This window comes from Mesorhizobium sp. B2-6-4, from assembly GCF_006441495.1.
In the GTDB taxonomy this organism is placed as follows: Bacteria; Pseudomonadota; Alphaproteobacteria; order Rhizobiales; family Rhizobiaceae; genus Mesorhizobium.
The window spans coordinates 1-87,077 of the sequence record NZ_VFUE01000025.1 but is presented as its reverse complement, the minus strand read 5'-3'; the positions used below and the strand labels follow the sequence as shown (position 1 = coordinate 87,077).

The following is an 87,077-nucleotide window of genomic DNA, read 5'->3' as shown; positions in this document are numbered from 1 at the left end:
GTGGTCGCCGTCTCGTCAAGCGCTACCGTAACGCCGGTGGCGGCGACAGCCGTCACCTTCGGCCCGTCATCGTCGAAACTGATCTGGCCCGAGACGTCGGCGCTGGCGCTGGCGGAGTCGCCATCGCTATCCGTGATCGTGACCTTCACGGCCAGCGAGCCGGCGGTGAGTGCAACCGTGTCGTCGGGATTACCGGTGTCGGAATGGTGGAGCGACAGATATTGCTCGACGGTCACCTTGCCGGTGGCCGGATCGATCGACAGCGCGAACGCGGCCTCGCCCTTGAACGCGCCGCCCTGCACGACTCCGACAACCACTCCGTTCGCAAGCGTCTGCAAGGTGATCGTTGAGCCGTCGGTGACGGTCAGGCCGGAAACGGCGTTCGTGACGCTCAGCTGATAGACGGTGGCGGTGCTTGCCGCCGGGCCGTCGCCGCCGAACAGCGCCGTCACATTGACCAGGGCGCCGTTGCTGGTGCCGGAGGTGATCGCCCCGGTACCGCCGATATCGGGATCATCGCCCTTGACGATGGTTCCTGTGTTGATCGCAGCCGCCATGCTCAAGGCCTGCGTTTCGTCGAGTGAGACCACGGCGCCGGCGTCGGCGACGACTGTCACCAAAGGTCCATCGTCGTGGAACTGGATCGCGCCGCCGATCTGGGCACCGCCGAATGCGCTGTCGCCATCGAAGTCGGTGACGGTCACCGAGGCTGTGATCTTGCCCGAGAGGGTCAGCACGTCGTCATGGGCAGCAGCGCTCGATCCATCGACAGTGTGCTCCAGCGGAGCGTATTGGGTGACCGTAAGCGTGCCATTGCCGTTGATGACGATGGTAAAGGCGGTGTGGGTGCCGCCGTTCTGATAAATGCCGGTGACCGTCGTCGCATTGGTCTGCTGCAGCGTGATCGCAAAATCGCCAATGGCCGTCTTCAGGCCCGAATCGAGCGATGCGACATTGCCGGTCAGGCCCAGCGTATAGGCGATGCCGCCGCCGGCGCCGGCCCCGTCGGCACCGAAATTGGATGCAACGGAAATAATCGGGTTGGCGCTCGTCACATCGATCGGAAAGCCGGCCGGCGAACCGGCATTGGTTTCATCGAGCACCGCGGAACTGGCTGCCGTGTTGCCCACCGTCAGGGCAGGGCTGTCGTCCTCGACGATCACGGTCATGTTGGCCGTTGCCGAGCCGCCGAACGGATCCTGCACGGTAACCGGGACGACGATGGAGAGGTCATCCTCGAAACCGGCCAGCGGGTGGTCGAGGGGACCGAGCAGGGCGATCTGGAAGGTTCCCGTGCTCGCATCCGTGATGGTGACGCTGATCACGACGTCCGATCCGACCCTGCCGACGAGATGCGTCGAATCGACCAGTTCCCACACGACGTCGGTGCCGTGCGAGGTAAGCGTCGTGGCAGGCACTCCGAGGCCGTAGGTCAGCGGATCGCCATTGGGATCCGTAGCGCCGAAGCTGCCGTTGATCACCGAAAGATTCGATTCGTCGAAGGGTGAGCCGGGATCGCCGTCCGGGTTTGCGCCGGAAAGCCCTTCTTCCGACACGCGGACGGTGAGATCGCCAAATTCCGGGTTCGCATTGGGAAGGAACAGTTCCCGCCTCTCGGCCTGCCCGAACTGCAGATCGGTCGGCGGCAAGAGCGCCGAAAGATCAAATCCATCGCCGATGCCGCCAGGAGGAATTTCAAAATTTCCACCGGCGCTCGAGGTCGAACCTCCAGGGCCAGCCGACATCGAACCATCGGCGCCGAAGGCGACATCCACATGGCTCGCCTCGAGCGCGGCGATCAAGGCGACGCGCGGCACCTCGACATCGCCAAGGACGAAGGTCGGCACGTTGAGCGCGCCGTCCTTGATCACGATGACCGAGCCGTCGGCCTGTTCGAGCACGAGATTGTGGCCGTCAACCTTGATGTTGTCGATCGAGGCGTTCGCCGGAAGCTTCACGACGTTGCCGGCGTCGGCGACGTATTCGTGCGGCGCGGCTGCCGCCTGGGCCTTCGCCTCCGCGGGTGCTTCCGCCGGCGCGCCACTGCCCACATCGACCGGCACTGGTTCGGCCGCTGCCGGCGCGGCCTGTTGCGTCGAAGCCGCCTGTGCGACCTGGAACTCTGCCGGCGAGGTCTGGTCGTGACGTTCACTGGCCATGGAATGCTCGTCCCACGAACCCGAAACGGCGTCCAATTCGTTATTGATGGTCATTGCTTGTACCCCTCCGGCATTTCCCCGAAAGAGACAGCGGCAACCATTACTTTGCAACCGTCCGTCAATCTACTTTATATACCATTATATGCCTACAATGGCATTTTTTACGCGTGGTAAACTGGGAGCATATATTCTGTTATATAAGTCGATATGTGCCGGTGCGGATGAGGCCTCGCCCCCTGTTGCATGGTAAATAGAAGTATAAATTCAAATAAAATTTTACGAAAAATAGTGGAAACAAGTTTCGTCGCCATTATCTACCTTCATTGCCAATAATTTGAGACAAGATCGGTACCGTCCACAGTCAAAAGGTGGGCGTTATGAAAAAAGAAAAAACCGCGCCGGGAACAGCCGGCCTCAAGCTACTCTTGCTGACGATCAGCCTCGCAGGCCTGCCGCAGCCATCGCTCGCGAGCGTCCATTTAGAGGGCACCGCTTCGGTCGGCGGGCTTGTTGAAGACGTGCGGATGCCGCCCAGCCTGGGCGGCGTTTCCCTGGAAAGATTCCAGCCTTGGCGACCGGCGGTAGGATACCAGCCCGACCTGGTTTCCATGAGTTACACGATCGACGATGCCCAAGCGGGCGTTGCGCCGGCGCCTGCGAATGTCGGAATTGATCCCATCAAGACGGCAACGATTATCCCCGGCGTGTTCGGCTCGGTCGCGTTGTCCATGCATAACTTTCCCGTCGCCGCGCGGTGGGCACCGGTCTACCAGGCAATTGTCGGCTGCTCGGCGGGCAGTGCCTGCGAGCAGAAGAGTGCGGCTTTTGCCAGGCTGATCTCGTCGGCACAGGGCAAAGGGTTCAGCGAGAAACTGTCATTCGTCAACAGCGGCATCAATCACCTGATCGCCTACAGGAAGGACAGCGTCATCTATGGCAAGCTCGATTACTGGGCAAAGCCCACCGAGGTGCTCGATAAGCGCGCCGGCGACTGCGAGGATTTCGTCATACTGAAGATGACGGCGCTGCTGAGGGCCGGCATCCCCGCGCAAAGCATGGCGTTGGTTGTTCTCCAGGATCGCAGGCGGGGATTCTTCCATGCGGTCCTGTCGGTAAGCACGGCAAGTGGCGTGTTCATTCTCGACAGCCTCAACAACACCGTGCTGCGCGACAGCGATCTCCCCGATTATGTGCCGCTTTATTCCTTCAGCACGGACCGAGCCTGGATCCATGGTTCGAGATCGGGCAGCGCGCAGGTCGCGGAGATCAAGGGCGGTTTTGCAGGCGTCGCGCCCGGCGAGGGATTGCAGCCCGACACGGCTTCTGGAGCGCTTGCCCGTCGGTGAGCAACCGCGGTTCGCCGGTTTTTATGGAAAACGCCGAACCGCTCTATCTCCTTGTTTTGCGCAATTCCCAAGGGAAAGCGCTACGCGCCTTTCCCGGGAAAAGCGTTTCGCACTTTTCCTGGAACTGCTAGCCGCTGACGAATGCCATCAGCAGGTCCTGCCCGACCAGCGGTGCCCGCACGGCATTCAATTGGCCACGATATCGGCGTTCGCCGGCGCCGATGACGAACCCGCTGGCGACCGGAATCTCGCCATTGGCATCCAGCCGCGCGAAGATGTCCGCCACGTTGAGATCGAGCGCCAGCCTGAGATCCTGACGCCCGTCATCGCTCGGCGCCGTCGGCAATTGGCGCTTTACCAATTGTTGGAACGGAGCGTTGAAGGTCAGGATCTTTTTCGACGATGAAAGGGCGAAGGCGGGCGAGGGGCAGGCGACCAGTATCGCGGTGATCGTCCTGATCGACGCAAGCCTCTTCAACGTCAGGTTTTCTTCCGTCAAGCCACGAATGCAGGCAACCCTGATCGCCGATGTCAGATTGCCGGCCGGAGGCTGGCTCTCGGCGATCTCATCGACAAGCATGCCGATCGTGCATTTGCGGCTTTCCGCCATCTGCCTGAGCGACGTCCAGAACGTCCGCTCCAGGCGGATGCCGCGGCGGATGCCGCGGCGCGCGACAACCCGGAACTCCATGCCGAGGTCTTCCGTGGCCATCGGCACGAGCAACCGCTCAAGGACAGCGGGAGGCGTGGCGCTATCGTTCACTCATCGCCTCCTCTCGTGCCTTGTTTATGGGTTTCAGCAGGTAGGTCAGGATCGTCTTGCGGCCGGTCTTGATGTCGACGGAGCAGATCATGCCCGGGATGATCGAATAGGTCTTGCCATCCCGCGTCAGCGTCGACCTGTCGGTCGCGACGCGCACCTGATAATAGGGCTCGCCTGTCTTCTGGTCGACGAGACTGTCGGCGGTGATGTTCGAGACCTTGCCTTCGATGCCGCCGAAGATCGAGAAATCATAGGCGGTGACCTTGATCAGCGCCTCCTGGTCCGGCCGGATGAAGGCAACGTCGCGGGGCGAAACCCGCGCTTCGACCAGCAAGGTCTCCGAAGTCGGAACGATGCCGGCGACCACCGCGCCGGGCTGCACGAACGCGCCAACCGTATTGATGTCAAGCGTGTTGACGATACCGTCGACTGGAGAACGGATGTCGGTGCGGGCCACCTTGTCGGTCGCGCCGCGAATGGTTTCATCGACCACCGAGAGGTCAGCCAGCGCCTGCGTGAGGTCGCTCAGCGCCTCCTGTTGCAGCTGCAGGCCGAGCTCGTCGACCTGAAGCTGGGCCTCGGTGATAGCCGATTTGGCTTTCTTGGTGGTTTCTCCAGCAAGCGTCAGCTGCCCATTGAGCTCGGTCTGCTCGCGTTCGACCCGGAGTTGCTCGGTTCGCGCCATCAGGCCTTTCTTGACCATGGCTTCGACCAGCTTTGCCTCCTGGTCGCTGACGACCAGATTCTTCGTGAGGCGATCGGAATTGGCGGTCGCCTCGTCCAATTCCTTCTCGCGCTGATCGAGGCGCGACTTGAGAACCGACAGCTTGACTTCGAAGTTGTCGCGGCGGGCGACGAGCAGCTTCTGCTCGTTGTCGCAGATTTCCGGGGCGACCTTCTGGATTTCGGCCGGACATGGAAATTCGCCTTGCAGATCGCCGCTCTGCTCGAACTTCAGCCGTGCAATGCGGGTCTGTAATGCCCGTGCCTTGGCCTGTTGCTCGCCAAGGCTGGAGGTGTTGAACGTATTGTCGAGGCGGATGATGAGGTCGTTCTTCTTCACGACCTGCCCGATCTTGACGGCAATTTCCTGGACGACGCCCGGCTCGCTGGCCTGGATGATCTGCGTTTTGGAAGCAGGTATGACCTTGCCGTCGCCGCGTGCGATTTCATCCACCTCGGCAAAGGACGCCCAAGCAACGGAAGACACGAAGAGTGCACCTATGATAAATATGGACGCCGACGCAAAGAGCGGCGGCCGGTCTTCTCTTGCAAGCATTTCCCACGGCCCCAACGCATTGAATACTTTGATAGTTTTCGTTCTTCAGGTGCTTTTTTTCTGCAGCGCCTGTATCACTTGGTCCTTTGGTCCATCGGCAACGATCCTGCCTTGCTCGATGACGATAAGCCGGTCGGCAAGTTCGAGCATGCTGAAGCGGTGCGTCGAGACGATCAGCGTGGTGTTTCGATCGAAAGCCACTTTGAGCTGCTTGATCAGTTGACGCTCGGAAGCCAGATCCATCGAGCCGGACGGCTCGTCCAGGAAGACGACTTTCGGTTTCGTCAGCAACAGCCGGGCGATCGCCATCGTCTGTCTCTGGCCGCCCGAGAGATTGGTGCCGCGCTCGCCGACATTCATGTCATAGCCACGCGGGTGGCGGGAGACGAAATCGTCGACGCCGGCGGCCTTGGCCGCTTCGACGATCTGCTCATCGGTCGCCTCCGGACAGGCCATCAAAAGATTTTCCTTGATGGTGCCTGAAAACAGATCGTTCGCCTGCGCGACGATGCCGACGGCGGCGCGAACCTCGGAGGGGTGGTATTGACGGATGTCGATGCCGTCCAGCAGCAGTTCGCCGGAACTCGGCAAGAAAAGCCTGCCGATCAGCCGCCCCATCGTCGTCTTTCCCGATCCTATGCGGCCGATGATGCCGATCCGCTCCCCCGGCTTCACGGAGAAATTCAGGCCGGTCAGGACTTCGTTCTCGGAGCCGGGATAGGTAAAGCCGACGTTCCGGAACACCATGGCGCCGTTGCGGATGGGCCGGTTGACGAAGCCCACAGTGTCCGGACGATCCTCCGGCTGAGCCATGATCGAATTCACCATCCGCAAAGAGAGCATGGCCTGGCGCAATCTGGACAAGGTGATGGCGATCTGCCCGAGCGGGGCCACAGCCCGGCTGGCCAGCATGACGGTGCCGATGATGGCTCCGGTGGAGACATGTCCTTCGGAGAAGGCGTAGGCGCCGGCCACCACCAGCGCGACGGTGACCAGCTGCTGGATGGCCTGCGTTATATTGCCGGCGGCGGCCGAAAGCTGCTTGATCTTCTCGGAGGTGTTGGAGGCGTTTTTGGAATGCTCTCCCCATTTTCGCAACAGGTAGGCTTCGGCGCGCAGCGACTTGATCGTCTCCAGCGTGGAAATGGATTCGACCAGCAGCGCCTGGCGCTGCGAGGCCTCGTTCATGGAGGCCGCCACACGCTTGCCGATGCGCCGCTGCGTGACCAGTCCGACGATCACCGACGCGACGAAGGCCAGCGCGGGTATCATGACCAGCCAGCCGCCTATCGCATAGATGACGAGGAGAAAAACAAACACGAAAGCCGTGTCGATGAACACGCTGATGGTGTTGGACGTGAAGAATTCGCGCACGTATTCATATTGGGTCACGCGATTTGCGTATTCGCCCGTCGAGCCCGGCCGTGCCGCCAGAGACGAGTTCAGCACCTTCTCGAACAGCATGTATGAAATGCGCAGATCCGCCTTGCGCCCGGCATAGTCGATGAGCGATGCCCGGGAGGTCTTTAGCAGCAGATCGAACAGGATGACCGCGCCGATGCCGATGGCCAGCACCCAGAGCGTCGATATCGCTTTGTTCGGCAGGATCCTGTCGTACACGTTCATGGTGAAGATCGGCGAGGCGATGGCGAGCAGATTGATGAACACCGCCGACAGGACAACCTTCGAATAGGTGCGCCAGAACGGCCCCATCGTTCCCGTCAGCCAATGTCGCCGCTCGATTTTCGGCGCCGAGCCGACGCTCATGGCCTCCGTCGCGTTGGCGTAGGTGATCGAGAAGGACGCACCGCCGCTGATATAGCTGTTGGCCAGTTCCGACCGGCTGATCCTGGTGCGCCCGTCCTCCTGGGGAGCGGTGAAATATTCGCCGGCTTCACCATCGGCCAGCAGCGCGACCGGCAGCTGGCTGACGCGAAAGACGATCGCGGGGAGGTCGATGCGCCCCCGAACAAAGTCGCGATGGCTGAACTCGGTTATTTCAAGGCCGACGCGCTCGGCAAGATGCCGGATCGCGTCGATGTCGATGCGCGTTTCCGCCAGCGGCACGCCGGCAAAGAGCACGGTTTCGGCGCTGGGGCGGCCGAGATATGCGGCGACGGCCGAAAAGCAGGCCTTGAAAGCCTCTTTCGGTGACAGAATGTTGGGTTGCTGGTTCACGATCCGCCCGCGGGGACTCTCGATCGATCCTTAGGCCCGCCTATTTTTTCCTGACCGGTGCCAGAATATCGAACGGCACGTCGTTTTTCTGTTCCGAGGGCGTGCGCGCATAGGTTTCGGTGTCGGCCGTTTCCGGCGCGGCGAACTCGGTCCGCGCGTATGCCGTAGCCTGTTTTGGCGGGTGGACGTCCATCGTTTTCAGCAACTGCCCGGTCGCCGCCAGAAGCCGATATTGCGCGAAAAGGGATGCGTAGGACGCGGTGTCGGCCAGTGTCGCGGTGTTGAATCGCGTGTTCTGCGCATCGAGCACGTCGAGCAACGAGCGCTGACCGACCTTAAACTGTTCGCGATAGGACGCGACCAGCTTTTCGTTGGAGACTGCTTGTAGCTTCAGGGTCTTGGCCAGATCGGCCTGCCGGAAGCGACGATCCCATGACGTGCGAACGGCTTCCTCGATCTCTCGCAGAACCTGGTGCATCGCGAGCCGCTGCTCGCTGGTGCGGCGGATCTGCTCCTGCTCATTGGCCTTGTCGATGCCGCCCCGATAGAGATTCCAGCGCAACACCAGACGTGCCTGCAGATCGGATGCGTCTCCATTGTCGCCGTCAATGTCGTAGCCGGCCCGGGCAGAGCCTTCGGCAATGATCGAGGGACCATATTTCGCCCGCGCCGCGTCCACCAGCGAGGCCGCCGCGGCAATATCGCTGTTGGCCATGTGGACGCGCGGGTTGCTCTCGCGCGCAAGGCCCAACGCATCGTCCAGCGACCTTGGCAGCGTGCCGGACACGTCAGCCGGCCTCGCTGCATTGGTCAGCGGCTTGCCGACAGTCTTGAAAAACCGTATCCGCGCGGCCTCCAGTTCCTCCGACGCTTCCTGCATGCGGGCCTTGGCCGCGAACAGCCGCTCCTCGGCCTGTTGCCGGTCGGCTTCGTTCAACCCGCCGCCGGCAATGCCTTCCTGGATGTCGTGGAGGATTGCTTGATGGAAGCCCAGGTTTTTCTTTGCCTCGGCAACAATCGAAGCCTGGAGCATGTATTCGAGGTAGTCCTGGACGACAGAGAGGCCGATGAATTCCGACCGTTCCAGCACTCGAAACGACGCGCCATCGACGCGGGAGGCCTGGCGGTTCAATTCTGCGCGCCTTGCGCCGCTGTCATAGAGCGTCTGCGAAACGGTCAGGTCGGTTTCTGCCGGATAAAGCGCGTCGTCCTCTATCGAGAGTGCGCGCCGTGACGAATTGTCGAGACGGCGAGCGCCAGCCGACGCCTGCAGGTCGACGCTGGGCAAATAGAGGCCCTTTGCCTGACGCAATTCGAACTCGATCGCTTCGCGATTTTCTATCGCCTGGCCGATCTCCGGATTGGATTCGACCGCTACCGCCACGGCCTCCTTGAGCGTGAGGGCGTTCGCCCCCCCGCAAGTCAGCATCGTAGCCGCCATCAAAAGACCAAGGCGCTTGCCTATGGCCGACATGCCAGTTCTATTCATTTAGCCCACCCGTTTCCCCAACGCCTTCCTCAAGGCGCTTAAGCGGGCCAACCCCAGGCCCACCATTGCCGAATTACCCGATATATTCAGAAAATACGTGAGCGAATATTAATTTAGGCGACTCTAAATGGGTTTTCCCAGTCATGAGCAGCGACATGTAGCAAAAATAACACATAACAGCGGGACCGATGGGGGTGGGAGAATGCCGATCGGCTGCAACGAAAAAATGCCTTGGTTGGAGCGGCTAGGGCACTTTTTTGAAAAAACCGCACAATGGTCCCGAAAGTTGCCTGGGCCGAGACGGTGGCGCTGTTGCCGAACGGGGATGCCGGACGCGGACTATAACGGATGTAGCCTCCGATAAGTGCCGATAACGCGTCAATGGAGTGCTGCCCATCCAGTCACAAGAATAAGGGCAAGCGTAACCAGCGCTCCCGAAACGTACAGAACCGTCCTGACACTGCCTCCCTTTGCGGCGTTTCCGCCACGTAGGTAGATTCCCAGATGAATCAGGCGTATCGCCAGGTGCAGCCCCACAAGCGTCGCCAAAGTGGTCGGTCCAACACCAACCATCATCGCCAGCACCGCGGGCACGACAAAGGGCGCCAGCGCCTCAACCGAGTTCATGTGGACGCGGTCGATCCTGTAGAGCGGGTTGTGGTCGTCCGCCGGGACTACCGGTCCTGAAAGCACCCCTGCAAATCCCTTGGACGAACCGGAATAGACTGCCAACACCACCGACAGCAAACAAAGCATAAGCACGCCGAGGATGCTTAACCAATAGACTTCCATATTGTCTCTGCTCCTGGAATCCCAGTGGGCGATACGGTGCTTGCGAGTCATACCCCATGAACTGCAACGCGGTTGTCAGGCTGTCCGATGGTTGAACAAGTCGTGGAACCGTTGCAGGTAGAGCGGCCAGCCCTGATCGCTATCAACCGCACCCCTCACGCCTACCCAGCCTTCCCCATGGCGCTCGAAATGCCGGTGCTCGATCTCAACTCGGGTTCTGTTCTCGGTCTCGGCCGTGAACCGGACCTCCCATTCGCTCGTCTTGTTCGGGTCGGTCTCGATCTGCCACCGAGGGCTGATGTCCCAGCTCAGAACCAGCCGGCTGGGCGGATCGTAGGCCAACACACGAGCCCAGCGGCACTCGCTGCCATCCACACCTCGGTCGTAAACGTGCCCTCCGACCCGGGGTTCGAAGATCGTTTCTGCGATCGGAACGGCAAGAAGATTGTGCTCTCGAGGTTTGAATCTCCCGAAATCCTCGGTGAAAACCTTGAAGGCACGCGCAATGGATGCCTCGACAACGACGAAATGCCTTACGGGCGCGAGTGCAGGGTCCTTACTCATGCTTGGTCCTTTTTTGGATACTCGACGGCTAATTTGTAGCCCGCCAGGGTCTTGCTCCAGAACTGGTCGATTTCCGCGCGCAGGCCTGCCAGCCCATCCTGATCGATACGGTATATGCGTTCTTTGCCCGAGCGCGTGTCGGCCACAAGCCCGGCAGCCTTGAGTATCTTCAAGTGCTGAGAGACGGCCGGCCGGGTTACAGGCAGGGCACGAGCAAGTCCGCTGACCGAACAGGGCTGTTCGACCAGCAGTTCGAAGATCGTGCGCCTTGTCGGATCTCCGAGCGCTGTCCAGTAGTTCGCGTTAGTAGCCACTAACGCGAACTTAAATCGATGGCCGCGACCTGTCAATATCGGGAGGTCAACGATGCGTCGTCCAAGCCCCCGTCCGGCTCCGCGGGATTAAAGGAAACCATTCAGCGACCTGCGCCGTCTCGTGGCGTGAATCATGCGGCCGTCGCAGGGAGTGCCAGTTGCGCTTTGACGGTATCGGCATACCGAATTGCATTTTTTGAATTGGTCTTTGCCGACCTGCCTTGGCATTTATCGAGCAGTCAGTTGATGCTGGGATCGAGGATGGCCAAAGTGGCGCAAGTCTATTGCAATCGGCGTTACATGCCCGAAGACGAGGCGCGCATCGGTCTCTTCGATCGGGGGTTCCTCTTTGCAGACGCGGTCTACGAGGTGACCGCCGTGATCGGCGGCAGGCTGATAGACAATGATTTCCATCTCAATCGTCTCCAGCGGTCGCTTGCCGAGATATGTATTCCCATGCCCGTGACGCTGCCTGAGATGGAAGCCATTCAATTGGAACTGATCTCGCTCAACGGATTGGATGAAGGAACGGTCTATCTCCAGATTTCGCGCGGCGAAGCCAAGCGCAATTTCCTGTTTCCCGATGATCTTGAGCCGACCATGGTCGCCTTCACAAGCGCCCGCAAACTCGTAGGAACCAAGGCTCAGGCCGAAGGCGTCGCCGTCGACCTGGCGCCTGATCCGCGCTGGGCACGGCGCGACATAAAGACTGTCATGCTGCTGGGGCAGGTTCTGGCAAAGCATGCTGCAAGCGAGAAAGGCTTCGATGATGTCTGGTTTGTCGAGGGTGGACAGGTGACCGAGGGCGCATCGGCGACGGCTTTCATCGTTATGCACGACGGCCGTGTCATTACTCGCGCCAATTCTCAAGCCATCCTGCCCGGCTGTACGCGGCGAGCAGTGGCGCGTCTATGTGAAGACCAGGGCATTTTGTTTGAAGAGCGTGCGTTCTCGCCAGAGGAGGCGTTTTCGGCGGCGGAAGCGTTCCTGACCTCCGCCTCGAGCCTGGTCACCCCCGTCATCCGTATTGCCGGCCACAGGATCGGAAACGGCCAACCTGGTCCATTGACACGCCGCCTGCAGGAAATTTACGTCCAGACAGCTTTTGCAGAGATGAACGGGCATGCGGCCGGACGAGCGGCTCTTGCTTGATGAGTGGGATGTGAAAATGGGCGCGGCACGGCGTTTAGGCCTTGGCATGGGGCGGCTGTCGCCCGGCCCGAACAATGCGATCACGGACGTGCCGGGTGTCCTGGTCGGCCATAAGACGATCATCGCCGACGGACTTGCGACAGGCGTCACCGCCGTCTTGCCCCATGGCGGCGACCTGTTCAGATCCAAGGTCAGGGCGGCGGTCGATATCATCAACGGTTTCGGCAAGTCCGTCGGGCTCATGCAATTGGCCGAACTGTGCACGATCGAAACGCCAATCCTTCTGACCAACACGTTCTCGGTCGCGCCATGTGCGGAGGCGCTGATCAAGCGTGCCATTGCCGCCAACCCGGAGATCGGGCGCAAGACCAGCACGGTCAATCCCGTCGTTTGCGAATGCAACGACGGCGGTATCAATGATATTCAGGCAATGGCGGTCACCCGGCATGACGCCGAAGCGGCGCTGGATGCCGCGAGCGCCGGTCCGGTCGAACAGGGCAGCATCGGCGCCGGCGCCGGAATGACGTCGTTTGGCTTCAAGGCGGGTATCGGCAGCGCGTCCAGGTCGGTCGAGATCGGGTCTCGCGCCTTCACGCTTGGCGCTCTGGTGTTGTCCAACTTCGGCAGGGCAGGGGATCTTGTCCTCCCGGATGGCCGCAGAGCCGATCCCAAAGGGCTCGGCGAGCCTGAAAGCGGGTCGATCATCATCATTCTCGGTACGGATATTCCTCTTGACGACCGGCAATTGAACCGTGCCGCTAGCCGGGCCGGCGCCGGCATTGCCCGCATCGGTTCGTATTGGGGACACGGCAGTGGCGATATCGCCATCGCGTTCACGACCGCCGATCCTCTGCCGCACGTCTCGCCTTCACCGTTCAGTTCGATTTCGCGTGTCGATGACAGATACATCGACCTCGTTTTCGAAGCGGTTGTGGAAACCACGGTCGAGGCCGTTCTGAACGCCCTGTGCGCCGCGCAAAGCGTGGTTGGACGAAATGGACGCAGGATTCCGGCGTTGACCGACTGGCTGAAGGAGCCCCTTTGAGCATGAAGATTTTCATTTCGGCCGATATCGAAGGCACCGCGGGCATTCAATCCTGGGACGAGGCGGAAAGAACGCATGCCGACCACAGGGAATTCCGCGAACTGATGACCGGGGAGGTCCTGGCCGCCTGCGAAGGAGCGCGAGCCGCTGGCGCAACTGAAATCATGATCAAGGATGCGCATGACAGCGGGCGCAACCTCATTCTCGAACGCATGCCGCCTTTTGCGCGCATCGTGAGGGGCTGGTCGGGGCATCCGGACGCAATGATGTTCGGGATCGATGAAAGCTTCGATGCCGCGCTCTATACCGGCTACCATTCCAAGGCCGGTGTCGAGGACAACCCGCTTGCACACACATCGACATTGCGAATATCGCGGCTGATCCTGAATGGCGAAACAGCGTCCGAATTTACATTGAATGCGTTGTGCGCCGCGCGCTATGGCGTGCGCTCGGTATTTCTTTCCGGCGACGAAGGCATTTGCGCCGACGCCAGAGCCCTCGTCCCGGGGATAGCCACTGTCGAAACCCTCAAAGGCATCGGCGCGGCCACCATCTCCCTGGCGCCTGCGGCGGCGCGCGGCGCAATATGCGAGGGCGTTGAAAGGGCGTTGCGCGACAGGGCGCGGCAAGCTTTGCCGTCAATGCCGGAAAGGGTCGAGATCATCATCGAATTCAGCAACCCCGTCGATGCCTATCGCGCCTCCTGGTATCCCGGAGTGCGCCGGCACGGGCCACGTGCCGTCGCCTTTGCATCGAACGACTATTTCGAGGTGCTGCGCGCCTTCCGCTTCATGAAGAGCTGAAGGTCGCCGTGCCCGCGGCTGGCGCGGCGGGCTTCAACGTTTGCGCCAGCGCCTTGGATGATTGCCAAAGAGCCTCTACCATGGTGCTTCGCGTCTTCTCCGAGCTGCGATACAATCGTATCTCGAGATCGAGCGTCCATGTGCTGTCATTCGAACAGATGACAAGGGCTCCATTGGAGATGTCGTTCTCGACGAGGCTTTCTGGCAGCCAGCAGATGCCCGCGCCGGTCAGCGCAAGTTCCTTGAGTCCGGCGCTTATTGTGCTTTCATGCACTGTCTGACGCCGGAACGGCGAGTGCTTCGAGAACAGTTTTCCGAGGGCGACACCAAAGAAAGAGCTGTAACCATAGCCCAGATAGGGCAAAGCTCGCTTTGCCGTTTCCGGACTGTCCAGAATGCCCGCCGCGGGCACGGTCGACTTGTCGAAGCGCAGTTCCGGCGCCGCGACCGGGATGAGCCGATCCGATCCGATAGCCAGATGAGAAAACTTGTCGCGATCCAGGTGAAACGGCACTTCACGGTGCGCATAGGTCAGGAAGAAGTCGGTTTCGCCATCGGTCAGTGCAGCCAGGTTCGCCTCGATGCCACCCCTGTCAGCCATGAAGGATGTGCCGAAGGTGCGAGTGTTCCGCTGCACCTCCCGCAGCCAAACCGGAAAGAACGTGATGGTCAATGTGTGAAGGGCCGCAAAGCGTACAAGCCCCTGTTCCGCAGGCGGGCGCAGAGACTCGCGCACCGAATAGAACATCCTGATGGCGTCTTGCGCCATCGGAAGAAAATTGCGTCCGGCCGATGTCAGTTCGGCCGGCATGGTGGCACGACTGATGAGCGGTGCTCCGAGCCACGTCTCAAGCTGCTTGATGCGCCGACTGAAGGCCGACTGGGTGACATTGCGGATTTCGGCTGCCCGCGAAAAGCTCGATGTTTCTGCAAGTGTCACGAAATCTTCGAGCCATTTGATTTCCACGCGGCCTCTCCTCCACTGCGTTCGAGCATTGATCGAACCGCAATGGGGAACATATTTCATTATAATTGCTATGTTATGCAAATTTTGCATGCTTGATTGCGAAAACCGAATTGGCCTTGTGATCGCCGACGCCCCAACGTCTGCAAAACGAAAAAGCTGGCAACTGGAGCCGGTGGCAGGGGGAACGTGACGTCGAGCGCGGGAGAAGAATCTGACCGCGCGCGAAACGGAATGCCACTCAAAGTCAAATCTATGTCGGCGACGTCCGTGAACGCCGGGGAGAAGAAAAGGCAGCATGAATTCGCAGAACCAAGCCGATCTCGTTTTGCATGGCGGCAAGATTTGGACCGGTTACGGAAATCCGATCGCGGAGGCGATTGCGGTCTTGGGCAACCAGGTCGTGGCCAGTGGCTCCAACGCCGAAATCAAGGCCCTGATCGGAAAGGGCACGAGGGCCGTGGATCTGGCCGGGCGCTTCGCAATGCCCGGTCTGAACGATGCGCACCTGCATCTGATCTCGACGGGGCTCCTGCGCGGCAAGGTCGATGCGACGCCCGATGCCGCGCCGACCCGCGGCGCGCTGATGGCTGCGTTGCAGGCGCGGGCCGCCGAAACGCCCAAGGGCGCATGGGTGACCGCGCGGGGTTTTGACCAGACCCGATATCCCGACGCACTGATGCCGACCGTGAAGGAACTGGACGCCGCCCTGCCCGATCATCCCGTTTCGGTCACGCGCGCCTGCGGCCATGTCACTGTCGTGAATTCGCTGGCGCTGGCGCTGGCGGGAATCGATATCGACACGCCCGATCCGGATGGTGGCGTCATTGGGCGCGAGGCCGGGCAACTGACCGGAATGCTGGCTGAGAACGCCCAGAACTTCGTCTACGACGTCCAGCCGACACCCTCTTTCGCCGAGATACTCGATGCTATCGAAGCGGGGGGCCGTGACCTCCTGCGGTTCGGCATGACGTCCTGCATGGACGCGGCCACTGGCCAGATCGACGGTATGACCGAGATCGAGGCTTATCATGAGGCCGAGCGCAGCGGCCGGCTCCCGGTACGGGTCTGGGCAACACTTCTGGGCGACCCCGGTTCGTCCATCGTCGAGCCTTGCCATGCCGCGGGTCTCGTTACCGGGGTCGGCAGCGACATGTTCCGCATAGGCGGCGTGAAGATATTCACGGACGGCTCGGCCGGCGGACGCACGGCTTGGATGCGCCAGCCATATATTGGCCAGCCTGACAATTTCGGTGTCCGGATGCTGCCGGACGCTCAATTGTTCGAACTGGTCGACCGCTACACCGCAATGGGCTACACCATGGTCTGCCATGGCATTGGCGATGCCGCCATCGACCAGCTCGTGCGCGCTTATGAACGTGTGCGCGCCGCCAGGCCGGATCACAAGCACCGGCACCGGATCGAGCATTGCGGTTATGTCGATGATGCCATCAATCAGCGGATGTTGAAGGCAGGCATCCTGCCTGCGCCGCAGCAGGCCTTCATCTATGATTTCGGCGACGCCTACGTCTCGGTTCTCGGGCCGGAGCGCGGGTTGCGCTCCTATCCGATCGGAACCTGGGATCGCCTCGGCATGAAGCCGTCCACCGGCAGCGACTCGCCGGTCTGTTCGCCCAATCCCTTCCCGGACCTCTACGCCATGCTGACGCGCAAGACGCACAAGGGCACGGTAATGGACGCTTCCGAAAAACTGACGTCCGAACAGGCGTTGCGCGCCTATACCGAACACGGTGCCTACTCCCAGGGCGCGGAAATGGTGAAGGGCCGGTTGGAGCCTGGAATGCTCGCGGACATCGCCGTGTTCTCCAACGACCTCCTGACGGCCACACCGGAGACAATCCTGCGTGAAACGCGCTGTGAGATGACAATTCTGGATGGGCGCATCGTCTATGAAGGAAGTTGAGGCGGGATGCCGGTTGGGCCCGTCTCTGACAGGAAATCAACAACGAACCACAGGGAGGAATTGAGGGATGTTGAACAGACTTGGCTTGATCGCGGCGCTTGCGCTTGGAACGGCGACCGCCGCGCTGGCGCAGGACGCCACACCGAAGGATGGGGGGAAATTGGTGTTCACCGCGCCCTATGGCAACTCCATCACATCGCTGGACATCACGGCGACACCGCATACGCAAGACGAGATCGTGGCCAAAGCGATCAACCGCTCCCTCTACAAATGGAACCCGGAAAGCGGCAAGCCTGAGCTCGACCTCGCCGAAACGGTAGAGAAGTCGGCGGATGGCAAGACCTATACCTACAAGCTCCGGGAAGCGACCTTTCACAATGGCGACAAGCTCGACGCCGATGACGTGATCTGGTCCTACAACCGTCTTGCCGATCCCAAGAAGGCCCTGCCGGGCGCCGAGCAGATGTTGCAGATCGCCGGCGTCGCCGAATTTCAGGCAGGCAAGGCCGATCATATTTCCGGGTTGAAGAAGATCGACGACAGGACCATCGAAATCACCTTCATCAACCTGGCCGATCCGGGCTGGAACCTGATGTCCAACTATGCGCCGATCTACTCCAAGGACTATCCGGAGGATCAGCTGGCCTCCAAGCCGAACGGCCTTGGCCCGTTCAAGCTCGCCAATTACGTTGCGGGCTCGAAGGTCGAACTGGAGAAGTTCGACGGCTATTATGAGGAGGGCAAGCCGCATCTCGACAAGCTCGACATCATGCTGATGGGCGAAGCTTCGGCTCGCGACGTCGCCTTCCGCAACGCGGAGATCGATACCAACGTTCTCGGCCCTGTGCAGTATGAGGCCTACAGCCAGGATCCGGCGCTGAAGGATCACATCCTTGAGGTGGCCGAAGTCTACACCCGCAATATCGGCTTCAATCCGAAGGTCGAGGCATTCAAGGACAAGCGCGTCCGGCAGGCGATCAATTATGCGATCAACAAGGACCTGATTGTCGAGAAGCTCTTGAAGAACAAGGCTTATCCCGCGGTCTCCTGGCTGCCGATTTCATCGCCGGCCTTCGACAAGGACGCCAAGCCCTATGCCTATGATCCGGAAAAGGCCAAGGAACTGCTGAAGGAGGCAGGGTTCGAGACCGGTCTGAAGTTCTCGGTCACCGCGACCTCGAACGAAAGCTGGGGCCTGCCGATCGTCGAGGCGATCATCCCGATGCTGGCGAAGGTGGGCGTCACCGTGACGACCGACCCGGTGGAAAGCTCGGTCCTGTCCGACAAGATCCTGTCCGACAATTTTGATGCCTTTATCTGGTCGAACTCGTCGGGCCCGGATCCGCTGAAATATCTGAACTGCTTCTATTCGAAGACATCGCAAACCGCCTGCAACTACGTCAAGTTCAACAATGCCGACTTCGACAAGCTGATCGAGCAGGCAGGCAACGAAACCGATCCGGCCAAACAGAACGATCTTCTGAGGCAAGCCAACAACCTGCTGCAGGACGAGGCTCCGGTCTGGTTCTTCAATTACAACAAGGCCGTCATGGCCTACCAGCCATGGGTCCACGGGCTGAAGCCGAACGGCGCGGAACTGGCTATCCAGGATTACGAGGACATCTGGATCGACGACAGCGCACCCGCATTACGCAAGTAGCGCGATGGCATGGCTGGCGGGCGGGACCGGTTTGTACGGCCCCGCCCACCGCATGGCGCCCACTCCTCGCCCGCCGCATGGCGCCCAGTTGTTGAAAGGCAGGATTCGCGGATGTCGCGCTTCATCTTTCGTCGCACGCTGCAGATGATCCCGACCCTGCTGGCGGTCGTGCTGATCATTTTCGTGATATTCAGCGTCGTCCCCGGCAGCTTCATATCGAGCCTGATGTCGGAGGGGCGCAACGCCACGAATGCCGATGTGATGGCGCATCTGAACGAGCAGTTCGGGCTGGACAAGCCTCTGCCGGTCCGCCTGTGGGACTATCTGTGGGGGCTGGCGCATTTCGACCTTGGAATTTCCTACCGCACCCGCGAACCGGTGTGGAACGTGATCGAGCCGCGGCTCTGGCCTTCGATCAAACTGGCGCTGGCGGCGATGGGCTTTGCCGCGGCAGTCGGTATTCCTCTGGGATTTCTGGCCGCGCTGAAGCCCGGCAGCGTGTTGGACACCGGCACGATGATGCTGGCGGTTTCCGGCCTGTCGGTTCCCGAATTCTGGCTAGGTTTGCTGCTAATGTACGTCTTTGCGCTGCAGCTCGGTCTGCTGCCGAGCTTCGGCTACCAGCCCGGCGGCATCCGCTACATCATATTGCCTGCCATCGCGCTCGGCGTATCGCCGATGGCGCTCCTGGCGCGAACCACCCGCGCTGGCGTTCTGGACGTGATGAACGCGGATTTCGTGCGAACGGCGCGAGCCAAAGGGTTGACCGAACCGCGTCTGGTGCGCAGTCACGTCACCCGCAACGTGCTGGTGTTGATCCTGACCACGCTTGGCCTTCAGATCGGTTCGCTCATGGGGCAGGCGATCGTGATCGAGAAACTGTTTTCCTGGCCAGGGATCGGGTCGCTTCTGGTCGACAGCGTGTCGGCACGCGACATTCCCGTGGTTCAGGGTACGGTCATCGTGATCGTGTTGTGGTTCCTTGTCATCAACATGCTGGTCGATATCGCCTATGCCATGATCGACCCGCGCATCAAGGTGGCCTGATCCATGCGGTTGCGTTTCAATTTCGCCCTTGGCCTGGCGCTGGCGTTGCTCGTGGTCGCCGCAGCCGTCAGCGCCGGCTGGATTGCCCCGTACAACCCGATATTCGACGCCGACCTGATGAATTCTGAAATGCCGCCGAGCTGGGACCATCTTTTGGGCACGGACGGGCAGGGTCGCGACGTCTTTTCCCGTATCCTCTACGGCGCCAGGGTGTCGCTGACCGTCGGCCTCGTTTCGCAGTTGATCAACTCGTGCATCGGTATGGCGCTTGGGGTTTCGGCCGGTTATTTCGGAGGCTGGTGGGACGACCTGGTGAACGGGCTGACCAACGTCATGCTGGCGATCCCATCCCTGGTCTTCGCGCTCGCCATCATGGCGGTGTTGGGACCCGGCTTGCCAAGTCTCCTGATCGCATTGGGCCTGACCAACTGGTCCTGGACCTGCCGCATCGCCCGCAGCTCCACCTTGTCGCTCAAGAATCAGGGCTTCGTGCAGGCCGCCAGGGCGGCCGGCTTCAGCGACGCCAACATCATGCGCACGCAGATACTGCCGAATATCGTCGGTCCGGTGCTGGTCATCGCGACACTTGGCATCGGCGGCGCGGTTCTGGCGGAAGCTGCACTGTCTTTCCTCGGCGTCGGCATCCGGCCACCACAGCCGAGCTGGGGGAACATGCTGACCGACGCGCGCGAACTGATCCGCACCGCCCCCTGGGCCTCGCTGTTCCCCGGCCTCGCAATCTTCGCCACGGTCCTTGGCTTCAATCTGCTCGGTGACGGGCTGCGCGACATGCTGGATCCGCATATGAGGATAAGGCAGGCATGAGCGGCATTCTTCCCGACCCTGTTCTGTCCATCCGCGACTTGCGCATCGGCGTCGGCAAGCGGAACGAAATCCTTCACGGCGTGTCTTTCGATATCCTGCCTGGGGAAACTTACGGACTTGTCGGCGAATCCGGTTCGGGCAAAAGCATCACCGGCCTTTCGGTGATGGGGTTGCTTAAACGCCCGCTGGAGGTGACCGGCGGCTCGATCTTCTTCCGGAGCCAGGACGTGTTGAAGCTTGGCAGCCGCGCCAGGCGCCGTCTGCGCGGCGACCGTATGGCGATGGTGTTTCAAGAGCCCATGACGGCGCTCAATCCGCTGATGGCGATTGGCCGTCAGATCGCGGAAATGTTCGTCGTTCACAGGGGCTTCGGGTGGTCGGATGCGCGCAGGAAAGCCGTCGAGGCACTGGAAAGTGTTCGTGTGCCGGCGCCCGAGGAACGCGCCCTGTCTTACCCCCATCAACTGTCGGGAGGGATGCGCCAGCGCGTCATGGTCGCCATTGCACTGGCCTGCCGTCCCGACCTGCTGATTGCGGACGAGCCGACCACCGCACTTGATGTGACGGTCCAGGCAGGCGTCCTGGAATTGCTTGCCGAGCTTTGCACGGCTGAAGGAACGGCCGTGCTGCTGGTCAGTCACGATTTGGGCGTGATCGCCAATATGTGCCGGCGCGTCGGGGTCATGGACCGGGGGCGGCTCGTCGAGGAGCAGGACACCAAGGCTCTGTTCGAAAATCCGCTGCATCCCTATACCCGAGGCCTGCTCGCGGCACGCCCTCGCCTGGGGTCGCGAACGCTGGTTGGACGCGCCCGCCTGACCGAACTGGACCAGGTCGTGGGCAGCGAGGAGCGTGGACGCGACGCACCGACGCTGACCACGCCGCGCGGCCTTGGTCTGGAGGCGACCGCATGAACCAGCCTCTTCTGGAAATCCGCGACCTCAACGTCCATTTCCCGCTGCCGCGTCGCTCGCTGTTGGGGCCAAAGCGGACGCTTCGTGCCGTTCAGGGCGTGAATCTGACCCTGAACGACGGAGAGTGCCTGTCCATCGTCGGTGAATCCGGCTGCGGAAAATCCACCACCGCGCTGACCGTGATGGGCCTGCAGGAGCCGACTTCGGGAAAGATACTGTTCCAGGGCAAGCCGTTGGCAGGCCCTGGCGCTCCCGCCCGCAAGGAGCGCGCGCGCATCGCTCAGATGGTGTTTCAGGACCCGTATGCGTCGCTGAATCCGCGCCAGACCATCGGTCGCATGCTGTCCTCGCAGCTTTCCCTGCATGGAATCGCCAGGGGAAGCGAGGCCAGCCACCGCGTCGCCGAGATGCTGACCCGCGTCGGCCTGACGCCCGATCACGCCGACCGTTATCCGCATGAATTCTCCGGCGGGCAGCGCCAGCGGATCGGCATCGCGCGGGCGTTGATGCTCGATCCGAAGATCCTGGTGCTGGACGAGCCGGTGTCGGCGTTGGACGTGTCCATCCAGGCGCAGATCATCAACCTGCTGATGGACCTGCAGGAAACGCTGGGCTTGAGCTACATCATGATCTCCCACGATCTGAGCGTGGTCGAGCATGTCAGCGACAGGGTTGCCGTCATGTATTTCGGCCGCGTGGTGGAAGAGGGTGACTGGCATTCGATTTTTAGTCGCCCGACGCATCCCTACACGCGTCGCCTGATCGGTTCGGTTCCCGATCCCGACGCGATCCTGACCGGGGCACGCACCTTGCCGGATGCCGCCTTCGTTCCAGACGCCGCCCGCTTTTCGCCCGACATTTCGCGCCGTCCGGATCCCGACGAAGAACACGAGCCAAGCGAGCTTGTCGAGATCGGCCGCGGTCATCGCGTCCGCCTCGCGCAATAGGAATTGCCGATGACCTTCACCGTCCTTACCTGCGAATTCATGCACGAGAGCAATACGTTCTCGCGCTTCCGCACCGACTTGCCGCAGTTTCAGGTGGACACGCTTCTCCTTGGCGACGAAGCGATCCGCGCCCGCCGCAACGCCAACACCGAACTTGCTGGGTTCATGGATGTGGCGGAACCGGCGGGCTGGAACGTGATCCACGCGATTTCGGCACATGCCGTGCCCGGGGGGCGGGTGACGAAAGCCGCCTATGACCACATCGCCGGTATTATCCTGGAGGCAGCGCGTTCGAACAAGGGCCGCCTCGATGGAGTGCTTCTTGGACTTCATGGCTCGATGGTGCCGGAGTTTTGCCATGACGGTGAAGGGTATCTGCTGGGCCTTCTGCGGGCCGAACTTGGAGCGGACATTCCTGTTGCGGTAACGCTCGACCTTCATGCGATGGTGTCCGAAGACATGGTTCGGGACGCGCAGATCCTTGTTTCCTACAAGACCTATCCGCATGTGGACATGCGCGAAATCGGCGCGCATGCCGCCCGTATCCTGGATCGCGCAATGAAAGGTGAAATCGCGCCCCGGACTGTCAGGGCGCATGTGCCGATGCTGGACGAAGCGAATTCCGGCCGCACCGACATTCCCGAGACGCTGGCCCTTTATGACCGCGCCCGCGAGGCCGAGGCCGAGGGCTTGCTCGCGGTTTCCGTCAATGCAGCCTTCACGGGCGCCGACGTGTCCTGCGTCGGTCCCACCGTGCTCGCAACCTATGACAGCCGTGATCCCGGCGCCAAGCCAGCCGCCATGCGTGTGACAGAGGAACTTGCGGACAGGATCTGGCAGGGCCGGACCAGGAAGCGCAATGTTTTCATCGAGGTCGACGAGGCTGCTGCCGAGGCGCATGCCTGGCGCGGCGACAAACCGCTTGTTATCGCCGATTACGCCGACAATCCCGGCGCCGGTTCCTACGGCGACTCGACCGCGCTGTTGAAGGGCCTGCTTGATGCGGGAGTAAAGGGTGCGGTACTCGCGCCGATGATCGATCCTCAAGCGGCAAATGAATTGCACCGTCACCGGCAAGGCGAGACTGTGACGGTGACGATTGGCGGCAGGGGCGACCCCAATTTCGGCGGTGGCCCGCTAACAGTGACGGGTGTGCTGACCAGGCTTTCGGAGGGCAGCTATGTCGGTGACGGACCGATTCAAGGCGGGCTCACCCATAGTTTCGGACCCACCGCCGTAATCGATGTCGACGGGATCGAAGTCCTGGTCGTTTCAGAAGCGCAGCAGATGGTCGACCTTCAGCAATTGCGGGCCTTCGGAATAGAACCGACGGCTCGCCGCGTGTTGGTCCTGAAGTCGATGCAGCATTTCCGGGCGGCATTCGAGCCGATAGCGGGCAAGGTCATCGTCTGCGATGCGGGCGCGCTGGCAACGCCGCGGGCAGAACGGCGTCCCTATATCCACGCGCCGCGCCCGCTCTGGCCGCTCGACAAGGATTTCGAGCGCTTCGTTCGTCCCTTGGTCGACACATTCTAAATTACCAAAGCGGGCCAGTGCAGACGGCCCCTTCCTGGATGCGAATGCTGACAGCGAGCGCACTCTTCGCAGGCCCTGCGTGGCGACGGCGGTGCGATCGATCATCGACCGTCAAGTCACAGACATCGCCGATACGCTTCAGCTCATCTATTCGCTCCGGCCTGCGGGCCTGCCCGGGCCGTTGTTCGAGGCTCGGAAAACGGCGGCGTCCGCGCTGCATCGTGACGCGCGCCGTCCCGGTGCCAGAAGTCGAGAACGGCTGCGGTAATAGCCTCTGGCGCGTCCTCCTGAACAAGATGCTTCGCATCCGGTACGACAACGAGTGGAGCGTTTGGAATGCGCCGTGCGAGTTCCTCACCATCTTTCAGCGGGATGAATTCATCCTCGGCGCCCCAAAGAATGGTCACGGGGCAGCGGATTTCGCCGTAACGATCTTCGATCTCCTCGCTGTACTTGTCGTCCATCTGCGCCACCTGGCGCCAGAACGCCTTCTTGCCCTCCTCGCTAAGCCAAGGCTGGAGGTAAAGCCGCATCTCCTCTTCGCGCAATTTGTGCTTCGCTGCGGCACCAATATACGCGCGCAGGACGGCTTCATGGATATAAGCCGGTAGACCGGCAAAAACGTCTTGGTGCGTCTTGGCCGCCTGCACCAGCGCGGATCCCTGCGGGCTGATTGCGACAGGATCGATCAGCATGAGGCTGCTGTAGTCGATGCCGTCCATGAGATGGGCGCGCAACGCGGCGGACCCGCCAAAGTCATGCGCGACAACGTCCGGGCGCTCTATACCCCAATGCTTTACCAGCGCCGCGAAAACTCCATTCTGAAGACCATGCAGGACGTCGGCGTCCGGCTTGTCGGACTGCCCGAAACCCAGCAAATCATAATAGAAAACCCGACGGTGCCGCGCGAGCCACGGTGCAATTCGCCGCCACACCAGCGAGGAAAATGGCGAGCCGTGCAGGAGGATCGCAGGCTGTCCTTCGCCGAGCGTGCCCCAGGCGATCGCGTGATCGCCGTAGATGAAGCGTTCAGGCAGAGTCCAGTTCGCAATCATCTCGTCCTCCGTATCCAGAGACTTGTCGAGGAATCCGACAGGAAGCGGGTCGGACCGAAACTCTCAGCCATGGTGCGATGGTGCGAATTCCGGCCCTGGACAATCTCTCGGCGACAGAAACCCAGGTGGTAGCGTCGTCAGGCCAGCCGTGCAGCAGCAAAGCCGCTGTGTCATGCTTCGCGCCTTCCTCCAGAAAGGCGATGTCGAGCATTTGTGGCCGCGGTTGACGGCATGATGAAGCGCGCGTGGGTCTGCATCCCTGCCCAACGAGGACGGCGCGATCGGGTTCCTTGGCATGCGACCATCAGGCCGCTCTTGTCGACCTCCGTCCGAGGCAGCCCGTTCACGGAAAGCCTTCCCCTATCCGAGCCGGACTTGCTTCATGATCCTGTTCCTCAGATGACCCCGCCATTCGCTCGGACGATCTGGCCGTTGATCCAGCCGCTGTCCGGTCCGACCAGCAGGGAGACGACGCGCGCGATGTCGTCGACCTCGCCCAGACGGCCGAGCGGGTTCATATGTTTGATGCGATCGAGCGTCGCCTGATCCTTGCCTTCGAGAAAAAGCTCGGTGGCCACCGGCCCCGGCGCAACCGCGTTGACCGTGATGGCGCGGGATCCCAACTCCTTCGCCAGGATGTGGGTGAGCGCTTCGACCGCGGCCTTGGTGGCTGCATAAACGCCATAGGTCGGCTGGTAGAGTCCGACGACGCTGGTCGAGAAGTTCACGATGCGGCCGCCGTCGCGCAGGCGCCTCGCCGCCTCGCGAAGGCCGTTGAACGTGCCCTTGAGATTGATCGCGATGGTCTGATCGAAGCTCGCATCTTCAAATTGAGCGACCGGCGCGAGCTTCATGATGCCGGCATTGTTCACCAGCACGTCGACGCCGCCATGGGCCGCTTCGGCGGAATCGAACATCCGTCTCACGGCTTGGGGGTCGCTGACATCGGCCTGGAAGGAGGTGGCCCGACCGCCGGCCTTTTCGATCTCGTCCACCAGCTTGGCGGCCGCTTTGGCGCTGCCTGCATAGTTGACGACGACCGTGAGGCCGTCGCTCGCCAGCCGGCGGGCGATGGCCGCTCCAATGCCACGAGACGCTCCCGTGACGATCGCAACTTTGTTCGTTGAGGTGGTCATTGTCGTTGTTCCTTTGCCGTGTTGTTGCCGATATCAATCCTTCGCTCGATATTCCTGCGGGATCACGAAGACCTCGTCGGCGCGGGCGTAACCGCCGTCCTTGACCTCCTCGATCAGGACCATGGTATGCGGCCGAGCGGCCTCGGAGAAATATTCCACGAGCATCGCCGTGGCCCGATGGACGATCTCTTCTTTCTGGGCCCGGTTCAGCGCCGCCTCGGGGACCTTGAAATTGACGAAGGGCATGATCTTCACTCCTGTCGATCTGATGACTTGAATGGTGTGAAGGTAGCCGTTTTTAAAACCAGCACTAGAAGGCCGATTTCAACATCACCATTTCAAAAACCATAACAATCAACTACGAGATGGTCATGGATCGCATCGACGTCATGCGGCTCTTCGTCAGGATAGTCGAGCGTGGGAGCTTTGCTCAGGCCGCGCGGGACCTGCAGGTTCCGCGGCCCACCGCCACCCATGCGATTCAGCGCCTGGAAGCGGATCTCGGCGTTCGGCTCCTCGAACGGACAACCCGAAATGTGAGGCCGACGCTCGATGGCGCACTCTACCATGAACGCTGCATCCGGCTCCTTGCGGACCTGGATGAGGTGGAGAGCGTCTTCAGGAATGCTGAACCCAAGGGTCCGCTTCGTGTGGATATGCAGGGGACCATCGCGCGGTTTTTCGTCATGCCCGCCTTGCCCGAGTTCATCACGCGCTATCCCGGCATCTCGCTCAGCCTCAGCGAAGGCGACCGGATGGTCGACCTCATCACTGAAGGCGTCGATTGCGTCGTGCGAGCCGGCGAGCTGTCCGACTCGTCTCTGATCGGTCGCCGAATAACCGCATTCGAGCAACTCACCCTGGCGAGCCCAGCCTATCTTGAACGTTACGGCGTCCCTTCGACACCGGATGATCTCGGCGGCCATCACATGGTTGCCTATACCGCCTCCGCGACAGGGCAGCCGTACCCGCTGGAATTCGAGATGGACGGCGCGGCAAGGGAGGTTCCACTACCCTACGATATCGTCGTCCGGGGCGCCGAAATCTACACGGCCTCCGGCGTCGCCGGGCTCGGGTTGATACAGGTCCCGCGTTATCGCGTAGAGCATCAGATCGCCGCCGGACAGTTGGTTCCGGTACTGGAAACTTTTCCACCCCCGCCGATACCCGTATCCGTGCTCTATCCCCAGAGCCGCCATCTGTCTTCGCGGATCAGGGTATTCATTGATTGGCTGGCGGACGTCTTTCGCGCCCCTCGCGGCGCTGCCGGGAGTTCCTCTCAGAAGGGCTCGGTCGAGATGCCAAACTAGGGCAGTTCATCCCGGAAACGCCGAACGGGTAGGCCACGCTTCGGCACGCCGTCTCATCGCCCGTCCCTATGCATGAATGTGAGATGCCGCCGGTGCATTCTCAGGCGAAGGCGTCTGGCGAGCAGAAGCGCCAGGCTAAGCACGAGCACGGCGCTGCCGGCCACCAGCGCCTGGGCCGCCAGAACCATGACCGTCTGCTCCGTCGTCGAGCCTGCCCGCATCTGGCGCACATCGGCTGCCGTGACGCTGACTTGCGGGTTTCCGAAGCGCGCTGTCACATAGTTTGCAAGGGCCGCCACCTGGCCGTCGTCGAGCCAGCCGTCAAAGGCCGCCATCGATTTGCGGCCCGCGACGCCACCTGCCTTGACGCCTTCAAGGATGGTCATGACGACATTCTCAGGCGAGGTTACGCCGAGAGTGCTGTTGTTGGTCAGTGATGGATAGGTGCCATCCGCCGATCCCCCTCCATTCAGGCCATGGCATCCCGAGCAGAGCGACCGGTAGAGATCGTCGCCCACCGCGACCCCGCTGCCCTCCACGCTGGTCTTCGTCCCGGCATCGCGGGCGGCTGCGGGCGGATTGGTCCACGCGAAGCGCGGCCGCTTCTCGTCTCCCGATTGGGCGGGCACGGTCCTGAGGTAGGCGACGATGGCATGAATGTCGTCGTCCGAAAGATATTGCAGGCTGTTCATGACCGTTTCCGCCATCGGACCGCCCGCATATGCCTTTCCAGGCATGGCGCCGGTCTTGAGAAACCGAAACAGCTCCTCATCGCTCCAGCCGCCTACGCCCGCGATCTTGTCGCTGCTGATGTTGAACGCCTGCCAGATACCGGCGCTGCCGCCGGCAAGCTTGCGATCTTCATCCATGCCGAACGTCGTATTCCTTGGAGTGTGGCAGGCGCCGCAGTGGCCAAGCACCTCCACCAGGTAGGCGCCCCTGTTCCATGCGCCGGTTCGGCTTGGATTTGGTCCGAAGCCGCCGGCGTGGAGGTTGGCAAGTTTCCACAACCAGAGCGTCCAGCGCTGGTTAAATGGAAAGGGCAGTATGTTTGCCGGCGACGGCTGAGAAATCGGCGCGGTCGTGAGCAGGTAGGCTCGGATCGCGAGCACATCCTCGCGGTTCATCCCGACGAAGCTGTCATATGGCATGGCGGGATAGAGATCGGCCCCGTCGCGTCTGACGCCTTTCTGCACGGCTCGCACGAATTCGTCGGCGGAATAGCGCCCGATGCCTGTGTCGGGGTCCGGTGTGATGTTGGTGGAATAGACATCGCCGAACGGCGTCGGCACCCGATAGCCTCCGGCGAAAGGCCGGCTCGGATTGGACGTGTGGCAGCCGACGCAATCGGCGGCTCGGGCAAGATATTCGCCTTTCTGGATCTCGTTCGCCCGCAGCGGCGTGCCAGGCGCCAGCGACGCCATGACGGCCGCGATTCGTAGGAGAACGGCGAGGAACGGAACGCTTGCAGCAGGCCAACGCAAACGCTGCCCAGGGCGGATGACCGCTCGTCGGCTCCGCTGCACAGTCACAGTTCGCATCCGCTGAAGATCAATCCGGCCGCCATTTGCGCCAGCATGACGAGCGTGAACAGGGCCCCGATGCCTACCGAAGTCCTGGCCAGAAACGCGCGCGTGCGCGCCTTCAGGGGCGGGCTCGTGCCGTGCCCTGGATCATGAACGGCGCGCCATGACAACAGGACGCCCAGCGCCGCGACGGCGGCGCCTGTCAGCGAGAACAGAACAGTGGGCTGAAACCCGGCGTCGCATTGCCAATATGCGATTGAATAGTCGAGCTGCAGCGATATCGCCCACGCCGTTGGTCCGGTGGCCATGCCTGCCCAGGAAACGCCCGTGCGGATCGCCTGCATGTTACATCCTCGGAACCCAGTAGATTACGAGATAGAGCACGACCCATGAGACGACCACGAAGTCCCAGTAGAAGGCATTGTCCGACACGTCGCTGAAGTGGCGTCCGGTGTTGCCTTTCTTGGTGAACATGAGAACGGCGAGCACGATCGTGTCCCCGACATCGGTGAGGAGGTGTGTCGTGTGCAGGCCGAGCAGGAACCAGACGATCGACCCGTAGGCGTTCTGGTCCCAGGAGATCCGGAGCGCGGGAAATTCCCAGATGCGCACGATCAGGGGAAGAATTCCGGCGATCGACATGACGACGATGCCGATGCGCACCTTCACAAGGTCCTGCCGCCGCGCCCAAAGATCGATCAGACGGTTGGGGACGGCGCTGGCAAGCAGAATGATCAATATTGCCGTGCCCGGCAGGAGGTCGGGTGCTGGCGCTCCGATCGGCCAATGCCGCGCCTGCACAGCCAGGTAGAAATAGGTGCCGATCGCCAGGGCAAAACCGGTTGTTTCAAGGGTGATGAAGGCCACCGTTCCCCACCAGATCGGGCTTGCCGATCCAAAATCATAGGTGGGCAGGTGGCTGACGTCGACGGTTGGCCGGTGTCTCATTCTTCGTCCTCCGGCTCGCCTTTCGGCCAGAACCAGCAGATAAAGCCGATCGAGACCGGTATCGCGCCCCAGACCACCGCCCATGGCGTGTAAATCGAGCCCAGAAACGCGCCACCCACGGCGACGGCCGAGAGCAGCGGCCAGATCGAGTTGTCGGCCGATGGCACGCGCAGTTGCGGCACCGCATCGGCGACCGTGCCGGCAAGCACTTCGCGCGCATCGACGCGCAGGCCCTCGACCACCGGGAGTATGTCGGGTTCGGCCCAGAGCGGCTCGCGATGGGTCACCACTGGCAGGCGCGAAAAATCGTAGGAAGTTGGCGGCGACGTCGTTGCCCATTCCAGTGTGCTCGCCCCCCAGGGATTGTCTCCCGCGAGGCGACCGTTGCGAAGGCTGAGCAGCATGTTCAGGACGAAAAGCGCAAAGCCGGCGAACACCACCAGCGACGAGATGCTGATGAAGAGGTTCGTGCCGCCCCAGCCGCTCGCCGGCGGATAGGTGTAGACGCGCCGCGGCATGCCTTGCAAGCCAAGGATGTGCATCGGGAAGAAGGTGAGATTGAAGCCGATGAAGACAAGCCAGAAATTCCAGCGGCCGAGCCTCTCGGACAGCATGCGGCCGGTGATCTTGGGAAACCAGTAGTAGACGGCGCCGAGCAGGGGGAAGACGGCGCCTCCGACCAGCACATAGTGGAAATGTGCGACGACGAAATAGGTATCGTGCATCTGCAGGTCGAGCGGCACCGAGGCGACCATGACCCCGGTCAGCCCGCCGATCACGAAGGTGAAGATGAAGCCGAGCACGAAAAGCAGCGGCGTGGCAAAAATCGACCGGCCGCCCCAGATCGTCGCGATCCAGCAGAAGATCTGGATGCCGCTCGGAATGGCGATCATCATCGAGGAGGCGGTGAAGAAGCTTTCGCCGAGCTGCGGCAGGCCCGTGGCGAACATATGGTGCACCCATAGTCCAAAGGATAGGAAGCCGATCGCAACCAGCGACAGCACGATCCCGAGATAGCCAAAGACCGGACGGCGCACGAAGCTCGGCAGGATAGCCGAGACGAAGCCGGTCGCGGGAATGAAGATGATATAGACCTCCGGGTGGCCGAAGAACCAGAACAGGTGCTGCCAGAGCAGTGCGTCGCCCCCCGCCGCCGGGTCGAAGAACCTGGTGCCGACCAGCCGGTCGAGGATCAGCATGGTGCTCGACACCATCACCGCGGGCATGGCGAACAATATGATGAAAGCCATGACGAGGACTGACCAGACATAGAGCGGGATGCGATCGAGCGACATGCCAGGGGCGCGCTGCTTGAACACAGTCGCGATGATCTCGACGGCGACCGCGAGTGCGGACACTTCGGTGTAGGTCACCATCTGCGCCCAGAAATCGGGGCGCTTGCCGATCCCATATTCAGGTCCGGCGAGCGGCACGTAGGAAAACCAGCCGGCATCCGCGCCGGTGTCGAAAGCGAAGGCGATCCAGATCATCAACCCACCGGAGAGATAGACCCAGTAGCTGAAGGCGTTGAGCCGCGGGAAGGCGACGTTTCGGGTGCCGATCATCAGCGGCACCAGGTAGATGGCGAACGCTTCCATGACCGGTACGGCGAACAGGAACATCATCGTCGTGCCATGCATGGTGAAGAGCTGGTTGTAGAGATCGGGGCCGATATGGCGTGCCTCCGGCGTGGCAAGCTGGAACCGCATGGCAAGTGCCGACAGGCCTGCAAGGGCGAGGAACAGGAAGGCCGTCACCATATAGCGCCGGGCGATCAGCTTGTGGTCGACCGTGACCAGCCAACCATAGAGGCCGTTCGGCGTCCGCCAGGCATGCGCCAGATAGTCGTGCAGTCTTGCCTCGTCGAGCCCGGTGTCGCGGATGCCTTTCAGGGCCGCTTCCTGTTTTCGCCTAGCCGTCTTCCTGGCAACGCCACTCATTCAAGACTTCCAAGATAGGCGACGACCGCACGAAGATCGTCGGCGCTGAGAGCAATGCGCGGCATCTTCGCGCCGGGTTTTATGGATTGCGGATCGGCGATCCACGCGGCGAGCGCGCCGGGTGTCATGGCCAGCGTGTCGGCGGCCAATGCACGCCGGTGTGCGAGATGGGTAAGGTCGGGCCCGACCGCTCCCTTGGCCGGCGTCCCCCTTATCGTGTGGCAGAGCGCGCAACCGGTGGAAAGAAAAGCCCGCTGGCCGCGGCGTTCCTCCTCGCTGGCAGGCGCGATGGCGGCGGCGTCTTGTCTGGACCGCCATGCCTCGAACGCTTCGCGGCTTTCCGCGATGACGGTGACGGCCATGTGAGCATGCTGGTAGCCGCAGAACTCGGCGCACTGGCCGCGATAGATACCAGGCCTGTCGGCAATGAGGGTGATCTCGCTCGGCCGGCCCGGAATGAGGTCCCTTTTACCGGCGAGGCTTGGCACCCAGAAGCTGTGAATGACATCGGTCGAATCGAGTTCCACCTTTACCCGTTCGCCGACGGGAAGATGGATCTCGTTCGCCGTGACAATCATGCGCGACCGATCATCGTTGGGATAGCGTATTTCCCACCACCATTGATGCCCTGTGATGCGGATGGTGAGCGTCTCCTTTCCGCCCAGCGAGGCAATGGATTTGCCGGCGAAGAAGCTCGTTATCGTCAGCGCGGCGAGAACCAGCACGGTCGCCGCGACGGCGCTTCCGACCGCGCGGCTAAACCTGTGCTCCTGATGGCTGTCGATGACTAGCGGCGGGGGTCCTGCTTGTGCCCGGCGCTGATGGAAGAGCGCCATTGCCAGGGCCAGCATGACGAGCAGCCAGGTGATGGTCGCCACCGCGCCAAAAGACCAGAGGAGATCGAGAATCGCACGGGCATTCGCACCATGTGCGTGGAGTGCGGATTGCCAGCCGCTGCACCCGCTCAGGACCGGTGCCGAGACCACTGTAGACGCGAGGCCGAGCCATTTCAGGACGCCTGGAAGACGGCTGCCGGACGTGCTTCGAGCTGGACGTGCAAAGGCGGACGCAATGGGCCATTGCCGCCGTTGCCGCAGGCGGATGGACGGGCCCGTGCATCTTGCCATGTGAAATCCCCATGGATGCCAAGGCGATAACGCGAATCGCTGTAAAAGGATGCTTGGCAACGATGGCCGGCTTTTCTCCGCCATGCGATTGGCGCCGGGCCGATGCTTGCGCGCCGGGAGCGCAACCAAATGGCGGATATGTCCGTTTCTCCAGGCAAAGGCGCGGGACGCGCATCGGACGGTTCCACGTCGCGAAAGCTTAGGAACTAGCCATGAGCAACACAGACAAAACGGCCGGCGGAAATCGAAGCGTCGCAGGCAAGGACGATCGCAGCCAGGACGCGACGCGCAACGACCGCCGAGGCAGGGAAGAGACGCGGCAGGAACAGGCTGCGGACAGCCATCCGGAAGAGGATCCGGCGGAGGGCTCTCGCCAAACGGTCGAGCACGAGTTGGACAGGCTGGATCGGTCGGGGCGCAGCGCCTCGCAATCCGCGGGCGAGGGCCAGGTGGAACGCGCGCGTGAGGAGCTGCGGAAGCAGGTCAGCGAAGAGACGCAATTACCGGGACGAGGTTCCGCCTGACAGCGGCTGTGGATCGCCCCGCGGTTGGCTTTTTGTTTCGATTCTTCGGTGTCAGACGGCACGCAGGTCGTGTCGGGCCTGCCGTCTTCCGCTTTCCCGGATCCAGAGGGTCGCCATGAGCAGCGCCGCCCCGCCATAGATCAGGCCGGCGAGGGGAAGGTGCGGGTGAAGAGCCTCACCGCACTCTTTTCGACCGTCGGTCCCAGGCATATCCATGTCGATCTTCAAGGCGATGCGGCTCCAGCCGCATCAACGGCCAAGGCGGGCGCTGCGTTTCATTGGCGGTTGGCTTCCACAGGAACAAAAAGCTTGACCGGAGGTTCGAACCTCAATCTCGGCATCGGCACTTGGTCGGAACAATCGACATGATTTTTTCCCGTGTGGTCTCATTGGACACGCATCTCCCATGAGTGGAGCAGCTGACGATGCCGGCCGAAGCGAGGGAGAGCGAAAAGACGGCGGCATCACACGCGCTCTCGGGCTCGGACTGATCACTGGGGCGGCTGACGACGATTGCTCGGCCATTGGCACCTATGCGAGTGCCGGAGCCCGGTTCGGGCCCGACCTTTTGTGGACGGCTCCTGTCACTCTCCCGATGATGTACATCGTCGTCTATCTCTCGTCCAAACTTGGCCAGGTGTCGGGCCGTGGTCTTTTCAAGGTCATTTCCGATTTCTATCCGCGTTGGCTGCTGTGGTCCGTGCTGGTGGGCGTGCTGATCGGCAACACGATCGAGGCAGCCGCCGACCTTGGCGCGATGTCGGCGGCTGTCGTGCTGTTCGTTCCGCTGCCTTCAAACTCGGTCGTCATCGGTGTCGCGATGATTATTTTTGCCTTGCAGATGTTCGGATCCTACAAGCTAATCCGCAACATATTCCGATGGTTGGCACTGGCCCTGCTCGCCTATGTGGTCTCCGCTGTGCTCGCCAAGCCGGATGTGGTCTCGGTGCTGCGCGGCACCTTGCTGCCGAAAATCGAGTTCAGCCGCGAATATCTGTCCATCATCGTCGCCATCATCGGCACGACGCTGTCCGCCTATCTCTACACTTGGCAGTCCAATCAGGAGGTGGAGGAGGAGATCGCCAAGGGCAGGACGAGCCTCGAAGAGCGCAAGGGAGCCACCGAGGGTGAACTCCGCCGGTCCCGGCGCGATATCCTGATCGGCATGATCTTTTCCAACCTGATCATGTATTTCATCATCCTTTCGACCGGATCGACGCTGTACGAGGCGGGGCATACCCAGATCGAAACGGCAGCGCAGGCGGCCGAAGCGCTGCGGCCGCTTGCGGGCGACGCGGCGGGAATTCTCTTTGCGGCCGGGGTGATCGGCGTCGGTTTCCTGGCGGTGCCGGTCATGACGGCCGGCGCCGCTTTCGATTTCGCCCAGGCCATGGGGTGGAAGAATGGCCTGAACGCCAAGCCCCGGCACGCGCCCAAATTCTACATCGCGACGGGAGTGATCACCTTGGTGGCGGTCGTTCTCAATTTCTTTGGCTTCAACCCGATGAAAGCCTTGGTCTGGTCCGGCATCGTGCAGGGTTTTTCAACGCCACCTCTGCTGTTTCTCATGCTCATCATGACCAACAATCGCAAGATCATGGGCGACAAGGTCAACAGCAGGGCCACCAACATTCTGGGTGGCGTGACGACCATAGCGGTCTTTGCGGCGTCCGCGGGACTGGTGGCGACCTGGTTCATGTAGTTCGCCGGCGCGGAAAGGACGTTCAGGCGCAGTGGAACATCCACGGTCAACTCTCGTTGAAATGCGTGTGAGAGAAAGGGCTGTCCATGTCAAAGCTCCAAGCCGCCACTCAAGAGCATTTAGAGCAACTGAGACTCGAGGCTTCGGCTCGTTTCGCCCCGATGATGCTGCATGAGGCATTGTTGCGTCTTTCCCGGGCCTGCGGGGGTGATAGCCTTGCCCGGTTCGAGAAAGCCATGGTCGATCAGATCGAGGCGACCAAGGACGATCGAGCCGATTTCGAGGCAATCAAGGAATTCGCGATCGAACAGCTTTATGCCTGGATCAGGAACGCGAACGAATCGCCGGATAAGAAGCAACCGCTGGAAAAGATAGAGGACCGCAGAACCCCCGGCCGCTCGGAAGAGCCGCAAACGCTGGAGGATCAGCTGCAGGCCGGTCTGGAAGATTCCTTTCCCGCAAGCGACCCGCCAGCGGTGGTGTCCACCTCCATTCCAGGCGGAGCCAAGAAGCTGGTCGGAACCGACGAAGTGCTGAGAAAACAGCGGGAGGCCAAGGAGCAAGACCGCCCCTAGCCCGCACCGACTGGAATCCCGCTGGCCGAACCGCCGCTCACGGACGGGAATCCGTGCCGGTCGATAGCGTCACAGCTTGACGGCCGCTTCCCGGGCCCACAGCCGCAGCTTGCGGCAAGCCTGCACGAATGTGTTGGCGGAGGCTGCGGAGTCCAGCCGCATCAATCCCTCATCGGCATCGGCTGCGACGCCTGCCTTGGCCAGGAGAGGCGCGGCTCCCGGTGTGAAGCCGATGAATTTGCAATGCGCAAAGGCATCCGACACGAAGTCCTTCGCGGCTGCCTCCTTGACCAGCAACTCGGCGCCCGGCTCGGACAGGAGCAGTACCACGGCGTCGAACAGGACCGACGGACCGCCGTCGATCATGTGTCTGGCTTCGATGTGGGTGCCGTCTGCGGCCTCGACGCCGCCCACCTTGGGCGCTATCACCTCCATGACCGCGCCTTCCGTTTCGATGGCCGAGCGAAGTTGTTCGAAAAGGGCCGTGTCGGCCCCGTCGCTCAGCAAGACGCCGACCTTGCGGCCTTTGAAACTGTCGGGGCCGTTCTCGATAATGCTGAGAGCCGGAGACGGCGGCAGGTCGTCGCGCGGCGGGACGGCGGCCTCGGCGGGGTCGGGCATGTTTCGAATGCCAAGCTTGTCGGCGACTTGAGTCGCCAGCGTTTCGTCTATGTTCAGCAGATGCGCCACCATGCGTTCGCGGATCGCCGGTGCCTGCACCTTGCTCAATTCGAATGTCAGCGCCATGGCGATATGGCGTTGCTCCGGCGCTGTCTGGCTGTTGAAGAATTGCCGCGCTTGGCTGTAGTGGTCGGCGAAGCTCTCCGCCCGCAGACGCACCTTCTGCCCCTCTTCGGCGTCGGCGAAAGAGCGGAAGCCGCGTTGCGGATCCTCGCGGGGACCCGAGCCCCACGAATTCGGCTCATAGTTGGCGCGGCCGACCGGGTTGTGCATGGCCATGTGCCCGTCCTGCTGAAAATGTGCGAAGGGGCATTTCGGAGCGTTGATCGGAATATGGGTGAAGTTCGGGCTGCCCAGCCGCTTCAACTGGGTGTCGAGATAGGAGAAGTTGCGGCCCTGCAGAAGCGGGTCGTTGGAGAAGTCGATCCCGGGCGGCACGTTCTGGGTCATGAATGCAACCTGCTCGGTCTCGGCGAAGAAATTGTCCGGCATACGGTCGAGCACCAGCCGCCCGACCGGGATTGGCTCAATGATCTCTTCAGGGATGATCTTCGTGGCGTCCAAGATGTCGAAGTCGAAGCTGTCGGCAAAATCCTGGTCGAACAATTGCACCGTCAGCTCCCATTCCGGGAAGTTTCCTGACTGGATCGCTTCCCACAGGTCGCGGCGGTGGAAGTCGGGATCGGCGCCATTGATCTTGACCGCTTCGTTCCAGATCACCGACTGCATGCCGAGTTTCGGCTTCCAGATGAATTTGACGAATGTGGATTCGTCGTCGGCATTGACGAGGCGGAACGTGTGGACGCCAAAGCCTTGCATGAAACGGAAGGAGCGCGGTATCGCTCGATCCGACATGATCCACATGACCATGTGCATCGATTCCGGCATCAGGCTGATGAAATCCCAGAAATTGTCATGTGCGGTCTGGGCCTGCGGGAAAGCCCGGTCTGGCTCCTGCTTGGCAGCATGGATGAGGTCCGGAAATTTGATGGCGTCCTGGATGAAGAACACGGGAATATTGTTGCCGACGAGGTCCCAATTGCCTTCTTTGGTGTAGAGCTTGACGGCAAAGCCGCGCACGTCTCGGGCGAGGTCGAACGAGCCCTTGTTGCCGGCGACCGTCGAGAACCGCACGAAGGCAGGCGTCTTTTCGCCGGCGCGCTGGAAAATGTCGGCACGCGTGTATTTGGCCAGCGATTCATAAGTCTCGAAATAGCCATGAGCGCCGTAACCACGGGCATGCACCACCCTTTCCGGGATGCGTTCGTGATCGAAGTGGAAGATCTTGTCGCGAAAGTGGGAGTCCTCGATCAGAGACGGTCCGCGCTCGCCGATCCGCAATGTGTTCTGGTCGTCGGAGACAGGCGTTCCCAGGGCAGTCGTGAGAACAGGCGTGTCGGCTTCCGCGATCTGGTGCAATTCGCCGCCATTTCCGCGCGCGGCATTCTGATCGTGCATACGCGCCGATTTGGGAGCTGAACGGTGTGCGGATTTGGCCATGATTTTTTCCTCGATTGACGCCCGTGGGCTGACTTGGCTCAAGGCGCCGAACTGCCGGTGCATGGCTTTGTTCCCGCACAACGGCGCGTCGCGCCTATCCTAAGCCAGCGCGAACACGCTGGTGGACGGCGCGCAAGGGGGCGCGGCCGCAGCAGGATCGTTCGGCCGCATCAGAATTTTCTGGAGAGTTGTCTTCAACGCCCGGAACGATACAAACGTCCATGCATTTAGCTGGGGTCTGCATTCATACTTCTTTCTGGGAGCTGGACCATTGTCAGGCGAAGGCTATCTTTTGGCCGACCAGGAAACCCACGAAGTTTCCATCGTTGACCTGATACCCGCGCTACGGGCTTTCGCGCGCACCTTCTGCCGTATCCCCGACGATGCCGACGATCTGGTGCAGGAGACGTTGACGAAGGGCCTTGCCAACATCGACAAGTTCGAACCCGGCACGCGCATGAAGTCGTGGCTCTTCACCATCATGCGCAACACCTACTACACCCGGGTCAAGGTCGCGGCCAGGGAAGCGCCTGGCCTGCTCGACTGCGCGTCCTCGAGGCCGATTTCGGAAGCCACACAGGAATGGACCGTTCAGAGCAAGGAAGTTCACGGCGCCATCCAGAGGCTCCCTGAACACCAGCGCGAGGTGCTGATGCTGATCGGCGTCCTAGGTGTCAGCTATGAGGAGACGGCCGAGATATGTGGCTGTGCGGTGGGAACGGTCAAAAGCCGGCTCAACCGTGCCCGCGCCGCCGTTCTTGAGTTCCTGGGGGAGAGTTCGCTGCAGACGCTGATGGAAAGACGAAATCATCTGTCGGACGGGCAGATCGATATTGATGCCGACAGCCGCGGATAGTCAGTTCTTTATGTCGCGCCGGCGTTTCGCAAGGAGCGCGTTTTGCAGTTCGATCGCCAGTCTGGTCAAGCGATCAGGAACCTTTTCCTGCTCGATCGCGATCAGCAGAGAGGCAATCTCCTGATCCATCGCCATTCCTGCGCGCGGGTCCATTCTATCATCGCTCGAACGAGACATCGTATTCCCTGGCTGGATGGATGGCAGTCCGTCATCCTATTGTGATGACAAGCAACCGCCATTACAAGGAGATGCCCGGTGCCGAAACCGTTGCCGGCAGCCCTTGCACAGGTTTTTCTTCCACTCTCGATTGCCGAGGTCACAGATCCACTGCGGCGCTTTCAGTCCTTCGGCAATCGATTTGCGGCATGATCCTGATATTGATCGGACTTGATCTGATTGCCGTCCAGGCCGCGTTCCTCGCTGTGCTGCTTCTTGTCCCTGTTGGATAAAACGGCATTCTCTTCGATCTTGTCCTTGGCCAGTTCGGTCATTGCTCCGGCGCCGGCCCCTTTGCCGTGGCTGCCACGGCCGATATGTTTCTTGCTGCCGGATGCCATGCTGTCCTCCTTCGAATTGGCGCCGCTCTTCAGCGTCGCTGTGTTCGACGCCCGAACTGGCATTGGCTGGTAATGTTCCGTCACGCCGGCAAGCAGGAAGGCGTCGCCGTCCCACAGCCGAAACGCTTTTTCGCCATCGATGACGACCTGCAATCCGTGACGTTGCGCCAGGCGACGTATATCGGAGCGGTCCAAAAACAGTGATTCGCGATATGAGTAGTTCAGCAAGGCCAGCCTGCCCGGCCTTTTGAGGACGCGCGCAATTTCGCCGAAATGCCGCTCGGCCACGCCGGCTAGCACCAGATAGGGGAAACTGTCGACCGCCAGAACGCAGTCGAAACTCGCGTCGCCGAACTCCGCCAGATCCAGGCCTGAGGTCCGCCGCAACTCTACATTGCCAAGCGCTGCGCATTGCTCACGGGCGATCGAGACCATCCTCGACGATATGTCGATACCGACGACCCGCCCACAGGATGCCGACAGCGCGCGTTCGAAACGCCCGATGCCGCAACCGATGTCCAGAATGCTGCGTCCAGCACCGGTGAAGTCTTGCGCTGTCAGCCATGCAACGATTTCGTCGGTCGTGGCTGCCAGCCTTTCCTCATCGCCAAGGGAAGCCAACTGGACACTCGCCACCCGGGAAATCGCTGCCGCGGCATCAAAGCCCGAGGCCAGCCGCGTCACCACATCTGCATCCGTCTCGTCGTCGTCGCGTTCGTGACGAACGGCAGAACCCGTTTTCTGCAACGTGGCAAAAACCTCCGATCCGCGGCGAAGCAGCCCGGCTATCTGCTGGAGCCTTTCCCTGTCTCGAGTATCGACCGGGTCGATCTCCGCCACGATCTCCGCCAATTCGACTGCCCCGATGCCTGGGTGGAGATGCAGCGCCAGCCTGGCGATGACGGCCTCGGCACTGACAGCGTCCGCCATACAGTCCTCGACCGCCAGCCCGACCGCTATCCGGCGGCGCACGGATGTTGGTTCCATCGAAACCATGGTCTCATTTCCGCGTCCAAGTCCTTCGCATCGTCCACCTGTCGCCAGCGCCCCAGCCATATTTGTACGGCTCCTGGCCGCGCAGGAAGTCGAACTCGCGCGCACCTTCGCGGATCGATTCGGCGATTGCGTGGCCGACCAGGATCGCGCCTGGACTTTCCTCGGCATAGGCAGGATCGAAACCGCCAAGATAGGCATAGGCACGGCCGCGATGGTGAAATCCGTAGTAGGCGCCGATTGGCTTGCCGTCGATGGCGAGCACCCAGCGTCGGGTCAGATCTCGAGCGTCGAGCAGGGGAAGCGAGCACCTGTGGAATTGCTCGACGGCGGGGTCGGCCAGCACGCCGCCTCCGTTTCCGGCCCAGCGCGCGCCGTGCAGGCCTATCAGGTGGTCGAGGAACAGTTGAGGATCGCCTCGTGCCGGCGACAACTCGACCCGGCCGCGTCTGGATGCGGCGCGGCGCGCCCGGCGCAACTGGCGTCTGCGCCGGGCAGGGACGCAGCCCGCCAGCGTTTCATCGCCGTCGGTGGCAAGCACGGGACAAACGGCGTGGCCGACCAGTCCATCGGCTTTCAATTCGGGATGTTCGATCGCCAGACCGGCACTGCCTTGCGGCAGATCCGGCAGGATCCACTGCGACCACTCGATCGAGAGTATCTTCTCTGCAAGGGCAGTGGCGACCTGGGCCTCGCTGCCGGGCACACACAGCACGTCCAGATAGTCGCTGAGGGAAATGCCGATCGGAAGCAGTTTCGAGCCTTCCGTGCCATGTTCGAGATAGAGCGGCGCCAGGCCCACCAGATCGTTGCCGCGCCAGATGGCGACCGTCGCCAGCTCCCCCGGAGCGAATGTGCGCCACCACGGCAGCAGCCAGGCGGGACATTGAAAGGGCGTCGCCGACGAACTCTGCTCCCACAGGTTCCACCAGTGCGGCGCCAGTGCATGCAATTGCTCTGGATCGCCGATGATCTCGCTGCGCAGCATCTGCTCTTTCACCGCACCGCGGCGAGACGCCTGCGGTCGGCGCCGAGCCGGGCCAGCGCCAGATAGGCGCTCATGTAGGACGAGACCATGCGCTCGAGCGAAAACCGCCGGCGCGCCTCGCTTCGGCACGTCTCGGCATCAAGGCTGGGTGCCGCGACAATTGCTTGCGCCATCTCGTCGACATTGTTGACGATAAAGCCGGTCTTGCCGTGCTCGACCACTTCGGGAAGCGCACCATTTGGAAAGGCGATCACCGGTGTGCCGCAGGCGAGTGCTTCCATCGCGACCAGCGAACTGGTCTCGGCGGCGAGGCTCGGAACGACTAGGCAGCGTGCTGCATTGAGCAAGCGCCGCTTGGCGGCGAAGCCGAGCGGACCGAGGAAGCAGCGCCGACGATCGAGGCGGGGTTCGACCTCATCGCGAAAGTACTGGGTATGCGTCTCGTAAGGATAGACCCGCCCGCCGATGACCAGCGGCACATCAGCCTGCCTGGCGGCATCCAATGCCAGGTGTATGCCCTTTTCCGGGCAGATGCGGCTGAGCACGACGGCGAAGTCGCCCCTGGGCCGCGGCTGGTTCAGCGCGTCGATATCGACACCATTCGGGATCGGGGCAACCAAGCTTGCGTCCGGCGGTGCGGTTCTTTGCTGGGCTGACGAGACGGCGTGAAGCCAGAGATCGTCGCGCCCTGGGCGCAGCGCCCCGGCCGGGTACCAGTCGAGCGGCAGGTGAAGCGTCACCAGGGTCGGACCGTCGGCAGGCAGGTAGGCGTCGAAGTCGATGCCATGCAGGTGAACCACGTCGATCGGCCATTGGGCGCGGGCAGCGGCGATCGCGGCGCGATGGGACTCCTGTGCCCGGTTTTTTGCTGACTGGTCGAGCACGCCGGCTTCGGCGGGCGTTTCCACCAGAGTGCCGCTTGCACTGGAACCCTGGCAGCCGATGACGATGGACCGGTGACCGGCGCGGGTCAGGGCCTGATCGAGCATTGACAGCACCTGCTCGGCGCCGCCAACGGCGTTCGGTCCCACCGGCGCGAGAGGATAGGCAACATTGAGCACTGTGAGCGTCATGGCTGGTCGAGCCGGAGCGCCTCGTGAGCACGGGCGCTTGCATGCAGCCAGGTGCCGGGCTCGAAACCCAGCGGCAGCGATTCATAGTAGAGCCTGCCATCGTTGGGCAGCTTCAGGAAATCATAGGTCGGCGCCAGCCGGAAACGCTCGGTGCGGGTCGAGAACGGCGCCAGCGTCCGCTGCTGCGTCAGGTGGCTGGCCAGCATGCGCTGCTTTTGCTGAAAGGCCGCTTCGGTCAGGCAGACCTCTATGCAATCACTGCCGGTGCCGCTGGCGAAATCCTGAAATACCGGGCCGTCCGGGCCAGCCGAATAAAAGGCCATTTCGATGATGGTGGGCACGGGCCGGCGGTCACGGCGCAGAAGATGGCAGGCCGCGTGAACGGCAAAAGCGGTCGCGTCGTGGTCGGGATGGCCTCCCTCGAAAGGATGTGTGCAGACGAAGCGGATGTCGGGTTCGCAAACAAGGCAGGCGAGTTCCTGCGCGAGCGCCACGAGATTCGCCGCAGCCTCCTTGTCGGGATAGCCAAGAGCGGTCAGGCCCGATGGCGATATGCCGGCCGCGGCCAAGGCTTCCGTCAGTTCCGCACGGCGGGCATCGGCATAGTCCTGCCATGTCTCGAAACCATGCGCTTGCGCGTCGGCAAGATCGCGTGGTGCTCCGTCCGTGACATGGACGATGCGGCATGACCGCAGTCCGGCAAGATGCCCGCCGATGCCGATTGTCTCGTCGTCCGGATGCGCGACGACGACCATGAGGGCGGAGCCATGTGCTGCGTCACTGCCCGTCAACAGGGCCGCGAATTCGCCCAGGGTTGCCGACGGTTGATGCATGGGAGCCTCACGCTGCCGAGGCTCGCCGCTTCGACGTGGAAGCCACGCCGGGCGCGTAGCGGCGGATCATGGTTGCACAGAATTCGGCGAATTCCTCCGGCACCAGCGGCGGACTGGTGTGGTGAGGCATCATCCCGCGATGCTCTGGCGTGAAGCAGAAGGTGACGGTCACGTCGAAATCGGCGAGCGCTTCCATCTGTCGGTCGAACCAGTTCAATGCATTCGGCCTGAAACTGTCGGCCCAGGAAAGTCCGGTCCGCATATTGGTGACCCCGAGCCGCTTCATCCAGGCGACGGCGTCGTCCAGCCGCGGGTCCTCGAAATGAAACCACTGCACCAGCCCCATCTCCGGCGTATGGCGCAGGAATTCCTCCAGTGCCGGTTTTGGCGTGCCGTCCTGGCGCAGCAGCCCCATATGAAAGTGACGATAGTAGGAAGAGCCTTCCGCTTCGCGATGGCGCGTTGTTGCTTCCCATTCGCGCGGGAGATCATAAAGGCTGTACCACTGGATGCGCGGAGCGTTGCCGAGCAGCAATTCAGCGGTGCGCCTGAGGCCCCAGACCTGGATCTCGTCGGCGCCGAAGGTCGACACGCCAACTTCGCTGACCCAGATCGGGAGATCGGTGACGGCCGCGATCTCACCGATCTTCTGTGGCCATTCCTGGATCTGCCACAGGTTCCAGTCGAGCGGAAAGCCATGCACCGCGACGGCATCGACGTGGTCCAGCAATCTGAGTTCCTTCATGCGCGTGACGAAGCCGGGGTCGATCGGAGAGATGCCGCCGAGCACCTTGGTCAGGGCCGGGTTCTCGGACGCTATCGCATCCGCCGACAACATTGCCATGGCGGCGAAGCGGCTCCAATCGGGGTCGAGCTCGGGATCCCAATGCGATTTGTTGTTGGGCTCGTTCCAGATCATCGCGGCTTCAATCATGGATCTGTCCTTTCGACGGGTAGACGGCGCCGCCGCCGGCCGGATCGCCGGCGGAACGGCAAAAATAAACCTCCTGCTCGGGGTGCAAAAAAATCTCGAAGCCGGCGCTGCGCAACATCGCTTCGGTGCAGGCGCGGTTGGGAATCCACCAATTGGTCGGATCGTCGGCATATCGATGTTCGATGAAATGCAGTTTCGGAAATTCCGGCCGCTCGAACAGGTCGTGCGTCCAGAAATGATAATTCTGCTCAAGCGCAGGCAGATCGGCGCTGCCGCGTTGCATGGACTGGAAGATCATCAGGTCGCCGGCGACATGCCCGCGGATCAGGTCGAGCGCGAGCAGGGGATGGCGCAGGTGGTAAAGAACCCCCATGAACAGCACGATGTCGAATGTCTCGCGCAGGGCGCCGACGTCATAAACCGAAAGCTTCTGGAACTCGATGTCGCAGTCCGCGATTTCGGCGGCAAAGCGCGCCTGTGCCAGATAGGCCTCGTCGAAATCGATGCCGAGGACGCGACCGGCGCCGCGCCGTTTCATTTCGATGGAATAGAAACCGGCATTGCAGCCGATATCGAGCACGGACTTGCCGGACAGGTCGGCTGGAATGGCATAGGCGAACTTGCGCCATTTGACCAGCGGGTAGTTACCGAGAAAATGGTCCGGAGCAGTTTCGACGCCGGCCAGTTCCATGTTGTGGAACCATGGGCCGAGGGCATCGATACGGCGTTGGATTTCAGCATGGGAATGCAGCATGGCTAAGCTCCTTCGCCCGGAACGGCATGCGAATGTGCCGTAGGCGCGATCATCGTGGGCCGGTGCTGTTTGGACGCAGCATCGTCGTCGAGCAGCCGAAGGGCCGCGCGATAACCGTTGAAAGTGCCGACATCGACGTAGGCGGCCCCTGCCTTCACCCCATACGCCTGACCGCCCGCCGTCAGGTAGGCGTTGATCAACGTGCCGATATATTCGTCATAGCAATCCCGCTCGCGCCAGAGTGCCGCGAGCTGGTGCAGGACATGGCCCGGCATCTTGAACGCGCCCCATATCCAGTTCGTCGCCGCGTCCTGCCGCTTGACCTGGATTTCCCGCACCCGGCCCTCCTCGTCGAGAACCACGGCATCGAAGAATTCCGGCCGATCCACCGGGAAGAGCAGGAATGACAGCCGGTCGTCCGGCAGACGGCAGAAGCCGTCTTCGGGAAACCAGATCGTATCGGGAAGCCCGATCAACACCGTCTCGTCCGGTGCGACGAGGGGTGCTGCCCGGAAGATGGCGTCGCAAAGGCCAACAGGGTTGGGTTGTACCACGAACAGAGCGGTCGCCGCTCCGTAGCCCGCGGCATAGTATTCGAGAATGTCGGATTTACCCGATCCGATGATGAAACAGACCTTGTCGACGCCGGCGCGCACCATCCGCCGCACCAGGTACTCGCTTACGGCACATGGGCGCTCTGTCTGTCCATCGATCCGGCTCCCGACCGGCAGCAGCTCTTTCGAGAAGCCGAGCGGTTGAATGCGGCTGCCGCGTCCGGCAGCGGGCACGATGCCCAACATCAGACTGCTTCCTTCATCGGTTCGCCGGCCGACCTCTGCAAGGCTTCGTTCAGGATGCGATCCAGTTCCGCCGCGCGCCGCGTGGATGTGTGTTCGTCCAGAACCCGTTCACGCGCACGGCTTCGAATTGCATCGAGCTCGTGCGATGGCAGTTTGAGCGCCGCGATCACGTCGTCTGTGTCGTACGCCAGCAGGATCTCGCTACCGGGTTCGAAGAAACTGCTGAGGCCCGGCCAGGTGTCGGTGACGATCGGCACGCCGCATGCCGCTGCTTCGAACAGCCGGCCCGAAGGGCACCACCCCTTTTGCGCCATCGCCTCGCGCGTCACATTCAGCGTCAGGCGGGACGACGAAAAGAAGGCTGGATGATCTGCCGGCGGAAGATGCCTGACGAAGAAGATGTTGTCGCTCCACGGGAATTCCTGTGGATATTGTGCACCGCCGATGATGAAGCGGTGGTCAGGCAGGAGTGCGGCCGGACGGACCAGCAGTTTCTCGACGCCGGCCTGGCGATCTGCCGCATAGGTCCCGAGATAGGACAGATCGCCCGCAAATTCCGGCCTAGGTACTGCCGGCCGGTGTTGGTCGGGATCGACATGGCCATAGAGCGGCACCACGTGGCGTGCACCGAGGACCGACTTGAGTGCATCGATTGCCGAGCCGCCCGTGTAACTCAGGACGAGATCGAAATCGGCAAGGCCCTCGGGCCCGAAATAGGGTGGGCGTTCACCTTGATCGAGGCGCGCCAGAGTGACCGGAGTGTCCAAGTCGTAAAAGACGCGCAGCCCGCGGCATGCCTGCTGCGCCAGGCGCGAAGCGTCCACGGCGTCGGGACAGTAGGAGGTAATGATGACGACGTCGGATTGCTTGATCGTCTGCTCCGCAACCCTCCGGATGTCCTCCCAGTCGGGGTAGAGCACGATATTGCCGCCATCCAGTTGATCGAGGTCCCGCGCACCGGCATAGTAGGGGGTGTTGCGCTCGAAAAAGGTGATGGACCAGCCGTGCCGGGCCAGCGCGCGGATCAGGCCACGCCACAGGGTGGCGTGGCCGTTTCCCCATGAAGACGTGACGGTGAGACCGAAAATGACCATCTGCATCCGGCAAGTCCTCGTCAGGCAAGTTCGTTCAGACGGATGAGCTTTGCTCCCCAGTCTCCGGACACGATCGTCGTGATTGAGGCGGGGTCGATATCGAAGCGAAAACTGTCGCCGACGGGCAGACCAAGCACATGGCAGATGGCTGCCTTGATCACGTCGGCATGGCTGATCAGCGCGACGCATTGATTCTGATGCCGCTCGCGAGCCTGATCCATCAGCGAGACGATACGCTGTTGGACATCCAGCATGGTTTCGCCGCTTGGGGTGCTTGCTTCCTGCCGCCGGCTGTTCCACGCCTGCCAGCCGGCATCGCCGTTCAGCTCCTCGAACGTCTTTCCCGACCAGATGCCGAAGTCGATCTCGTCGAGTTCGGCGCAGATCGCGATTTCGCCGACATTACAGGCAGTCGCGATCGGCTTGGCGGTTTCCTGCGTGCGCTCGCGTGGGCTGCACCAGATAGCGGCAATCGGCTCGCGGGCCATGCGGCGGCCAAGATGCGCCGCCTGAGCCCTGCCGGATTCGCCAAGGCGAACTCCGCCCATCCGTCCGGCCAGATAGGAGCCGACATTGTCGTGTGCCGCGTGCCGGATCAGGAAGAAGGTCGTCGTCATTCCGCGGCATCGAGCATAGGCTCGTCCCTGCCTGTGATGAATGCGAGCGTGCGCTGCCGAGCTTCGGCATCGGTGAACTGCTCAGGCGGAGACTTCATGAAATAGCTGCACGGACCGGTCAGCGCGCCGGCGATGCCGCGGTCAAGCGCCAGCTTGGCGCAGCGCACGGCGTCGATGACCACGCCGGCCGAATTGGGCGAATCCCAGACTTCCAGCTTGAGTTCGGCGTTGAGCGGCACTCCACCGAAGGTCGTGCCTTCAACCCGGATGTAGGCCCATTTGCGATCGGTGAGCCATGGCACATGGTCACTGGGGCCGACATGAATGTTGCCCGGCTCCAGGGGAACATCGAACTGGCTGGTCACGGACTGCGTCTTCGAGATCTTCTTCGATTCCAGCCGCTCGCGTTCCAGCATGTTGAGGAAATCGGTGTTGCCGCCGAAGTTCAACTGATAAGTGCGGTCGATGCGGACGCCGCGCTCGCGGAAGAGATTGGCCAGCAACCGATGCACGATTGTCGCGCCGACCTGGCTCTTGATATCGTCGCCGACCAGCGGCAGCCCGCGTTCCTCGAAACGCAGGCGCCATTCGGGCCGTGACGCGATGAAAACCGGTATGCAGTTGACGAAGGCGCAGCCGGCCTCGAGGGCGCATTCGGCATAAAAGCGCGTCGCTTCCTCCGACCCCACCGGCAGGTACGAGACGAGCACATCGGCACCGCTGTTCCGCAGGATTTCGCTGACATTGGCAACCGGCTCCGGCGCTTCCTCGATTTCCGTGCGCAGATATTTGCCGATGCCGTCCAACGTGGGGCCACGCTCCACGCGAACCCCGGTTGCAACCGCATCGGCAAAACGGAACGTGTTGTTCGGGGCGCTGTAGATCGCTTCGGCCACGTCGCACCCGACCTTGCCCTTGGCGACGTCGAACGCACAGACGACCTCGATGTCATCGACGTGGTACCCGCCGAGATCGGCGTGCATCAGCCCGGGGATCGGCTCGTTGCCTTTTGCGTCTCGGTAATAGGAAAGGCCTTGCACCAGGGAGGATGCGCAATTGCCTACACCGACGATACCGACACGAACTTTCTTCGATCCCACGAAACTGCCGTCCTGTGCTGTCCAAGGTAAGTTCCTGGGCCCGAACCGTCAGCTTGCCGGAATGTTCCTTGGCATGTGGAAAAATTGCGCGCGGCAGGATGGATCAAAGCCGCGCATGCCGCGTTGGCGCACGGCGAGCTTGGAATCGGTGGATGATCGTCTACGGCGACCACAAACGAACGGAAGACGCGCGACAGCTTCGCGAGGCTGCAAGCGAAATGGCTGAAAGCCTCGATTGCAGGCCCTGCGGCATTCAACGCCACGCTGCGCTGGTAGGGTTGTTCGTCAAGGTCTCGGAACTGGTCCAGGCACTGGCCGATGTCGAGTTCGAGGCCCGCGGCGGGGACACCCCTTCGCCGAGGCAGCGGCAAGGTGCCAAGCTGCTGGTCGGCCTTGCGGCGGAAGTGGCGAGGTCCTGGCGAAGCGGCTTCACAGTGACCGGCGCCGTCGATCCCATGCTGAGGCATATGCTGGCCGCGCTCGACTGCCGGGGCAAGGTTCTTACCGGCACGGCCGAGGGATACGCGCATTATGCGCTCTATCCTGAAAGCTATCTCGGCGCGGCGCGGGCATCAGGCCTCGACGCGAATACATGCGTCATCGGCATCCGCAGCATTGGCCTCGGGCTTGCCGCCCTGGTCGCCGCGGCGATCGACGCGCCGGTACCCATCAGCGTGCGCCCGATCGGCCATCCTTTCCGCAGGTATGTCAACGCCGACCCGGAATTGATCAGCGCCTGGAGGGACAAGCCCTCGGCTTGCTTCGCTGTCGTCGACGAGGGCCCCGGCCTGTCGGGCAGTTCGATGCATGCCGTCGTCGCATGGCTGCGGCGGCTGGGCATCGATAGGGATCGCATTCACCTGTTCCCCAGCCATTCCGGCGGCCCAGGTGCCGAAGCCTCTAAGGAGGTTCGTGAGACATGGTCGGGTTGCCGCAAACATGTGGCGCGGGCCTTCGAACGCACCTTCCCGGGCGGCGCGCAAATGCCGACGCTACGCGATTGGGTGGCGGAGGCTGCCGGCAGCCCGCAATTGGCCCTGACCGAAATATCCGCTGGAGAGTGGCGAAACCTCCACTACGCCGAGGAGAGGCTCTGGCCGCCGAGTCAACGCGGCATCGAGCGGCGAAAATTCCTGGCGTCCGCGGGACGCGATCGGTGGCTCGTCAAATTTGCCGGCCTCGGTCAAACCGGGCAGCGCAAGATGCAAACCGCGGAGATGCTGCACGAAGCCGGCTTCGGACCGCAGATCGTCGGGCTTTGTCACGGTTTTCTGGTTGAACGGTGGATCGAGGGAAAGACAATGGATCAGGTAAACCTGTCCAGAGACAGGCTTGTCGCGGAGCTCGCACACTATCTCGCTTGGCGTGCGGCCAATCTCAGAACTCCGGAACTGGGTGCTGGATTGCCGGAACTCGCTGAGATGGCCGTCCACAATGGCGCCGAAGCCCTGGGTGAGCGGCGCGCGGCGGAGCTGCGGAACTGGTTCTCGAAGCGTGCCCCTGCGCAAGCGCTGCCACGGGTCGAGATCGACGGAAGGCTTCACCCGTGGGAGTTTCTCGTTTCTGCCGACGGGATGTTGATCAAGACGGATGCCGTCGATCACTGCCGCGGGCATGATTTGATCGGCTGCCAGCCCATAGAATGGGACATTGCCGGCGCTCGCGTCGAACATGGATTTTCCGACAGCGAGCTAGCGACGTTGGTCCACCGCATGGAAGCCGGGGAGCGGCTCAATATCGATACCGGCCTCATTGACTATCTCGAACCTTGCTACCTGGCGTTTCAATTGGGACTCTGGAACGTTGCTGCCCGATCCGAGCATGGCCCGGAGAAGCCAAGGCTGGTAGCTGCGGCAACGCGGTACAAGAAAGGGCTGCTACGCTTCCTGGAGAGGTCCGGGCCGTGACGATCAGTCCAGTCTTCGCAGCATGTCCGCTTCGCGTTCGAGAATGGTGGCCACTTCCTCGCGCTGCAGATGCGTCATCATCAGGCTGACGCAGCACTCGAGATAGGTGATGGAGGCCCGTCGCAGAAAGGCAGCCGTCTCTCTTTCCGCAATCTGCTCGATATCCTTTGCGGATCGTTTGGGTTGCACAGGTCCGTTCTCCATAGCGGGATCTCATCGTCAAACCCCGAGCTTGCCAGGATGTTCCGCGCAATCCGCAAAAGTGCGGCAGGAGGCATGACCGTGCTTAAGCGGTCATGCCGGAACACGTGGCTGCGGCGGCCTGGCCTCAGGCCGGAAGGTCCTGCAACCTGCCCGATCTTGCGTTTGTCGCAATAGCTGTCATCCGGCCGTCGATCTCGCTGGTTTCGAGATTGGAGAAGTATCCGATCGTCTGCATCAGCCCTTGCCTGAGGGGCACTTTCGGCGTCCAGCCGAGCAGCGCCTTTGCACGCGAGATGTCGGGCTGCCTGCGGCGGGGATCGTCTTGCGGCAAGGGCAGGAATTTCAGATCCGATTTGGTTCCGGTCATGTCTCTCACCATGGATGCCAGTCGCATGATGGTGAATTCTCCGGGATTGCCCAGGTTGACAGGTTTTCCGGGATTGGGGTCGAGATCCATCAGGCGCATCATACCTTCGATCAGATCGGAGACGTAGCAGAAGGACCTTGTCTGCAACCCATCACCGAATATCGTCATCGAGCGCTTCTCAAGCGCCTGCATGATCAGGTTCGAGACGATGCGGCCGTCGGCGGGGTCCATCCTGGGACCGTAGGTATTGAAGATGCGAGCCACGCGAATATCGGCTTTTGCTGCTCTCAGATAATCGAAGCAAAGCGTTTCGGCGGTCCGCTTGCCTTCGTCGTAGCAGGCGCGCGGGCCGGTGAAGTTCACATGGCCAACATAGTCTTCCCGTTGCGGATGTTGTTCCGGGTCGCCATAAACTTCACTTGTCGACGCCTGCAGGAATCGCGCATTGTTGCGGGCGGCGAGTTCGAGCAGGTTGAGCGTTCCGATGACGCAGGTGCGTGTCGTGTGTATCGGATCGGCCTGGTAGCGCGGCGGCGAAGCAGCGCATGCCAGGTTGAAAACGCGATCGACCGGCTCGCCGAGGTTCAGCGGCCGGCAGATATCCTGCTCGATCAGCCGGAAGCGCGGCTGGTCCATGATCGAGACGATGTTGTCCATGCGGCCGGTAAGGAAATTGTCGACGCAGATCACACGCCAGCCGTTGCGGAACAACGTTTCGCAAAGATGCGAGCCGAGGAAACCCGCGCCGCCGGCGACAAGCACTGTCTTCGCCCTTCGCGCTTTTCTTGTTTGCCGCATCGCTGTTTTCTCCTGTCTTTCAGTCATGCTGCGGTTCCGATATCGAGATCGATCATCGCCGCTCTCGGTCCTGTCAGCAGCGACACGAATTCGCGGGCCCTGGCCGCACCGGTATGTGCTGCCAGGACGAGTTCGCGCGCCCGGCCGGCCATGGCGAGCCGGGCGCGCTCGGATTCCCTGAGCAGGATATCGACGATGTCATCCGCCTTGTCGGCCGTGCGGATCGCCGAAGCAGGAAAGAAGCTGTCGAGACCCGGCCAGCGATCGCTGATAATCGGCGTGCCGCAAGCGGCAGCCTCGAAAAGCCGTACGCTGGGCGACCATCCGGCGGCGATCATCGATCTGCGCGTGACGTTCAGCGTGTAGCGCTGGCGGCTATAGAATGCGGCATGGTCGGCCGGCGGCAAATGTTCGATTCGTTCGACATTCTCAGGCCAGACGATGTCGGACGGATATTGCGAGCCGGCGACGACGAAACGGCGCTCCGGCATGCGCCGTGCGGGCTCGAGCAACAGCGCGTTGAGCGTTGCCTGCCGGTCGGTGCTGTAGGTGCCGAGATAACCGAGGTCCCAGCCGACTGGGTCGGCGGTTCGGTGATGCCGTTGCGGATCGACCGAACAGTAGAGCGGTTCGGCACGGCGCGCACCGAAATCCTGCGCCAGTCGGCCAAGCGTCGGCCCGCCGGTGAAGGAGAAATAGACATCGAAATACGGAATCTGCCGCCGACTAAGATAGTCGCATTCATCCGTCGAAAGCTTTGCCAGGGTCACCGGCGTGTCGATGTCATAAAAGCAGAGCGCCCCTTTGCAGAGCGCCACGGCAATGTCGATGACCGCGCGCCCCTCCGGAACGAAGGACCCGACGACCACGACATCGGCCTGTTGCAGGCATCGTGCCCAGTCCTGTTGCAACTCCTGCGTCGTTTCGTAGTAGCGCAGAGTGCAGAAATCGGGATCGCGCAAGTCGCGGTGATTGGCATACCACGGCACGTTGCGCTCCAGGAAGGTCACGCGGTGACCGAGTTCATGCAGGCCTTTCAGCAGGCCTCGAAATGTCGTGGCGTGGCCGTTTCCCCAGGACGAGGAGAGGGACAGGCCGAGAAAGACGATGTTGAGCCGCTTGGTCATTACGCCGCCTCCACGGTCCCGCGCTCGAAGTGCCGCCTCAAGACCGTATCGGTCACGGCCGCTCTCATGGCGTAGGTATGTTCACCGCGGACGCGGCGCAGCGCGGACGCGCCGATCGCCTTTGCCCGATTGGGGGTCAAGGTGCGCATGATTTCGGCGACATCGCCGCCGTCGCGCGCGACCAGGATCTCCTCGCCGGGTTTCAGGAACAGTTCGACGCCCAGCCACGCATCCGTGATGAGGCAGGCACCGGCGCCCGCCGCCTCGAAAACCCGGGTGGCGGGCGAAAAGCCGTTTGCGGCCATGCTGTCGCGGCTGATGTTCAACACGGCCTTCGGGGTGACGTTGAAGGCGTTGTGGTCGCGGGTGCCGACGTGGCCGAGCCAACTGACATTGGCGGGAAGCGGCTTGCCGCCCCAGCCCGATCCGCCAAGCAGGAAACGCTGCTCCTGCAAACGGCTGGCCGGATCGAGAAAAAACGCCTCGACGCGCGCCTCACGGTCCGGCAGCCGGTTTCCGAGGAAAGCGAGGTCGCAAGCAAAACGCGCCTGACTGGCGACTGGATGATGCGTTTCAGGATCGAGCGCATTGTAGATCGGCACGCATTCCTTCGCTCCCATGGCGCGATAGGCCCAGACCACGGGGTCGCCGCCGCCATAGGTCAGCACAAGATCGATTTGCCGCAGCGCGGCATGCAGCGGATGGTCCGGTTCATCGCGCAATTGGCCGAGCGTCGCCGGAGCATCCACGTCCCAGAACACGACGAGCGCGTCAGGACGCGCGTGATCGAGCACGGCGCGCAGCAGCGCCTCATCCTCGAAACCGACGCCGCTCGCCTTGACGACGATATCCGCCTCGGCGGCGCACGCCGCCACCTGCATCAGCGCGTGCTGGGTCGCCTCGTACACGACGACGGCGCACCAATCCGGCGCCTCGATGTCGCGGTTGTTCCGGCGGTCATAGACGTCAGGTTCATAGAAGGTGATTTCGTAGCCGAGTTGGGAAAGCGCCTTGAGCAACCCACGGTAATAGGTAGCGGCGCCGTTCCAGTAGGACGACAACAGGCTCGATCCATAAAAAGCGATCTTCATTCAGCAGCTTCCTTTGCGGCGGTCGGATTGGGGATGTGTTGAGGTCCGCATTCGGCGAGCACGCCGAACAACTCGTCCACGCGGTGCCGGCATGTGTGCCGCAGGCGGATGGTCTCGAGACCAGACGCCGCCAGGGAGGCAGCGAAATCCGCGTCGCCGAGTACGGCCCGGAGGTGTCGCCGCATCTGGGAGCCATTGTCCGCAAACAGGAAATCGACGCCTGGCCTGAACAGTTGCTCGGTGTCGGACCACGGGGCCGAAATCAGCGGAATGCCGCAGGCGAGCGCCTCGAACACGCGGATGGTCGGAATGCCGGGCAGGCCTTCCCGATAGGGGCGGCGCGGAACATGCACCGTGACACGATGCGCTGCGAACGCCTTCGGCACGTCGGCATTGGCGATCCAACCTTCATGGCGCAGGCCGGCGGCTGCGAGATCGGCGAGCGCCTGCCTGGGGTAGCGCACGCCATGAACGGTGGCATCGAGGCCGAGTTCGTGCACCGGCTCGATCAGAAATTCCTTGAGTTCTGCGGTACGCTCGTCGTCGCCCCAGTTTCCGATCCAGATCAGGTCTGACGCAGGGCGGATCTCCGGGTGCGGTCTGAACAGGCGGTCGTCAGCCGCCTCGTGCCAGGTGAAGACGCGTTTGCCCCACCCGGCGCGCAGGTAGCTCTCGCGCAGGGCTTCGCCGAAGGCGAGGACGCCGTCGTAATGCTCCAGCCGGAGCGCCGAGATCGCCTCGGTCGCCGACACGGCGCGGTGGTGGGTGTCGTGAAACAGGAGGATGAAGTTGCCGCCGCTGGCCCTGGCGCGGCCAATGCGCGCGACGAGATCCGGCTCGGTCCATTCATGGACGACCACCACGTCCGCATCGGCGATCCAGGCCTCGTGGTCAAAGCCGGCATCGTAGGTCACCGGCATCAGCTCGGGGAAATCATTCCTGAAGCGTTCGATGGCGAAGGAGCCCTTCTCGGCCAGCAGGTTTGAGCGGCTCCAGCCGTCCGCCGGCTCCAGCGCGATCGCCTGATGCTGGCGCGCGACCAGTTCCCGCATGATGCCGCGCAGGAAATGTGCGTTGCCATGGTTCCAGTCGGAAACGACCGAATGGGTATAAAACAGAAAGCGCATGATCAGCGCTCCGCCATCGCTAGGGCCGCTTTGTCGTAGACGTCGCGCATGGCCGCTGCCTGCCTCGCCAACGAAAACCTGCGGCTCCGGCGCAGGGCTGCCCGTCCGAGCTCCAGCCTGTGCTGCGCATCCGCGGAGAGACGGTTGATGCAGGCGGCGAGGTCGTGCGGGTCGCGCGCGTCGTAGAATAACGCGGCCCCGTCCCATAACTCGCGGTAGGTGGCGATGTCGGATAGAACCAGCGGCGTCGCCGACATGGCCGCTTCCAGCGTCGCCAGGCCGAACGGCTCGTAGAGCGATGGCGACACGAAGATTCCGGCGCGTGCCATCAGGGAGCGCATCTCATCATGCGGTAGCGCTCCGAGAGCGACGGCATGGCTGAAGCCGGCGCGCTGGCCGTCCGGACCTAGCGTGGAACCGGCTGCAAAGACGGGCCATTGCGTTATCGACGCGGCCTGGTCGATCACCGCGGCGTTCTTGGCTTCATCCCACCAGCGGGCGGCGGCGAAGACGAGCGGTTGACGCTTTTCGGCTTTCGCTACCGGGCGGGCGCCGTTGGCGACGACATTAAGATGCGCGATTTGTCCATAGCAGGTTTCGAGCATGCCGGCGTGGCTGTGGCTCGGCGCGATGACGGCGTCGGCCCTGTCGAAGCCGCGCCTGTTGCGCTGCCTCTGCCAGTCCCATGCGCTGTCCACCGCCTGTCCCTTGACGGCATGGAACCATGTGACCACGCAGGAATGCGAGACCACCACGACAGGGCAGGGCGCATCGAGCCCCACTGCCTGCGTCGGCGCATTGAGATGAACAAGGTCGATGGCGTGGTCACGAATGGGCGCATGCAGCTCCCCCGGCAACGCATCGAGGTCGCTGGCATTGCGGGTCATCCAGTCCGGCGGCGTGTTCAGCCAGCTCAGTGTCGCCAAGGACTGTGCTTCTTCGGCCTGTTGCGTGGATGGTTCCGGACCGAGACCGGCGAGCAAAACGCTGTCCCCGCCATCCACGAATTCCCGCGCCAGATCAAGCGCGTACCGCCACACGCCGCCCACGGCATCGACCGTCATCAAGATGCGCCGCGAACGCGGGGTCAGTGTCCGCAACATGTCGCCTCCAGTTCCGCCAGCGGACGCGGGCGCTTCTCCTGGATGTCGCTGAATTTTTGGAACGAGGCGAGATAGTGTTCATGCGCGCGCTCCCACGCGATGTCATCGGGCTCGCCCCAAAGCTCGCGATAGCTGGGCGAACTCGGGTAGGGATAGAGCGGTACCGGCTCATTGGCCCATACCCCGTTGTCGATCAGGTGGTTTCGCCAGTAGTCGACCAGGGCAGGGTCATCTTCGACCACGCCGATCAGATTGGCCTGGACGAACGGAACATGGCGTCTTGCATCGACGAGCAGCGCGGCGAGTTCCTCCGTGCCCAGGCGGCAGCGCTTGGCCAGCATGGCCCGGCCCTCCACCGTCAGGCTTTCGAGGCCCGCTTCGATTGACACGCAACCGGCCGCGCCAAGCAATTCCAGCAACTCGGGCTTCCACAGGTCGATGCGGGTCTGTACGCCGAATTTCACGTCACGGTCGACCAGTGCCTCCAGCAAGGCTTTCTGCGGCAGGAAAATCTCGTCGATGAAGTAGATATAGCCGACACCTTGGGCGATCAGCCGGTCTATTTCCGTCACGACCGCCTCGTGATTTCGGCGGCGATAGGCATCGCGGAAATCCATCTTGGCGCAGAAGCTGCAATTGTAAGGGCAGCCGCGCGACGCCTCGACTTCCGCGCCGAACCCCACCTGGTGGTCGTCGAACCTGTGATGGTGGTGCGCGTGCGCGGCGATCCAGTCCGATGGCCATTCGAGCGGCGGATGGTCGATGAACGAACTGGCGTGGACGCCGCCGTTCGAGATCAGCCTTGCTTCGCTAAAGTAGGCGGTTGACGACACCGCACTCCAATCATCGCGCCGTGCAAGGTCGGCCACGACCTCCTCGCATTCGCCGCGCACGATGATGTCGACGCCGAGCTTGCGCAGCGTTGGCGCCGGTGTCGCCGAGCCATGCGGCCCGACCGCGACGGTGCGCCCGCCCCGCCCGGCAAGACGGTTGAGAAAATCGGCCGGCACGCGCAATTCCGGCGGCGCGCAGCGCCAGAACAGATAGGTCGGCGCGGTGGTGACGACCGTCATTGCCGGCGCGAACTCGGCCACCCGTTCGGAAAGGCTGGAATTGTCAAGCTTCTGAAGCTGTCCGTCCAGCATCAGAACCTCATGGCCAGCCCGTTCGAGCAAGGCTTTCGAGTAGCCGAGTTCCAGGGGTAGATGCGGTTGGCGGCAGCCGAAATAGATGCTGTCGTCGTAGGTCCAGAATGGGTTGACCAACGCGATTTTCATGCGACGTACCTCTCGGCTTCGGCGTGGGGTTCGAGCCGGTGACGCTGCAACCATTCGGCGAGGTCGCGGATGCCTTCGCGCCACGAAACATGCGCCGTCCAGCCAAGCGTGGTTTGCATCTTCCTGGTATCGGCGACGAAGAAGGGCTGGTCGCCCGTCCGCTCTGCCTCATAACGGATCGACAGTGCTCGATCCGTCAGGGTACCGATCTCGCTCAACAGCATGCGCAGGCTGAGCGCATTTTTCGGTCCGCCGCCGAGATTGAACGCCTGGCCCGTGATCGTCTCGATCCGGTCGAGCACGGCCCTGTAGGCTGCAACCGCATCGGAGACGTGCAGGATGTCGCGCACCTGCCTGCCGTCGCCGTAAATGGTTATCGGCCGCCCCGAAAGCGCGCAAAGCAGGAAGTGCGCAACCCAGCCCTGGTCCTCCGTTCCGAACTGGCGCGGACCGTAGATGCAGCTCATCCGCAGGACCGCAGTCGGCAAGCCATAGGACTTGGCGTAGTCGAGCACGTACTGGTCGGCCGCGCCTTTGGAGCAGCCATAGGGTGTGCAAAAGTCCAGGCTGCGGCCCTCGCCGATACCCTCGGTGCGGATCGCAGGGTGGCAGGGCACATAGCGCTCGCCCTCCGGGCGAACTGCGATGTCGGGGAGGCTGCCGTACACCTTGTTGGTGCTGGCGAAGATCACCGGGATGCGTTCGCCGCTCTGTCGCGCCGCCTCCAGGACGTTGAAAGTTCCCCTAAGGTTAATGTCGAAATCCTCGCCCGGCCGAACCAGGCTGGTGGTAACGGCGGTCTGCGCGGCCAGGTGGAATATGGCTTTCGACCCCGTGAGGGCCGAAGCCAAGGCGTTGGCGTCGCGCACATCGACAGTTTCCACGGTGAGGCGGCTTCCATGCTTGTGCGACAACCATTCAAGGTTCTGTTCGACACCGGGGCGACTGAGATTGTCGATCACCAGCACCGGCTCGCCGTCCGACAACAGGCTGTCGGCGAGATTGGACCCGATGAAGCCGCTGCCGCCGACGATGGCGACAGGTGCTTCGCGACGGTTGCGTCTACCCGGCTTCATGACACCAGCCCGCGTTCTTCGAGCTCGCGTTTCATGTCGGCGCCCCGATCGATGGCAATCGTGTTGCGCACCCAGGAAACAAAGTCGCCGAGCGAATTCTCCAATTGCCGCCCCGGCTCGAAGCCGAGCAATTCACGCGCCTTGGAAATATCGGCGAAGCAGTTGCGAATGTCGCCGGAACGCGCTTTGCCGAGCAGCTCGGGTGAGCGGTCCGGCGTTCCCATGGCCTCGGCCAGCAGGCGCGCGACATCGCGGATCGCATAAGCCCGGCCGCTTCCGATGTTGATGACGTGGCCTTTTGCCTGGCGTTGCTCCAGTGCCAGGCGAAAGGCGCGGGCGACGTCACGTACATGAACGAAATCGCGCTTCTGCTGGCCATCTTCGAAGATCATCGGCCGCTTGCCGTTGGCGAGACGCGAGGCGAAGTTGGCCAGCACGCCGGTATAGGGGTTTGAAAGCGCCTGTCCGGCGCCGAAAACGTTGAACAGGCGCAGCGCCACCGCATTGACGCCATAGGCTTCGCCGAAGATCAGCACGGCGCGTTCCTGGGCATATTTCGTCAATGCATAGATGGAGGCGAGATCGATCGGCTTTTCTTCGTCTGTCGGCAACGGCGAGAGAGGTTCACCGTCCGCCGACAAGGGATCCCACTGTCCGCCTTTGAGGTCGTTGGCCTTGCGCCGGGCGTTGCCGACGCGCCGGCCGTCGGGCGTGGCATACAGACCTTCGCCGTAGACGCTCATCGAAGACGCGACGACGATCCGCTCGACCGGGTGCTTGATCAACACCTCGAGCAGTGTTGCAGTGCCGAGATCGTTGGCGCCGACATAGCGGGCGATCTCGTACATGGATTGGCCGACGCCGACTTCCGCAGCCAGGTGAACCACCCCGTCGACGCCCTTCAGCGCCTTGGTGACGGCTTCGCGATCGCGCACGTCGCCCTTGATCAGTTCGGCTCCAGCGGGAAGGTTGACCGCTTCGCCGCCATGCACCTGATCCAGCAATGCATCTAGGATGCAAACCGAATAACCGTGATCGGCGAATTCTTGTGCGACGTGGCGACCAATGAAACCACAGCCCCCTGTGACCAGTATACGTTTCACGACAACTCCTCGGACTGGTGACCTCGGCGCCCCCAACTTCTCGGCAAAAGCTTTGTTCCCTGCGCATCAACAAAGTTCTCCTGGCGGTTTCATTCGACAGCAGGCGCATCGCACCACGCGACGGGTGCTGGAACATTGCCTGCCGTGTGCTGTTAGGACGCTCAACAGTTGCCGCGGTGCGTGCGCGGCGAGAGAGCTGGCTGAAAGGAGATTTCAATGTCGCAATCGCAGACGACCACCAATCACGAGGAGATTCGCAAATGGGCCGAGGAGCGGAACGGCCGGCCGGCAGTGGTGCGAACCAAGGGCGAGGGCGGCATCCTGCGGATCGATTTCGGCGAGCCCGAGGAGGCATTCGAACCAGTCGAATGGGATGAGTTCTTTCGGATATTCGATGAGAACCGTCTGGCTTTTCTTTACCAGGCCAACACCGGCGGCGGGCAGACCAGCCGTTTCAACAAGTTCGTCGAGCGTGACCAAAAGGGCTGACCGAGGCCCGGCCGGCGATCAATCGGAAACCTGGTTCGGCTCAGTTCAGAAGCCTTGCGCCGCTGGACTTTGCCAAATCGCGCATGATGGCGTTAAGCCAGTCTTCGGTGGACTGGCCGATCCGCCTTTGGTCGATGTCACGGATCGCTCGCTCAAGCGTCCTTTCGACAAGCCGGTCGGAGGCTTCCACATCCCCCAGCAACAGACGTGCCGCAAGCCTGAGTTTGGGCAGGAGCGAAAACACGTCGTCCGGCGAACTTGGCACAAAGCCGCTCGCCGCAGCCGGGCTTTGCGGCGGGAAAAGAGCATTGAATACAGCCCCGCTGCCCGAGGATTTTCGCAGGTTGCTGGCATGCCGGAGATGTTCGGGAATGGCGATATCGCTGTCACCGCTGAAAAACACGAACGGCACGCCGCGGCGCATCAGTTCGTCCGCGATCGGAAAGACGCGTCGCCCGTTGAGGTTGACGTCGAGGATGGCAGCCTCGGCCGATTCAGTGTGCAATGATGCTTGTTCGACCGTCGCTGCCGGTCCCAGAATGATCGCACCCATATTGCTGAAATAACGGGCGAGATCTCCGGCTACCATCCATTCGTCTTCGACGATCAGAAGATGCACCCCTTGCAGATCGCGCACCTCGTCATCCTTTCTCGACCAGTATCTCGTGGAAACAGTCTCCCTGGCCGAGCCTGCTGGCGTGTCGGCACGAGCCCGGCCGAAATCGTCGAGCAATTCCACGCCGCTGACTCCATGTGCGTCGGGAGCTTTGTTTCAGAATGGACGTTTGGTCATTGAACACGTGAACTCCAAATTCAACGCCATCCGTCGCGACTTGTTCCGTATCTCCGCCGCGCCTATGCTTACCTGCTGTCCGCCTGCTTCATAAGTGATTTCGCACACAGGTGCCGAAAGGGGAACTTCCAGTGACAGCCCAGTCGAAAAGATTTCCCATCGTTGGCGTCGGCGCGTCCGCCGGCGGGATTCCGGCGATGGAAGGGCTGTTCAAGGGTATGGCCGATCAGCCCGGCATGGCGTTCGTCGTCATCACTCATCTCAGCCCCAAGCGAGAGAGCCTGTTGCACGAGGTCGTCGGCCGCTACACCGAAATGGCGGTCGAAATCGCGGCGGACGGCATGATCGTTCAACCAAACCACGTCTATGTCATGCCGCAGAACGTGACCATGACCATCGACAAGGGAATGCTGCGCCTGCGCCGGCCCAATGGGTTCAGCCAGGAGCGCAAACCCATAGACATCTTCTTCAGCGCACTTGCCGAAGACCAGGGCGAACATGCCGTCGGCGTCATCCTGTCGGGCGGAGATTCCGATGGAACCTTGGGCGCCAAGGCGATCAAGGAGCATGGCGGGCTCACCGTCGCGCAGATCTCCGACGGCTACGGCCCGCGCAACCCCGATATGCCGCAGAGCGCCATCACCAGCGGACTTATCGATATAGCCGCGCCCGCCGAGGAGATCGGCACGAAACTGGAAGCCTTCACGCGCGGCTTCGACGCGTTGAATGGGTTGGCGGAGGAGGATAGCGTCCGCACGGCGGGTATGGAAAAGGTCTTGTCCCAGATCTACGGCATCCTGCGCAGCCACTCAGGCCATGATTTCTCGGGCTACAAGACCAAGACGTTCCTGCGACGCATCAAGCGGCGCATGCAGATCGCGCAGATGCAATCCATTGGCGCATACGTGGAATGGCTGCAGAAGGACCCTCGCGAGGTGATGAACCTTTTTCGCGACCTGCTGATCAACGTCACCAACTTCTTTCGCGATCCCGAGGCCTTCGAACTGCTCGAGCGAAAGATCGTACCGCAACTCTTCGAAGGCAAGACCGCCAACGACATCATCAGGGTGTGGATTCCCGGCTGCGCCACAGGCGAAGAGGTGTTCTCCATCGGCATCCTGCTGCGCGAACATGTGGAAAAGCTCCCGGTCGTTCCGCGAATCCAGATATTCGCGACCGATATCGACGAACCGGCGCTGGCGGTGGCGCGGGCAGGGCGCTATCCTGAAGCCCTGCTGCAGGGACTTTCCCCCGAACGCCGCCAGCGGTTTTTCAATGGCGACGGGGACACCTATGTCATCAGCAACGAGATACGGGAGCTGTGCATCTTTTCGCCGCACAGCGTCGTTCGCGACCCGCCTTTCTCACGCATGGACCTGGTGTCGTGCCGTAACCTGCTGATCTATTTCGGCCCCGCCATTCAGAACCGGGTCATTCCTATTTTCCATTACGCCCTGAAGCCCGGCGGTTATCTTTTCCTCGGCACCTCGGAGAGCGTCGGACAGAACGACGATCTGTTCGCTACCGTCGACAAGAAACATCGCATCTTCCAGGCGCGGGAGCATGCCTCGCCGCATGTCAGGCTGCCGGCCCTGATCGGCGATGGCCGTTCAGGCGCATTCCCGTCCGAGAGCACTGGCTTGAGGAAGGGAGCCGCCGGTTATCCCCTACGCCAGGCGGTCGAGGCGCAGGTGCTGGAGCGCTTCGCCCCCCCGCATGTGCTGGTCAACGCCGAGGGCGATGTCGTCTACTACTCAGCTCGCACCGGCAAATATCTCGAAGCGCCGCAAGGCATTCCCAGCCGGCAACTGTTGACAATGGCGCGCCGTGGGCTGCGACTCGACCTGCGCGCCGCGCTGCGGGAAGCGACGTCGACGCGCCGGACCGTCATACGGGAAAATCTCACGGTCGAGGAGGATGATGAGCGGATCCAGCCGATCAAGCTCACCATTGAGCCGCTGGCGGAACGCGACAATGGCGAGCCGCTCTATCTCGTCCTGTTCGAACCGTCGGGACCTACGCAGATCCGCACAGACGAAGGCGGCAGCCATGACACCGACAGCACCGCCGATCTGGAGCGAGAACTGCGCGATGCGAGGGAGCGCCTGCAATCGACGATCGAGGAATATGAGACCGCACTGGAAGAGGTGAAATCGTCCAACGAGGAACTCGTCTCTGTCAACGAGGAGGCCCAGTCGACCAATGAGGAACTTGAGGCCTCGAAGGAGGAAATGCAGTCGCTCAATGAGGAACTGAACACTATCAATGCCGAGTTGACGAACAAGATCGAGGAACTCGATCACGCCAACAGCGATCTGCGCAACCTGTTCGAAAGCACGGAGATCGCGACCATTTTCCTCGATCGCAATCTAGTGGTGCGGACCTTCACGCCCGCGGCTTCGTCGTTCTTCAGTCTGCGACCCTCCGACGTCGGCCGGCCGCTGACGGACCTGTCGAGCCAGTTGGAGTATCCCGAGTTGAAGCAGCATATCGCCGAGGTGTTCGAGACAGGCGAGACCCTGAACCACCACCTTGCGCGCGACAGCGCCGGGCGGTTTCACATGGTCCATATCAATCCCTATCGGGACAAGAGCAACCGCGTTCAGGGTGTGGTCGTGACACTGGTCGACGTCACCACTCTGGCTCAGGCGGAAGAACATCAGCAGGTTCTCATCTCTGAGCTCAACCACCGGGTCAAGAACATGTTGGCGGTGATCGTCAGCATTGCGAGCCGCACACGGGAGAAATCCGTCTCGAAGGATGAATTCGCGGAAGCCTTGATCGGACGCTTGCATGCGATGTCGCGGGCCTATGGATTGTTGAGCCGGAAAAGCTGGAAGGAAGCTTCGGTCAGCGAGCTGCTTCACCAGGAGCTCGAGCCGTTTGGCATTGAACGGTTCGAACTGAACGGCCAGGAGATAGAACTTGGACCGCAACAGGGTCTTTCCCTTAGCATGGCCGTCCACGAACTGGCCACCAACGCGGCCAAATATGGCGCTCTTTCCAAACCTCGTGGCAAGGTGGTGGTGATGTGGTCGATCGCTGACGACATGTTTACGCTTACCTGGCGCGAGAAGGACGGTCCCCCTGTCAATGAACCCGTCGGCAGCGGCTTCGGCCTCACGCTGCTGCAGGGAGAGATCGGCTACAGGCTTGGCGGCCATGTCGAAACCGTTTTTCGCAAGGAAGGCCTCAACGTTCAGATCGCATTTCCCGTTAACCGGAAGGAGGGGTCGTGAACGACGGACCGCGCGTCCTGGTTGTCGAGGATGAATGGCTGATCGCGGAAGACACCGCGTTAGTCCTGCGTAGCGCCGGTTACCAGGTGGTCGGTCCCGCGCCTTCGGTAGCCGCGGCGCTTCGTCTCGTCGGCTCGGACAAGATCGACATGGCGTTGCTGGACATTCAGTTGAACGGTGAAACGAGCCTGCCCCTCGCGGAGACATTGCAGGCGCAGGGTGTTCCCTTCGCCCTCATGACGGGATTTGGCGCGCGCGACCTACCGGCATCCTTTCGCGACTGCAAATTCGTGCCCAAGCCGGCGACTGAAGCAGCTATCCTGGCTGCGCTGGCCGACCTGGGGTCGCTGCGCGACGTTTCGCGTTGACGGGCACTCGAAGGGCGCCACAGGATCAGTCCAAGGGCTTGTCCGTCGGTCGCGGAGTCGTGCTGGGCTGACGGGGACGACCGGCATTTCGATTGGCTGTGGGATTGTCCAGGGGAGGGGCTGAAGGGTGAGATCCTCCGGCCGTCTTCGGCGTCGGCGATTTCGCCCCTGCGTCCGTATCACCGGCGTCTCGCCTCGGGTGTGGCAAACCATCGGTGTTCGGAGACCGAATAACGGGTTTCGAGCGAGAATTCTCGTTGGCCATGGCGGCACCCTTCTTCCGAAACCGAACTCAGCGGGTCAATCGCCGACACAACAGAAAGTTCCGAACTGCCAATGCCGATCGGGCGGGCGTCCAACGGATGCCGGGAATGAGACAGCTCTTGCCTCTGGAACCGCGACATCTCAGCCATGCGGCCGCATAACCACCTTGATGCAACCATCCTGCTTGTCTCGGAAGGTCTTGTAGAGGTCCGGCCCGGCTTCGAGCTCGGCTCTGTGGGTGATGACGAAAGACGGGTCGATCTCGCCATTCTGGACCTTGGCCAGAAGTGGTTCGAGATAGCGCTGGGTATGGGTTTGGCCCATTCGGAAGGTCAGCCCCTTGTTCATCGCGGCGCCGAACGGGATGTGATCGACCAGGCCGATATAGACGCCGGGAACCGAGATGGTGCCGCCCTTGCGGCAGCAATAGATCGCCTCTCGCAGCACATGCGGCCGATCGGTGCCGAGATAGACGGCGGCCTTCACCTTGTCGAGCATGGCGTCGGCGCTGGCGCCGGGGTCGGATTCAGTGCCGACGCAGTCGATGCAGCGATCCGGGCCGCGGCCGTCGGTCATCGCCATCAGCGCGTCGTAGATATTGGAATTGCTGAAGTCGAGCGTCTCTGCTTTGCCGTGTTCACGCGCCATGGCCAGCCGCTCAGGCACCTTGTCGATGGCGATGACGCGGCCGGCGCCGAGCATCCACGCGCTCTGGATGGCGAATTGGCCAACCGGGCCGCAACCCCATATCGCGACCGTATCGCCCGGCTCGATGCCGGCGTTCTCTGCCGCCATGTAGCCGGTCGGGAAGATGTCGGAGAGAAACAGCACCTGTTCATCTTCCATTCCCTCCGGCACCTTGATCGGACCGACATCGGCGAACGGAACCCGCAGATATTCCGCTTGTCCGCCCCAATAGCCGCCGACAAGATGCGAATATCCGAAAAGGCCGGCCGGCGATTGACCCATCGCTTCGGCGGCCTGTTTTGCGTTGGGATTCGAGCGGTCGCAAAGCGAAAACAGCCCGTTCTGGCAAAACCAGCACTCGCCGCAGGAAATGTTGAACGGCACCACCACCCGGTCACCCTTCTTGAATTTCGAATGGCCCTGACCAACCTCCACCACTTCGCCCATCGTCTCGTGGCCAAGCACGTCGCCCGATTTCATCGTCGGCATGTAACCGTTCATCAGGTGGAGGTCGGAGCCGCATATGGCGCAGCAGGTAACCTTGATGATCACGTCGCGGTCGTCCTCGATGACGGGATCGGCCACTTGGTCGCAGCGTATGTCGCCTTTGCCGTGCCATGTAAGGGCTTTCACGATGTTGCTCCTGAGTTTCGAGGGCGCGTTTCTCGTGCGTGGCGCCGAAGATGCCGCCGGTCAGTCCTGGGACGCCGAGCCCGGCGCAGCCATCTCGCGGTGCTGTTCGGCCAGCGTACCCGCTGGCGTGACATGCGCAGCGGCGACCTGCAGCTTGTTCTTCCAGCCGCTGACCACCTGTTCTTCGCCAGTCATCATCGCTTCGTAGCCGGCCTTGGCAACGTCGGCCGGATTGTCCTTCTCGTCGGTGCCGACCTTGGTGTCCATCATCTCGGCGCGTTCGAAGAAGCGTGTCTGCGTGGCGCCGGGCATCAACACGGTCACCGTGACGCCGGTGTCCTGCAATTCGTGACGCAAGGCGATCGCGAAGGAATCGATGAATGCCTTGGTGCCGTTGTAGACGGCTTGGAAAGTCCCGGGCATGAAACCGGCGATCGACCCGGTGAAAAGAATGCGCCCGCGCCCGCGGCGAGCCATCTTGGCGCCGAGTTCATGCGCGAGATACACCGTTCCGGTGATATTGGTGTCGATGATGCGCCGGATCTTCCCCCAGTCCTGGTCGACGAAGCCATTGCCGAGCCCGCGTCCAGCGTTGAGAAACAGCAGGTCGATGTCACGCTCGCCAATTCGGGAGATCAGCCGATCCACGCCTTCGACGGTCGCGAGATCGGCCTCGACGGCTTCGACTGCGATATTATGTGAGCCGAGTGCCTCGGCGGCCTGCTGGATTGCCGGTTCATCAGCCGCAACGACGAGATTGTAGCCATCCTTCGCGCAGAGTTTCGCAAGTTCCTTGCCTATGCCGCTCGAGGCGCCGGTGACCACTGCGAGTTTTGCATCCGTCATGATTTCCTCCGTCGTGCCGGCCGAACCAGCAGAGGAGATGATTGTTCCGTGGATCGGTATCGTCCGGTCGGCGCCTGTCGGGAGTCTGACTTCTGCTCTTGGCCGGGCGATGGATTTTCGGAATTCGGGCGGGAACAACCGGATGGTCCCGCAGTTCGGCGCGTGCAGGAGGAACATGATGCAACATGCTGATAAGATCGCGCTCCGGCGTGTGAAAATGCTGGTCGAGCAATATGTGCTGACCAGGAGCAGGCGATATGATTTCGTGTCGACGGAGTTGGCTTGCAGGGCCATTCGTGAGGTGATGCGCAGCCCGATCGAAGATGCCGAACTGGATCGCATGTTGGCCAGAAGCGCGGCCAGGCAGGGGCTTTCGGTGCGATTCGACCGGATGGAAGCTTGGCAGGCTGCTTCGCCATCTCCCACCGAAGGAGTATCGATATGAGAGCCGTGTTGCTGATGCTGGCACTGGTCTGTCTGGCCGGGTGCAACAATCCCGATCCCGACAAATCCAAAGCGGATACGAACAGTCAGCCGGTCGACAAAAACCCCACAACCGACACGAACCCCACCCCACAAACCACCACCGGCGGAGATCAGCAAGGCACCCAACCGGCCCAGCCGGCATCCCCTAAGCCGGCTGGCGGCTAGCTACCGGCCTGGCCCACCAGACTGGGACCGCCATAGAGCAGTTCATCGTCTGCGGAAACGGCTAACCACTCTGTGTTGTTGTTTTTGCGCAATTCCTAAGGGAAAGCGCACCGCGCTTTTCCCCGGAAAGCCGTACACACTTTTCCTGGATTGCTTTAGTGGCGCGCCGAGCTTCTCGTTCTGGGTTCCCTGGCAACAATTCTGACGGGTACCGATTTGACGGCGGGGACGTGAGCCTTCTTGGCCCGGTGCCACAGAGGAACCAGGGGATTGAGTTCCGGATAATAACCGGCGCAGTTGCCTTCGGGCACGGAGTAGGGGGTGATGCGCAAACCTCGAACCCGCCGCTCCACGCCATCATCGGCATGGGTTTCCAGATCGATTTCCTGCCCGGCGCTCAATCCGAACCGCTGAATGTCGGCCTCGTTCATCAACAGGACCATGCGTGTGCCGTGTATGCCGCGCAGTCTGTCATTGTACCCATAGACGGTGGTATTGAACTGGTCATTGGAGCGCACCGTTATCAGCGTCAGCACATTGTGACCCGAAACATCGATGTCCGGGTCTGTTTCAAGCGTCGTCGGCAGCTTGAAATTGGCTTTCTTGTTCGGCGTCTCCCAGACCCGTTTCGAGGCCTTGATATCGCGGTGAAAGCCTGCCGGCGTCAGGAACCGCTTGTTGAACTCACGAAAATGCTGCGGGTAACAACGCTCGATCTCATCGCGGATAAGGGAATAATCGGCGACCCATTTATCCCACGGGATCGAACTCACCCCCGATACGGTGGCCTTGGCCAGTTCCGCCACGATCTTCGGTTCGGAAAGCAGATGCGGTGAAGCCGGCGGACGCGAACCGAAGGAGCCGTGGATACAGGCGGTGGAGTCCTCCATCGAAACGGTCTGGTCGCCGCTCGCCTGATGGTCCCTTTCCAGCCGCGACAGGCAGGGCAGCAGATAGGTCACCGCCCCTGGCAGCAGATGGCTGCGGTTGAGCTTGGTGGCGACTTCGACATGCAGCCCAAGCCGACGCCATGCTTTCTCGATCAGGCCGGTTTCGGGAACGGCGCGAACGAAATTGCCGCCGAGTCCGATGAAGCCTTTCACCGAGCCGGCGATGACGCCCTCGCAGGCCTCGACCGTGTCGAGACCCTTCTCGCGTGGCGGCTCGAAATCATAGAACCGGGCGAACTTGTCGAGCGGAACGAGCTCGGGCTTTTCGGATATGCCGACAGTGCGCTGGCCCTGGACATTGGAATGGCCGCGCAGCGGTGAAATGCCGGCGCCGGGCTTTCCCATGTTGCCGCGCATGAGCAGCAGGTTGCATAGCATCTGGACGTTCTCGGTACCGTGCCGGTGCTGTGTCAAACCCATGCCGTAATTGCCGATCACCGCGTTGGAGCGGCTGTAGACTTCGGCAACATGTTCGAGATCCGCCTGCGCAATTCCCGAGCGCCTGACGATGTCCTCCCACCTGGCGGCCCGCAGGTAAGCTTCGAATTCGGCAAAACCATCCGTGTGCTCGGCAATGAAATCGACGTCGAGGACACGCGGATCCCCGTGTTCCCATGCCGCGTCGTCGAGCGCCAGCACCGCCTTGGCGATGCCGGTCATGGCGGCGATATCGCCGCCGCTGCGGACCTGGAAGAAGTCGCTGGACATCTTCGTGCCGGGGCCCGGCGACAGCATCTCAAGGGGATCTTGCGGATTCTTGAAGCGCTTCAGCCCCCTTTCCGGCAAGGGATTGAAGGTGAACACCGGCACCCCACGTTGACGAGCCTCTTGCAGCGGATGCAGCAGCCGCGGCGCCGTCACCCCGGTGTTGTGGCCAAAAAAGAACATCATGTCGCACTGGGAGAAGTCCTCGAGCTGCACGGTTCCAACCGGCGAGCCGATCGATTCGGGCAGCCCGACCGATGTCGATTCGTGGCACATGTTGGAAGAATCGGGCAGGTTCGATGAGCCATAGATACGCGCAAAGAGCTGATACATGAACGAAGCCTCCAACGAGGCCCGGCCGGATGTGTAGAAGACGACCGATTTCGGATCGAGCCGCCGAAGCTCCATCCCGATCTCGAGGAATGCGTCATCCCAGGAAACCGGTTCATAGCGGTCGGTGACGGCATTGTAGCGCAGGGGATCCGTAAGCCTGCCCTGTTTTTCGAGCTCACGATCCGGCCAGTCGAGCAGTTCGGTGACCGTATGTCGTGCGAAGAAATCCGGGCCGCAACGCAGCTTCGTCTGATCCCACATGGTCGCCTTCGCGCCATTTTCGCAGAACTCGAAGGGCCGCGGATCGGCCGGCTTGGCCCATGAACAGGAAACGCACATGTAGCCATCGGCCTTGTTCTGCTTGAGCAGCGTGCTCCATATGCCCGACATCAGCAGGCCTTCGCCGTATGCCTTGCGGACCAATGACCTCAGGGATCCCCATCCGCCCGTGGGATGGTTGTATTTTTTTGTTTCGATACGGTCGGTTACGGCAGGTTTCATCGAGATCGTCCTTGAAGAACCATACCGAACCTCGCCCGTCACCGATTGTTCCCGCGGCTCCGTGCAGTGTTGGGGTCGGATCTTGCGGGTCGAAGCCGACGCGACCGAGGAGCGATCGCGGCCGGTCGTGGAACTATTTTCGTGATCGGCTGTTCGGCTTGGGAAGGGAGCCTGGCAATGGTGCGACGCAATGCAGTGCTTTCGCTCGTGATAGCCGCCATCATCATCATCGGCTTCCTCATAGGATTTCTCTATGCCGACATGGGCTGGCATACCTCGCCACTGAAGCGGGCGCCTGAACAGAACCGGGGCGGTAACGCGCCGACGGATACTTCGCCAGCCGCGGGTGTCCGGAAAAATCCCCAGGAAAACACCGAAATGCCGGGGCAGCAGTAGCGACCTCGAACGGGATCCCGCGCGAAAGGATGTCATGCTGTCAGATCCTACCGTGCTGATCTTGATGTATTTCCTGCTGCCGGTCTGGTTGGCCGCCGGATTTGCCGACTGGATCTGCCATCGCGCCTCTCACATCGAATCGACGACAGGCGCCAAGGAGGTCGTTGATCCACCTTCTGATGTTCGCCGAGGTCGGAATACCTTTGCTGGCCGCCATGTTTCTTGACGTGAATGCTCTCATCATTCTCATCATGATCGTCACCTTCTTCGTCCACGAGGCGACAGCGATGTGGGACGTCAGCTACGCCACCACCGCCCGCACCGTCACGCCGATCGAGCAGCACGTTCACAGCTTCCTGGAGATGATCCCGCTGATGGGGCTGGTCAGCGTCATTTCCCTCCACTGGGGACAGTTCCTCGCCTTGTTCGGGGCGGGGACGGAAACCGCGCGCTTCGAACTTGTCTGGAAATCGCAGCAGCTGCCGGTGACCTACATTGCCTGCGTGATGGCCGTGATCCTGATTTTCGAACTGCTTCCCTATCTGGAAGAGCTCGTCAGGGGATTGCGGGCCAATGCCGGGAAACTGATCCCGTCGAAGGCCAGGCGAGGGGATCCGGGCCAGACGACATTGCGTTGACGTGATCGCGCAGCGACACTCCTCCGGCCACTGGCATCGGATATCCAGCCGGTCTGCAATGCCAGGATCGTTGTGCGGAACATTTCTGTCGGGCGAGCCATTGAGAGAGCGGCCACGGCAGCGATGGGGAGTGCGACGATGGGATTTCTATCCGACCTCGACAAGAAATTGACGGACAATGTCTACGAACATGGCAGCCAGCTCACCGATTCCGCCGCGGATCTCCCGCAGACGGTCGGCGAAATTGTCGAACGGCTGATGCCTTTCGTCCAACCTGAGGCGCGCGAGACGGTCAAGGCTCAGATTCTGGGCCTGATCCACGAGTACAAAGCCGAGCGCACCCGGAGCGCCGCCGAGCAGGATCATCCAGACTGAACTACCCGTTCTGGTCTATCGCGTGAGGCGCCGGCTGGCTGCCGCCCCCGCTGCCCGATGTATCGCGCCCGAACCATATCCAAGCCGCGACAAGCACAATCACCACGATGGCTATCCAGGCAATGAGACGGGGCATCGAGGGGTCCTTCCCTGCCAGTCGATCGTTCGGGCGGCGCGGCGATCAGGATGGAAGTCGAACCGCCCGCCTCCTCGTTAATCCGATTGCCGATCCTTTGTTCCGCTCGAGCTGGTCCCCGTCGCTGCCGCTTGGCACCTGCCGCGGCCGACAGGCTTGCACTCCGTGCTGGGCTCGATCGTGGCCTCGGTTGACGGGGAGGGCGGGCGCGCTAGATCAAAACTTACGCCGAACATGGTTTTCGTTGGTGGGGGAGGTCATTCGTGTGGCGGGTCCAACGCCGGATCTAATTCTTAGCGGTCGTCGCCTTGGCCGCAACAGCGCATGCCTGCTGTTGCTCATGGCCATGTCGACCGCGTGCTCGTCCTCGGACCAGATCGAACAGCAATCCCGAACTGCCGCCTCGACGGCGCAGACCGTATCAATGACGCTTGACGCCTGGGCGGCGGGAGCTGCCCCTTCCAAATATGCTTCGGGCACGCTGCAATCGGCCGGCACGACACTGACCGATATCGACGCGAAGATCCGATCGGCCACTACGGCTGAACCTGCCGAGCAGGCTGCGTTGGCGGAGGCGGTCAAGGACCTGTCGATCGCGGTGAACCGCGCCCAGGCGGGAGTGCAAGCGGACCGCCGCCCGCAAGTGCAGGAGGCTCAAGAAGATATTCGGACGGCCACGCGCTCCCTGGCCGCCGCTTACTTCAGATATTTCGCGCCGAAGCCATGAAGAAGCTCCTGGAAATATCGCTGGGCATCGTCACCAGTGTTGGCGGCTTCCTGGAAGTCGGATCGATGGCGACGGCAGCCCAGGCAGGTGCGACCTTCGGGTTTCAGCTGATCTGGGCGGTGGTTCTCGGCACCATCTGCATCATTTTTCTGGTCGAGATGGCCGGCCGGTTTGCCGCCGTGAGCCATCACACGATCTCTGACGGGATCCGGGAACGATTTGGCTTCAACGTTTCGCTATGGCCATTGCTTGCCGCCCTGCTGGTCAATTTCATGGTGCTGTCCGCCGAGATCGGTGGTGTTGCCATCGCGCTCGAACTTGCCACCGGCATTGGCTTCCAATGGTGGGCTTTACCCGTGGCTTTGATGGCATGGCTGTTGCTGTGGAAAGGCACGTTCGGGCTGATCGAGAAAGGCGTGTCGATACTCGGCCTCGTGACGCTGTGCTTCGTGGTCGCAGCGGTGATGCTGAAGCCCGATTGGACAGCTGTCGCGTCCGGCGCGGTGCCTACACTGCCGACCCATGATGCGGCGAGTTACTGGTTCATGGCGGTCAGCATCCTTGGCGCTTCGATATCGCCTTACCTGTTCATGTTCTATTCCTCGGGGGCGATCGAGGACCAGTGGGACAGAAGCTATCTCGGAACCAATCGGGCCATCGCCGGACTGGGCATGGCCTTTGGCGGCACCATTTCGATCGGCGTCTTGATGGTGGCCGCGCTCGTGCTTGCAACGCACGGCATCGATCAGGTCGACGACTATCATCAATTACCGTTGATGCTGATCCCGATATTCGGCTTCTGGGGGTTCGTCCTGTTCGTTGCCTCGCTCGCCATCGCTTGCTTCGGCGCCGCACTCGAGGTTGGGCTGCAACAGGCTTATCTGGTGGCGCAAGGGTTTGGATGGAACTGGGGCGAAAACCTCAAGCCACGCGACGATCCTGGCTTCAGTGCCGTCTACACTGTATCATTGTTTCTGGCCGCCATCCCCATCATGCTTGGGCTCGATCCGCTGAAGCTCACCATTTTTTCCATGGCGCTGACCGCCGCCAGCCTGCCGCTGACGGTAATTCCTTTCCTTTTCCTGCTGAACGACAAGCGCTATGTCGGCGAGCACCGCAACGGCATTGTCTCGAATGCCGCGGTGATCTTCATCATCGGGCTTGGTTTCGTGCTCGCCGTGGTGACCATTCCCCTGCAGATATTCGGAGGCACGTGATGGATTTGCTGCGCGACATCCTCGACAAGCAGATCGTCGACCGCGAGCAGGTCAAGATCGGCAAGATCGACGGGCTGGTGGCGGAGTTGCGGCCGGGCAAGCCGCCGAGGATCATCGCGGTCGAACTCGGCTCCGTCACCTTGGCGCGTCGCCTGGGCGTACGGCCAGGGCGTTGGATGACGCAACTCGCGGCAGCGTGGGGCGGCAAACGCCATCGCAAGCCGCACCGGATCGCCTGGAAGAAGGTCCAGGACATAGGCGTCGACATCCAGTTCGATATCGATGTGCGCGAAACCTCGATCTTCGCCTGGCAGGACTGGCTGCGCGACCATGTCATCGGACGCATTCCGGGAGCTTGATGATGTCCACCGTCAACCTCGAGCATCTGGCCGGACGACGCGTTCTCTCGCGGCAAGGCGAAAGCATCGGCTATATCGAGGAGATACGAGCCGAACCGGCCGGCGACGACTTCGTCGTTACCGAATTCCATGTCGGTATCTACGCCGCTTTCGAGCGTCTCTCGGCCTCGACCATCGGTACGGCGGTGCTGGATTTCTTCCGGCTGCGCCGTCGCGACGGCCTGTACCGTATTCCCTGGGACAAGCTCGACATCTCCGATCCTGCACGGCCGCGGCTGCTGTGTTCGACAACGGAACTTTCCGGCATGAAGGGCGCCCCCGAATTTCATCCACGAGCGAGGCAGGATCGATGACGACCCAGGCGGACGGCCGCGCGAAAGTGCTTGAACTCAGCCAAGGGTTGTCTGATGCTGTCTGCACTCAGGATGATGCGCCTTACCGCAGCAGGCTGGCTGCCAGGAACACCGCGGCCGCTATCAGCACGACGGCCGCAATCATCATTAGCGGCCAGTTGCTGCGGGGCTGCAGTTCGGGCTCGTTCTCCACCGGCCGCATCGCGTTGGCGAAGCTGGCATCGTTTTCGAATTTTGGCCGGAGAGAACGCTGCGGACCTGCTTCAGTGACCGGGTTCTGCGTGTCCGCCGCCTCGGCGTCGGTCTCGAACGGGGCAACTGCAGGATCGAATCCGGGCGTTTTGTCCCGTGTGGCTCCGGCCTGAACTTCTCCCCTGGCTGCGGCAGGTGTGGAATTTGAAATCTTGGCCATGAACTCTCCTCGGAACCCAATTCGGCAAGTTCGCTCGGTCGACAGATTGACGCTCATGGGTCGCATTTAAAATCAAATCTCGCAGCCGCCGATTTGTTCCGCGCCGCGGTCCCGATGTTGAAGGTCTCCTGGCCGGCTGTGGGGCCTGTCCGAAGGCGCTTGCAGCGCATCGCACGGCGCCGGAACAAAGCCCATCCTGGCTTGTTAGGGCGCATCGTAAGTTCGCGCATCGACAAGGACAAAGCCAATGAAAACGCGACACCTTCTTGCCTCGCTCGCCGCTGCTTCCATGCTTATCGCAATGCCTGCTTTGGCTGCTGCCGACAGCGCCCAGGATTTCGTCGACAAGGCCACCGTCGGCGGCAAGTTCGAAGTCGACTCAAGCAAGATTGCCCAGGACAAGGCCCAGGATCAAAGCATCAAGAATTTCGCGCAGACGATGATCCGGGACCACGGCGCGGCCAACGCCAAGCTGGAAACGATTGCCGGCGAACAGAAGTTGAAGATGCCGACGGCGCTCGATGCGCAGCATCAGGCCGATCTGGATAAGCTCCAGAACGCACAGCCGCCAATCGATCCGGCCTATGTGGACATGCAGCGCAAGGCGCACGCCGATGCCGTCAATCTGTTTGAAAGCTACGCCCGCGACGGCGACAACGCGGCCCTCAAGACGTTCGCCCAGCAGACGGTCGATACGTTGAAGATGCATCGGCAGATGATCGAAAAGATCGCCGCCGGCCAGGACTCCATCACGGGAGCGACAACGCCCGCTGTGAAAACCACGAACACGCCCAATGCCGCGGCCCTGGTGCCCGGCGCAAACAGTTTCACCGAGACCCAGGCAAAGAGCCGCATCGAGGACGCCGGCTATTCCAATGTGTCGAAGCTTGCCAAGGACGATCAAGGCATCTGGCGCGGCCAGGCGACCAAGTCAGGCCAAAGTGTCGCCGTCGGGCTCGACTATCAGGGCAACGTCGTCGCCGACAGCAAATGAGCCCGATCAGGAGATATCAAAATGAAAACCGTAACTGCACTGTTCGACAACTATGACGACGCAGCCGACGCGGTCGGCGAACTGGAAGCGTCCGGAGTGCCACATTCCGATATCAGCATCATCGCCAACAACTCGGATGGCTGGTACGAGAGAGATCGTTCCGAAGCCGCTGAAGATGCCGCGAGCGGTGCAGGGATAGGGGCCGTGGTCGGTGGCGCCGGCGGTTTGCTGACAGGGTTGGGCGTCATGGCCGTTCCGGGCGTCGGACCTGTGGTTGCGGCCGGATGGCTTGCCGCTACCGCCACCGGGGCGGTTGCCGGCGCGGTGGCTGGTGGTGCGGCGGGCGGTATCATTGGCGCTCTGACGGATTCGGGCGTTTCCGAAAACGATGCAAATGTCTATGCAGAGGGCGTACGTCGTGGCGGTACGCTGGTGACGGCCAAGGTGGACGATGGGCTTGTTCCGGAAGCCGAGGACATTCTGGGTCAGTCCAGCTCGGTTGACGTGATGGAACGCCGCAGGGCTTACGAGGCGGATGGCTGGACCGGCTTTGACGTCAACGCGGGCGACTATGTCCCTGAGCGCGACGGCGGCAGGGCAATAAACCGGCCCTGAAGAACAAGCCTGCCAGGGCGGCGGGGCACTTTGCAGCCAGGCCGGCGTGGGTGCCTCGCCCGAAATTTGATCTTCGGGACATGTGCGAGGGATGTTTGGACCGCTGATCGAGTTTGCTGTGGGCCACAGTAGCTACAATCAATCCTTGTCCTGATGATAGAGCCGATCGGTGGCTCGATCGCTTTCTCTGCGTTCTGCGGGACCGCGGCGACGTCGAGTGACAATGACGTAGGCCAGCAATACGAGCAGCAACAATGGCCCGCCGGCGACGACGATCAACCACATGACGCTTTCAAACATGGGACGTCTCCTTTCCCTCACAACCGGCAAGGAGAGGAACCGTTCCGCGCGTGGACGACGGCGCCCGGATCAACTGCCTTCAATTACCGGCCACGTTCGTAGGTTCCGACGAGTTCTGCCTGCTCCAGCAAATGTTTTTGCGCCTCCTGCCAGATACGCTCCACGCCCGTGCTTGCGGGGATAGCAAGGTTCGGCGTGTCGAGCGCCGCCAGCCGGAAGTGGTAGTGATGGACACCGTGGCCCGCAGGCGGTTCAGGGCCGTCGTAATAGGCGTTGCCGAAATCGTTCCGCGCTTGCCTGAGGGCCTGTGGACCCGGTCTGCCGCTTTCCGCTTCGGGCAACTCCTGCACCTCCGGCGAAATGTTGAACACCCCCCAATGGCCGAACATTCCGCTCGGCGCGTCGGGATCCTGGACGACAAGGACGAGGCTCTTTGTGCCGTCCGGTACCCCGGCCCACTTCAGAGGCGGAGATACGTTCTTGCCGTCACGAGTATAGGCTTCGGGGATCTCTCCGCCGTCGGCAAAGGCGGGGCTGCTGAGCGTCAGGGGCATGGTTCGCACTCCTTTGGGGAACATTCGATCGCATCACCGCCGCCTCGCAAAGCGTGCCGGAATTGTTTGCGGTCATCGAATTGCTTTGCGAGCACGTTCCGGCGCGGCTAAGCGCGCTGCGGCTCGAAAGGATTCTAAGATCCCGTCATAAGCGGCTTGAGGACGAATATGGCCAAGAGGCCAATAAAAAACACGGCGGCGATCACGACACCCCAGGTGATGAGCTTTCCGGTACCGCGTTGCTCTTCCTCGCGAGACAGGTCTTCCGGCATTGCGCGGATCCTCCTGTAAGGTTCGATGATTTTAACAACCTGTTTTGTCGAGGTCCCGGCAGCCAAATCCAGAGCAGGACCCGCAGTTCAACTCGAACACACCCCGCTCTGGACAGGAAGGCTGCCGGGCGCTTAGCGCCGGGCTGCCCCGCGGCTAAGCGGCTTTCTCAAGAGCGCGCTCATTGACCCCGCCTTCGCCTAAGCCTGTAAGCGCTTCATCGGTTGCCACTTCCTCTTTGAGCGTCTCGTTGAGGAGCTTGACCGCGTCGCTCTTGCCAAGCTGTTCAGCCCACGCGATCAACGTGCCGTAGCGTGCGATTTCATAGTGCTCGACCGCCTGTGCCGCTCCGACCAGTCCTGCATCCAATGCTGGGTCGCCCTTATAGTCGTCGAGAATCTCCGTCCCCTCTTCGAGAATGCCGTCGATTGCCGGACAGGTCTTGCCGCGGGCTGGCTTGTCCATCAGGTCGAACACCTGTTCGAGGCGGTCGACCTGGCCTTCGGTTTCCACGCGATGTTTCTCGAACGCCGCCGCGACCTCCTCGGACTCGGCACCCTTGGCCATCTTGGGCAGCGCCTTTAGTATTTTCTTTTCGGCGTAATAAATATCCTTCAGCCCGTCGAGGAACAGGGCTTCCAGCCCTTTCGTCGCCGCCTTCTTCGCAGTCGCCATGTTTTCGTCTCCCTAAGGTTGTCATGAAAGCTCCACCACCGGTGTAGCTTTTCATAACCTTGAACACGGGCCGTTGTTCCCGCCGGATCGAGACAAAGACAAGGACGGCCGTATCTCACACGATCGCACTGTCCCAGCCGCCATAGTGCGCATCGCTTGAGGCTGGCTGCGGTCCAGCTACCTGTCACCAGCCGGCTGGAGAGAGCGCGCAGCGGGTTTTCGATCTTCTAGCTTTGGCCCGCACGCGTGCTGGCGGCCTTCTGCGCTGCTTTCTTTCTTCCGGCAGCACCCTTGGTGTGGACCGCCTTGCGTGCGGCGGCGGACCGGCCGGCAGCGCCCTTCGTCTCCGACGCTTTCTTGGCTGCGGCCGAGCGCTCCTCATCCGTCCGGCGCGACGCCGCCTGTTTGGTCTGTCTTGAGAGCGCCTCATGGGATGCCGTGCTCTTGGGTTCGTGCTTGAGAACCTCGGAAACGGCCTTCGAGACCTTGGGGCGGCGTTTTGGCTTGCGTTCGCCCTGGCCAACTTCATAGGCGTATTCGGCGCTCTTGCGGGTGCTCTCCTTGACGCTTCGTTTCTTGGGCGGAGGCAGGTCGACGCCTGCGCGGCGCGCCTCCGAAAGGCCGATGGCGATCGCCTGCTTGGTCGAGCGCGCACCGTGCTTGCCGCGACGGACCTTCTCGATCTCCTCATGCACGAATTCGCCGGCCTGCGTGGTGGGCGATTTGCCTTCGCGCTTGTCTTTTTTCGCTTTCTCGATGGTTCTCTTATCCGGCATCGCTTTCTCCTTGTTGGATATAGCGCGACAGATGGCGGTGCGACGTCGCGACCTCCAGAAAACCCAACGCATCGATGGCGCGAATGATCCGGAGGAAAAGAGACTTTCTCCGGCGAGGATCTACGGGCCGGCCGGACGCCACGAGAGCGCCGACGTCGTCGTGAGGCAGAGCGCTGCGAATACAATCGCAGTATTTGCCGCATGGGAATATTCCCATTGCTGCCTGAGCGCTTCCCAGTTTGCAGGAACTATCGTCCAGTTCTGCGTCGCCTGGTTGGCAGGCAGCGTCCAGACAACGAAGATCGCGAGCATGATCGCGAAACACAGCGCCGCAAGCAGGGCGAGCCAAAAGGGCCAAGCCTGTGAGCGCACGGAGATCGCCAACAATGCGTTCACGATCAGCGCGGCAGGCCAGAGCAACCCGAGGATCGCCCATCCGTAATAGATACCTTGGACGGTGAAATATTCCGGCTGCGGCAGAGATATCTTGTTGGGAAGAGCGGCGAGATGGGCCCCTGCCGGGATGAGCGCGAGGGCCGAAATGACAATGGCGAGAAATTGCAGAACCCTGACTGTCATGGAAACTTCTCCGCGGAATGATCTTTAACGCGCCGACGACCCAATCGATCTGGCTCTCTGATGAGGCGATGGCGTTGGCGCCGGCGTCACGCGGGCAGTTGGCGCAGGAACCATTGAATCGCGAGGTCCGCGACTTTTTCCAGCGCGCCGGGCTCCTCGAACAGGTGCGTCGCAGCCGGAACGATGGCGAGCTCCTTTTCACACCGCAGCGCCGCGAACGCCGAACGGTTGAGCGCGATCACCTGCGTGTCTGCGCCGCCGACCACGAGCAGCGTTGGTGCCCGGACGCGGGGCAGGGCAGGTGCCGCAAGATCCGGACGCCCGCCGCGTGAGACGACGGCGGCCGCCCGATCCGGACGTTCGGCCGCAGCTATCAGCGCCGCGGCAGCCCCTGTGCTCGCGCCGAAATAACCGACGCGCAGCGCCGACGTTTCCTCGGACATGTGCAGCCAGTCGGTAACCTGAACCAGTCGATCGGCGAGCAAGCGGATGTCGAACCGCAACTCGGCGGTAATCTGGTCGATACGTTCCTCTTCGGTCGTCAACAGGTCGATGAGCAACGTGGCGAGTTCCGCCTCGTTCAACCGTCCGGCCACATAGCGGTTGCGCGGGCTGTGCCGGCTGCTGCCGCTGCCGTGAGCGAAGAGGACGAGCCCACGGGCTTCCTGCGGCAGCGACAGGTTGCCCGCGAGCATTGCGCCGCCGGCGGGAACCTGCACGGCCTTCTCGTTTGTCTTCAGGACTGAGACCATGGCGATCTCCATCTCAACTGGATCGGTCCCTAAACCCCGAACGGATAGGTCTCCGCGAGCTCGCCGGCGTCCCATTGCGAGCTGCGCTCCAGCGGCTCAACCGCCCGCGTCTCGTCGAAATGCAGCAGCATGTCGAATTGCGCGGCAAGGTCGGCATGGAAGTAGTGGCTGGCCCGTTCGGTCTCAGGGCGGTAGATGACGCCGATCGCGCGCTCCAGGAGCCGTCGCGGCAGGGCTTCGCCGTCGCCGCGCAGATCGAGCTGGAAGCGATCGGCCGGGACAGCATGCAGTAGCGCCTCATAGCTGCGCGCCAGGGCAGGCCGGACAGCCTTGCGCTCCGCGGGGCCGTCCCAGTTCGATGCCGCCGTCACCGTTCCTTGATACGTCGTGAAGCCGACGAGAAAGGCGTCGCGCTGATGCTTTTCGCGGATAAGCTGTCCGAGGTTGATCTCGCCATGCAGGCTCCTGTCTGTCGCCCTGGCGTCGCCGAGATGGGAGTTATGCGCCCAAACCACGATCTTCGGCGATCGCCCGAGCCGGCCGAGATGAGCGGTGAGAGCGTCGAACGTCTCGGCCATGTGCCGATCACGCAGGTTCCAGGTCGATTCGGGCGCCAGGAACATGGCGCGATAATAGGCCTCCGCATTCTTCACCAGGCGGGCGTTTTGCTGCGCCGCGAAGAGTTCGTCCGCGATGGCGCCTTCGCGTGGCTCGGCCTTCGCCGGGCGCCGCTTCAGCATCTCGACCAGCTGTGCGACCACAGCCTCCTGGCAAGATTTGTCGACCTCATTGCCGGCTATGAAGCCATAAGCCTGCGGGTCAGGGCCGAAATGATCGAAACAGGCATAGCGGCGACGCGCGATCTCCGCCGCGGCCGGGTCGGCCTTTTCGAGATAGCGCAGCACCGCCTTCATCGCGCCATGCAGGGCATAGAGGTCGAGCCCATAGAACCCGACTTTCGGATTGCCCTTGCCGGGCGCTTCATTGTGCCGGCGCAGCCATTCGACAAAATCGACGACGACCCTGTTCCGCCACATCCAGGTCGGGAAGCGTCGGAAATCGGCGAGCGCCTCTTCGGCGTCGATATCCCCGCCTGTTCCCTGAACATAGCGGTTGACCCGGTATGTGTCGGGCCAGTCGGCTTCGACAGCGACGGCGGCAAAACCCTGCTCCTCGATCAGCCGCCGCGTGATCCGCGCGCGCTCCTCATAGAATTCGTGTGTGCCGTGCGAAGCTTCACCGAGCAACACAAAGCGCGCCTCGCCGATCGCCGCCAAGAGCTCGTCGTAGTCTCGCGCGTCTCCGGAGAGCCGAACGACGTGCTTGTGCAATCGGTTTGCCGTATTCTGCGGCGCATCGCGGCCGGACGGTGCGGTTGGTCGCCCCGCCTTGGCGAGAAGGGCGCGGACCTCGTCGTCGCTGGTTTGGGAGAAGTCTTCATACCAGCGCCCGACGCCGATGAGCGGCTGCGGCGTCGTCGCACAGACGACCTCGTCTGCCTCGCTCTCCATCGCCTCGCAGGTGTCGGGACTGCCGACCGGAACGGCCGCAACTATACGGGCAGGCCGCTTTTCGCGCAGCGCCCTGACCGCCGCGCGCATGGTCGACCCAGTGGCGAGCCCATCGTCCACGAGAATGACGATTCGATCCTCCACAAGGAGCGGTACCCGCTCGCCGCGATAGAGGTGCTCGCGGCGTAAAAGCTCCCTCTCCTCGCTGGCAGTGACCGCATCGATGACGTGGGCCGGCACAGCGAGGCCTTCCACGATCTCGTCGTTCAGGACGCGTACGCCGGAGGTCGCGATTGCGCCCATGGCCAACTCTTCGTAACCGGGAACGCCGAGCTTGCGCACGACGAAAACGTCGAGCGGTGCCTTCAATGCCTGTGCGACTTCGTAGGCGACAGGCACGCCGCCGCGCGGCAGCGCCAGCACGGTGACATCATCGCGCGCTGCGAAGTGGCCGAGCTTATCAGCGAGAACGCGTCCTGCCTCGCGACGATCCGAAAAGACAATAGTCATGATCTCAAGCCCAATATTTGCGCCGCGCCCACCCTTTGGGGTCCCGCTGCAAGGCTTTGATTGGCCGAGGCCACACGGGGCGGCAAGGCGTGGCGCAGGCACATCATTGGCGTGTTCGTCGCCAAGAGTTCGAGCGGCGGGCATTCCCAAGTCATCCATCACTGCGCCGATGCTCGGAAACGGCCTAATCCCCCAAGGGTTCCGTGTCGCTCCGGTGCGGCTAGTCCGGATCGCTCCAAAAGCGTTGCCTTTGTTTCCGGAGGGAACAAAGCGGCCTGCCGGAGATTGGGGCACGCAGGAGGAGTTTCCAATGGACAAGGAAGAACTCATAAAGCGACGAGCCTACGAGATCTGGGAGCGCGAAGGCCGCCCGCCGGGCCGAGAGCAGGAGCATTGGGACCAGGCCGTGCAGGAAATAGAGGCGGAAGGATCGGAAGCCGAGCGCGGTCCGGTGGTGCCCGATCCGACCATCGGCAGCGGGTCGGAGCCTCGAAGCTCCTGAAGCGACGTCACTTGCCGCCAAGGAGGAAAAATGCGTCGACCGACTGTTCATTCCGTCGACGCATTCGAGATGGCGTCTCGGTCAACGTCCGAGCAGCGCCCTGAGCCTGGCGAAGATATTGAAACCTTCGCCCATGGCGGCGCGCACGCGAACGGCGACCCACCCGGCTTTCATGGTCGCACCGACGTGGCAATCGCAGACGATGTTGTGCAACTGCCAGTTGGACAGTTCGAAAAAGCGCTTTGCCTCGCCATAGGTGTCGCCTTCCAGACCCTGCGCCCGCAGTATCGGATCTTCGAACGCGACGCTGATGGGGGATTGCACGCAGTAGGCGTTTTCGCGCATGTCGGGGCTCATATATTCGGTGCCCGGAAGCGCTCCGAGGCGCCGTTCAGGATGACGCTCAAGAAGACTTGCCCAGCGCTCCAGGCGTTGGTTCCGCGTCATTGTCGGGCACACCGTATCAACTTCCGCGATTGCGTGTAGTTGTTCGAGTGTATGGGACTTCATGGTCAGCTCCTGTTGATCCAGGTTCCTCCCGCTTCAAGGTGAGTCGCGAGATCACGACAGCGCGCTCGCCGTCGCCGCGCTCCGAACTCTTTGTTGTCGCTGAAGTTCCATCATTTTGAGAATTTCAAGGCCGGTGCGCGGCAGCTCGGCAAACCCCGGGGCCGTTGCGTCACCTCGGTCGGTGCTGGGTCAGCCCCTTCCAACGCCACGCTCCTGGCCCCGGCCGCCCTTCGGCGCAGGAGTGTCGGTGTTCAATGCTGGAGATCGTCGGGCGGCTCCTCCAGGCTCCTGCTGGGGTGAATTTCGTTCGAGAGGGGGATATCCATCGTGCAGATCACCTCGGCATCGGTGAAGCGCAGCGAGCCAGCTCCGCCGATCTCATAGGGCACCACCTTTTCGATCAGCTCGGATCCGAAGCCGCGTCGCGCAGGTATTGCTGCCGGACCATGCAGGTCCTCGATCCAGCGGATCTTCAGCTCCTGTCTGGCGGGCGTGCCACCCACTTTCCAGCTTACGCTGATTGATTTGTCGGCTGCCGACAGCGCGCCATATTTCATCGAGTTGGTGGCGAGTTCGTGGAACGCCAGGCCCAAGGTCTCCGCCGTCTTTCCGGACAAGGAAATATCCGGGCCATCTATGGTGAACTGATCTTCCGTCCGGCCGCCTTGGGACGCAAGCTCGTCAAGGACAAGCATGTCAAGCTGCACGGTGGCCGAGGCCGATCGCATCAGCACATTGTGCGTGCGTGCAAGCGCATTGATGCGGCCCTCGAGGTGAAAGGCGTAGTCCTCGACATTGTCGCTGTTTTCAACCGACCGGCGAGCGATCGAACGGACAATGCTCAACGTGTTGCGAACGCGGTGCTGCAATTCGGCGGCAAATGCCTTCGTCGCCTGGAGGCGGTCGCGTGTGACCTGGAGTTCGGCTTCGAGCCGGGCGATATGATCGTCACGTTCGTCCATCTGTTCATCGACATGGCTGAGCCGCATCGACGCGGAAGCATCGCGTTCTTCGGCGGACACACCTTGCGGACGGGAGAATGTACCCGTGACGTCTTTCTTGGGAGGTCTTTTTCCAGCCACCTGTCAGTCTTTCAACCGTTCCTCGATCATGCGCGGTGCCAAGCGCATCGTCTCGTCGGCCTTTGGCTCGCGTTCACGCGCCCAGAATTGGCTTTCGTGCCGCCGCGCGCGGTTTTCAGCCGGCGAAAATGATACCGTCGAGCCGGCAGGAGCATTAATGCCGCCGCTGTCGGTAGAAATATGGAGGGCGATCGCAGCGGCCAACTCCCCAGCGGATCGATCGTACCTGCCGATCCGCCGATCAAATCGCGCTTGGCCATCGCTCGCTACCGCTTCCGGTCACGCCGAACCGGCAGAAGCCGGCCAGGTTCCCTCTGAAGTTTCATTTTGCGCTCCACTCGATGAGCCCGTGCCTGGTCATGCGAAAGGCTCCCTGACGTCCAACAGATGAAGGTAGTCAGGATTGAAAAAGGCCGCCGCCTCCAGTTTCGCCAAATTCTTAATCGTTACGGTGCCGTTGTTGAACGAAATGAGGCCGTCGCGCCTGAGATCCTGAAGCGTACGGTTGATGTGCACGTTCGAAAGACCGAGCGTATCGCCCAGGGTCGCCTGGGTTACCGGTAGGGTATAGCTCTTGCCGGCCGTTTCACCAATTGCGTGAAGCCTGTGAAACAGCTCGCAAAAAAGGTGCGCCATCCGTTCATAAGCAGTCCGCTGGCCGATGTTGACGACCCACTCGCGGGTGATCGCCTCGTCGAGCAGCGTGGTCCACCAGAGCGCACGCGTAAGATTGGGATAGCTGTTGGTGAAGCCGAGGATGGCGCTCTGCGGGATCGCCGCAACCTTGGAGCGGCTGAGAGCACCGATCGAGTGGTCCATGCGCCGCAGCAGGAACACGTGAAGATCGCAAAGGTCGCCCGGCACCAAATAGGCAAGGATCTGTCGCCGACCGTCTTCGAGAATCTTGTAGCGGCAGGCAAATCCTTCGAGCAGCAGGTTGACCCCGCCTGTCCGGTCGCCCCTTTGGATGACGTCATCGCCGGCGGCGAATTCGGCGACCTTTGTTGTCGCGCTCTCGATGGCGTCGCATTCTTCCACGGACAGGACCGTGAAATTGGACAGCTTGCGGATAAGCGGGTGCCGCGCGGTCTTCGCTCTCAGGCCAACCGCCGGCTCGCTTCTCTCGTTCATCGCGTATCGTGTGCCGTCGCGGCAACGAACTCGACAATGCTGCCGAATTCCAGAGGCTTTTCAAATCGCCTGATCCCGCCGAGCTCTGCTGGAATGGCCGTCTGATCATAGCCGGTGGCGAAGGCGATCGGAACGCCTTTCGCCAACGACTCGCGGGCAATCTCGAATGTCTGCTCGCCGCGCAAGTTGATATCGAGAATCGCAAAATCGCATTGACCGCTGTTCAGCAATTCGATTGCGGGCTCGACCGTGGCGACCGGGCCGAGCACTATCGCCCCTTGTGTGACGAGAGCCTTACGCAGGTCATCGGCGAGAAAATATTCGTCTTCCACGATCAAAACGCGAATCCCGCCCAGAAAGGCTGATCTCGCCGCTTCCCCGTCCATGGTGCAAGCACTCTCCCTTTGCGGCGGCCATCACTTGGGACACTACACCGCAACCCGCTGCACTCCCAGTTATATTTCCACCGATGCAGCGGAGGTGAACTCCAAAGCCACCGCCAGCCCCTATTCCTGAATCGACATCTTTTTCGTCTGCCGTTTTAACAATTGTGATGGCAGGTTTCGGTGACCGTCAACACAGTGAGAAAAACGGGGAAATAAGGAGGAGGAACCGATGCCTGTGATCGATATGACCTCGAAGGAACTGATCCGGGCCATCGATCACTACATCAATTCCCGCAGAAATCTCGAATGGCCAATTTCCACGGCGCAGGCGGTGTCAGCCATCCGTTACGAACTGCCAGAATGCACTCTCTCCGACAAAGAACTGGCGGACATTGTTGCCAGCTCAGCAATTCAAAAGCATCGCAACATCGCATTTGACCTGCAGTCGTAGCCATGCTCATGCATGTCGCCCAAAACGCCTCGGTTTGGAACAAAGACATGCATGAAAACAGAAACCTGACACAGGTCGCCCGCCTCGACGCATGCCGGGGCGGGCGCTTTGGAACATGCGGTCATTGAAGGACCTGGACGATTTTCCGGGTTTCCGGGTCGACCAGAACTGTTCGATTGTCGACCACGACGTAGCGGTATTTCACATCGGGAACTTCATGAAGTTCGACCGTATCAGGCACGGTGGATCCGACATTGAGTTCCACGCCGGGCAGCTGGACCGAGGCCAGCGGCTGCTTCTTCACATACTCCTTGATAACGGTTTCTTGCTCCGGCTGGATGACCACATCTTGCGCCGCGGCCGCTCCGGCCCCCGCAAGAAACAGGATGCCCACTGCCGTTCCCAGTAGATATTTTTCCACTTCTGTCTCCATCAGATGTTGGGCAGGGCGCCAAGCCGACGACGCCACCGGCGTTTCGGCAGGTGCGCCCCATGCGCCGAACTTCGCAAAATGCCGGCAGTTCCATCCGCTCCGGAATATATTAGCCTTCGGTGGAACAATCACGGGGTGGCAAAGTTTTGCCGCGAAGGGACTGCCATCCTAGGAGATTTCCCATGAGAACCACTCTGATCACCAGCATGTTAGCGCTTACCCTCGGATGTGGGGCGGCAATCGCGCAGACCCAGCAGCAGTCGGGCGAAGCGGCCCAATCGGGTGGGGCAGACACTTGCGCAGCCGGCTCGGCCAATTGCCAGAAGGGCGGCAGCACCGAGCAGCAGACGCAAGGCAAGGCCGGCATGAAGACCGACGAGCAGGCGCAAGGCAAGGCCGGAGCGAAGACCGATGAGCAGGCGCAGGGCAAGGCGGGCGTAAAGACCGACGAGCAGGCGCAAGGTAAGGCC

At 61.8% G+C, this 87,077-nt stretch carries 89 protein-coding genes and 2 pseudogenes; 32 read left to right on the top strand and 59 right to left on the bottom strand.

The annotated features are described in order from the left end of the window. On the bottom strand, positions 1-2,213 hold a 2,213-nt coding region (locus FJ426_RS27335; RefSeq protein ID WP_210242343.1), incomplete at its 3' end, for a DUF5801 repeats-in-toxin domain-containing protein. A 323-nt stretch (positions 2,214-2,536) separates the two neighbouring features. Here FJ426_RS27335 and FJ426_RS27330 point away from each other — a divergent pair. Next, positions 2,537-3,505: a transglutaminase-like cysteine peptidase gene (locus tag FJ426_RS27330; protein WP_140515173.1), complete on the top strand. Its 969-nt coding sequence runs from the start codon at positions 2,537-2,539 to the stop codon at positions 3,503-3,505. A gap of 127 nt (positions 3,506-3,632) precedes the next feature. Here the strand turns inward: FJ426_RS27330 and FJ426_RS27325 are convergent, their stop codons facing one another. From FJ426_RS27325 to FJ426_RS27295, 7 genes are all read right to left on the bottom strand, one after another. Beyond that, a complete protein-coding gene (locus tag FJ426_RS27325) occupies positions 3,633-4,268 on the bottom strand; it encodes a ribbon-helix-helix domain-containing protein (protein WP_140497316.1) in 636 nt (211 codons plus the stop codon). Further along, on the bottom strand, positions 4,258-5,547 hold the full coding sequence (locus tag FJ426_RS27320; protein ID WP_140497322.1) for an HlyD family type I secretion periplasmic adaptor subunit: 1,290 nt from the start codon (positions 5,545-5,547) through the stop codon (positions 4,258-4,260). The genes FJ426_RS27325 and FJ426_RS27320 overlap by 11 nt, the downstream gene beginning before the upstream one ends. A 45-nt stretch (positions 5,548-5,592) precedes the next feature. After that, positions 5,593-7,725, bottom strand: a complete 2,133-nt coding sequence (locus FJ426_RS27315) for a type I secretion system permease/ATPase (RefSeq protein WP_140561711.1) — start codon at positions 7,723-7,725, stop codon at positions 5,593-5,595. Positions 7,726-7,765: 40 nt separating this feature from the next. Beyond that, the gene (locus tag FJ426_RS27310; RefSeq protein ID WP_140515176.1) at positions 7,766-9,214 is read right to left on the bottom strand and encodes a TolC family protein; all 1,449 of its coding nucleotides are present in this window, start codon (positions 9,212-9,214) and stop codon (positions 7,766-7,768) included. A 378-nt stretch (positions 9,215-9,592) separates the two neighbouring features. Beyond that, positions 9,593-10,006, bottom strand: a complete 414-nt coding sequence (locus FJ426_RS27305) for an MAPEG family protein (protein ID WP_140525157.1) — start codon at positions 10,004-10,006, stop codon at positions 9,593-9,595. Positions 10,007-10,081: 75 nt separating this feature from the next. After that, positions 10,082-10,570 (bottom strand): SRPBCC family protein, encoded by a 489-nt coding sequence (locus tag FJ426_RS27300; RefSeq protein WP_140497330.1) that lies wholly within the window; start codon positions 10,568-10,570, stop codon positions 10,082-10,084. Next, positions 10,567-10,884, bottom strand: coding sequence for a metalloregulator ArsR/SmtB family transcription factor (locus FJ426_RS27295; protein ID WP_210239498.1), 318 nt, complete (start codon positions 10,882-10,884; stop codon positions 10,567-10,569). Before FJ426_RS27295 ends, FJ426_RS27300 begins: the two co-directional genes overlap by 4 nt. A gap of 261 nt (positions 10,885-11,145) precedes the next feature. On the opposite strand from FJ426_RS27295, the gene FJ426_RS27290 reads away from it, so the two are divergent. From FJ426_RS27290 to FJ426_RS27280, 3 genes are read left to right on the top strand one after another with little or no spacing between them, the layout of a single operon-like run. Further along, the gene (locus FJ426_RS27290) at positions 11,146-12,036 is read left to right on the top strand and encodes a D-amino-acid transaminase (RefSeq protein ID WP_140561715.1); all 891 of its coding nucleotides are present in this window, start codon (positions 11,146-11,148) and stop codon (positions 12,034-12,036) included. Positions 12,037-12,052: 16 nt separating this feature from the next. After that, on the top strand, positions 12,053-13,081 hold the full coding sequence (locus FJ426_RS27285) for a P1 family peptidase (RefSeq protein WP_140825659.1): 1,029 nt from the start codon (positions 12,053-12,055) through the stop codon (positions 13,079-13,081). Between the two features lie 2 nt (positions 13,082-13,083). Then, positions 13,084-13,884, top strand: coding sequence for a M55 family metallopeptidase (locus FJ426_RS27280; RefSeq protein ID WP_140525154.1), 801 nt, complete (start codon positions 13,084-13,086; stop codon positions 13,882-13,884). On the opposite strand, the gene FJ426_RS27275 is transcribed toward FJ426_RS27280, so the two are convergent. After that, complete coding sequence (locus FJ426_RS27275) at positions 13,871-14,851, bottom strand: LysR family transcriptional regulator (protein ID WP_140497338.1); 981 nt, start codon at positions 14,849-14,851, stop codon at positions 13,871-13,873. The genes FJ426_RS27280 and FJ426_RS27275 overlap by 14 nt on opposite strands. 295 nt (positions 14,852-15,146) lie before the next feature. Between FJ426_RS27275 and FJ426_RS27270 the strand changes: the two genes are divergently transcribed. From FJ426_RS27270 to FJ426_RS27240, 7 genes are all read left to right on the top strand, one after another. Further along, on the top strand, positions 15,147-16,772 hold the full coding sequence (locus FJ426_RS27270) for an amidohydrolase (RefSeq protein WP_140561707.1): 1,626 nt from the start codon (positions 15,147-15,149) through the stop codon (positions 16,770-16,772). A gap of 67 nt (positions 16,773-16,839) precedes the next feature. Continuing rightward, the gene (locus FJ426_RS27265) at positions 16,840-18,432 is read left to right on the top strand and encodes an ABC transporter substrate-binding protein (RefSeq protein ID WP_140561706.1); all 1,593 of its coding nucleotides are present in this window, start codon (positions 16,840-16,842) and stop codon (positions 18,430-18,432) included. Between the two features lie 111 nt (positions 18,433-18,543). Beyond that, positions 18,544-19,479: an ABC transporter permease gene (locus tag FJ426_RS27260; RefSeq protein ID WP_140497345.1), complete on the top strand. Its 936-nt coding sequence runs from the start codon at positions 18,544-18,546 to the stop codon at positions 19,477-19,479. 3 nt (positions 19,480-19,482) lie between these two features. Beyond that, on the top strand, positions 19,483-20,304 hold the full coding sequence (locus FJ426_RS27255) for an ABC transporter permease (protein ID WP_140497347.1): 822 nt from the start codon (positions 19,483-19,485) through the stop codon (positions 20,302-20,304). Beyond that, on the top strand, positions 20,301-21,218 hold the full coding sequence (locus FJ426_RS27250; RefSeq protein ID WP_140497349.1) for an ABC transporter ATP-binding protein: 918 nt from the start codon (positions 20,301-20,303) through the stop codon (positions 21,216-21,218). Before FJ426_RS27255 ends, FJ426_RS27250 begins: the two co-directional genes overlap by 4 nt. Further along, a complete protein-coding gene (locus FJ426_RS27245) occupies positions 21,215-22,165 on the top strand; it encodes an ATP-binding cassette domain-containing protein (RefSeq protein WP_140561704.1) in 951 nt (316 codons plus the stop codon). The genes FJ426_RS27250 and FJ426_RS27245 overlap by 4 nt, the downstream gene beginning before the upstream one ends. Positions 22,166-22,174: 9 nt before the next feature. Beyond that, positions 22,175-23,701, top strand: coding sequence for a M81 family metallopeptidase (locus FJ426_RS27240; protein ID WP_140825658.1), 1,527 nt, complete (start codon positions 22,175-22,177; stop codon positions 23,699-23,701). Between the two features lie 143 nt (positions 23,702-23,844). On the opposite strand, the gene FJ426_RS27235 is transcribed toward FJ426_RS27240, so the two are convergent. The 3 genes from FJ426_RS27235 to FJ426_RS27225 form a co-directional block, all read right to left on the bottom strand. Continuing rightward, positions 23,845-24,756, bottom strand: coding sequence for an alpha/beta hydrolase (locus tag FJ426_RS27235; protein WP_140561700.1), 912 nt, complete (start codon positions 24,754-24,756; stop codon positions 23,845-23,847). 395 nt (positions 24,757-25,151) lie between these two features. Continuing rightward, on the bottom strand, positions 25,152-25,892 hold the full coding sequence (locus FJ426_RS27230; protein WP_140561699.1) for an SDR family oxidoreductase: 741 nt from the start codon (positions 25,890-25,892) through the stop codon (positions 25,152-25,154). Between the two features lie 33 nt (positions 25,893-25,925). Beyond that, the gene (locus FJ426_RS27225) at positions 25,926-26,138 is read right to left on the bottom strand and encodes a 4-oxalocrotonate tautomerase family protein (protein ID WP_140497359.1); all 213 of its coding nucleotides are present in this window, start codon (positions 26,136-26,138) and stop codon (positions 25,926-25,928) included. A gap of 125 nt (positions 26,139-26,263) precedes the next feature. Between FJ426_RS27225 and FJ426_RS27220 the strand changes: the two genes are divergently transcribed. Next, positions 26,264-27,202, top strand: a complete 939-nt coding sequence (locus FJ426_RS27220) for a LysR family transcriptional regulator (RefSeq protein ID WP_140515189.1) — start codon at positions 26,264-26,266, stop codon at positions 27,200-27,202. Between the two features lie 53 nt (positions 27,203-27,255). Here FJ426_RS27220 and FJ426_RS27215 read toward each other — a convergent pair whose 3' ends face one another. From FJ426_RS27215 to coxB, 5 genes are all read right to left on the bottom strand, one after another. Further along, positions 27,256-28,626: a cytochrome c gene (locus FJ426_RS27215; RefSeq protein ID WP_140561697.1), complete on the bottom strand. Its 1,371-nt coding sequence runs from the start codon at positions 28,624-28,626 to the stop codon at positions 27,256-27,258. Positions 28,627-28,730: 104 nt separating this feature from the next. Then, positions 28,731-29,072 (bottom strand): hypothetical protein, encoded by a 342-nt coding sequence (locus tag FJ426_RS27210; RefSeq protein WP_140525144.1) that lies wholly within the window; start codon positions 29,070-29,072, stop codon positions 28,731-28,733. 1 nt (position 29,073) lies between these two features. Further along, positions 29,074-29,676, bottom strand: coding sequence for a cytochrome c oxidase subunit 3 (locus tag FJ426_RS27205; RefSeq protein ID WP_140561696.1), 603 nt, complete (start codon positions 29,674-29,676; stop codon positions 29,074-29,076). Continuing rightward, positions 29,673-31,616 carry a cytochrome c oxidase subunit I gene (ctaD, locus tag FJ426_RS27200; protein ID WP_140561694.1) on the bottom strand — a complete coding sequence of 648 codons (1,944 nt, stop codon included), beginning with the start codon at positions 31,614-31,616 and terminating at the stop codon, positions 29,673-29,675. The genes FJ426_RS27205 and ctaD overlap by 4 nt, the downstream gene beginning before the upstream one ends. After that, positions 31,613-32,602: a cytochrome c oxidase subunit II gene (gene coxB / locus FJ426_RS27195; protein WP_224702949.1), complete on the bottom strand. Its 990-nt coding sequence runs from the start codon at positions 32,600-32,602 to the stop codon at positions 31,613-31,615. The genes ctaD and coxB overlap by 4 nt, the downstream gene beginning before the upstream one ends. A 353-nt stretch (positions 32,603-32,955) precedes the next feature. Here coxB and FJ426_RS27190 point away from each other — a divergent pair, with 353 nt between their 5' ends. Then, entirely contained in the window at positions 32,956-33,267 is a 312-nt protein-coding gene (locus FJ426_RS27190; RefSeq protein ID WP_140497373.1) for a hypothetical protein, read from the top strand. A 51-nt stretch (positions 33,268-33,318) separates the two neighbouring features. Here FJ426_RS27190 and FJ426_RS31915 read toward each other — a convergent pair whose 3' ends face one another. After that, positions 33,319-33,495 carry a hypothetical protein gene (locus tag FJ426_RS31915; protein WP_224647138.1) on the bottom strand — a complete coding sequence of 59 codons (177 nt, stop codon included), beginning with the start codon at positions 33,493-33,495 and terminating at the stop codon, positions 33,319-33,321. 178 nt (positions 33,496-33,673) lie between these two features. Between FJ426_RS31915 and FJ426_RS27180 the strand changes: the two genes are divergently transcribed. Together FJ426_RS27180 and FJ426_RS27175 are read left to right on the top strand one after the other, a co-directional pair. Continuing rightward, entirely contained in the window at positions 33,674-34,969 is a 1,296-nt protein-coding gene (locus FJ426_RS27180; protein ID WP_140515194.1) for an Nramp family divalent metal transporter, read from the top strand. 86 nt (positions 34,970-35,055) lie between these two features. Next, complete coding sequence (locus FJ426_RS27175) at positions 35,056-35,544, top strand: hypothetical protein (RefSeq protein ID WP_140497376.1); 489 nt, start codon at positions 35,056-35,058, stop codon at positions 35,542-35,544. A 69-nt stretch (positions 35,545-35,613) separates the two neighbouring features. Here FJ426_RS27175 and FJ426_RS27170 read toward each other — a convergent pair whose 3' ends face one another. Beyond that, positions 35,614-37,725 (bottom strand): catalase, encoded by a 2,112-nt coding sequence (locus tag FJ426_RS27170; protein WP_140763671.1) that lies wholly within the window; start codon positions 37,723-37,725, stop codon positions 35,614-35,616. A 292-nt stretch (positions 37,726-38,017) separates the two neighbouring features. Here FJ426_RS27170 and FJ426_RS27165 point away from each other — a divergent pair, with 292 nt between their 5' ends. After that, positions 38,018-38,581 (top strand): sigma-70 family RNA polymerase sigma factor, encoded by a 564-nt coding sequence (locus tag FJ426_RS27165; RefSeq protein WP_140561714.1) that lies wholly within the window; start codon positions 38,018-38,020, stop codon positions 38,579-38,581. On the opposite strand, the gene FJ426_RS27160 is transcribed toward FJ426_RS27165, so the two are convergent. From FJ426_RS27160 to FJ426_RS27110, 12 genes and pseudogenes are all read right to left on the bottom strand, one after another. Then, positions 38,582-38,734, bottom strand: a complete 153-nt coding sequence (locus FJ426_RS27160) for a hypothetical protein (protein WP_181165412.1) — start codon at positions 38,732-38,734, stop codon at positions 38,582-38,584. It lies immediately after the preceding gene. 185 nt (positions 38,735-38,919) lie between these two features. Then, positions 38,920-39,138, bottom strand: a complete 219-nt coding sequence (locus FJ426_RS31910; protein WP_224519089.1) for a hypothetical protein — start codon at positions 39,136-39,138, stop codon at positions 38,920-38,922. A 213-nt stretch (positions 39,139-39,351) separates the two neighbouring features. Next, positions 39,352-40,068, bottom strand: a pseudogene (locus FJ426_RS31905) (class I SAM-dependent methyltransferase); the annotation flags it as partial. 70 nt (positions 40,069-40,138) lie between these two features. Further along, positions 40,139-41,119, bottom strand: coding sequence for a GNAT family N-acetyltransferase (locus FJ426_RS27150; RefSeq protein WP_181169760.1), 981 nt, complete (start codon positions 41,117-41,119; stop codon positions 40,139-40,141). An 8-nt stretch (positions 41,120-41,127) separates the two neighbouring features. Next, a complete protein-coding gene (locus tag FJ426_RS27145) occupies positions 41,128-42,192 on the bottom strand; it encodes a glycosyltransferase family 4 protein (RefSeq protein WP_140561687.1) in 1,065 nt (354 codons plus the stop codon). Then, positions 42,189-43,025 (bottom strand): PIG-L family deacetylase, encoded by an 837-nt coding sequence (locus FJ426_RS27140; protein WP_140515199.1) that lies wholly within the window; start codon positions 43,023-43,025, stop codon positions 42,189-42,191. Before FJ426_RS27140 ends, FJ426_RS27145 begins: the two co-directional genes overlap by 4 nt. Before the next feature lie 7 nt (positions 43,026-43,032). Continuing rightward, positions 43,033-43,959 carry a beta-xylosidase gene (locus FJ426_RS27135; RefSeq protein ID WP_140497390.1) on the bottom strand — a complete coding sequence of 309 codons (927 nt, stop codon included), beginning with the start codon at positions 43,957-43,959 and terminating at the stop codon, positions 43,033-43,035. Next, positions 43,952-44,713 carry a TIGR04290 family methyltransferase gene (locus FJ426_RS27130; protein ID WP_140497392.1) on the bottom strand — a complete coding sequence of 254 codons (762 nt, stop codon included), beginning with the start codon at positions 44,711-44,713 and terminating at the stop codon, positions 43,952-43,954. The genes FJ426_RS27135 and FJ426_RS27130 overlap by 8 nt, the downstream gene beginning before the upstream one ends. A gap of 2 nt (positions 44,714-44,715) precedes the next feature. Beyond that, positions 44,716-45,513, bottom strand: coding sequence for a sugar phosphate nucleotidyltransferase (locus tag FJ426_RS27125; protein WP_140497394.1), 798 nt, complete (start codon positions 45,511-45,513; stop codon positions 44,716-44,718). Then, the gene (locus FJ426_RS27120) at positions 45,513-46,613 is read right to left on the bottom strand and encodes a glycosyltransferase (protein WP_140497396.1); all 1,101 of its coding nucleotides are present in this window, start codon (positions 46,611-46,613) and stop codon (positions 45,513-45,515) included. Before FJ426_RS27120 ends, FJ426_RS27125 begins: the two co-directional genes overlap by 1 nt. Positions 46,614-46,627: 14 nt before the next feature. Then, positions 46,628-47,224 carry a histidine phosphatase family protein gene (locus FJ426_RS27115; RefSeq protein ID WP_140515201.1) on the bottom strand — a complete coding sequence of 199 codons (597 nt, stop codon included), beginning with the start codon at positions 47,222-47,224 and terminating at the stop codon, positions 46,628-46,630. Further along, positions 47,221-48,324, bottom strand: coding sequence for an inositol-3-phosphate synthase (locus tag FJ426_RS27110; RefSeq protein WP_140515202.1), 1,104 nt, complete (start codon positions 48,322-48,324; stop codon positions 47,221-47,223). Before FJ426_RS27110 ends, FJ426_RS27115 begins: the two co-directional genes overlap by 4 nt. Positions 48,325-48,476: 152 nt before the next feature. Between FJ426_RS27110 and FJ426_RS27105 the strand changes: the two genes are divergently transcribed. Then, positions 48,477-50,231, top strand: coding sequence for a hypothetical protein (locus FJ426_RS27105; RefSeq protein WP_140561686.1), 1,755 nt, complete (start codon positions 48,477-48,479; stop codon positions 50,229-50,231). A 3-nt stretch (positions 50,232-50,234) separates the two neighbouring features. On the opposite strand, the gene FJ426_RS27100 is transcribed toward FJ426_RS27105, so the two are convergent. From FJ426_RS27100 to FJ426_RS27060, 9 genes are all read right to left on the bottom strand, one after another. After that, a complete protein-coding gene (locus FJ426_RS27100; protein WP_140497402.1) occupies positions 50,235-50,420 on the bottom strand; it encodes a hypothetical protein in 186 nt (61 codons plus the stop codon). A gap of 139 nt (positions 50,421-50,559) precedes the next feature. Continuing rightward, positions 50,560-51,600 (bottom strand): UDP-glucuronic acid decarboxylase family protein, encoded by a 1,041-nt coding sequence (locus FJ426_RS27095; protein ID WP_140525130.1) that lies wholly within the window; start codon positions 51,598-51,600, stop codon positions 50,560-50,562. 23 nt (positions 51,601-51,623) lie between these two features. Next, positions 51,624-52,727: a glycosyltransferase gene (locus tag FJ426_RS27090; RefSeq protein ID WP_140825656.1), complete on the bottom strand. Its 1,104-nt coding sequence runs from the start codon at positions 52,725-52,727 to the stop codon at positions 51,624-51,626. Further along, positions 52,727-53,818: a glycosyltransferase gene (locus FJ426_RS27085; protein ID WP_140561684.1), complete on the bottom strand. Its 1,092-nt coding sequence runs from the start codon at positions 53,816-53,818 to the stop codon at positions 52,727-52,729. Before FJ426_RS27085 ends, FJ426_RS27090 begins: the two co-directional genes overlap by 1 nt. Next, positions 53,815-54,945, bottom strand: a complete 1,131-nt coding sequence (locus FJ426_RS27080; RefSeq protein ID WP_140561682.1) for a glycosyltransferase — start codon at positions 54,943-54,945, stop codon at positions 53,815-53,817. Before FJ426_RS27080 ends, FJ426_RS27085 begins: the two co-directional genes overlap by 4 nt. Before the next feature lie 2 nt (positions 54,946-54,947). Beyond that, positions 54,948-56,048, bottom strand: coding sequence for a glycosyltransferase family 4 protein (locus FJ426_RS27075; RefSeq protein WP_140561680.1), 1,101 nt, complete (start codon positions 56,046-56,048; stop codon positions 54,948-54,950). Continuing rightward, on the bottom strand, positions 56,033-57,325 hold the full coding sequence (locus FJ426_RS27070) for a TIGR04295 family B12-binding domain-containing radical SAM protein (RefSeq protein WP_140497414.1): 1,293 nt from the start codon (positions 57,323-57,325) through the stop codon (positions 56,033-56,035). The genes FJ426_RS27075 and FJ426_RS27070 overlap by 16 nt, the downstream gene beginning before the upstream one ends. After that, positions 57,322-58,401, bottom strand: a complete 1,080-nt coding sequence (locus FJ426_RS27065) for an NAD-dependent epimerase/dehydratase family protein (protein WP_140561678.1) — start codon at positions 58,399-58,401, stop codon at positions 57,322-57,324. Before FJ426_RS27065 ends, FJ426_RS27070 begins: the two co-directional genes overlap by 4 nt. Further along, the gene (locus FJ426_RS27060; protein ID WP_140825655.1) at positions 58,398-59,504 is read right to left on the bottom strand and encodes an SDR family NAD(P)-dependent oxidoreductase; all 1,107 of its coding nucleotides are present in this window, start codon (positions 59,502-59,504) and stop codon (positions 58,398-58,400) included. The genes FJ426_RS27065 and FJ426_RS27060 overlap by 4 nt, the downstream gene beginning before the upstream one ends. Before the next feature lie 216 nt (positions 59,505-59,720). Here FJ426_RS27060 and FJ426_RS27055 point away from each other — a divergent pair, with 216 nt between their 5' ends. After that, a complete protein-coding gene (locus tag FJ426_RS27055; protein WP_140497420.1) occupies positions 59,721-59,993 on the top strand; it encodes a hypothetical protein in 273 nt (90 codons plus the stop codon). 40 nt (positions 59,994-60,033) lie between these two features. Here the strand turns inward: FJ426_RS27055 and FJ426_RS27050 are convergent, their stop codons facing one another. Beyond that, positions 60,034-60,732, bottom strand: a complete 699-nt coding sequence (locus FJ426_RS27050) for a response regulator (protein WP_224617831.1) — start codon at positions 60,730-60,732, stop codon at positions 60,034-60,036. Positions 60,733-60,917: 185 nt separating this feature from the next. Between FJ426_RS27050 and FJ426_RS27045 the strand changes: the two genes are divergently transcribed. Further along, complete coding sequence (locus FJ426_RS27045) at positions 60,918-64,025, top strand: CheR family methyltransferase (RefSeq protein WP_140650290.1); 3,108 nt, start codon at positions 60,918-60,920, stop codon at positions 64,023-64,025. Continuing rightward, positions 64,022-64,393, top strand: coding sequence for a response regulator (locus FJ426_RS27040; RefSeq protein WP_140515210.1), 372 nt, complete (start codon positions 64,022-64,024; stop codon positions 64,391-64,393). Before FJ426_RS27045 ends, FJ426_RS27040 begins: the two co-directional genes overlap by 4 nt. Before the next feature lie 405 nt (positions 64,394-64,798). Here FJ426_RS27040 and FJ426_RS27035 read toward each other — a convergent pair whose 3' ends face one another. From FJ426_RS27035 to FJ426_RS27015, 3 genes are all read right to left on the bottom strand, one after another. After that, positions 64,799-65,977 carry a zinc-dependent alcohol dehydrogenase gene (locus tag FJ426_RS27035; protein ID WP_140497428.1) on the bottom strand — a complete coding sequence of 393 codons (1,179 nt, stop codon included), beginning with the start codon at positions 65,975-65,977 and terminating at the stop codon, positions 64,799-64,801. A 60-nt stretch (positions 65,978-66,037) separates the two neighbouring features. Beyond that, the gene (locus FJ426_RS27030) at positions 66,038-66,823 is read right to left on the bottom strand and encodes an SDR family NAD(P)-dependent oxidoreductase (protein ID WP_140497430.1); all 786 of its coding nucleotides are present in this window, start codon (positions 66,821-66,823) and stop codon (positions 66,038-66,040) included. 806 nt (positions 66,824-67,629) lie between these two features. Continuing rightward, a complete protein-coding gene (locus FJ426_RS27015) occupies positions 67,630-69,963 on the bottom strand; it encodes an FdhF/YdeP family oxidoreductase (protein ID WP_140825654.1) in 2,334 nt (777 codons plus the stop codon). 141 nt (positions 69,964-70,104) lie between these two features. On the opposite strand from FJ426_RS27015, the gene FJ426_RS27010 reads away from it, so the two are divergent. From FJ426_RS27010 to FJ426_RS26980, 7 genes are all read left to right on the top strand, one after another. Beyond that, on the top strand, positions 70,105-70,359 hold the full coding sequence (locus tag FJ426_RS27010; protein ID WP_246675619.1) for a hypothetical protein: 255 nt from the start codon (positions 70,105-70,107) through the stop codon (positions 70,357-70,359). A gap of 164 nt (positions 70,360-70,523) precedes the next feature. Beyond that, positions 70,524-70,997, top strand: coding sequence for a diguanylate cyclase (locus tag FJ426_RS27005; RefSeq protein WP_348643717.1), 474 nt, complete (start codon positions 70,524-70,526; stop codon positions 70,995-70,997). Between the two features lie 138 nt (positions 70,998-71,135). Further along, entirely contained in the window at positions 71,136-71,372 is a 237-nt protein-coding gene (locus FJ426_RS27000) for a hypothetical protein (RefSeq protein ID WP_140497440.1), read from the top strand. 476 nt (positions 71,373-71,848) lie between these two features. Beyond that, positions 71,849-72,235, top strand: a complete 387-nt coding sequence (locus FJ426_RS26995; RefSeq protein WP_246675618.1) for a hypothetical protein — start codon at positions 71,849-71,851, stop codon at positions 72,233-72,235. Next, positions 72,232-73,452 carry an Nramp family divalent metal transporter gene (locus tag FJ426_RS26990; RefSeq protein WP_140515217.1) on the top strand — a complete coding sequence of 407 codons (1,221 nt, stop codon included), beginning with the start codon at positions 72,232-72,234 and terminating at the stop codon, positions 73,450-73,452. Before FJ426_RS26995 ends, FJ426_RS26990 begins: the two co-directional genes overlap by 4 nt. Continuing rightward, positions 73,452-73,811 (top strand): hypothetical protein, encoded by a 360-nt coding sequence (locus tag FJ426_RS26985; RefSeq protein WP_140515218.1) that lies wholly within the window; start codon positions 73,452-73,454, stop codon positions 73,809-73,811. The genes FJ426_RS26990 and FJ426_RS26985 overlap by 1 nt, the downstream gene beginning before the upstream one ends. A 2-nt stretch (positions 73,812-73,813) precedes the next feature. Then, positions 73,814-74,164, top strand: a complete 351-nt coding sequence (locus FJ426_RS26980; RefSeq protein WP_140525121.1) for a hypothetical protein — start codon at positions 73,814-73,816, stop codon at positions 74,162-74,164. Positions 74,165-74,246: 82 nt separating this feature from the next. Here the strand turns inward: FJ426_RS26980 and FJ426_RS26975 are convergent, their stop codons facing one another. Beyond that, positions 74,247-74,576 carry a hypothetical protein gene (locus FJ426_RS26975; protein WP_140515219.1) on the bottom strand — a complete coding sequence of 110 codons (330 nt, stop codon included), beginning with the start codon at positions 74,574-74,576 and terminating at the stop codon, positions 74,247-74,249. Positions 74,577-74,823: 247 nt separating this feature from the next. Here FJ426_RS26975 and FJ426_RS26970 point away from each other — a divergent pair, with 247 nt between their 5' ends. Both FJ426_RS26970 and FJ426_RS26965 read left to right on the top strand, forming a co-directional pair. After that, complete coding sequence (locus tag FJ426_RS26970; RefSeq protein ID WP_140561664.1) at positions 74,824-75,570, top strand: DUF4142 domain-containing protein; 747 nt, start codon at positions 74,824-74,826, stop codon at positions 75,568-75,570. Positions 75,571-75,591: 21 nt separating this feature from the next. Next, the gene (locus tag FJ426_RS26965; protein WP_140497452.1) at positions 75,592-76,185 is read left to right on the top strand and encodes a general stress protein; all 594 of its coding nucleotides are present in this window, start codon (positions 75,592-75,594) and stop codon (positions 76,183-76,185) included. Between the two features lie 138 nt (positions 76,186-76,323). Here the strand turns inward: FJ426_RS26965 and FJ426_RS26960 are convergent, their stop codons facing one another. From FJ426_RS26960 to FJ426_RS26930, 8 genes are all read right to left on the bottom strand, one after another. Beyond that, positions 76,324-76,485: a hypothetical protein gene (locus tag FJ426_RS26960; protein ID WP_140497454.1), complete on the bottom strand. Its 162-nt coding sequence runs from the start codon at positions 76,483-76,485 to the stop codon at positions 76,324-76,326. 83 nt (positions 76,486-76,568) lie between these two features. Then, positions 76,569-77,039, bottom strand: a complete 471-nt coding sequence (locus tag FJ426_RS26955; protein ID WP_140497456.1) for a YbhB/YbcL family Raf kinase inhibitor-like protein — start codon at positions 77,037-77,039, stop codon at positions 76,569-76,571. 134 nt (positions 77,040-77,173) lie between these two features. Beyond that, positions 77,174-77,311, bottom strand: a complete 138-nt coding sequence (locus FJ426_RS31540; RefSeq protein WP_181167175.1) for a hypothetical protein — start codon at positions 77,309-77,311, stop codon at positions 77,174-77,176. Between the two features lie 154 nt (positions 77,312-77,465). Beyond that, positions 77,466-77,984, bottom strand: a complete 519-nt coding sequence (locus tag FJ426_RS26950; protein WP_140561662.1) for a ferritin-like domain-containing protein — start codon at positions 77,982-77,984, stop codon at positions 77,466-77,468. A gap of 227 nt (positions 77,985-78,211) precedes the next feature. Beyond that, the gene (locus FJ426_RS26945; RefSeq protein ID WP_140561660.1) at positions 78,212-78,760 is read right to left on the bottom strand and encodes a DUF6496 domain-containing protein; all 549 of its coding nucleotides are present in this window, start codon (positions 78,758-78,760) and stop codon (positions 78,212-78,214) included. Positions 78,761-78,880: 120 nt separating this feature from the next. Continuing rightward, positions 78,881-79,339, bottom strand: coding sequence for a DUF1772 domain-containing protein (locus tag FJ426_RS26940; protein ID WP_140561658.1), 459 nt, complete (start codon positions 79,337-79,339; stop codon positions 78,881-78,883). 86 nt (positions 79,340-79,425) lie between these two features. Further along, positions 79,426-80,091 carry a dienelactone hydrolase family protein gene (locus FJ426_RS26935; RefSeq protein WP_140561656.1) on the bottom strand — a complete coding sequence of 222 codons (666 nt, stop codon included), beginning with the start codon at positions 80,089-80,091 and terminating at the stop codon, positions 79,426-79,428. A 29-nt stretch (positions 80,092-80,120) separates the two neighbouring features. Beyond that, positions 80,121-82,112 (bottom strand): erythromycin esterase family protein, encoded by a 1,992-nt coding sequence (locus tag FJ426_RS26930; RefSeq protein WP_246675617.1) that lies wholly within the window; start codon positions 82,110-82,112, stop codon positions 80,121-80,123. A gap of 310 nt (positions 82,113-82,422) precedes the next feature. Here FJ426_RS26930 and FJ426_RS26925 point away from each other — a divergent pair, with 310 nt between their 5' ends. Further along, positions 82,423-82,614, top strand: coding sequence for a DUF2934 domain-containing protein (locus FJ426_RS26925; protein ID WP_140497466.1), 192 nt, complete (start codon positions 82,423-82,425; stop codon positions 82,612-82,614). Positions 82,615-82,695: 81 nt separating this feature from the next. Here FJ426_RS26925 and FJ426_RS26920 read toward each other — a convergent pair whose 3' ends face one another. The 5 genes from FJ426_RS26920 to FJ426_RS26900 form a co-directional block, all read right to left on the bottom strand. Further along, on the bottom strand, positions 82,696-83,124 hold the full coding sequence (locus FJ426_RS26920; RefSeq protein ID WP_140515225.1) for a hypothetical protein: 429 nt from the start codon (positions 83,122-83,124) through the stop codon (positions 82,696-82,698). 251 nt (positions 83,125-83,375) lie between these two features. Then, a complete protein-coding gene (locus FJ426_RS26915; RefSeq protein WP_140561654.1) occupies positions 83,376-84,206 on the bottom strand; it encodes a sensor histidine kinase in 831 nt (276 codons plus the stop codon). Positions 84,207-84,209: 3 nt separating this feature from the next. After that, the gene (locus FJ426_RS26910; RefSeq protein WP_140561652.1) at positions 84,210-84,410 is read right to left on the bottom strand and encodes a hypothetical protein; all 201 of its coding nucleotides are present in this window, start codon (positions 84,408-84,410) and stop codon (positions 84,210-84,212) included. A 153-nt stretch (positions 84,411-84,563) separates the two neighbouring features. Further along, positions 84,564-85,337, bottom strand: a complete 774-nt coding sequence (locus FJ426_RS26905) for a Crp/Fnr family transcriptional regulator (protein WP_140685200.1) — start codon at positions 85,335-85,337, stop codon at positions 84,564-84,566. After that, positions 85,334-85,723 (bottom strand): response regulator, encoded by a 390-nt coding sequence (locus tag FJ426_RS26900; RefSeq protein WP_140561649.1) that lies wholly within the window; start codon positions 85,721-85,723, stop codon positions 85,334-85,336. The genes FJ426_RS26905 and FJ426_RS26900 overlap by 4 nt, the downstream gene beginning before the upstream one ends. Before the next feature lie 229 nt (positions 85,724-85,952). Between FJ426_RS26900 and FJ426_RS26895 the strand changes: the two genes are divergently transcribed. Further along, positions 85,953-86,174, top strand: coding sequence for a hypothetical protein (locus FJ426_RS26895; RefSeq protein ID WP_140497477.1), 222 nt, complete (start codon positions 85,953-85,955; stop codon positions 86,172-86,174). 121 nt (positions 86,175-86,295) lie between these two features. Here the strand turns inward: FJ426_RS26895 and FJ426_RS26890 are convergent, their stop codons facing one another. Continuing rightward, positions 86,296-86,595, bottom strand: a complete 300-nt coding sequence (locus FJ426_RS26890) for a DUF1236 domain-containing protein (protein WP_224519082.1) — start codon at positions 86,593-86,595, stop codon at positions 86,296-86,298. Positions 86,596-86,789: 194 nt separating this feature from the next. Here FJ426_RS26890 and FJ426_RS26885 point away from each other — a divergent pair. Then, positions 86,790-87,077 (top strand): annotated as a pseudogene (locus FJ426_RS26885) (hypothetical protein); the annotation flags it as partial.

What these genes read in the sequence shown, in the direction of transcription:
- FJ426_RS27330 (WP_140515173.1), top strand. Translation starts at nt 2,537, where the DNA reads ATGAAAAAAGAAAAAACCGCGCCGGGAACAGCCGGCCTCAAGCTACTC.
- FJ426_RS27320 (WP_140497322.1), bottom strand. Translation starts at nt 5,547, where the DNA reads ATGCTTGCAAGAGAAGACCGGCCGCCGCTCTTTGCGTCGGCGTCCATA.
- FJ426_RS27310 (WP_140515176.1), bottom strand. Translation starts at nt 9,214, where the DNA reads ATGAATAGAACTGGCATGTCGGCCATAGGCAAGCGCCTTGGTCTTTTG.
- FJ426_RS27305 (WP_140525157.1), bottom strand. Translation starts at nt 10,006, where the DNA reads ATGGAAGTCTATTGGTTAAGCATCCTCGGCGTGCTTATGCTTTGTTTG.
- FJ426_RS27300 (WP_140497330.1), bottom strand. Translation starts at nt 10,570, where the DNA reads ATGAGTAAGGACCCTGCACTCGCGCCCGTAAGGCATTTCGTCGTTGTC.
- FJ426_RS27290 (WP_140561715.1), top strand. Translation starts at nt 11,146, where the DNA reads ATGGCCAAAGTGGCGCAAGTCTATTGCAATCGGCGTTACATGCCCGAA.
- FJ426_RS27285 (WP_140825659.1), top strand. Translation starts at nt 12,053, where the DNA reads ATGGGCGCGGCACGGCGTTTAGGCCTTGGCATGGGGCGGCTGTCGCCC.
- FJ426_RS27280 (WP_140525154.1), top strand. Translation starts at nt 13,084, where the DNA reads ATGAAGATTTTCATTTCGGCCGATATCGAAGGCACCGCGGGCATTCAA.
- FJ426_RS27270 (WP_140561707.1), top strand. Translation starts at nt 15,147, where the DNA reads ATGAATTCGCAGAACCAAGCCGATCTCGTTTTGCATGGCGGCAAGATT.
- FJ426_RS27265 (WP_140561706.1), top strand. Translation starts at nt 16,840, where the DNA reads ATGTTGAACAGACTTGGCTTGATCGCGGCGCTTGCGCTTGGAACGGCG.
- FJ426_RS27260 (WP_140497345.1), top strand. Translation starts at nt 18,544, where the DNA reads ATGTCGCGCTTCATCTTTCGTCGCACGCTGCAGATGATCCCGACCCTG.
- FJ426_RS27255 (WP_140497347.1), top strand. Translation starts at nt 19,483, where the DNA reads ATGCGGTTGCGTTTCAATTTCGCCCTTGGCCTGGCGCTGGCGTTGCTC.
- FJ426_RS27250 (WP_140497349.1), top strand. Translation starts at nt 20,301, where the DNA reads ATGAGCGGCATTCTTCCCGACCCTGTTCTGTCCATCCGCGACTTGCGC.
- FJ426_RS27245 (WP_140561704.1), top strand. Translation starts at nt 21,215, where the DNA reads ATGAACCAGCCTCTTCTGGAAATCCGCGACCTCAACGTCCATTTCCCG.
- FJ426_RS27240 (WP_140825658.1), top strand. Translation starts at nt 22,175, where the DNA reads ATGACCTTCACCGTCCTTACCTGCGAATTCATGCACGAGAGCAATACG.
- FJ426_RS27235 (WP_140561700.1), bottom strand. Translation starts at nt 24,756, where the DNA reads ATGATTGCGAACTGGACTCTGCCTGAACGCTTCATCTACGGCGATCAC.
- FJ426_RS27230 (WP_140561699.1), bottom strand. Translation starts at nt 25,892, where the DNA reads ATGACCACCTCAACGAACAAAGTTGCGATCGTCACGGGAGCGTCTCGT.
- FJ426_RS27225 (WP_140497359.1), bottom strand. Translation starts at nt 26,138, where the DNA reads ATGCCCTTCGTCAATTTCAAGGTCCCCGAGGCGGCGCTGAACCGGGCC.
- FJ426_RS27220 (WP_140515189.1), top strand. Translation starts at nt 26,264, where the DNA reads ATGGATCGCATCGACGTCATGCGGCTCTTCGTCAGGATAGTCGAGCGT.
- FJ426_RS27215 (WP_140561697.1), bottom strand. Translation starts at nt 28,626, where the DNA reads ATGGCGTCGCTGGCGCCTGGCACGCCGCTGCGGGCGAACGAGATCCAG.
- FJ426_RS27210 (WP_140525144.1), bottom strand. Translation starts at nt 29,072, where the DNA reads ATGCAGGCGATCCGCACGGGCGTTTCCTGGGCAGGCATGGCCACCGGA.
- FJ426_RS27205 (WP_140561696.1), bottom strand. Translation starts at nt 29,676, where the DNA reads ATGAGACACCGGCCAACCGTCGACGTCAGCCACCTGCCCACCTATGAT.
- ctaD (WP_140561694.1), bottom strand. Translation starts at nt 31,616, where the DNA reads ATGAGTGGCGTTGCCAGGAAGACGGCTAGGCGAAAACAGGAAGCGGCC.
- FJ426_RS27190 (WP_140497373.1), top strand. Translation starts at nt 32,956, where the DNA reads ATGAGCAACACAGACAAAACGGCCGGCGGAAATCGAAGCGTCGCAGGC.
- FJ426_RS27180 (WP_140515194.1), top strand. Translation starts at nt 33,674, where the DNA reads ATGAGTGGAGCAGCTGACGATGCCGGCCGAAGCGAGGGAGAGCGAAAA.
- FJ426_RS27175 (WP_140497376.1), top strand. Translation starts at nt 35,056, where the DNA reads ATGTCAAAGCTCCAAGCCGCCACTCAAGAGCATTTAGAGCAACTGAGA.
- FJ426_RS27170 (WP_140763671.1), bottom strand. Translation starts at nt 37,725, where the DNA reads ATGGCCAAATCCGCACACCGTTCAGCTCCCAAATCGGCGCGTATGCAC.
- FJ426_RS27160 (WP_181165412.1), bottom strand. Translation starts at nt 38,734, where the DNA reads ATGGACCCGCGCGCAGGAATGGCGATGGATCAGGAGATTGCCTCTCTG.
- FJ426_RS31910 (WP_224519089.1), bottom strand. Translation starts at nt 39,138, where the DNA reads ATGGCATCCGGCAGCAAGAAACATATCGGCCGTGGCAGCCACGGCAAA.
- FJ426_RS27150 (WP_181169760.1), bottom strand. Translation starts at nt 41,119, where the DNA reads ATGCTGCGCAGCGAGATCATCGGCGATCCAGAGCAATTGCATGCACTG.
- FJ426_RS27145 (WP_140561687.1), bottom strand. Translation starts at nt 42,192, where the DNA reads ATGACGCTCACAGTGCTCAATGTTGCCTATCCTCTCGCGCCGGTGGGA.
- FJ426_RS27140 (WP_140515199.1), bottom strand. Translation starts at nt 43,025, where the DNA reads ATGCATCAACCGTCGGCAACCCTGGGCGAATTCGCGGCCCTGTTGACG.
- FJ426_RS27135 (WP_140497390.1), bottom strand. Translation starts at nt 43,959, where the DNA reads ATGATTGAAGCCGCGATGATCTGGAACGAGCCCAACAACAAATCGCAT.
- FJ426_RS27130 (WP_140497392.1), bottom strand. Translation starts at nt 44,713, where the DNA reads ATGCTGCATTCCCATGCTGAAATCCAACGCCGTATCGATGCCCTCGGC.
- FJ426_RS27125 (WP_140497394.1), bottom strand. Translation starts at nt 45,513, where the DNA reads ATGTTGGGCATCGTGCCCGCTGCCGGACGCGGCAGCCGCATTCAACCG.
- FJ426_RS27120 (WP_140497396.1), bottom strand. Translation starts at nt 46,613, where the DNA reads ATGCAGATGGTCATTTTCGGTCTCACCGTCACGTCTTCATGGGGAAAC.
- FJ426_RS27115 (WP_140515201.1), bottom strand. Translation starts at nt 47,224, where the DNA reads ATGACGACGACCTTCTTCCTGATCCGGCACGCGGCACACGACAATGTC.
- FJ426_RS27105 (WP_140561686.1), top strand. Translation starts at nt 48,477, where the DNA reads ATGATCGTCTACGGCGACCACAAACGAACGGAAGACGCGCGACAGCTT.
- FJ426_RS27095 (WP_140525130.1), bottom strand. Translation starts at nt 51,600, where the DNA reads ATGCGGCAAACAAGAAAAGCGCGAAGGGCGAAGACAGTGCTTGTCGCC.
- FJ426_RS27090 (WP_140825656.1), bottom strand. Translation starts at nt 52,727, where the DNA reads ATGACCAAGCGGCTCAACATCGTCTTTCTCGGCCTGTCCCTCTCCTCG.
- FJ426_RS27085 (WP_140561684.1), bottom strand. Translation starts at nt 53,818, where the DNA reads ATGAAGATCGCTTTTTATGGATCGAGCCTGTTGTCGTCCTACTGGAAC.
- FJ426_RS27080 (WP_140561682.1), bottom strand. Translation starts at nt 54,945, where the DNA reads ATGCGCTTTCTGTTTTATACCCATTCGGTCGTTTCCGACTGGAACCAT.
- FJ426_RS27075 (WP_140561680.1), bottom strand. Translation starts at nt 56,048, where the DNA reads ATGTTGCGGACACTGACCCCGCGTTCGCGGCGCATCTTGATGACGGTC.
- FJ426_RS27070 (WP_140497414.1), bottom strand. Translation starts at nt 57,325, where the DNA reads ATGAAAATCGCGTTGGTCAACCCATTCTGGACCTACGACGACAGCATC.
- FJ426_RS27065 (WP_140561678.1), bottom strand. Translation starts at nt 58,401, where the DNA reads ATGAAGCCGGGTAGACGCAACCGTCGCGAAGCACCTGTCGCCATCGTC.
- FJ426_RS27055 (WP_140497420.1), top strand. Translation starts at nt 59,721, where the DNA reads ATGTCGCAATCGCAGACGACCACCAATCACGAGGAGATTCGCAAATGG.
- FJ426_RS27030 (WP_140497430.1), bottom strand. Translation starts at nt 66,823, where the DNA reads ATGACGGATGCAAAACTCGCAGTGGTCACCGGCGCCTCGAGCGGCATA.
- FJ426_RS27015 (WP_140825654.1), bottom strand. Translation starts at nt 69,963, where the DNA reads ATGAAACCTGCCGTAACCGACCGTATCGAAACAAAAAAATACAACCAT.
- FJ426_RS27000 (WP_140497440.1), top strand. Translation starts at nt 71,136, where the DNA reads ATGGGATTTCTATCCGACCTCGACAAGAAATTGACGGACAATGTCTAC.
- FJ426_RS26995 (WP_246675618.1), top strand. Translation starts at nt 71,849, where the DNA reads ATGGCCATGTCGACCGCGTGCTCGTCCTCGGACCAGATCGAACAGCAA.
- FJ426_RS26990 (WP_140515217.1), top strand. Translation starts at nt 72,232, where the DNA reads ATGAAGAAGCTCCTGGAAATATCGCTGGGCATCGTCACCAGTGTTGGC.
- FJ426_RS26985 (WP_140515218.1), top strand. Translation starts at nt 73,452, where the DNA reads ATGGATTTGCTGCGCGACATCCTCGACAAGCAGATCGTCGACCGCGAG.
- FJ426_RS26980 (WP_140525121.1), top strand. Translation starts at nt 73,814, where the DNA reads ATGTCCACCGTCAACCTCGAGCATCTGGCCGGACGACGCGTTCTCTCG.
- FJ426_RS26975 (WP_140515219.1), bottom strand. Translation starts at nt 74,576, where the DNA reads ATGGCCAAGATTTCAAATTCCACACCTGCCGCAGCCAGGGGAGAAGTT.
- FJ426_RS26970 (WP_140561664.1), top strand. Translation starts at nt 74,824, where the DNA reads ATGAAAACGCGACACCTTCTTGCCTCGCTCGCCGCTGCTTCCATGCTT.
- FJ426_RS26965 (WP_140497452.1), top strand. Translation starts at nt 75,592, where the DNA reads ATGAAAACCGTAACTGCACTGTTCGACAACTATGACGACGCAGCCGAC.
- FJ426_RS26960 (WP_140497454.1), bottom strand. Translation starts at nt 76,485, where the DNA reads ATGTTTGAAAGCGTCATGTGGTTGATCGTCGTCGCCGGCGGGCCATTG.
- FJ426_RS26955 (WP_140497456.1), bottom strand. Translation starts at nt 77,039, where the DNA reads ATGCCCCTGACGCTCAGCAGCCCCGCCTTTGCCGACGGCGGAGAGATC.
- FJ426_RS31540 (WP_181167175.1), bottom strand. Translation starts at nt 77,311, where the DNA reads ATGCCGGAAGACCTGTCTCGCGAGGAAGAGCAACGCGGTACCGGAAAG.
- FJ426_RS26950 (WP_140561662.1), bottom strand. Translation starts at nt 77,984, where the DNA reads ATGGCGACTGCGAAGAAGGCGGCGACGAAAGGGCTGGAAGCCCTGTTC.
- FJ426_RS26945 (WP_140561660.1), bottom strand. Translation starts at nt 78,760, where the DNA reads ATGCCGGATAAGAGAACCATCGAGAAAGCGAAAAAAGACAAGCGCGAA.
- FJ426_RS26940 (WP_140561658.1), bottom strand. Translation starts at nt 79,339, where the DNA reads ATGACAGTCAGGGTTCTGCAATTTCTCGCCATTGTCATTTCGGCCCTC.
- FJ426_RS26935 (WP_140561656.1), bottom strand. Translation starts at nt 80,091, where the DNA reads ATGGTCTCAGTCCTGAAGACAAACGAGAAGGCCGTGCAGGTTCCCGCC.
- FJ426_RS26930 (WP_246675617.1), bottom strand. Translation starts at nt 82,112, where the DNA reads ATGACTATTGTCTTTTCGGATCGTCGCGAGGCAGGACGCGTTCTCGCT.
- FJ426_RS26925 (WP_140497466.1), top strand. Translation starts at nt 82,423, where the DNA reads ATGGACAAGGAAGAACTCATAAAGCGACGAGCCTACGAGATCTGGGAG.
- FJ426_RS26920 (WP_140515225.1), bottom strand. Translation starts at nt 83,124, where the DNA reads ATGAAGTCCCATACACTCGAACAACTACACGCAATCGCGGAAGTTGAT.
- FJ426_RS26905 (WP_140685200.1), bottom strand. Translation starts at nt 85,337, where the DNA reads ATGAACGAGAGAAGCGAGCCGGCGGTTGGCCTGAGAGCGAAGACCGCG.
- FJ426_RS26900 (WP_140561649.1), bottom strand. Translation starts at nt 85,723, where the DNA reads ATGGACGGGGAAGCGGCGAGATCAGCCTTTCTGGGCGGGATTCGCGTT.
- FJ426_RS26895 (WP_140497477.1), top strand. Translation starts at nt 85,953, where the DNA reads ATGCCTGTGATCGATATGACCTCGAAGGAACTGATCCGGGCCATCGAT.